Here is a 103262-nt window from a genome sequence, read left to right as displayed (position 1 = left end):
GTTTTGACCACTAGCTAATCTTCTCTTGGAAAATTAACGTTGTGTTCTTAATTATATTAACGCTTCAGAATCTACCATAAGTTTACTTATGTGCTATTGCTTTCCAAACTTTCAAAGATCTTTATCAGTTACTTTAAGGCCTCTCAGCCCTTCTTCGCTGACCCCGTTTCGTTGGGGTTGCAAAGGTAAGTGATTTTTATTACCAACAAACTTTTTCGATGCTTTTCTTGCAAGTTTTTCTCTTCATTTTCAATCTCTCATCAACCCTTTCAACTTGCTTATCGACTTGCGTCTTTCGAAGAACTGTTTCGCTATTTTTAGGAGCGGGCTGCAAAGATAAGAGGCTTCATTTTTACCACCAAATTTTTTCTCACTTTTTTCTTTCCTTTCTATCTTGCAACTCTTTAGTAATCAAAGAACTAAGTGATACATTTCGCCTGGTGTTACACTCGCATTTTACTGCTTTTTCCGTACCTCTATTTTTCCAAAGCGGGCCGCAAAGATAGGGGAGATGTAGAGCTCATTCCAAATCTTTTTGAACGAAGTTTCTTGTGTTGTTTTGAAATCCGCTCCCATGGCCCATTTGGTGGCGGAACTTTTTTTCTCATTGCATTGACAATGAGGTCAAATTTGGCTGAAAATGCGCTTTTCCGGGTATGCTGCGAAGGGGTAAAAGTAATGCAATGGTGGGGCGGGTACCCGTTATAAGTGATGTATGCGTGCCGGGTATAGTTGAAATGGGCGTACCAGATGAGGTATAAAAAGCCGACTTAGTTCAAAAAGATTGCAAACCTACCTGATGATGGTTGAGGAACCTGCAGGTATGACAATAGGTTGTTCCGTGCCCCTCGATGGGTGGCGTGTGGAATAGGATTACTGTGGTACGGATTGGGATGGATAAAAAAGGAACCTGGATTTTGGGTGCCGCAACCGCCAGGAGGGGCACACACAATAATAACGAATGTGCTGTTCTTTAAGTGCTTAACAGTATTACTTTTTTGTAAAATACCCATCGGGATATTGCACCTTGCACAAGAAGAGTCCATGACCGGGCACAGAGAAATCGGCCTCGGTACAGTCTTTGGCCTCAATCACGGCACGAAAGCCTTCGAGAGAGAGTTTGCCACGACCTACCTGGAGCATGGTGCCCACCAACCCGCGGACCATTCCCCTCAAAAACCTGTTTCCTTTAACACGGTATACAGTAAGGCCTCCCTCCCGCTCGACCCATTCGCTGTATTGGATAGTGCAGTTCTTGGTGCGCACCTGAGAATTACGTTTGGAGAAGCTGGTAAAGTCGATATAGGTCAGGATCATTTGTGCTGCTTCCTGCATGGCTGGCAGGTTGAGTGTGTAGGGGAAATAATAGGCCCTATCGGCCAGGAAGGGTGCTTTGTGCTGGTAGATAAAGTATTCATATTCACGGGCGATGGCATCGAACCGGCTGTGGGCCTGAGGCTCTACTGCTGTCAATGCGTTGATGGCTATGTCTGCCGGCAACATCGCGTTTAGGTTGTAGACGACTTTCTGTGGCAGTTCTTTATCTATATCAAAATGAAAGTAGTTCTGGAGGGCATGCACCCCGGTATCGGTGCGTGATGAACCGGTAAGTACGATGTGTTGACGGCAATAGGTGGCCAGCACTTTTTCCACTTCCTGCTGTATGGTGAGGGCATTGTCCTGTATCTGGAATCCTGCGTAGTGTGTGCCTTTGTAACTTACCTCGAGAAAATACCGGTTCATGGGGCGAATGTAAGGCATAATGGCGTGCGCACAGCGGCTTACATCCGGACCAGTGCCTTGAATCGGGCTATATAGAGATCTTCGGTAAACAGATCGATCAGGCTGCGGAAACTCCCACTATCAGATACATAGGGATAAGCCGCATCGAAGAACTGGAATTTAGCCTCATCGCTCGGAAACAGTTCGGAAAGGCCTCTTATATAGCGGGTTACGAAGCATTTTGTTTTAAAGATCTTTTTGGCAGCCCCTATCCTTTCTTCTGTATTGGCTGCACTGAGCATTTTCACCCTCAGCTTATCGACATCGCTCTCATTGGCGAAGTTTACGCAATCGGAATTCATCAATAGCAGGGTTTTCCTTGCTTCGGCCTGGGATTTGGCGATACTGTCCTTCTTTACAGTTTCCGCGGCTGTTTTGGCGTCGGCCACTTCAGCAGTAACCGGTGGCGCCGTTTTGTTTTCGGTGGATGATCTTTCGGGCAGCGTTTCGCTGGCAGCCGTCTTAGCCGCTGCCTGCACTTTTGTTGCCGAATCTGCCGCAGTGACTGTGGAAGGCTTTGCTACAGCCTGGGGCGACTGTGTTTTGGCCGTAGGCTCCGTTCCGGTACCGGTAGGGTTTTGCTGACTGTCGACTGCAAGTTTTTCAGCTGTTTTTTCCGTTGCTTTATCGGTTGGTTTGTCGGCTGCCGCTGCCGATGTTGCAGCGGCTACTGCTTTTTGTACAGTTGTATCGGGAGCTGGTAAGCTACCGGCGGTGGTCGTTTCTTTTGCGATCTCCTTTGTCGTTTCTTTCGTGCTGTCTTTGGCTGCGACCGTTGCTGTGGCTGTTTTTGCCTGATCGGTGGCGACGGTATCGGGATCGATGGTGGCCGTTTTTAGAGAATCCACCCGAGCCGGGGCTGCAATTACTTCCTGGGGTGTGGCTTTTCCTGCATTCTTATCAAATTCAATTGTCAGGGATATGGTATCTATTCCTGCGGAAGTACTATCATAATATATAAACCCCTTTCCCTTATCGTTCCACCATTCCTGTACCTGCAGCACAACGGAACGCTGAGGCGCCGGATGATTTGCTGCAAGGCTGCTATCAATCTTCTTTTCTATCGAATCTTTGGCTGGTATTGCCGCAGCTACCGATACAGGTGCGGGCTGTACGCTATCCCTGACGGGCGATTCCGTCACTGTGGTCAATGATCCGCCGGTGACTGGTGCTGCTTCTTTTGTCTGCGTTGCTGCTGTGGGGAGTTCGGTCTTTACCGATACGGCCGCTGGTTGTACCGGAGGGTCTGTTTTGGCAAGTGTTTTATAAAGTACGGCCGAGTCGTTCACCAATCCAGACATGAGTATTGCAAAGGCGCCGGTCTTTCGCTCACCGAGGCCTGGGAGGCTCAACTTTGCCGCTTCGCCCTGCCGGGGTTTCAGCTGCTCGTGGGTTTGAGCGTTCACCAGTTGCCATCCATCCCCATCTGTGTGGCGGAGCTGATAATCGAGGTCCTTATTATTAAAGGAGATCACATACAACTGCTCGGAATACTGCTTTTTGGGAAACCCGAGATACAGTTGGTAGGTGGTATCTTTCAATTGCGGGATAACAAGGTGTCCGATGGACGATGAGCTGTATATTCTATCGTTCAAACGGGCATAAAAAGGCTGTTGATTGTCGGCCATGACAAAAATGTAATAATCCGACTGGGCCTGCGCTATCGAGCAGACCGTAGTTAACAAGCCTATAACAAAAGCAATACGCTTCATGAAGAAATGGTTACTTATTAAGACAAAACTACTTATTTGATGGTTGTCAACAGCCACTTATACCATTTTTTGCGGATATTGAGGGGGATCGACTATATCTTTACGGCACTTAAATTTCATTTCATGAAGAAGCTATTATTTGGATTGCTTAGTTTTCTAACCGTTCAAAACCTCTGGGCCCAGCCCCACGAAGCCGAGCAGGATACTACCTGGAAAAAACTGTACCGGGAAAGTGCTCCTATGATCAATGACCTGGTGCATACCAAGATAGATGCCCGTTTTGATTATGCCAATTCTTACCTGAATGGCAAGGCTTGGATAACGCTGAAACCTCACTTTTATGCGACCGATTCGCTGGCTTTAGATGCCAAAGGTATGGAGATCAAAAAGGTAACGATTGTTAAAGGCGCTACTACGAGCCCGCTGAAATATGATTACAATGGCTGGGTCTTAAACATACAACTCGACAAGAGCTATAAGGGTGGTGAGAAATACACCGTATATATTGAATACACATCCAAACCCAATGAATTGAAGGTTCAAGGTAGTGCTGCCATTACCGACGCAAAGGGCCTATATTTCGTGAACCCCAAGGGTGAAGAAAAGGACAAACCCACACAGATCTGGACGCAGGGTGAAACCGAAGCCACTTCTGTATGGGTACCTACCATCGACAAACCCAACCAGAAGACTACCCAGGAAACTATTATGACGGTGCCTGACAAATATGTTACCCTCTCGAATGGTAAACTGGTTTCTTCCAAAAAGAACGCTGATGGTACCCGTACCGATAGCTGGAATATGGATCTTCCCCATGCCCCTTACCTGTTCTTCATGGGTGTTGGTGAATATGCCGTGATCAAGGACAGCTACAAAGGCAAGGAAGTTAGTTATTATGTAGAGAAGGAATATGGTCCTGTTGCCAAGCGCATTTTTGGTCATACCCCTGAAATGATGGCTTTCTTCTCCAAAATTACCGGTGTTGATTACCCCTGGGCCAAGTATGCGCAGATCGTTGGCCGTGACTATGTGAGCGGTGCGATGGAAAACACGACAGCTACTTTGCACCAGGAAAGCGCCCAACAGGATGCCCGTGAACTGGTAGATGGTAATGGCTGGGAAAGCACCATTGCCCACGAACTGTTTCACCACTGGTTTGGTGATTATGTTACTTCTGAAAGCTGGAGCAACCTGACCCTGAACGAGTCTTTCGCCAATTACAGCGAGACTTTGTGGGACGAATACAAGTATGGTAAAGACGCCGGCGACGCGCAGAACTATACCGACATGAACGGTTACCTGCAGAGCGGCAGCGATAAGAAAGACCTGGTTCGTTTTTACTATACCGATAAGGAAGCTATGTTCGACGCGGTTAGCTACAATAAGGGTGGCCGGATCTTACACATGCTGCGCAACTTTGTTGGCGACAGTGCTTTTTTCAAGGCTATCAACCTGTACCTGACCAGCAATAAATTCAAAGCTGCTGAAGCGCATCACCTGCGCCTGGCTTTTGAAGAAGTGACCGGTAAGGACCTGAACTGGTTCTGGAACCAGTGGTATTATGGCAGCGGCCATCCCAAACTGGCGATCGACTATGTTTATGACGAAGAAGGCAAGAAAGTTTCTGTGATCGTTAAGCAAACGCAGGCTGGTGACAAGACCTTCAAGCTGCCGATCGCTATCGACATCTACAATGGCGCCAACAAAGTTCGTCACCAGGTATGGATCGATGCAAAGGTTGACACTTTCACTTTCAGCTATAGCAGCAAACCCGATCTCGTGAACGTTGATGGCGACAAGACCCTGCTGGCTGAAAAGAAAGACAATAAGAGCCTGAGCAACTATGTACATCAGTATAAATATGCCGGTTTGTATATGGACCGTCGTGAAGCGCTGGATTTTGCCGGTCAGAACCAAACCGATCCACGTGCTATTGCCTTGCTGAAAGATGGCTTGCAAGACAAATATTACGGCTTGCGTGGTTTTGCACTCAACAAAATTAACATGAAGAACCAGGGCAATAAGAAAGAATTCGAACCGCTGATCGCTGCGATGGCGAAGAATGATCCCAGGCCGGTTGTACGCGCTACGGCTCTCATGACCCTGGGCAATTATGAAGGCACTACTTATAAAGACCTGTTTGTAAAGAACGTTAGCGACTCTTCTTATACTGTTGCCGGTATGGCGCTGGAAGCGCTGGCTAAAGTGGACAGCGTTGCCGCTTTCAATGAAGCCAAACGCCTCTCGGGCCAACCTTCCAAGGGCGCCCTGGTAGCTGCAGTTATGAAGACCATGATCAAAGGTGGTGATGAAGCCAGTTTCCCCCAGATCGCCAAATCGATCGGTGATATGCCTTTATCGCAAGCGAAGTTCAACATGCTGCCTTCTTTCAGTGATTACCTGGCTAAGGTTAACAGCACCGAGAGCGTGAAGAAAGGGGTAGATATTTTGGTAGACTTCCGCGAGCAGACGAAGCAATTCGGCCTCGAGCCGGTGATCAACGGCTGGCTGAAAGGTATCGTGACGAAGAAAGAAGCTGCCAAGGCTATTGCTACTGATAAAACAGCGCTGCAAGCCCAGATCGACTATATCAAGACAAAGCTGGGTGATGAGAAAGCAGGTTTCTAATAAGACTTTTAAATAGGGCGCGGCCCTATTCTAAAAACGGCTCACCGGAAGGTGGGCCGTTTTTATTTCCAGGAGTATGTTGTGCGAAGGAGGATGGTGTACAGGCGGGGGCTGTTGGATACATGGTACCCCTGTGAGGGTCCTGCCGGGGTGGACTGAGATAGGGGCCCGGCTGGGGTCCAAGTCTCGATAAGGTCTCGGTAAGGTCTCGACAAGGTCTCGAAAAGGTCTCGATAAGGGTTGAATCTAAATGAGGAGAAAGATCGTATATAAGATCAGGAGCCAGTCTCCTGTTTTTCTTTATCCTATTCATAACCAATTCAATCTGAACGCTATGGCAAAGCCCAGATCTTCGATCTTCAGGTTCCAGGGAACTATTGAAGATGTTACCCACGTGAAGAGTAAACGTTACGGTGACCACACCCGCGCCCGGAAAAATTCCAAAACACCTTTTGTGATGACGGAAGCTTTGGCGGAGAGTAAGGCCCGACTGCAGGAATGCAATGGATATGCGCGGCCCGTTTTCCAGGCTATGCGTGCTTACGGCTACCATGGCGGCCTGTGGTCGGACCTGGTGAGCAGGTTATTCGCCGAACTGAAGGCCGGGCGACCGATGAGCTTTCGATGCTGGAAAGATCTTGACTGTAATTTACCCCATAAACTTGGCGATCTATTTAAATGGGGATACGATTTTTCTGCAACGCGAGGGCAAAACGAACTTCGTGTACAGATACTGTTGAAGAAGCACCCCTTTTATGAGGATCACCTGCTGCGCACAGGTTACCAGGTGCGGGTGGTGTGCTTATTCCTGGCGGAGGGAGATGCTACTGTTCATAAGCAGGTGGCCATGGGTCCGCTCACCACCTACGACGGTTCGCTGGAGCCAGTTGAGTTATCGATCCCCTTGTCAGCTACCTGCGCTACCTATCTGGTGATGCTTGGTATTACGCCGCATACCAGAAACCATGGCCCCACGCGGATCATGAGTGACACCGGCATAAAAGTGGTGGCTGTGGGTTGATGATTGGGTTTACTTAATCGCTGCTTGAACTTCCGCTGTCGCTGCTGCTACTGTCGGAACTGCTACTGCCGCTATCATAACTGCTGCTGTCGCTGCTACCGCTATCATAGCTGCTGTCGTAGTTGTTGCTGTTGCCGCTGTCGTAATTACTATCGGACGAGGAGGAGAAATCGGATGTTGCATGGGCTGCTGCTACCGTATTGGTGACGTCGTCGCTGGAGGAAGGCCACCAAGTGTCGCCCGTGGTAGGTTGTACTCCTGTGTTGCCAGAAGCTGACGAGTTACCCGGCTTTTTAAAAGAGTTGATTATGACAATCACCAAGGCTATCCCGATAAAAAACCAAAAGACTACTAAACCCATATGCTTTGTTGTTTAAGTCGATTACCAACTGCCTGTGGCGCCGCCGCCACTGCTGCTTCCGCCGCCAAAACTGCCCGATGAACTACTGGATGATGACGAAGAAGACCGTGAACTGAAATGGGAATGCGATCCCCAATTGCTGTTGTGTCGCCTGTAACCATTACCTGAATATTCATCGAGATCGTCACCATTGTACCGCTTGTACAAATTGTATATCACCACAGCCACAAAGAAAAAACCCACTGTTATAAACGGCGTTGCAGGGAAATTCAATCCTTCGCTGACTGTTTGTGTGCCGTACAGGTCAGGATGTGCTCCTGGTTCGGGCTCTACGGCCGGCGATCCGGTCGATGCATCGTTCACCGGCACTCCATTAACCGATGCGTCATTCTCTCCGGATAACCTTTGTTGTAATGCTTTGATGGCTGCCTTCAACCCCGCATAATACTCCTGCTTTTTGAAATGCGGGGCGATCTCATCGGTGATTACCTGCTTGCAGAAGTCGTTGGTGAGTAACTGCTCCAGCCCCCGGCCTACCTCTATGCGTACAGCACGTTCAGCCGGCACGATGAACAGTAGCACGCCATTGTTCTTTACTTTGTCGCCGATGCCCCAGGTGTTGAAATACTTCAGCGATAATTCTTCTATCGTATAACGCTTTTTCGTGCGGGAGTCTGTCAACGATTCGACAGTAATGACAACGATACAGTTGGTAGAAGACTTCCAATAACTGAACAGTTCGTTGGATAGGTTTTGCCGTTCTTCTTCGCTGAGCAGCGAGGCATAATCGTTAACGACCCGCGCCGGTTTGGGCGCGGGTCGTATAAATGGATCTGTTGATTGCGCGTAGTTCGCGTTGAAACAACCGAACAGACATGCAATAATGAGTAATGAAAAGGTTCGCATGGTTTAGGGGTTTGGTCTGATTTACCAACTTCCGCTGGCTCCGCCGCCGCCGCCACTGCCGCCACCAAAGCCGCCAAAGCCACCGCCTCCGCCGCCTGACCAGCCACCACCTCCGCCACCACCGCGGCCACCGCCGCCGAGGAGACTTCCGATCAGGAATGGTGTGATGACATCTCCATATCCTCTGCGGCTCATGTATCCACCGCCTCCACCACCGCCGCCACGGCCTCTGCCTGCGAATATGGCGATGATGATGATCAATACGATGAAGCCTACGATATTACCCAGGGTGCCGCTGCCGCGGGACTTTCGTTTATTGTAACCTTCGGGGGATTTGTATTCGCCCCTGGCGGCTTGTATGATGGATTGTGTGGCTTTGTCGAGCCCTTCATAATAATCGCCCGAACGGAATGCGGGTGCTATATCATTCCGGATGATCTGGTTGGCCGTGATATCGGGTATCGCACCTTCCAATCCGTAGCCGGTTTCAATCCTTATCTGCCTGTCGGCGATTGCAGCGAGTATTACAACTCCGTTGTTCGTCTTTGCATTGCCGACTCCCCAATTGCGGAGTATTGCCAGGGCCGTTTCTTCGATGGGACGTCCGTCGAGGGTTTGTACCAATACGACGGCGATCTGCGTTGAAGTGCTGTCATCATATGCTACGAGTTTCCGCTCCAATTGCTGTTCGCTTTCGGGGCTCAACACGTTGGCATAATCATGTACCAGCTTTTTCTCAGCAGGCCTGTTCCTGATGATATCATTGATATTCTGCGCATGGGCTACCACCGATAGTAATACCAATAGTATGGCAACGACTCTTTTCATTTGATAATTCCTCTTCAGTGATTAATGTCCGAATATGATATCATCCGGCAACTCGTTCTTATCCGTATCCCGGTTGAACGGGAAATGATACTGCAGGGCTACTCCTACATCACGCACCACCTGTACTATGGCATCAGCATAATGGTTCTGTGCAAAGTGCTTTTTCATTGCCTGCACTTCTTTGTTCCAGAATTCATTGCCTACTTTTTCATGGATTGCCTGGTCTGCAAATACGGCGAACTGGTGATCACGAATTGCGACATACACCAATACAGCATTGCGGTCTTTTGTATAATCCATTTTCAGGAGCCAGAATAGTTCGGCAGCCCTATCGATCGGGTCGACGAAGCGACAGCGGCTTTCTATATAAACCCTCACTTCTCCACTGGTGGTGAGTTCTGCCGACTGTATAGCTGCTACGACCTGCTTCTTTTCTTCTTCGGAGAAGAATTCGCTTTTTCTGCTAAATGGAAAAAGTGCCATGTATTATGTTAGGCTGTTTTAGAATTTAACTTCGGGTGCTCTTTCGGAACCTGGATCGGCCTTGAAGCCATCACGTACCCTGAATCCGAACATACCTGCAAAGAGGTTGTTGGGGAATTTACGGATGGTAGAGTTGTATCCCTGCACCGCTGTGTTAAAGTCATTACGAGACACTTTGATGCGGTTCTCGGTTCCTTCCAGTTGCTTTTGGAGGTCCTGGAAGTTTTGGTTCGCCTTCAGTTCAGGATATTTTTCTACGGTTACGAGCAAACGGCTGAGTGCGCCGCTCAATTCGCCCTGTGCCTGTTGGAATTGTGCTACTTTTTCGGGTGTGAGATCGCCTGCATTGATATTTACGGCTGTTGCCTTAGCCCTTGCTTCAATCACTTTGGTGAGTGTTTCCTGTTCGAAATTGGCTGCACCTTTCACGGTGTTGACCAGGTTGGGGATCAGATCGGCCCGGCGCTGGTAATCACTTTGTACGTTGGACCATTTTGCTTTCACATCCTCATCGAGGCCTACCATGCTATTGTATCCACTGCAACCACATCCACCCAGGATGAGGATGACTGCTACAACAATAATCAGAACGAGATTACGCGACTTCATTGTGTTTAAGATTTGATTACGTATTAAAATTAGCCCTTTTTCGACAGTGGCCCTATTATTTTTGTTGTGAAATTCAACGGTTTAGGTGACCCCAACGCTCGTAGGCATAATTTTCGTACTTAGTTAGTAGAACATTGCCAAAAATTATTACATGAGATCACTCCTTTTTTCCCTTTGCATTTTGTCGGTGCTTTCCGGCTGCAAAAAAAACGATAAGAAATCCGACTCTACGCCTGTTGGTATCAGTGACAAGGTGTTGACGGAAAGCCTTTCGCAACCCTGGGAGATCGTATGGGGTCCCGACAATTTTATCTGGATGACGGAACGCGGCGGCCGGGTGAGCCGGGTGAACCCCGAATCGGGCGCCGTGAGCCCATTGCTGACCATCAGCGATGTGCGTGCCCAGGGTGAAGGCGGTTTGCTGGGGCTGGCGTTGCATCCTTCTTTCGGTTCTACTCCCCAGGTGTTTGTTGCCTATAATTACCAGGCGGGGGCTGCCTATCGCGAGAAGATCGTTCGATTTACTTATAGTGGCAATACACTTACCGACCCCGTTACCCTGTTGGACAACCTGGCAGCCTCAGGTAATCACAATGGCTGCCGGCTGTTGATCGTTGGCGATAAATTGTTCATTACTACCGGCGACGCCTCAGAGCAAGACCTCTCTCAAAATTCAGGGTCTTTGAACGGCAAGGTGCTGCGTATAAACCTGGACGGCAGTATCCCCGGCGACAACCCTATAGGTGGCAGTGCGATCTGGAGTATTGGCCACCGCAATGCGCAAGGCCTGGTGTTTGCCCATAACCGGTTGTTCAGTTCGGAGCATGGTCCGGATTCGGACGACGAGATCAATATCATCGAAAAGGGACGAAATTATGGCTGGCCTACTGTGAAAGGTGTGTGTGAGGGCGGTGAACAAAGTTTTTGCAGTGCGAATAATGTTAAAGAGCCCATCAAAATATGGACGCCTACAATCGCTCCGAGCGGTATGGAATATTACGAGCATGACCTGCTGCCTCAATGGAAGCATTCACTGCTGGTGGCTACATTAAAACATAGCCGGCTGCTGCAATTGAAACTTAATGGGTCGCACGACGGCATTGCGGAAACCAACGAATTCTTTGCCAACAAGTATGGCAGGCTGCGCGACCTATGTATTGCTCCCGATGGCCGGGTCTTCTTCTGCACCGGTAATGGCAGCAATGACAAGATCATTGTAGTTACTAAAGCTCCGTAGGCTCGAATTGCAGTTTTACAGATGTTCCCTGTTGTATGGCTGATTGTATTTGCAGGGTGGCCCCCATGGAGCGGGCCCGCTCGTGCATGCTTTTCAATCCATTGGAAGAGGTGATCAAGGTAGTGTCAAATCCCTTTCCATTGTCACTGATCATCAATTGCAGATTGTTGTTGACACTAACCAGCCTGATGGTTACGCTGGTGGCCTGTGCATACTTGGCGGCGTTGTTGACAGCTTCTTTAAATACCAGAAAGAAATCGCGCCGCTGTTCCATTGGCAGGGTTTGATGCAATATTTCTTTATCGACGTCGAAGACTACGTCGATGTTTTTGCTCTCGAGGGTATGGCTCACATATTCGCGCATGCGTACCACCATATTGCCCAGCTTATCGTTATCGGGCTTGATGGCCCAAACGATATCGCTCATGGCCTGCTGTATCTGCTCCGATTGCTCAGTTATGTTTTCCAGTATGGCGGATGTTTTATTAACATCCCGTTTGAGGTTATTTTGAGAAACCCTCGATAATATGTTGATGCTGGTGAGGGTGGAGCCGATATCATCGTGCAGGTCGCGGGCAATGTCGTTGCGCATTTTCTCCAGTTCCTTTTGTTGCTGCAGTTTTCTTTTGAGCTGGTAGCGATTGAATATAACCGCAACCAATGCCAGTAGTAGTATGGTACCGATTATCCACGCATTGCGTAACTGGGCCTGTGCGCGTTTTTCGTTTTCGGCCAATTGAAGTTTTTGCTCCTTCGCCTGGTTGAGCAGCATTTGTTTTTCGAGTGCCTCCTGCTGCTGTTTCAGCTTTAGTTCCTGCAGTTGCCTGGACTGTACAAGCAAATCTATCTCATTCTGCTTTCGCTGCGCCTCCTGCTCATTACCTGCTATGATGGCTTTCTGTTTTTCGAGCTCCAGCTGCTTAATCTTTTGCTGGGCGTTCAAGTCGGCTATGGAACGATCTTTCTTTTCTGTTTCGTATTGCGTTTGCAGTTCGGCGATATTGGTTTGGGTTGCCTCGTTGATGAGACTGTCCTTGTAGAGATAATACTTCCTAATCTCGTCATAGGCGTTCCGGTAATCGCCCTGATTCTTATGGTAAGCAGCTTTGCTGCCGTAGTAATCGCGCCAGAGTGTTTTGTTGTTGAGTTGCTGCGAGTGTTCGTACGACTCCTGCAGGTAGGCCATTGCCGCGGTGGTATCTTTGAGATCGCCGCAAAGCAGGGCGGCCCATCTTGTTTTGTGTGCGAGGCCAAGGTTATCGCCGAGTTCGCGGCAGATGGCTATTGATTTTTTTATGTATTCCAGTGCCTCGGCTTTTCTTTTCTGCATATTCATGAGCACCGACATGTTATCGTATCCATCGATCATTTTTGCTTTGATGCCTGTTTTCGTTGCATACTTAGTAGCGATCTCCTGGTACTTAATAGAAGAGTCGATCGATGCTGCCCGGTAGAACAAGGAGAGATTGCCATAGGAAGTGGCGAGGCCGGCGATATCACCAATTTTTTCGCGCATGGTGATGGCCTGTTTGGTATAACGCATGGCTTCTTCCTTGTTACCGAGGGAGTGATATACAGAGGCCATGTTGCTGGTGGCGGTGGCGAGACCGGGGAGATCGTCCAGCTGCTCGTAAACCCGCATGGATTTCAGCAGCCACTTGGCTTGCTGCTCCAGCTCGCCCTGGATGCCAAACATGTAACCCATATCGTTGTACACCAAGCCGGTATAACTAGACAAGTGTTTCTCAAAGTAGAGTGACAGTGCTTTTAGGTAGAGTTTTTCGGCCTGGGGGTGCTGGTCCTGGTACATCATGCTTTGGCCTTGCTGGTAGGTGGCCAGGGCGAGCATGAAGCTATCCTTTAGTTGTGTAGCGATCCGGGTAGCCTCTTCTATGTAGCTGTTGACTTTTGCGGTGCTTGATTGCTGTACCAGTATGTCGGCCTCTTTGAGTTTGGCAAAGCCTTCGCCCCGAAGCATTTTATGCTGCCTGCTGAGGCGCAATGCCTGTTGTGCATACCGCATGGCGGTGTCGAGGGAGCCTGTTACGGCTTCTTCGTCGGCCCGCTGGAGTAGCTGGTAGATATGTGCCGAGTCGGCCTTGGTATAGGTTTGTGCTATGGCTGCTGTGCCGGCGCTTATGAAAACGCACAGGAGCAGCATCGTTTTTCGGATGAAGGCTGTTGAAGGGTAGTTTGTCATTTGTCAAATACTCCCCAAAAATTACGAAAAAGATCGGGGTTTGGGTGGGAGGAATTTTGGGGAAGGTGGTGGGGTGGGCGACGAGGTAAGGTGTTGCGGCCATGGGTAAGGGTGCGGGCAACCGGGTGTAAGGTGGTCCGGCGGTGATAAGGAGACGTGGCGACCTTGGGGGTAATGTGTTGCAGTGGAGGGCAAAAAAAAGCCGGCACTGATGGTTCAGTGCCGGCTCAAGTATTTATAAATGACCGTCTTAGCCTTTGATGGCTGCGATTCCGGGAAGGGTTTTTCCTTCGAAGTATTCGAGCATGGCTCCTCCACCGGTAGACACATAGCTTACCTTATCGGCAAAGCCAAACTGGTTTACTGCGGCTACTGAGTCGCCCCCACCTACCAGTGAGAAGGCGCCTGATTGCGTAGCTGCTACCACGGCTTCGGCTACGGTCTTCGTACCATGCTGGAATTTCTCCATTTCAAATACACCCATGGGACCATTCCACAGGATGGTTTTAGAGTGTTTGATCACATTGGAGAACTGGTCGCAGGCCATAACGCCGATATCGAGTCCCATCCAGCCATCGGGAATGGCGTTGCTGGGAGATGCTGCAGTTTCGGCATTGGCATCGAACTTATCGGCGATGGTAGAGTCGGAAGGCAGGTGGATGCGTACACCCTTTGCTTCTGCTTTCTTAAGCAATTCGCTGGCTGTGCCGAGACGATCTTCTTCGCAAAGCGATTTACCGATCTTTCCTCCCTGCGCCTTCATGAAGGTGTAGGCCATGCCGCCGCCGATGATGATGTCGGTTGCTTTTTCGAGCAGGTTCTCGATGATGAGGATCTTGTCGGATACCTTAGCGCCGCCGATGATAGCGGTGAATGGTGTCTTGGATTCGTGCAGTACTTTTTCGGCACTGGCCACTTCATTTTCCATCAACAGCCCAAACATGCGTTTGTCTTTGGGGAAGTATTCTGCGATCACAGCGGTAGAAGCGTGTGCGCGGTGTGCGGTGCCGAAGGCATCGTTCACATATACATCGCCCAGCTTGGACAGCTTTTCTGCAAATGCCTTATCACCTTTTTCTTCTTCTTTGTAGAAGCGAAGGTTTTCGAGCAACAGCACTTCACCTGGTTTCAGCATGCCGGCTGTTACATAGGCCTGCTCGCCGATGCAATCGTTGGCAAACAGTACCGTAGTACCACCCAGCAATTCGCTGATGTGTTTGATGAGGTGCTTGAGTGAATATTTATCAGTGGGGCCATCTTTGGGGCGCCCCAGGTGGCTCATGAGGATCACGCTGCCGCCATCGTTCAATATTTTCTTAATGGTGGGGACGGCTGCTTTGATGCGCGTATCGTCGGTGATGTTGTATTTATCGTCGAGCGGCACGTTGAAATCAACGCGGATGAGGGCTTTCTCTCCTTTGAAGTTGTGTTGGCTAAATGTAGACATATGGTGATTTTAAAAAGTAACCGCAAAGTAGTAAGGCATTGTATAGTGCCGGCCGGTAGCGGCGGCGCCGTGAATGCTTAGCTTTCTTTGCGGTTATGGGTATAGAAATCTATACTAAATCTTATTTGCTGATGAGGCCGGCAAAGTATTTCACCGTGCGCACCAGTTGGCTTACGTAGCTCATTTCGTTATCGTACCAGGCTACTACACGTACCAGTTGAGAATCTCCTACTGTTTGTACGCGTGTTTGTGTAGCATCGAACAATGAACCGAATGAAGAACCGATGATGTCGGTGCTTACGATCTCGTCTTCTGTATAACCAAAGCTTTCGTTAGAAGCAGCTTTCATAGCAGCATTTAACTCAGCTACGCTGGTCTTTTTGCCAATAACGGCGGTAAGCTCGGTGAGTGAACCGGTGATGGTTGGAACGCGTTGTGCGGATCCATCGAGTTTACCTTTCAGACCGGGCAGTACCAGACCGATCGCTTTGGCAGCGCCGGTGCTGTTGGGCACGATGTTCTGAGCGGCGGCACGTGCACGGCGGAGATCACCTTTTGCGTGTGGCGCGTCTTGTGTGTTCTGGTCGTTGGTGTAAGCGTGGATGGTTGTCATAAGACCATTCACGATTCCGAATTGCTTGTCCAGTGTATCGGCCATTGGCGCGAGACAGTTGGTGGTACAGGATGCGCAGCTGATGATGGTTTCGCTGCCATCGAGGGTATTGTGGTTAACGTTGAACACGATGGTCTTGAGGTCGCCGGTAGCGGGTGCAGAGATCACTACTCTCTTAGCACCTGCTGTAAGGTGAGAAGCGGCTTTGTCTTTATCGGTAAAGAAGCCTGTGCACTCGAGTACTACGTCTACTCCGTGGTCTTTCCAGGGAATTTCGGCAGGGTTCTTCTGGGCGTAGATCTTTACTTCGTCGCCGTTTACTATAATAGAGTTGTCAGATGATTTTACATCGGCATCAAAACGACCTTGTGCGCTGTCGTATTTGAGGAGGTGCGCCAACACTTTGGGGCTCGTGAGGTCATTGATTGCTACTACATCGATACCGTCCATTTTGTAAATCTGGCGATAAACCAAACGGCCGATACGACCGAACCCGTTGATGGCCACTTTAACTGTGCTCATTGTCAATTTTTTATTTAATGGTTTACAAATGCGGCGTGAAGTTACAATATTGGATACAGAATACACTACAGAGTTTGTAGAAAATAGGCACGCCGGGAAGATTATGGTTGTGTTATCAGCTGCGGCCAGCAACCGGTTTGAGCGGTTTCTTCAAATCGACTCAATAACTACATCTTTCTACTCTAAAAGGTTCAGGGCCCTCCTGCCGGGGACGCGATTTATTCCAGCGAATTGATTCTGAATCGCTCCGAAAATCGTCAAAAAAAATAGCGAAGTTTCTGATATTTATTTGGTTGGAAATTGCAGCCCCCCTACCTTTGCACTCCCAATCGAACTTTTAGACATCAGCAGCCGCGTTCGTCTAAGGGTTAGGACACCACCCTTTCACGGTGGTGATACGGGTTCGAATCCCGTACGCGGTACAAACGTCCGAATTGGGAAAAGATTAAAGGGCTACTCACCAGAGTGGCCCTTCTTTTTGTGCCCAGGCGAGCGGGTTCTTTGAATGGCCAAAACCAACAGGAACCAAATCAAATTGCCGGGGTTCCTGCACTGGTATTTGCTAACCTGAACAGGAAGAAGTTTTTGCACAATAGCCCGGGGGTGAGTCCAGTATAAAAGCACCAAAAAGTGCCCCCTTTACAAACGAAGTGCGAATGAATTTGGAAGCTAATGTTCCCTGCCCTACATTTGCACCCCCAATCGAACTTTTAGACATCAGCAGCCGCGTTCGTCTAAGGGTTAGGACACCACCCTTTCACGGTGGTGATACGGGTTCGAATCCCGTACGCGGTACAAACGTCCGAATTGGGAAAAGATTGAAGGGCTACTCCAACCGGGTAGCCCTTTTTCTTTGAAGCTATTGTAGTTATGAATGTGCGCCGGGTGAAGTTTGTGTGTACATAAGTAGTTTATTTTTTAGCTTTTTGGGCAGCCACCAATTTGTCAATAATTTTTAAGTAAAGGTCCGTTGGTACCTGTCGCTCGTATTCATACTTTGTTTTATGAGCTATCACAAGATCAAGTTTTGGGAGAACAGTAATAAACTGTCCAAATGCTCCACTGGCAGTATAAGCGCCTTCATATACATCATTATCAAAGGGCGCATCCCAAACCCACCACAGATAACCATACCCAAAATGAAAATAAGCAGTCTTGTTTTGCTCAGCCTCTTTATAGGTAGTAACAGGTACAGTAGTAGTTGTTACCCAGTTTGCCGGCAGCACCTGCTGGTTCTTCCACTTGCCTTTCCTAAGCATGAGATAGCCTAACCTTGCCATATCACGGGTCGAGAACCACATGTGATAAGCACGATATTTCGACTTTGTGGTATCGCCAGTTTTTCGTTGTGCGTCCATTCTCCAGTCTTGCATATGCAAAGGCTTAGCCAGCATTGAATCAATAAGTTCATAAATACTTTTCCCAGTCTGCTGCTCAAGAATATAACCTGCTATATTAAAGTCCCAATTATTATACAGCCAGAAACTGCCAGGTTGCACGCTGCCTCTTTTGGGAGCCATAGCAGAAGCATCACCTTCATTGCTTGCCGGATGATAAACACCTGAACGGGCGTTGAGTAAATCTTTTATGGTAGCCTTCGTTTCAACAGGCAGTAACCCACCCACATCATTAAGCCTCAGTTGTTCAATAGTGGTATTCAGCTTTATCTTCCCATTCTCCACAAAAGGTCCATATAACATGGAAAGAACGCTTTTTCTACAGGATGCCAGATAGCTAAGTTCCTGTACATCTCCATAGTCAACCAATATTTTACCACTTTGAACTACCATAAACCCTGTTGTATGAGCACTGTCAATAATAAATTGCCGGAGCTGTTTAAGCAAAGTGTTATCCCATCCGTAATCGCCGGGATTGATAATTCGATCCCAGGTAATATCAGGATATACTTCAATTGAGTTATTGGGCGCAGGCGTTTGAGCAACAGAAAAAAATGGAAGTAGCAAAACCCATAATAGCAACTTCTGCATAATACTTATTGTAGATAAAAATTAACAATCGGTAACAGCTCAGTATATTTTCATCGTCGGCATCAATACTGTTATGTAAATAAAGATATGGGGTTACACAAAGATTTCACAACCGGCTACCAATCATATTTAACCGGTGATAATCATTATTATCTGCAAAGAAAACGATTACCCCAATTAAAGAAGCGTCACCCCTTGCGGAGGTATCACCGATAAAACGACCGAATTGGGAAAAGATTAAAGGGCTACTCCAACCGGGTAGCCCTTTTTCTTTATTGGCGTTGACGCTATTCATTTTCTATAACGCTCTCTCAACAAGTTCATCATAGATTCATTGATCCCCCACTGGTCGGCAATCGGCTCGCGGGTTCCCGGCATTTGCACCATGTAAGGGGCCGGACCGAACTCGGGTGTAATGGTGAGGGTTGGTGCCTTCAGTGCCCGTTTGCGCCTCACTACCGCATCCCACCACTGGAGGTGGTGCCAGAGTGCCTGCTCCCACTCGGGCTGGCGCGGATCGGTGACCTGCGACCCCTGCGTGTGCCCTACCCGCGCGTGGATATGTGCGGTTCGTTGTATGGCTGCATTCATGTTATCGGCCTGGTCTTCGAGAAAGCTTTCGGCCACATTGACCCAATGCGACGCATCGAGTGTGATCTTCAAGGATGGCATCGCATCGAGGTACTGCCGGGTTACGTGGCACGCAAAACTGAATTTATTCCTGTGCGTTTCATGGTATACCGGCACTCCTGTACGTTTGGTGAACTCATCGGCAATGCCAATGATCTCCGCGTTTTGCTGCTGCGTAAAAAAATCCTTTCCTGTTTGCGAATTGATAAATGCTGGCCGGATCGTTTCTACCAGCGAAAACCAATGTGCATATGTTTTGCGGTGCTGCTGGAAATTCGACTCGTAAGTATCCCAATGTTGCGGTATGAACATCAGCCCCTGGCTGGCGCATTCTTCAAATACGTCCTCTATCCAGACGCGGGAGGTGCCCGCCGGCAATCCGCATTCGATGCCATCATAACCCGCGCCTTTTACTTTTTGAATGAAACTGTTCCAACTCAAGGCTTCACTTCCCCACCTTGGACAAAGAAATCTGATCTGCATCGTGAAAGGGTTTCGGGTTTGTAGGGATCAGAGCCGGCGATTCAATTTCATTGTTTGTTTGAACCGACGCTCCGGATTTAACGACGTTCTTTGGACAATGTAATGTACCGCTTAACTGATGCTATCTCAGCTGTGTCGTAAGCAGTAAAATCGCCGCGGTAAAGATCATGCTGCCAGATGGCCGATACTGGATCGCCCGGCCGATGCCCCCAAGGGAGGTCAGTTTGGGTTTTGCCGTTTACCAGCCCCCATAACATGCACCCCACCCCCTCTTCATAAAAGACCGGCAAGTTGTTGCCCACGGTACTCGCCCAGGGGCGGTTCATCCATTCGGTACACATCACCGGCCGGTTGTGTTTTTTGAGTTCTCTGATCTGTTTGAGCAACGCATCCTTGTTCTCGTAGTTATGGAACGTAATGATATCCGATGCTGCAAAGATGATCTCATTCAACCGCGGGTTTCTGTCGAAGACGTCAATCGTTAATGGCTGTACCGGATCGATCGACCTGGCCCAAGCCACTACTTTTCTGAGCAAGGGAAATGTAGCTGATCCCAATCCACCATTGGTAGGTTCATTGTACAGATCCCAAAACAGTATACGGTTGTCGTTCTTAAATCGCCCGATCACTGCTTTTACGTATTTTTCGAGGCGCGGATAGGTGGTAGAATCCACTACCATGCTGTGGCCGGGACTTGGCGACCAGGCCCAGGCATACCAGCCTGGTAGTGGATCCGGTTGTTTCCCGGTTTTTGGGTCGTGTGTAATGCCGAATGCACAATCATCAAAAAGGGAGGGCACAAATTTGATATGGTGTTTATCACATAGCACAGTGAATGTTTCCAGGGTCTTCAAAAAGTATTTAGGATCGTCTTCATACACTGCGTACTGTAATACTGCCCGCAATACATTCATGCCAGACCGGGCAGCCAGGGCCAATTCTTTATCGATTGCAGTGGCATCAAAGCTGGTCTTATCCCACATGGCGGTATAATTGATGGCATAGGCCGGTATATAGTTGAAGCCACAATACCAGGGATTCTTTTTATACCAATCCCAGGCGCGTTGGGTGGTCCACCGCAAAGTTGAATCCTGTGCCGATAACTTACCGGAACTTATTGTGATCAGCAGCAAAAGGATGCAGAACTGTTTTTTCATACGGGTAGTTATTGAGTTTTTCATTACACCAGGGGATTTATGTTGCTGGCCGCTAATGCTCCCGGAGGAAGTCCTTCGAGCCAGCGGTTGCGGTCATTTTCCTGGTGCTGGTTAATGGGTTCGGTGATGGTGGCACCGTCGGCAAAATAGATGACGGTCATCACTTCGCGGGTGACGGCCGAGTTGTTGCCAGGCGCGGCATGGAGCGTCCACCCATAGTGCCAGGTGGCATCGCCGGCGTTCATCGTTGTTGCGCGTGTTATTTCGTAGCCCTTTTTCTGTATGTAATTGTTGAGTTCCGCTTCCGATTCGTCGGATATGGCTATATTTTTCACAGAACCTTCCTTATGCGATCCTGATGCAAAGGTGAGCATGCCCATCTCTTCTGTGATATCGATCATAGGCATCCACATGGTCACGGTATTGGTAGTGCTCAAGGGCCAGTAGTATTGATCCTGGTGCCAGGGTGTAAATCCACCTCCGGGCTCTTTGAACAATGCCTGATCGTGGTAGACGCGCACTTTCGGCACCCCGAGCAGATCGGCCGCTATCCTGGCAAACCTTTTCGCCAACGTGTATCTTCTTACTGCTTCATCAAATTCCCACAGGTTCATCACTTGCAGGAATGCTTTTCCGTAAGTGTCACGATCGGCCAGCTTCCGTGTTTCTGTATTGTATTTGTAAGCAGCCTCGTTGATCACCTGGCGGTATATAGCTACTTCTTCCGGGTTTAATACACCCTTTGTTAGTGTGTGTCCATTTTGCCTGAATGCGGTTACCTGTGCAGCGTTTATCAGCAGCTCCTCCTCCAGGGAGGGCAATATCTGTTGATCCATATGACATGTTTTAATGAATACAAACTAACCACTTTACTGCCTGTTGAAAAACGGCAATATTGCCTAAAATGTGGTAAATTTTGCCCGCATTACTTTTGTGACAATAATTTCAGCGCAAAAATCTCTATAAATGAAGCCTGCTTTTGAAGCTGTTAAGACCTCGGCCAACCATTCGTTCCTGGTGAGGAAGTTTACAGAGAAACATTTTTCTGCTCCTTACCATTATCACCCCGAGTATGAGCTGACGTTGATCGTTAAAGGGTCGGGGCGCCGTTATGTGGGTTCGCATATGCAGGATTATGATGCCGGCGACCTGGTGCTGCTGGGTGGTAACTTACCTCATTGCTGGAAAACAGGTGAGGGCGCCTCCGAAAACTCGGTTTCGATCGTCGTTCATTTTCGTGCGGCGTTTCTGGGAGAGCATTTCTTTGTGTTGCCGGAAATGAAGGATATCCAACTTTTACTCAACGCCTGCAACAATGGTCTGCATTTTAAGGGAGATACGTCGGCTGTCAGGAACAAGATGACCACTCTTTTGCAGGAAAAGAATAATTATAGCCGGCTTATTTTGCTGCTTGACCTGTTGTATCATCTTGCCACCGCCTCTAATTATACAGTCCTCCAAAAAAGAAGTGAATTCGATTCTCTCTCCCTATCCGAGCTGGAACGCATACACCAGGTAATTGCCTACATCGTCGATCATTTCCAGGACGATATCTCGTTAGACTCCGCAGCCGCTATCGCCAATATGACGGTACCTTCTTTCTGCAAATACTTCAAGCGTATTACCCGGAAGACTTTTGTAGAAGCTGTCAACGATTACCGGATCGACTTTGCCACGCGGGAACTGGTGCTTTCCGACAAATCGATCTCACAGATCTGCTTTGACAGCGGGTTTAAAGATGTTTCAAATTTTCACAGAACGTTCAAAGCCAAGATCGACTCCAGTCCGCTGCAGTATCGCCTTTCTTTCCGGAAAAAATTGTAACTACCCGCTAATGCATAATTAAGGCATGTGAATGCATGAGACCGCCATTGACAGCGGGTTTCCCGTGATCTACCTTCGATCCTACTCCTGCATGCTGCACGGCTTTTTACGTTGGGGATCGCCTTTCTTCCATAGCGTACAGCCTACCCGCCACATGCAGGTTTTCTTTTCACGATTCATTAAACCATTTAGTTATGCAAACACTCACAAAATCGCCGGCTTCTGCCGTACAGAACTGGCAAACCGATCCACACCTGGGTTCGGGCACCAAACAATTTCTCAAGGCTCTCAACAACGGAGGCGCTCCGGTAGAATCTCTTGGTCCGCTTGCTGCAAGAAAGGTTTTGGAAGATGCACAGGCCGCTGTGCCAGTCGATCTTTCGGGCATCGATGTTGCCCACAAAACCATTACTCATGATGGCTTTACCGTGGACCTCGACATTGTGAGACCCGCGGGCAATACTGACAAGCTGCCTGCATTTATGTTCATTCATGGCGGAGGATGGATCCTGGGCGATTTCCCAACACACCAGCGCCTGGTGCGTGACCTCGTTGTTGCATCGGGCTTTGCCGCTGTATTTGTTAACTATACCCGCACACCTGATGCTCAATATCCGCAGGCCGTGAACGAGATATTTGCGGCTACTCAATGGGTAGCAGCTCACGGAGAAGAGATCCAGGTAGATGGCAGCAATCTTGCTGTCGTGGGCAATAGCGTTGGGGGAAACATGACTGCCGTTACGGCCCTGAAAGCAAAAGCAGCGGGTGGTCCGCTCATTAAGTTGCAGGTGATGATGTGGCCTATTGTTGACGCTGACTTCGATACTGAATCGTACCGGTTATTTGGAGAAGATCGCTTCCTCACCACTTCCCTCATGAAATGGATGTATGATATGTACACGCTCTCTCCGGTGGAAAGGAAACATATCTATGCGTCTCCGCTGCGGGCAACCATTGAACAACTGAAGGGCTTGCCGCCTACGCTGATCCAGGTAGCTGAGAATGATATCTTGCGCGATGAGGGCGAGGCCTATGGCCGGAAACTCGATGAGGCTGGGGTTACCGTCACCACTATCCGTTACAATGGTGTAATTCACGACTTTGGAATGCTTAACGGGATGGCCCAATTGCCGGCAACCAAATCTTTGATCCGCCATGCAGCGGCTGAACTGAAACACTACCTCGGAAAGTAGCTATATGGATCAATGAGTAAGAGCAGGATCTCCTGCTCTTTTTTGTTTTATTCAGGTTGTATCAAGGATGTTGTGGCAGAGAATAAACAAAGCGGGAATTTAGCCGGGAGCTTTACTGTGGGCGCGGGATCAATTGATGAGGCATGCCTCCGGGCATGGAGTGGAGATAAGCGGGCTTTCTATCAGGCTGCACCTTTCAATTCTGTTTGCCGGTATTCTGAAAAACTGACCCCGCACATACTCTTGAAGAACTTGCTGAAATGAGAACTGTCGCTGAAGTTGAGGTAGTAGGCTATTTCTTTCACACTGTAACCGGAATACTTAGCCTTTCGTTTGGCTTCCTGGAATAACCGCTGCCTGATGTGGTAATTGGCAGGATATCCGGATGCGCGTTTTACCACGAGGTTCAGGTAGTTGGGGGTCACCTTCAGTTCGCGGGCATACTCCTCGACATTTTTCCTTGTCTTGAAATCCTTATCCAATAATCCAAAGTACCGTTTTACCAACGCATTCATCCTGGCCATGGCCGATCGGTCTTCTACTGCTGCGATCTGCCGCCGTATGTATAGCAGGAACAACTGAAGACACTTGCCCAATATCTCACTGCCGAGTTCCGCTTCTTTGGTGGATTCATTTTCCAGCAGGTTGATCAATGGCTGCAGCTGTTCTACCTGATCCCCTTTCAATGTTAATGCCGGTGATCTCGAAAAGTAGTTATGCAGGTACGATTCATCGGTGATATCATAATCAACATCGACCTGGTTTGCATAGGCCGTATTGAAACTTACGATATACCCCCGGGCTCCCGGTTCTATGTAGAGCTCGTGTTCGTCGCCGGGCAGCGCGGCATATAGTACATTGGCCGTCATCTGATACCTTTCATCATTTATGATATGCAATCCTGCACCCTGTTGAATCCAGATGAGTTCGAAGTCGACCTGGTGGTGCCGTGGCGGATATACGGCAACGCCGTCGCCCATTTCGGATCCGATCCTGTACACTTTTACAGGCAAACGTTTATTCGGAAAAGTGAAAGTAATATCCATCGTTATTAGTTTTGAGATTTCCAGGTGTTTATGTAATTAAGCAGTACCTGCCGATCGGGTGTGGCTTTGTACTCCCCTTTGGCGGCATAGAATACAATACCGAGCGCAATACACAACGCAATGTCGAAATGAAGTGATAACCCCATGGAATAGCCATTGATGTAATCATTTCTGGCATGACTTCCCTTCTCGATGTTTGCCGGAAGCACCCTGCGTGACAAGTTGAACTGTTGGTCTTTCGCATACAGTGACACGCCGTTGTTGGCGTATACCAGCAGCCTGTGAACTTTCAATGCATTGAACAGCGACCTGTATTTTTCTTCGTAGTCGAATGGCCATGAATCGCTCTTTGTTCGATGTATTCCATTGATGCCTTGCCATAACTTCATCATCTCTTCCTGTTCGAGTATAAATGTAGTGGCCCCGTATCTGCTATAGTCGCCCATGATATCGAGCATTTCATCGACCAGGAAAACCGGGGTAGCTGCTATGTTGCCGAGGTAAAACACGAACTCCAGGTCTTTCCGGTTGAGCGGCTTTATCACCTGCGTAAGCAGATCGTCCCAACTATCGGAGGCGCCCGTGAACACTGCCCAATCGGCAAAGGCGATCGTAGTGGTGTGCCCGAACAATGCCCGGAGGTGGCTGACGAGTGCCCTATCTCTAAAATATTGGCGGGGGGGACCACCTACCTGCAGAGCCGCTGCAGTTGCCTGCGCCAACAGGTTGCTTAGTTCTCCCGTATCATGGACGGTCAGGCTACGTATACCCATAAGCTGAAGAAAAGGCGGGAGCTTTCCCTCGTTGATCCTAAACTGGCCGGAAGGCTGATTGCCGGTCGCTCCACCGGTATACTCTTTTTCCTGCATGCTATCGAGGTAAACCTGTTGCATGTCACCACACTGCTCCAGGCTACCGGCCAGGCGATCGAGCACGCTTATCATATCTTTATTTTCCATCAATAGTGCATTTATTCAGTGATCAATTGGGTGTCACTCATTCGTTAGCTGAAAGGTGAAAGGCTCCCCCCGTGGGTATGGAGCAGCCTTTCATTCGATGCTTCAACCGGTTACGCGGCTACGATGGCCATGCGTACTTCCACTACTGCGCCATACTTGATGATGGGACATTCCTGTGCTATTGCTACCGCCTCGTCATAATCCTTTGCCTTGATCAGGAACAGGCCGCCGATAGAATGTTTCTTTTCGGCATAAGGGCCTTCCTTCACTACGCCTGGTGCTGTAATTACTCTTCCGTCAACATCCCATCTTTTTGGGGGAGCTACCAGTTTGTTGCTGGCTGCTATACCGGCAATCCAATCCTGGTAAGGTTTCAGCGCTTCTTTCATCTGCTCGGGTGTAGGCATCGGGTTTTTACTGGTGAGATCTCTGTGGATCGCGATCAGGAATTCTTGCATTTTTTAGGTTTTATGATTTGAAATAGATTATGTCGTTGTGCGAACCACTATTGCAATTCGGTAGCCGCGCTGATGATAAATGATGTCACTTCACCCGGCCTGGATATCATGGGTACATGGCTGGATTTCAATTCGATCGACTTTGCTTTCAGCATAGCAGCTTCGGCCCGGGCCAACGCAACGGGCACCATTCCATCATCGATGCCAATGATGCACCAGGCTGGCTTATTCTTCCAGGCGGCTTTGCTTATTTTATCGGTAGTGGCTTTAACCGCCCATGGGCCTTGCGTTACGAACAGTATCTCCCGGTTTTCTTTTGAAAGATCCTGCGCAAAATGATTGTGTATGCCTTTATTGGACATGGAAAGAAATCCCGACTCACCCAGTTTAAACTCTGCACTGCCTGGTCCGGGCGGGAAGGCACTTGTTACATCTACTGCCGATTGGCCGTCGTTAGGAATCAGTGCACATACGTATAACAAGCCTGCTACTTTGGGATCATTACCGGCCTCCGTGACCACCATGCCTCCGTACGAATGGCCCACCAACAGTACAGGACCATCCAGTAAGGCGATCGCTCTTTTAGTGGCTGCCACATCTTCTGCCAATGAGGAAAGCGGGTTTTGCACGGCGATCACATTGTATCCTTTAGATCTGAGTACGGGTATGATCTTTGACCAACTGGAACCATCGGCAAAGGCTCCGTGCACCAGCACGATATTCTTTACTCCTTTTGTTACCTGCTGTGATCGCGCGGGTTGTGCGAACAATAGAATGACCGCTGCCAGCATCACACCTGGCAGGATTTGTTTAATCTTGAACATGACCTTTGTTTTTTTGAATGTTGTTTGCAGGCACCAGGGCGACGGGGGGCCCCTATCCTCGTGCACTGCTGATGTTGATGGATTACAGAAAGTTCTCGGGACTTCCCGGTGCAATGTTCTCCTCTGTTTGGATCACAGGCACTTCATCCATATGGATCGCATCGTCCAGAAATTCGCCGCCTTCATTGGTATCGTGCGGTGGTTCGTGCAAAGGCACCACCGGGTGCTCTTCGGTTCCTGCCCGCAGATAGCGCATGGCCGGGTGTAATAAATAAAACAACATAACATAGGTTTTGGTGAATGAATAAATGGCCCGGTTAATCGACCGTTGGCCCGTTGCCCCGGGAGGGGGAAAGGCTCGTCTGCCCAAATTTGAGTTGCCGTGTGGTTGACCGGTTTTCGTAAGGATCATACGCCGGCGTAGAGAAATCCTGTTGCACGAACGGGTGGAAAGTGCATTCTCATTACAACCGCCCCGACAAGCTGACACCCGTCATCTTTGTTTCAACGAGGGCAGACGAGTTCTCCTTACGCTTTGGGAATCGTAGTTAACCATTTATCGAAAGAGAGTTCCCCCAGCTTCACTTCACCGGAAGGTACCAGGGAGGTATCGCCTATATCGCCACCGAAATAGCGTGACTCGCCATTGGGTATTACCGGGCGCGGGTCTTTTACATATCGCAGGTATTTGTCGACCACTTCAAACATGGGGGCACGATCGGGTCCTGCAATCTGCAGAACGCCATTAAGCGGTGCCGCTACTACTGCCTGTGCTACATAGAGGCCAACATCATTGGCAGCAATGGGCTGGAACTTTACGGCTGAGAGATGGACTTCGTTATCGCGGGTCGCTTCGCCGGCGATACCTGGCAGAAATTCGAAGAATTGCGTGCTGCGCAGGATCGTATAGGGTATGCCCGACTTCTTGATGAGATCTTCCTGTACCAGTTTCGCGCGCATGTACCCCAGGTTCTGCATTTGATCTACACCGACGATGGAGAGTGCGATGTGGTGTTTTACGCCAGCTTTAGCCTCGGCCGCCAGCAGGTTGCGGCCAGCAGTTTGAAAGAATTCCAGGACTGCCTTATCTTCGAAGGAAGGGGAATTAGCAAGGTCTACGACAACATCCGTGTTGTTCATCGCTTCTTCCAATCCTTCTCCGGTGATAGTATTGATACCTGTAGCCGGAGACGCGACTACTACCTCATGTCCCCATTTGCGAAGGTGCCCTACTACTTTGCTTCCGATGAGGCCGGTGCCTCCGATTACTACGATTTTCATGATTCGATATTTAAGTTTTAGTGTACCCATTAAGAGTCCAACTACGTGCCAACCAAATAGAGAAATGAAAACCAAGCAGATGTGTAATTCCGGGCAGGATTATTTTCACTGTATTTAGTGAAATCACGAATTATCACACGAAATTAAAGGAGTTCAGGAGAAACGCGGAGCCCATTTGTGCCAGAGAAGGCGAGTGGTTTATTGTAGGGCAGAAAAAAGAAGAGCCGGCCAAAAGGCCAGCTCGTTTGCCAAATGAAACTGTGACTTAAGAGAAAATTTCAGCGTACAGTTCCGCTTTTTAATACCCGTTGTTGTTGGGCTTCAGTTTGGAGTTAAGGTCAACTTCGGACTGAGGCACCGGCATCAGGTAAAGTTTATCGTCCCATTTCCTGGTTTGCACCAGTCCATTGGTGAGGTCATTGAGATTGGTCATGACAGTTGCTGCAATTTTCCAACGGCGAATGTCCATGTAGCGATGTCCTTCTAGTGCGAGTTCTATCCTTCTTTCGCGACGGATCGCTTCACGCAACTTGTCTTTTGTATTGTAGACTGTTGCATTCAGATCGGGCATGCCGGCCCTGTTGCGAATACGATTGATGGCGGCATAGACAGATGCGTCCGGACCACTAGCTTCATTTTTCGCCTCTGCATAAGTCAGCAGTATTTCTGCCAATCGAATGATGATATGGTTGGCGTTGTTGTCGAGCTGCGCGATGGTGGAGGCGGGATCTACATACTTGCGGAAATTATAACCCGTCTTTGAACAGTTGTTGCCGCCTTTTACCCAGGTAAATTCATACCCATCGCCTTCATTGATCCTGTTCCAGGGCGCTTTCTCAAACAATACGGTTGCATAAAAGCGGGGATCCCTGTTCTTGTATTCTTCGTAAAATGCGGGATCAGTGGCACGTTTTGCATAAAGATCAGCTCTTGCTGCCGGTGTGATGGGGGTAATGGGTTCGCCGGTCTGAAAACTCTGGTAGTCGTTTACCAGTGTTTGGGTGGGCGTTACAGAGCTCCATCCTCCCAGGTCATCTGCCAACAGGTACGTGTTGTCGTATTTAGCATCCTTCTCGGGTATTTGCTGACGGTCGAGGATCACTTCCTTGTTACCTTCATTCACCTGCCAGAACAGCTGCTCGTAACTGCGAACGCCCAGCCTGAATTTTTGCTCCTGGCCGGCATCGGCGAAGTTTACCCAGGCCGAGTAATCGTCACCTTTGTCTACGTCAGCTTCGGCCGTAACTTTGAAGAGATCATAATTGAGCGCCATGACAGCCTGGGCTGCATCAGCCGCTTCCTGCCATTGACCGTTGTAGAGAAGAACCCGCGCCTTCAAGGCCAGCGCAGCACCTTTGGTAACACGTCCCTTTTCGGTGTTCTTGCCTCCGCTGTACGATTCGGGCAATACAGCTGCTACGGCTGTCAATTCATCGAGTACAAACTTCAATACTTCTGCTTTGGTGTTGCGGCCTACGAATGACTCTTCGAGGGTGAGGGTCTTAGTGACCAGCGGCACATCGCCAAACTTATTAATCAGATCGGCGTAATCAAAAGCCCGGAGGAACCTTGCCTCTGCTTTGAACCTGTCTTTAAGCGTGGCGCTCATAGGCGCTTTGTCTATATTCTCCAGGAAATAGTTGGCCCTGCGAATAGTACTGAATGACCAGCCGGCATTCATGCCCGAATTCACATCGCCCAGCGAAATGGTGGTGGCATTGCTTTCCCAGGGGTATTGTGCGTGGGCATTATCGGAGGAGCCATCGTTGTAGATGGCGGTCTCTACATAGTCCAGCGCCGGTCCATAAATCCCGTTGAGTGCGGCGTAGGCATCTTTTTCACTTGTCCAGAAGGTGCTTTGAGAAAGCTGGTCCTGCGGTGCGCGCTCCAGGAAATCCTTGCTGCAGGAACCCAGCAGGGTGGCTGCTGCGATTACCGCTACTATATATTGCTGCTTTTTCATTGTTTGCTTTTTGATGTTTGGAATCGCCGGCATTTGCGGCGGTTGCTGTTAGAACTTCACATTCAAACCAACTACCCATGTTTTGATACCTGGATAACCGCCTCTGCCCGATGGTACTTCGGGATCATAGTCGGTAAGACGATTGTCGGCCATGATGGTAAAGGGGTTGTTGGCTGCCACATATATCCTGGCATTCTGCATCGCTGCTTTCTTAGCGATGGTTGCCGGAATAGTATATCCCAAACTGAGGTTGCGCACCCGGAGATAAGCTCCATTGAACAACCAGAAGGAGGATATATTATTGTAGTTGTGCGTTCCATCAGCACTGATCAACACCCTGGGATAAGCTGCATTGGGATTGGGGTTTTCGGTTGTCCACCGTTGCAGGTGCAATGGCTTTACGCCGGCTCCGTTGAAGAAGGAGAAGGAGGCTTCGTTATCGAGATACACTTTCACTTTGGCAACACCGTAAAAGAGTGCAGATACATCGAATCCTTTCCAGGATGCACCCAGGTTGAAGCCATAGGTGAAAGAAGGTACATCGTTGCCGAGGATCACCCGGTCGTTGGCGTCGATCTTATTGTCTTTATTCTGATCCTTATACTTGATATCGCCGGGCTTGGTAGAAGCAGACTGAAAGGCATTGCCCGATACGTCGGCCGCATCTTTAAACAATCCCATTGCCTCGTAACCGTAGAATGAACCTACAGACTCTCCGACTTTCTCGATCCAATAACTGCTGATACGTTGTTTGTCATCGCCGAGGTTGAGGATGGTATTGGTTAATTTGGTAAAGTTGAACGATACGTTGTAGCTAAAGTCCCTTCCGATGGAGTTGTTGTGGCTCAACAGCAATTCAATGCCCTTGTTCTCCGTAGAACCCAGGTTGAAGGTGGGCGCTGTCAATCCATAAGTAGCAGGGGCCCTTCTGTTCAACAGGATGTCTTTGGTGGTCTTGATAAAATAGTCGGCCGTAACACTCAACTTGCCGTTCCACATGCTCATGTCCACGCCCACGTTGGTCATGTGCACTTTCTCCCAGCTGGCCATGATATTGGTGCCTTGCGTTTGCCAAACGCCATCGACGGATGTACCATCGAAGTTGTAGGCATATCCGGTATTCAGGAGCGCAAAGTAGTTGCCTGGCGCTACATTGTCCTGGTTACCCAGAATACCCCAGGAGCCACGCACCTTCAGGTCGTTGAGCCAGCTGATGTTCTTCATGAATCCTTCTTCCGATAATCTCCAGCCTGCGGAGAATGAGGGGAAGGTAGCGGTACGGTAATCGGGATGAAAGCGGGAAGATTTGTCAATACGCAGGTTCGCTTCCAACAGGTATTTGCCTGCATAAGCATAGTTAAAGCGACCGAAGTAGGAACGGATGGCCCACTCTGTATTGCTGGAAGAGTTGGCCCCGCTGCTGATGTCTTCGGGTGCTGATGAACCGGCTCCAACTGTACCAAGGTCGTTATTGGGAAATCTTTTACGGCCAGCATAGATGGAGCGATTGATATTACTTTCCTGCGAAGCACCCACCATCAGCTTCGCGCTATGGTCCAGTATTTTCTTCTCGTATTCAGCATATCCCTGCACGAGGAATGATTGCTGCCTGCTCCAGCGTTCCTGCATTTCATTGGGCGTAACGACTGTGGAGGGCATGGTTGCCTTGGTAATGAAGTTAACAAGGGCCGGCAGTTCGTTGATGAATATCCAACCCTGGCGGTTATCATATTTCAACGAAGCAAGTCCTGTAACGGTCAATCCTTTAAGTGGTGTGAGGGTGGCGTTGATGGCTGTTTGGATGTTGTGATCCCTGTTCCATCTTTTGCCGGCCTCAGCCATGTTCCGCAGGGGATTGTCTTTGGCCAGGGTTGCATCGGCACTTCCGCCATTGATGGTTCCCCAGGTTCCGTCGGAATGTCTGGATGCCATGGTAGGCACCATCCTGTTGAGCGATACCCAGTTTAATTCACCGCCTTTGGTATCGAAGTCGGATTTGATGAAGGCGATGTTGGAACCGATCTTCAGAATAGGCAGTACCTGGCTTTCTGTATTGAGTCGAACAGTGTACCTGCTGTAATCTTTGTTCTGCACGAGGGATCCCTGATTTAGGGCGGCCAGGCTGAGGTAGAAGCGGGTTGTTTTGCTGCTACCGCTGATACCGGCCTGCATTTCGCGGTATACCGGATTTTTTACCAGTGCCTGATCATACCAATCGGTATTGGGATAAAGGTCTCTATCGCTGCCGGAGGCAAATTTCTGCAGGGCCTCTGCACTGTACTTGGGTTGCTTACCTGCGTTTTTCATCGCTTCATTGTACAGCATGGCATAGTCGGAGGCTCCGAGGTATTCTGGTATGCGGGTTGGCGACTGGGTGCCGTAGCTGGCATTGATATCGATGGAGAGCTTGTCGGATGTTCCTTTTTTGGTCGTAACGAGGATCACCCCATTGGCTGCGCGCGATCCGTAGATCGAAGCCGATGAGGCATCTTTGAGCACGGACATGTTAGCGATCTCGTTGGGGTTGAGGGCTGCGAGCTCGCGGTTGGAGGCCGGGATACCATCGATGATGATCATGGGACCAGGCGCCGTGAGGTTGGTTCGGCCACGCACGGTGATCGTTGCTACGTCATTGCCAACATCGCCGGGGCGGTTGAGCACGGTGAGGCCTGGTGCTATACCCTGCAGCGCATTCTGCACGGAGGTAACGGGCCTGTTGGCGAGTTTAGCTGCGTCCACCGAATTGATCGCTCCGGTAAGGTTGGCTTTCTTTTGTGTTCCATATCCGATCACTACTACTTCGCCAATGCCAGTAGCATCTGGCTGCAAGGATATATTAAGGTTTTCTTCGGTTCCCACCACTATGGTTAAGCTCTTGTAACCTACCATGGAGCATTCCAGGATCTCGCCCTGGGTGGCTTCGATGGTAAAAGATCCATCTCCCGCCGTGGAGGTTCCGCGCTGGGTTCCTTTGACCGTGATGGACACACCGCCTACAGGGGCACCCTTTTCATCGATCACTTTACCCGTGATCGGTTTGGGTTGCACCGCTTCGCGGCCTGTCGTTAAAATAACTGTACCTGCTGCGGCGATGGTGGGCTTCAATATGATCTGGTTGTCGACCACTTCGTAGCGGATCGCCAGGGGATGCAATAATTTGTCGAGCACATCTTTCAGCTCTTCATTGTTGGCCGCGATGCTTACTTTTTTGTGATCGGGCACTTTGGGGGAGATATAAACAAACTTCACATCGGCTCTTTTGCTGATCTCGCGAAGGATGTTTTTCATTTGTTCCTGATCGGCAGTCAGGGTAATCCTTTTCTTCAACACATCCTGGCCCACAACCGGCGCCGCGTAGGAAATCCCTGCGAGGCAGGTGATGAGAACAACAGGCAGCAATCCTACTCTCATACAATGAAAAATTAGCCCGCTAAGGCGTTTGCAATTTTGCATAACTTACATAAGTTTTGGTTTTATAATAATCAATCAAAACGGGGCCCTCATCAACATTCCACCGTCAGTGAAGGCCTTCTACAGCCGGTATTGTTTGCAGCAATACCGGTTTTTTATTTCAGGTCGTATCTTTCATGGCAGGTGCATTTCGTTAGTTTGGGTTATAGTAATGTTGTTGGTCATTCGCATGGTTTTGCCAGCAGGCTTACCTCGCCATCGATCACATTGTACCGCGCTTCCATCGCCATACAGATGAGATCAAGTTTTTTGTAAATGGATTCGTTGCTCAGGTCGGCCGTAATGCGGCAGTGACTGATCGTTTCTTTATCGTACGCGATATCGATCCCGTAGGCCGCTTTAATTTCCTCCAGCACCTCAGCTACCGGCACATTCTCGTACTGGAAATTGTTGGCATTGCCGGCGGGATTTACCAGTACCGGATATTCCTTCAATACTTTCTGGAACTTCTCTTCTTTGCGCTGGTATACCAATTGCTGATTGGGCTTGAGCACGATGCCACTCAATATCTGTGCGTTGATGCCTGCCCGGTCCTGTTCATTCTTCCGGTTGTATACCGAAACTTTACCGGTATGGACGATTACCGAAAACTCCTTTTCCTTTTCAGGCGCCTTCACCCGGAAACTGGTGCCTAATACCTTTACCACTAGTTCGTGGCTGAATACGCGGAATGGTTTATTGGGATCTTTGGCTACGTCGAAAAAAGCTTCGCCGGACAGGTAAACATCCCGTGTACCGGCGGTAGCCCAATGCCTGCCGTAACGCACAACGGCATGGGGCGCCAGGCGGATCGTGCTTCCATCTTCCATCCGCACTTCTTTTTCCTGATCGCTGCTGTTGTTGATGGCCTCAGCAATGTTTGTAGACAGCTGTGGCAACGAACCATTCGCTTCCATCGACGATTGGGCTTCCGGCGACTGCCATTTATAATACAGGATGCCGGTGGTTAGTATCGCGCCCAACAGTATGGCTGCATATTTCCATCGGTATAAAAGACGGTATACGGGTGCGGGTTTACGACCGTGTACCATTTGTTGTATCTGTTCTATGGCCTCCTCTACTTTCTCCGGGCAAGGATCGTTTTCTTCTACTTTAATGGAACGCAACAACAAACGGGCTTCTTCCACTTCGTTCCTTTGATGCGGATGCTGCTGTAACCACTGTTGCCATAGCGCTTCGTCCTTGGGGGTGTTCTCCAACACCCAGCGGATAAAGGCAGGCTCTTTGAGGAAATCTTCTGCTTTATAGTGTTCAAAATGCTGCATCGGACAAGTGTTTATTCTTATATAGAACACTTGTTACTGCCTATCTACTGGTGAAAATTTGTGCAACCGGTTGCACTAAAAAACAGGGAAAAATGAGGTCAGATGGGCGTTGTATCGCGCCAGAATGCCTTGAGTTTGCGCATGCTTTCGGAGAGTAAATTGTACACCGATTGCCGGTTGATCTGCATGATTCCGGCTACCTGATCGGGTGTTTGTTGTTGGTAATACAGGAGGTAGATGACTTCTTTTTGCCGTTGCGGAAGCTTGTTCAACAACTCCTTTAATTTGTCGGCTTTCTCTTGCTCCAGTTGTTTTTCAACGATGAGGTCCTCAACAGAAAACTCCAGTACAAAGGCGGGATCATTGGCCTGCTCTTCGGTGAGCAAGACACTTTTACGCTCCTGTTGCATTACCCGTAAGATCCTGCGTCTCAATGCTATCAGGAGGTATTGCTGCAGATAAGTGATGGCTGCCGCGGTGTGCCTGTTTTGCCAGAGATTGATAAAGACGTCCTGGATACAGTCGGTGAGCAATGCTTCATCTTTGGTGAGACGCAATCCATAACGATACAATGCGGGATAGTACTTTTTCATGAGCGCAGAAAAAGCAGCTTCGCTGTCGTTGGTGAGTTGTAGCAGTGTTTCGGTATCCTTGCCCGCAATCATATCAAATGCTCCCCGGATAGTTGGTCGACTGAAATAATGCCGATAAAAATAGGGGAAATAGTGTATGCAAAAACCGCCCTGGCGGAGTTGGAGGCTTTTGATAGCCTGTGGCACCAGGGCTTCCGCGTAATAGCTGCATGCGGTAATTGGCTACCCAAATCGTTACCGGGTGTGCGATAGCATGGTATCCGCAAAAAAATCCCGGCATGTGTTATTGCCGGGATATATAAGATCATTATCACAGTGAAGGAAATGACAATGACCGAACCTGATTTACTATATTGATGTGCTGCCGGTACTGAGGCAGCGAATAACCTATACGCCCATTAACTGAACAGGTAAAAAGATTGATACTGAAGCTGACGGATGGAGTTGTTCAAGTACAATTTTTTCATGCAATCCTATTTCGTTGCTAAATGGCGTAACCGCTTACGATTACCAATTCTACGTTCATGATCAAGGGAAATTATGCGTTTCTGCGGAGGGGTATAGGAATGAATTCGGCTGCAATATAGTCAAAATATCCATTATGTATCTTTTTCTGTCGCAACAGGTGCATGACATTCAAATTAATATAATACGACAAAAACGACGCAGCCTCCATATAATGGAGGCTGCGTTTACTGAAATTTATGTGCAGGTTGTACTAAACCTTATAATATTGCTCCCATCCTTTGCGGGGAGGCGGGCCAACCAGCAGTTCATTGAGCTTTTTGCTATTGGTGATCACTTTTTTCTGGCGATCGAATTTGATCTTTTCGCCTGTCCATTGGGCCAACACGCCCAGGCAGAATACCTGGCTCAGAGGACCAGCTATTGCAAACGGTGAGCGGGTTTGCTCCTGCCCTTTACAAGCCAGCAGGAAGTTGGCAAAGTGGTTGGATGGACTGGCCGGCACTATCGGCAGTTTGCTTTGCATCTCCTTTGCTTTTTCCTCGGGGATGATGGAAAGCGTGCTACCGTGTGAACCACCTTTGAAGGTAAGCTCTTTACTATAGATGATCTTTCCGGGATTCAACTTGGCCGGTTGGATGGCGCCAGTGCTGGGCGGTGGTATATTGGGATCGAGGCCCGATACGCCATAACCAGCTGGTATAGGCGGCAGGTTATTGAGGCCATCATACCATTTGATCTCTACCGGCGGCATATCCCCGCGTTTGGGAAACTTGAACGACAAAGTGGTCGAGAATGGATAGAAGAAGTTGTTGTGTCCTTCGAGTTTCAAAGGTGCTACTTCATACGGCAATCCCAGATCGAGGAACTGGTGGGCTGTATCGAGTATATGTGCACCCCAATCGCCGAGTGCTCCCATGCCGAAATCGAACCAGCAACGCCATTGCCCGTTTACAAAGTCTTTGTTGTAGGTATGACCCTGTGTGGCCATTTGCCAGATATCCCAATCGAGTGTCGACGGAATTTGTTCTGCCGCAGGGAAGGATTTGATCGTAGGATCCCATCCATGCCACCTGCGGGCTGAGTTCATGTGTGCAGTGATCGCCGTTACATCTTTAATGATACCGGCCTCTTTCCACGCTTTGAACTGGAAGTAATTGCCTTCAGAGTGGCCCTGGTTGCCCATTTGGGTCACTACTTTGGGATTCTTTTCCGCGGCCTTCATCATCAGCTCTACTTCCTGGAAGGTGCGCGCCATTGGTTTTTCCACGTATACGTGTTTGCCAAGGCCAATCGCCATCATGGTGATGGGGAAATGCGAGAAGTCGGGCACACCGATGGATACTGCATCGATCTGGTTGCCCATTTTATCAAACATCTGGCGGAAGTCCTGGAAGCGGGGTACATTGGGGAACATCTTCATGACCGCTTCTGTATGCGGTGCGCCCATGTCTACATCGCATAGTGCTACGATATTGGCCAGTCCTGTTTTATTCAGGGCTTCCACGACCTCGCGGCCGCGGTTGCCGATTCCGATACAGGCGAGATTTACTTTTTCATTGGGTCCGAGCTTACGGGGATGCCGCTGCTCATTGGCGAGCAGAAAGCCTGGTATAGTAGCCGCAGCTGAGGCCATCATGGCCTGCTTCAGGAATTTTCTTCTGGAATAATCGTGATTGAACATTGTATTGGTGGGTTATTCTATTACCCACTCAAAATACATACTATTGTGGAATGGATGGCATTAAAGAATGATTAGGAGCCAATTGAGGGTAGCGTTTTGCCAATTAAGCTTACTCGACGCCGGTAATTTCCAGTTGCAGTCGGTTTAATTCTTTGTATATTCCTTCTGGCAGGTTGATGAGCTCCTGGTGTGTGCCCAATTCTTTCACTTCACCTTTGTCCAAAACTACAATTTTATCGGCACTTCGGATGGTAGATAGTCTGTGGGCTATAATAAAAGAGGTGCGCCCCTTCATCAGGTTGTCGAGCGCTTCCTGTACTAACGATTCGGAAGCAGCATCGAGCGAACTGGTTGCTTCATCGAGTATAAGGATGGCGGGATTCTTCAGAATAGCGCGTGCGATGGCGATCCGCTGACGCTGGCCTCCTGAGAGTTTAACACCCCGCTCGCCGACGACTGTCTCATATCCTTCGGGAAATCCAATGACAAATTCGTGGGCGTGCGCAAGACGGGCTGCCTGTTCTATTTCTTCGTTCGTTGTTCCCGGCTTTCCATACAATATGTTTTCCCGGATAGTTCCGCCAAAGAGCAGTATGTCCTGTGGTACGAGGGCCATTTGCTTGCGCAACTGAGTAAGTGGTATAGCGGTGGCAGGCTTGCCATCAAACTGCAGTTGGCCGCCTGTTGGTTCATAGAAACGCAACAGCAGAGATGCTATGGTTGACTTTCCCGCTCCGCTGTGACCTACTATGGCTACCCGCTCGCCGGGATTAGCCTCGAGGGTAACGCTTTTCAATACCGGTACTTCGGGCCGGGAGGGGTAATGGAAGGCAAGTTGGCGCAGGGTTACCTGACCCGTCAACGCATATGCTTCGTCGAGCGCCTCTTCTTCGGTGTTCACTGCTTCCGGCACTTCTTTCAACAATTCCCTTACCCGTTGGGTGGCTCCCAGGGTTTTCTGTAACTGACCGTAGAGGTCGGCAAAGCCAGCCATGCTGCCACCTACGAATGCTGTATAAATCACAAAGGCTGTGAGGTCGCCAAATTCGAGGTGGCCGATACCGTACCAAACGACGAGTACGATGGTACCGAACAAACTGAAGAGCAGGAAGGAAATGAACAGGCCGCGATACTGGCCACTTTTAACAGCCATCTTCACCACCTGTTGCAGGCTGCGGGAATAGCGGCCTATTTCGAACCATTCGTTGGTAAATGATTTTACATTACTGATACCTTGCAGGGTTTCCTGCACGATGGTGTTGGAGTCGGCCAGCTGGTCCTGGGTTTGCCGGGAGAAGCGGCGTATGAAACGGCCAAAGACCACGGCTATCAGAATTATGATGGGTATTACCGAAAGCATAACACCCGTGAGGCGGGGAGAGATATACAGGATGAGCCCGATGCCAATGACGAGTATCAGCAATCCGCGTAATATTTCGGCCAGTACAGAAGTTACGGCATCCTGTATTTGCGAAAGGTCGCTGCTGATACGGCTCGAGAGCTCCCCTACCCTGCGTTGCGCAAAAAAATCCATGGGCATGGTGATCATGCGACGATATATATCACGGCGCATGTCGGCTACGGCATGTTCCCCCACCGATGTAAACAGGTATACCCGCAAAAAGGAGAAGATCATTTGTATAGTGAGCACGGCAAACATCCACCCTACTATACTTCCAGCGCTGCCCAGCATAGCATCCTTGCCCTTATTGGCTGTGTTGATGAGTTGTTTCAATAAGTAGGGAAATGCCATCGTCGTGAGCGAGGAGAGGCCAATAAATACCAGGCCGGCGATGAATTTGCCAAGGTAAGGTTTCACATAAGTAAATATCATCAATCCTTCCCGCAGGTTTTGCAGGTTGATCTTTGCCTTGGGCGCCTGATCTTTTTGCGATCCACCGTTTCCTCCATTGCGACGTGCCATAACCGTAGTTTTCCTGGTTGACGATCGAGCCGGGCAAATATTGTAACCACGGCACAATTTTCCGGTGCAAGGTACGAAATCAGATCAGCTGCAGCTGGGTGGCGATCCGGATGAGGGAGGCAGTATTCCTGGCATTTAGTTTGGCCAGCAGGCTTTTGCGGTGGGTATCGACCGTGGTGGTACTGATGAATAGTTTTTCTGCCACTTCGTTGTTGGTGAGCCCTTCTGCGATGAGGCTCAGTACCTGTTGCTCACGCCGGGTGAGTACAGGTACGTCAGATTCTTCACTGGCCCGCAGCGAGCGGGCTGCCTCATGGCTCAGGTAGATCTTTCCTTTTACAATGGTCGAGATGCCTTCCACCAATTCTTCACGGGTCACATTCTTCAACACATAGCCGCTGGCGCCATTGTCCATCATCTTGCGAATAAAACTTTGCTGATTGAAGGTGCTGAGGCCCAGGATGAATATGCCTGGATATTGCTTTTTCACTTCTGCACAGAGCTCAATACCGCTTTTTTCGGCCAGGTTGATATCCATCAGGATCACATCGGGCTGCTGCTGCCGGAGAAAGGAGATACAAGAATCGGCCGACATGGCATGCCCCACCAGTTCGATGGCGGTCTCATGCTGCAGCAGCGAGCGGATGCCCTCAATGACCATATAGTGATCGTCGACGATGAAGACTTTTATTGTCATGTTCATACCGGTAATTCTATTAAGATGGATGTTCCTTTGCCGGGAGCCGATTGAATGTCCATTGTCCCGTTAATATATTCTATCCGGCTTTGTATATTGCTCCAGCCGATGCCCCTTGGTTGTTGTAAGCGGGCTTTGTCCAGGCCCTTGCCGTCATCCTCCACCGTGATCGTTATTCCCGATTCATTTTTGATCAATTGTACGAGGGCAGTATTGGCGCCGGCATGTTTCAGGGTATTGTTTATCAGTTCCTGCACGATGCGGTAAATGACGATGGCGGTATTGGACGATATCACGGCATTTTCCATGCCGCTGGACTGGTATTGTAGTTTGATGCTGACCGACTGGCGGATATCACTGCAAAAATCGCGGAGGGCTGTATCGAGCCCGAATTTCACCAGGGCCTCCGGCATCAGGTTATGGGCCACTCTTCTCATTTCACTGATAGAACTATCGAGCAGGTCAATTCCCCGCTCGAAGGAGCGCAGGTTCTCCTGGTCCATGAGGAGATTGCCTTTCAATGTACTAAACGACGATTTGATTCCGGATAACATGCCCCCCAGACCATCGTGCAGGTCTTTGGCGAGGCGGGTACGCTCCTGTTCCTCTCCCTGCAATACCGCTTCGGTGGCAGCCAGTTGTTTCTCGGTCTGCAATTCGTTGATGCGTTTTTGTTGCAGGGCTTGTTTCTGACGATAGTTGCGCCACACCAACAGGGCGATGAACAATAGCGATACTGCGCTGCCAATGAGTATGTAATTAATAATATTCTTTTGGCGAATGCGGAGTTTCTGTAATGCCTGGTCCGCTTCCAGTTGCTTTATGCGGATTTCCTTCTTCTCGGTTTCGTATTTCTTTTCCAGTTCGGACGATTGTTGGGAGGAAACTTCACGTATCATGACCTCCAGCTTGGTACTCATACTATCGTCGAACTGCAGGCCCTGTTCAAATTCTTTTTCGGCATAAGCTATACTGGAGAGGAGGCGATAGATCGTTGCTTCCTCCAGCTTATACTGCCATGTTTGACTCAGCGCAAGTGCCTGGTGGGCATAGGTTTTAGCCTGTGCTAGTTTTCCTTGCTGCAAAGAGAAGGTAGCCAGGCTGCGAAGCGCTGTGGTTTCTCCGTCGGTGGCGCCCAGGCGACGATACAGGACCAGGCTTTCCTGTGCATATTGCATCGCCAGCGGCCAATTGCGCGCCTGCAAGGCTACTGCTGCCAGGTTTTGTTGTACCACTGAAATGACCCGCACATCACCAACTGCTTTTCCAATACGCAGCGCTTCTTCGAGAGCAACCACACCCTGCCTCCATTGATTGGTAATTTGATAGCTGAGCGATAGGTTGATCAGGAATTTAGCCAGTAGTTCTTTCTGCTCCAGTTTACGCGCCAGCGCCACCGCTTTTTCTCCATAACCGATTGCCTTTTGGTATTGAGCCCGGCGGTAATATAATACCTGCAGCGCATCATTGACCTGTGCTTCAATTAGTGGATTGCCCAGCTTATCAATGATGGTAAGGCCCTTGAGGCAATACTCTATAGATTTCTCAAAGCCGGACCTTTCACGATAGTTGATGCCGATATTGAACAGCGATATGCCGATACTGAGCGAATCTTTCATCAGCTCTGCCATCGCCAGCGCTTTTTCCTGGTAATAGAGCGATGAATCGAAATTGCCCTGCAGCATACAAACATTGCCATAGAGGCTTAGGTATTTATACTCACCCCATTTGTATTTTATTTCCCGGCTTAGCTTACCAGCCAGGTTGAAATAATATTTGGCTGTTGCCGGTTCATTGTTCTCGTACGATTCACCGATATCGCAGAGTAACAGAATTTTAGCGGTGTCGGCCTTAACACCAGGCAACCGCTTCAACAGGCTGTCGCTTTTAGCAGACTGCGACCAGGCGGCAAGGCTTGCTACCGATACGATTATGATGATTAATATTCTTCTATGCATACGAACAGGTAATACAGGTTGAGGGATGGGCAAATAAACAACTTCTATGTTTCACGCCGGTCCCCGTTTTCCATGATTTTTCCGGGTCTGAAAAACTCCTGTTTTTCGGGGATAGGCGGAGACCGGCGGCGGGATACTTTTACCGCCTAAATTTAAATATATGAAGTATTTATCCTTATTTGTCCTGGCAACAGGAATGAGCTTATCGACCCAGGCCAAGATCTGGAGATTGAACAACAATGCTGGTGTAGTGGCCGACTTTACCACCTTCCAGGCAGCCGCTTTATCGTCGACGGTGTCACCCGGCGACACGCTGTACCTGGAGCCCAGCAACACTACTTACTGGACCAACAGTTTCACCCTGGCTAAGAAGCTTATCGTTGTGGGCGCCGGTTATCTGCTGGACCCTGCCAATACCTCGTTTCCCGGTAACCCAGGTCTGCAAACCTCAACCATAGAAGCGAAAATTGGCGGTTTGCAACTGGGACCAGATGCCAGCGGCAGTAAATTTATCGGTGTTCAATTTGATGGTACATTCTACCTGAGTAATACCAGCAATATTACCGCAGAGCGTGTCTATTTTCCAAATACGTATGTAGGTTTCTATGCGGGAACCAGTACCAATATCGTATTCCGCAAATGCTACTTTTACAGCACCAATATCAATCAGCAGGCCAATACGTCGGGTAGCAATGTTCTGATAGAAAACAATATCTTCAATTCCTCCAATATCAACCTTCCGGCCATCACAGGCTCCAACAATATTGTCAGGAACAATAGCTTCAGCAATACGAACAGCTTGACACTGGTAAAGTCCTTTTTCATTAACAATATCGTTGGCGCCAACGCTCAGAGCATTTTGACCGATTGTACGATCAAGAACAACATTTTCCAGATCGCTCAAACTTTGCCAGCTACAGCTACCAACAATATCCTAAGCGTGGCTATGGCCGATGTGTATGAGGCCACCGGTAGTTTTGATGGAAAGTATAAATTGAAAGCTACTTCTCCAGCCAAGGGCAAGGGTTTAACGATTGGCAGTGTTGTAAATCCAGATTGTGGAGCCTTTGGAGCTACGGATCCTTATGTACTGTCTGGCATTCCCAATATTCCAACGATCTACACTTTTACTGCACCCACGTCCATTCCGTCGGGCACGCCTACGATGAACGTGACATTCAGTACCCGCAACAACAATTAAATATATGCTGATAGCGGCAGGCGTAACATTCCACCCTGGTTACCGACTGCCACTAGCTGTCAAAAGATGGTTGTGCTGCTAAAGCACTTCCGCACTGATGTGATTGACCGAACAGCCTAAATAATCAGCAATGAAAAAATATGTAATGACGCTCATAGGGTGGGCAATGGCCATATTGGCTTTTGCGCAGGATGATCCCCCTCCCTACCCGCCGTCAAGAAACTTACCGGAAAATATCGTTGCGGCGGAATACTTCGTCGACAACGACCCTGGATTTGGACAGGGAATAGCTTTGGCCCTTACTCCCGCGGGCAATATCAGCAATACCACTGTTTCTATCAATGTGAACGGATTGAGCAACGGCATTCACCGCCTCTATATCCGCGTTCGGAATGCCGAGGGAAGCTGGAGCTTAGTGAGCCTGAAAGAGTTCCTGTACGATCAGGATCCTTTCTATACTACGACTCCCCTTGCTCCTAAACAAATTATCGCAGCCGAATACTTCATCGATACGGACCCAGGATATGGAAAGGGTACAGCTATTGCGATAAGTCCCGGCGTTGACATCAGCACCGTTCCGGTGCCCGTCAATGTCAATGGGCTTTCCAACGGCAACCACCGCCTGCATATCCGCTCCCAAAATGCGGATGGCTCCTGGAGCCAGGTTATCATTCATGAATTTTCGGTGGATTTCAATCCGCCTTATGCCAATATTCCGTTGGCTCCGGAAAATATCGTGGCTGCCGAATATTTCTTTGATATTGATCCCGGCCACGGGTTGGGAACGAGTATACCCATTACCCCGGGTACAGACCTTTCTAACCTTTCTACCAATGTGCAAACCAGTGCCCTGAGCGTTGGCTCGCACCGCGTTTACCTGCGTACTAAAAACCAGGAAGGCAAGTGGAGCATTACCCGGATGCTGGAATTTGTCGTTAACCTGGATCCGGAATATGCAACAGCACCACCCGCAGCGAAACCGGTTGTCGCTGCCGAGTATTTTATCGATACGGACCCCGGTGCCGGCAAAGGCCAAGCCATACCTATTACACCGAATGTTGAGCTTAACACTATCAATGTTCAGGCTGCCACTAATGGTTTAGCGTTGGGCATTCACCGGTTGTACCTGCGCACACGCAGTACCGAAGGGCATTGGAGTATTACGGAAGTGCGTGAGTTTAGTGTAAGCGAAGACCCGGATTACACACCTGCTCCTTTACCGGCACAGAACGTCGTTGCCGCCGAATACTTCATCGATACCGATCCCGGTATGGGTAAAGGGATCACGATCCCTGTCGCTCCTGCTACGGATATCAGCAATATCAATGTGGTGGTCAACACCGCAGGATTGAGCGATGCCTTTCACCGGCTTTACATCCGCACACGCAATCAGGAAGGTCGCTGGAGCATTACCTACGATTCAGCTTTCTATGTAGGAACGCTGGTGCCCAGCTGGACACTCGAACCGGCAGGTGGCCACGACTTTGGCAATGTTGTTGTCAATGCTACCGGCAACTTCAACTTCACCATCCGGAATACCGGCGATGCGCCCCTTACGCTGACCAATGTAACGCTGGGTGATCCCGCCTTCAAAGCAGTGTTTACGGCCAATACGGTGATTACCGCTCGCAACACGCTTACGATCCCGGTATCCTTCAAACCCACGGGAGTAGGTGCTTACACCGCCGAACTAAAGGTCACTACTTCAACTGCCGGGGTTGCCCCTGCCACAACGCAGGTAAGCGGCCATGGATACACTCCAGCTACGCCGCCCGTGTTGAAATGGGTCACTAGTGGTTCGTATGGCGGTAATACCGGTGTTGATCCCGGCATAGGGCAACCAGGATTGTTTACCTATAAGATCGTTTACCAATCGGCCGATAACAGGGCTCCGCAGGCTGGCTATCCCAAAGTTGGCATCGACCTCAATGGCGACCAGGACTTCGATGACCTTGGCGAAGGCACGTTTGCCATGACCAAAGCGGGCACCGGTACAGATTATGCAGCCGGTGTTACTTATGAATATTCCTTTAACCAGGAGGCGGTCAACAATTCGATGGGCTATCAGTTCTTTGCAGCAGATGCCAATGGCAACACAGGCAATTCTGCTTTTAAGACTGGTCCGGTAGTCACCTATAACCAACCCGACCTGCGCATCTTTGCGAATGACATCACGTTCAGCAAGAGCAATCCAAGGCCGGGAGAAGCCTTTACCGTAACAGCGCGCGTCTCGAACAGTACAGCGCATGCTGCAACTGATGTGAAAGTGAAATTCTACCGTGAGAATACGCCCATCGACAGTGTGGTCATTGCCACGATCAACGGCAACTCGAATGTTACTGTATCAAGAACGCTTCAGTTCGAGTTCGATGGGTTCTTCCCCATCAAGGTTTGGGTCGACAGCGCCAATACACTAGGCGATGTCAATATCCTGAACAACTATGCCATCCGGCCGATCACGGTAGGTGCTCCTGCTCTGCCAGGCGGCATTACCCTATCTGCCTCGCATAAACTGCAAACATGCCCGCAGGTAAGTACGGTGATCAGCGGCAAGGCCGTTTATTTTGGTACGGGCACAGCTACCGCTGTGGCCGGCGCGGAAGTAACCATCAAACTGGGCACATTGGAGATCAAGACAACAACAAACTCTAATGGCGACTTCAGCTACCTGCTGCCCAATACGGTTTGCGGCAGTAGTCTTACTTACACCGTAAGTGTAACAGACTTCACGTTCACCAGTTCGTTGCTCACCAAAGCCATTTCGATTCCCTGCTCCAGTACTACCGAGTGTCTGCCGCCCCGCAATAACGGCGGCGCCGTGATCATGTACAATACTTCCCCCTGCACGAAAGTAGTGGGCGGTAATGCGCAGTTGGGCATTAAGTTGAAATACCGCGAAAGCGATATCAATAATATGTGGCGAGCGAACGATGACATCCGGTTCGATACGCTCCGCTTGTACAAAAATGGCGTGCTGTTCTATGAATTCGGTAGTGCCGATGCCCCGTGGGCGCCGGGCAACGAGCGTATCATCAACGAGTTTGTTCCGCTTAACAGCACTGATCCGGTAACTATCCGGGCTGTATTGACTTATACTTATGTAGAGTACCGGCAGATTCCATCGCCAACCTATCATGGAAGCTGGCAGAAGATCACGGTAGAAGGTAGTTCCACCTTTACACCCGATGCTGCTGAATCGGATCTTGACCTCCGGAACTTCAAACAAACAGGTCATACCAGCTTCAGCTTCGACAACGCCAACCTGCGTTGCGTGGATGCCGGTGCACACAACGTCAATATCTACGACTCCATCCCCGGTGGTTCATTCATCCTGCTGCATAGTCATTCATTGCCTGGCGTAATGAAAGGCAACGCTGTTGCCATCGGTTACAGCAAGGCCGACCTGGCACCTGGCAGGCACTATCTGCGGATCGTTACCGACGCAGACGGCATGGTTTCCGAAGCCGATGAGGCCAACAACGTACTGGATGCGATGATCGTGGTTCCGGAAACGGACCTGCTCATTACGGCATTGAAGCCATCTAGCACCTATATGCCCAAAGGTGAAACGGTGACCTTCAGCGCTACGGTCAAAAACCAGGGACGTCAGGCTGGTCCATTTAAAGTTGGATTTAGCATTGGCGGTGTTGCGTTGGGCACTAAAAAGGCCATCCTTGGTCTCGGGGAAAATGCAACCATAACGGTTGTGTCCGATCCATATGTGATTCCCAGTGATGAAAAGGAATGTGGGTTTTCCGTCCGCGCAGTGGCCGACGTGGATAATGAGGTGAATGAATCGAGCAACAGCAATAACGCTGATGTTGTAAGCATTGGTACCGACCTCGTTCCGTTCCAGCGCGGTAATGAAACAGGTTCCGGTAATAACCCAGCCGTGATAAGGGTACATAAGGAAGGTCAGTTCTTCCCGGCTGTCCGGAATTATGGCAACCGCGATGTAAGAGATGTTACTGTTAAGTATACGCTCAATGGCGTTCGCCTTGGCGGTGAAGTACTGCCGATCGTAAAGGCAGGTGAACAGTTCAGGGCTGCCGGCAGCTTCAAATATACCTTTACTACACCAGGCGACTATGTGGTGCAGGTAGAGGCCGATACCAGCGGGCAATTCTGCGAGACTGCTGAGAACAACAATACCGGCACCTTCCATATCCGGGTGGTTGACAGCAAGCAGGATCTCGAAGTGCTTTCACAATACATTTCACCCAGCAGCCTCAACCCGGCTTCGGGCCAAAGTATTACGCTGGTAGGTACGGTTAAAAACACCGGCGGCAAGGCTTCGCAGGCCAATGTGCTTCGCTTCCTGGTGGATGATATCCAGCTCGGCGCCGATGTCGCGATCAACGGGCTACAGCCTGGCAAGGATACCACCGTTGAAGCCACTGCCAATTATTCTTCGCTCATTACCGGCGTAAAGGTGATGAAGATCGTAGTTGACCCGGCCAATACCGCCGATGAAGAACGGGAAGACAACAACGTTGCCACCCGTACACTGATCGTAGGTGCGGCGCCGGACCTGGCAGCCAATGGCCTGCATCCGATCAGCTTTAATCCGAGTGGATTCAAAGCTGGTGATAGTGTCACGATCTCCTATGCGATCCGGAACAAGGGAACGCAAAATGGATCAGCCTGGGTAAGGTTCCTGATCCTGAGCGAGAACGGTTCCGTTACAGCGATAGATAGTGTTGAGGTAAGCCTGGCCGGCGGTGCCAATACAGTGGCCAGTGTTAAGATGCTGTTCAGTAACGCGAAAGGCTCAGTGATTGCCGAGATCGTGAATGCATCGCCTGCGGAATTTGATCTCATCAACAATACCGCGACGCAAACCTATAGCGCTGTGGTAGCACTTGATAACAACATCACGGTAGCAGGCGATCTCGATATGAAGAACGGATTGCCCGGACAACTGCCGGGCTGGATTGGCGGTAAACTGGTGTTGGGTGATCATGACCTGGTGATCAACGGTACATTGAAGAACTTCGATGCCGACCATTTCGTGGTGACCAACGGTACCGGTAAACTGACCATCGCAAACAACGATGCCGACAAGGTATTCCCCGTGGGAACCACAGAAGGCAGCAGCAATTTCCTCAAGATCCAGAATGCTGGTGTGCCGGATCAATACTCAGTAGGCGTATTGCCTTACGTATTGAAGCAGGGCACCAGCGGCGATACCATCAGGCAGGGTTTTGTAAACCGTACCTGGCTGATCGAAGAAGGAACAATCGGCGGCAGCAATGCCACTGTTACCTTCTATTGGGATGCTACACACGAACAGCCCCTGTTTGACCGCGATCAGTCGCGCGCTGCCCACTACACCTCTACCTGGGACCTTGGCGATCAGGGTACGGCAGCCATCGATTCAATTGGCCGCTACCGGAAAGTGCAGACTGGCTACACCAGCTTCTCGCCTTTCGCCGTGGCAAGCGGTAGTGGTGCACTACCCATCAGACTGATCTCTTTCAACGTATCGGTCAGGCAAAAAGATGCCGAACTGGTATGGAGATCGGAAGCTGAAGTGGATACCAAACATTTTGTGGTTGAACACAGTGCAGATGGTGCTCATTTTACAGCCGTGGGTACGGTGACGGCGATGAATGCTGCCGGCGTGCACACCTATCGTTTCACGCATCATGACCTATCCGATGGTCCTCATTATTACCGACTCCGGATGGTTGACCAGGACGAAACCTTTACCCACTCGATGATCAGAAGGGTAGAGATAAGTAATCAGGCCACCATGCGGGTGTTCCCCAATCCTGCACAAGGCCGCATTACGATCAGCGGTCTGGCAACGAATGGTATAGTGCGGATCATGACCATGGATGGAAAACCGGTGAAACTATTGCGTACACAGGGAACCACGCTCGTGGCCGACGTTAGCGGCCTGGCGCAGGGTACTTATGTTGTGCAGTACAACAACCAGGGTCAACAGCAACAAGTGATACTGATAAAACAATAGCGTTTATCTTTTAACTTAAAAAGGCCATCCCTTTACCGGGATGGCCTTTTTATTTTTTTATTCACTCGTTCGTTTCTTCGTTGTAAATCACCGAATTACATCAACACTGGTATATTGCCAATGCTTCGGCGTGATGCCTTCCGACTTCTTAAATGCGCGGATAAAATAATTAACATCGGTGAAGCCGCATTGCTGGCTTACGCTGGTGACTGTATTCTTCCTGTCGGCCAGTAACTGGCGCGCCAGCCTGATGCGTTCGCGGGTAATGTATTCGAGGGGGGTGATGCCAAACTGTTCTTTAAACCATTTAAAGAACATGTTGCGGCTGAGGTAAGCTTTACGGCTCAACTCGTCGATGGCTATTTTTTCGAGCAGGTGCTCCTGGATATAATGAAGCACATATTGCATACGGTTGCTGTTAGTATTGTCCACGCAATCGGCGGCCGCCTTGGTAAGGCGCTGGCTTTGCATGAGTCGTATGAACAGTTCTTTCAGGCTGAGATCGGCAAATATGTTCTTTGTTTTATCGTCGCTGCTGCAAATGCGTATGAGCTTGTTGATGATGGCAGAAATCTCGTTATCGTTGTCGAAGTGGTATTCATTGAACTTCAGCTTCCATTCGAATTGTTCATGTTTATCGCTTTGGTAGTATTCATTGAGGTAATGAAATATCTGGTTGATGTAGGTGCCGTCGACGGTGAGCGCAATGCATTGCGTAGGATCCGAGAACTGTGCCTCGGGAAAGTCGATCGTCATGGGTTCATTGGCCGGGATGATGGTGGTTTCGCCGGGGAGGTATTCGAAACCGGGCTCGCCAAAAAGGTGCATGATCTTTTTACCGCGTACCATGCTGCTGATAGTTAGATCGTTAAACCTAAGTGGAACCCTGTAGGCTGCCTGATAGCTTTCGTACACGTTGAACTCGCAGTTATGAAGATTATAGACCCGCCGGTTTTCCACCAATGTATCCAGGCGATCGGGCGGGGTGAGGTCGATCGGGTGTAGAAAATTCTTTGCAGGCATGGCTATAGGTTTGGCTTTTTGAAGTTAGTTGTCTTCTCCCAAAAAAGGAAACAAAGGGTACAATCGTGCTATATTTAAGTACGAAAATGCACCCAATTAGGCCATAATTTTTGAAAATTAGCATAAATAATTAAGTGTAATTAGTCCTTTATCAATATTGTAGTTCAGAATAGTGTGGATCGTACTGGGTAGCAGCGCTGTATTAGACTGGAAATAACGACGTTACAGGAACGGAGGTAAAGAAAATGACCAAAAAGTTTTTAGGCAGGTTTCGAGGCGAATTTGGGGCGGCCGGATGGCCGCCCTTATTTTTTGGCCGGCGGATGCCGGGGACGGTAAACAAGCGTGGCAAACGACAATTTACCCATTATTGATGATGCCGGGATTGAATAGCCGTAGAGGTGTTTTTCCCGCTTTTTTAGTCCGGTGCTTCCGGACTTCACTTTTTCAGGGCTTCAATTTTTTCAGGAACGGAATACTCGGCGCGAAGAAATACTCTCCGCCTTTCAGTGTGACAAATTGATTGAAAGTTCCTTTGCGCACCTGACCGTTTTGCCCGTATTGAAAAGGAAACTCATATTTAAAAGCGTCAGACGCGTCGGCAGCAGGCTGACCAATTATCGCATCGATGCCCAGCTTACTGGTCCCGCTGGTCGTGTAGTCATTGGCCAGACGTTGAACTTCTTCAAATTGCTTTTCAATACTGACCTGGTAACACATAAAGAGCAGACCTACTCCTTTTTCGGGAAAAGAATCAGTATCGTGTTCCGAATCTTTCACTTTACCTTTTGTTCCGTAGGGAATTCCCCTGCGCGCTATCAGCGGGGTCTTTGGGGTATTGCGGCGGGAATTGGTTTTCCGGATGTGCGCAAAATATGGGCATCGCGTAGAAGACTCCTTTTGTTCCAGGTCGGTTTTGCCATAATTGAAATTGTTGTACATACCGCCGCCGATCATGCCTTCATCATCGGTTAGCCTGACGGGAGAGCCATCTTCAAAACGCCCTACGAGGTAGGCCCCTCCCAGTTCTCCCAGGTCCAGCGCTTCTTCGGCTTCTTTAAACCCTTTTACGTTTTGTTCGAGCTTCCTGAATACGAAGTAACTACCGTAGGCCTCCTGGTCTTCAGCATAGGGGTCTTTGTGTAGCACTTCAAATATATCTGCCGCCGGGTTGAAATGTGCATTGCCGGCATCTGTGCGATGGCTTTTCATGTATCGCTCCACTTCATCTTTCAGGAATAATGGCTGGCTGATACCATCTACATAACCAAAATGCTCGATGCCATCATCATTCTCGTTGCGCAATACATTGCCGTTTTCCATGGTAGCAATATCTGCAATGCCGGTTACCGAATCGATGATATCCCTGATACCCCGGATCAACCTGGCCGCATCATCATCGGCGAGAAGCACCATGGCATGAATTTCACCCTGGTATCCTTTTTCCCATTGTTCCTTTACCGGATCATTGATCTTTTCCCGACGCCCTTTCATGCCCTTCAGGAATCCCTGATCGGTTAACATGACATCGACATTTTCATAATCAAGAGCACGATAACCGGCTGCCGTGATAAAAAAGGCAGTAAACATCCCGCCTTTTACCGCATTGCGGTTGTATCGCTCCCTTTCGAATAACTGTTTTTTGAAACTGGTGAGTTGTGGTGCAAGTTCTGTCCGTATCCAGGCGCGGGCTGCTTTTTCTTTCGATTTATAAAAACGCAGGAAAAGATGCGCTGTCAGGTCCCTGCCATGCCCCTTGAGAATATTGCCCTGCAGTTTTGACAATAACGGATCATCGGAAAAATCCATTGGGTCTATCAGTTTCATACCGTCGGTTTTGGTGAATAGAATTAATGTTTACCCGGTACAAAAATGATGGCTGTGCACGCTTTCTTCAAGGGTGAAAGCACCGTTATGACTGGCGTTATTTCACCGATGTCCGCCGGGTGTAATAACCGGCTGACCAATAGCCAGCATCCCTACAACAGGGCGTCGTTGGGCTGTCCCTGCAAAGAAAAAGCCCGCCAGGGCGGGCCATTTCTTTTACGATTTGGGGGATTTTGACGGTTGGGGTCAGTCCCTTTTCTATACACAAGTGGGCTGCTCTATTATGGATACAACAGGTACTTTTTACGCATCTTTTTGTATTGGCTGAGGCCCGGCTCCCATGATTTGTAGATCTCCTCTACGGTAGCGCCGGCAATGATCTGTTTCCGGAGGTTTTCGGTGCCGGCCAGTTTATCAAAATTGCCGATCTCTTTGCTTTGGGATTTATCGAAGAACCTGGCTTTGTCGGGATAGGCATTGTACATCTCCATGAGCCATTGCACATGTATACGCTTTGTTTTGCGCAGGTTGTCGATGCTGTACTTGCGCAGATCGAGTCCATAGCAATCCGTATCCTGGTGGAGGGGATTCTCCTTCATACCAGGTATACTCTTGGGGCGGAAGCTGAACTCATACTTGCCTTTCAACAATGGTGCGCCCAATACAGTGAACGGGAAATAGGTTCCCCGGCCCTGGCTCACGATCGTTCCTTCGAACAGACAAAGGGTTGGATACAACATAATGGATTGCGTTGTATTCAAATTAGGAGAAGGCGCTACCGGCGGCGCATAAGGCATATCATGTGTATAGCCAGCACATTTGATGATGCGCAACTTACATTTAACCTTCTTCTCGAGCCATCCTTCACCATTGAGCATCTGGGCAAACTCGCCCAGGGTAAGGCCATGGGTAATGGGTATCTTAAACTTGCCAATACCCGAATGAAGATGATCTTCGAGGATCGGACCGTCGACGATGAAACCATTGGGATTGGGGCGGTCGAATATCAGGAGCTCCTTATTGTTCTCGGCACAGGTTTCCATGATATTGGCCAGCGTATTGATATAGGTGTAAAAACGGCATCCTACATCCTGCATATCGTAGATCATGATATCGATCTCATCCATGTGTTCTTTGGAAGGCTTCCTGTTCTTTCCATAGAGCGAGATGACAGGGATGCCGGTAGCCGAATCGATAAAATCTCCTACATGCGCACCATTGCTGGCGTTGCCGCGGAATCCATGCTCGGGCCCGAATATCTTTACGATCTTAACGCCCATCTTCAACATACTGTCGATGCTGGCTTTTTTGCCAATGATGGAAGTGTTGTTGCCAACAAAACCTACCCGCTTGCCTTTGAGATAAGGCAGGTACAATTTTGTTTGGTCGGCGCCGGTCATGAATTTGGGTGCGGCTGTTGCAGTAACAGCCGGCTTGTCGCCATGGGCAATAGAAGTGGATACAACTTCGGTCGGTACAGACTTTTTGAAGCTGCTGGCGCCAATAACACCCAGCGTCAAAAGAGCGGTTGCAGGGAAGAATAATCTATTCATATCTTTTTTGTGGTGAGGGTAAAGTAAAAAGATATTTATGACTCCCGGAAATAATAAAACATGCAAAAACCTGCACCAGCGCACAAAAAAAATAGCTCCCTAAGGGGGAGCTATTCTATAATAGGATCAATGTTCTTCTTTAATACTTCGCGGGTTCACCGGGCTTGGGCAATGATTTGCGAATGAATTCGCGGATATGCTCATTGCTGGTAGCGAGGTCTTCCTTCCGCAGGTACATCATATGCCCACTGCGGTATCCTTCCCAACTTAACCTGCCTTTCAGCCGGCCGCTCGGATCCAGTTGCCACATATCGTATTTGGCATTGAAGTAATCGCAGGCGCCATCGTAATAGCCAGACTGCACCAATACGTGGAGATAGGGATTGGCCGCCATTGCCTGGCGGAGGTTCTCTCCGGTTTGGTCGCCACTGCGATCCCAGGGATGCACGGGGCCAAACATATTGTATTTAAGATCGGTCCTATAGTTGAGGTCATTGCGCAGGTACATGTTGATGGGCGGCGTGAAGGAATGCAGCCAGGAGGTAAGTTCCGCATTGAAATCGGGTCCATCGCCTGCATCCTGACGGTCGATACCTTTGTAGCGGCTGTCCAGACGGCCTACCGTGTAGCCTTTATCGCGCAGCAGTTCTTTCCAGAAATAACCGGTAGGTACATCCAGGTTATGTTGCAGGATGATCTTTTCAGAGAGTCCTGAATAGCGGGCAAACTTTGCAGCGATCTCTTTGCGCTTTGCTTCGGGCAGGTACCCTCCGCGGGTGATGGCAGGGATCAATTCATTCACGGTAAACTCCTCCACTTCGGGCAACATGGCGGTAAGGTCTTTCTGCTGCAGATCGGTTGGCAGTGCTTTGTGGTACCAGGCCGTGGCGGCAAAATACGGCAGGCGTAATGCTGCACTGACTGGTCCGCTGCGTTCAATGCCCAGGTCGGTCGGCGACACGAGCACCACACCGTTGAAGTACATCCATTGGGAGTTTTGCAACTCCAGCGCCAATCCTGATACGCGGGTGGTGCCATAGCTTTCGCCAATAAGGTACTTGGGAGATGCCCAGCGGTTTTGCCGGGTTACAAAGGTGCCGATCCATTCTGCGAGGTATTTGATATCGGCCTTGACCCCGAAGAATTTGGATCCGGGTACATCTTTGTTGAGCGTACGGGAAAAACCGGTGTTTACAGGATCGACGTATACGATATCGGCCACATCGAGTATGGAGTGCGGATTTTCCTTGATACCATAAGGTTGCACAGGATATCCTTCATCATCGATATTCAGCAAAACAGGTCCTGTATAGGCGATGTGCATCCATACGGAGGCAGAACCGGGGCCGCCGTTGAAGGAAATGACCAGCGGGCGGGCTGCACGGTCTTTTACATCGGTGCGCTCGTAGTAGGTATAGAATACGCCGGCAATCGGTTTGCCTTCCTCATCCCATACGGGCATGGTGCCCGCTATGGCTTTGTAGGGTATACGCTGACCTTTGATCGTCACTTCGTGGGTGGTTGTCACCGAGGCATCAGGATCGAGCACATTCCTGGCCAATGTTTTCTCTTCTTTCGCGGCTGCAGCTGCAGGCGCCGGCGTTGCTGGCTTTTGCGGACCACCTTGTCTTTGCTGCGCAACGCTGGTTGCTACCAGGGCCATCATCCCTGCCGATAGCAGAATTCTTCTCATAAATGTGCTTGGTTTAGGATACATTAATGCGCAAATATTAGTGTTTGCATGCACTAAGCTGGCAAATATGTGATCATTGGTTCATTCCTGTTAAGAGTTGACCAATTTCAATACATGCTTAGTTAATTGAATACTTGACAGATTCTGTAATGCCCGTCCAGTTATCGGTACGGAATGGCACGGCTGGAAATCCATCTTTGTTGTACAGGTTCGCTTCGGGCATATCATCGGCCCAGGCATAGCGAACTGCTACGGGAGCCGCTACTTTATCGCTCCATACGATGAGCTTATCGCCGCTTACCAGCGCCTGTGCGAAATAGAACTTCTTATCAGCGCCGGCTATTTCAAATCCTTTGATGTATCCATACTTGTCTTTCACCATAAAACCCGATTGTGCATGGCTGAACGACAGTTCGATCTTATTGCCGGCGGCTTTCATCGACTGGTATAGTGGTCCGCTGTATTCGCCTTGTTTCTGGTATTGGTTGTGCAGTGCGATCGCGGCAAGGCGCTTGCCCACATCCTGTTTATTGCGGGGGTGAATGTCTTTCGATTCGCCAATATCGATGGTTACTGCCATACCGGTATTGGGGAGCGAGAGTGTATTGGTTTGCGCTTCCCTCAACTCGGCCCAGGTGCTTCCTTTCTGCGTATCGCCATTAGCTGAATTGAAGCTGGCGAGTTGTACGAAATAGAAGGGGAAATCGCCCTGGTTCCAGCGCTGACGCCAATCATTGATCATAAGGGGAAAAGATTTCCGGTATTGATAAGCCCGGCCTGCATTCGATTCGCCCTGGTACCAAATGGCGCCTTCAATGGCATAAGGAATGATCTGGTTGACCATACTATTGTACAGCAAGGTGGGGTAATTATTGGGGCCAATGGAATTGACGATGCGGATGGACTCAACACGAAAAAGCCAGTCGCCGGCCAGCGACAGCGTGCTATTGCCGACGGAGAGCTTCATATTGGCCGGATCGCCATAGATGCCTCCGCCTCCGGAATTATCGGTTACCCGGATGGCGATAACGTTTTTACCGGCTTTCAGTATTCCTGCCGGGATGGTGTATTTGCGTGCCAAATCCCACTGCGTCATGCTGCCCACTTTGGTGCCATTCACATACGTTTCGTCGATGTCATCGATGCTGGCAAGTTCGATGGTGGCCTGTTTTCCAGCCTGTGCTGCATCGAGGTTGATGGTTTTGCGGAACCACACCACGCCGTCCAGGTTTTCATACCCTTCCGCTTCCCACACATTGGGCAGTTTCATATGCGCCCAGTCTGCATCATTCAATCCTTCCGATTTCCAGGCTTCAGTATTGTTGCCCGGTTTCAAAGGTCCTTGCAGGGCTTCGATCTTCTTGGTTAGCTGCGCTCCTTTTTCCTTGATGGAGGTTTCGAGGTTGGCAAGTTTGGCATTGGCAAATAAGGTCTTAAAGTCTTCGTTCCTTTCAAATGCCTCCTTGCTGGCCCAGGTTTCTACCATCGTGCCTCCCCAGGTAGTATTGATAAGGCCAATGGGTACATTGAGCTGCTGATAAAGTTCGCGGGCAAAGAAGTAACCCACTGCCGTAAAATTGGCTACCGTTTGCGGGCTACACACTTCCCAACTGCCGCCGGGCAGGTCTTGTTGCGGTGTGGCCGCTACGGTATTGGGCACTTTGATATGCCTGATCTGCGGGAAGTTGGCATTGGCGATCTCCTGCTCTTTGTTGTTGCTGCTATTGACCGTCCATTCCATATTGGACTGGCCCGAGCATACCCATACTTCACCCACGAGTATATTGTTGAGGGCAATGTTATTCTTTCCTTTTACGGTTAGTTGCCAGGGACCACCGGCCTGTTCCGGATCGAGGGCGACCTTCCATTGGCCACTCTTATCGGCCTTCACGGTCTTTACCTGTTTATTGAACTGTACCGTGACCTTTTCATTGGGAGCCGCCCAACCCCAAACGGGTATGGGTTTGTTGCGCTGCAACACCATATTGTCACCAAATATGCGGGGCAGGCTGACGTTGGCATTCGAGATGTTGGTAATAGCCAGGATAGCAAAGCAAATGAGCGTTCTTTTCATATAGAAGTTTGGCTGATGGGAAATGTATTTTGAGTGTCTAAAATACGCCGAAACTTCCTATTCCCTATCCTACACAAAAAAAGATGCCGGCGCGCAGCTTGATCAATTGCTGTGGGCGCCGGCATCAGGTTTTTCACGAATAACCCTGAACCGTTTATTGAGTAACCACGTCGAATTTCCTGAATATAGACTTTACGCTGGCCTGTACTTCCTTCTGCGTCACGTTGCGGTTGCTTACCTCGTCGGTCGTCCAACCCTGCCAAACCGTATGGTCGGTCTTAGCGTCGACCATGGTTACGGTGAGTGTTCCTTCGCGAACAGTTACCGCATTGTCATCGTACCCCAGGAATGTTGAGGGGTAATAGATTGTACCATACCGGCGCAGGTAAGGATTGTAGAACAGGCGGCTGTAAGGCCGGGAGTAAACCGGGTTGCTTTGCTCGCGGGTCGTTTTTTCTACCAGCAGGTCGTAGCTGATGAGCACGTCGGGTTTTGTTTTGTCTTCTTTCCACCCTTGCTTTTCCAGTTCTTTGTTCACCGACAGCTGTACATGCCGGTCGAGCAGGTCGTTTTTGCGGGCTTTGTTACCAGTCGAATCATGCTTTGCATCTTTTGCTTCGCTGCTGATCCAGGCAAACGTTTTGTACCGCCCGAAATCGGCCGTATCATCTTTTTCTACATGGGCTGGTGTGGCACAACCTATCGCCAGGAGCACCGGTACAGTCAGCACCAGGGTCATATTTCTCCAGTTCTTCATATCACTTGTCTTTAACGTTTGATAAAGTTGTTTGCTCTATTATTAACGTTAAGCAGTGTAATGCAGATGGAAAAGTTTTGTGAAAGATAGGTTAGGAAAAAGTTAAGCTTCAGGCACGCTGGGCAGGTACCAGCCAGGATATCTTGGCATGGAGGTCGCCAGGGCGGAATGGCTTATGGATAAAGTCCGTAAACCCTTTCTGCATCAGGTCTTCGCGCATATTGTCATATACCGCAGCCGTAAAGGCGACGACGGGTATATCGGGATTGAGTTTCCTGATCTCGCGCAGGGCCGATGCTCCATCCATCTCGGGCATTTCGAGGTCGATGAGGAGCAGGTCGTAACTTGATTGCCGGAACTGCTCTACCGCCTCCCGTCCATTCACCGCTTCGCTTACCTGTATGCCCCATTTGGCGAGGAAGCGTTTGGCGATGGCCATATTGACCGGGTTGTCTTCCGCAATCAGCACTTTAACGCCCGGCAGCTGGCACAACTGGCCAACGTTCTCTTCATGAATATACCGTGGTCTGCTTTCGTTGACCTTCAACTCTACCGTAAAATGAAAGGCACTGCCTTTGCCTTCCTCGCTTTCCAACAGCAGGTCGCTGTTGAACATGTTCACGATCTTCTTGGTGATGGCAAGGCCCAGCCCCGTACCACCGTATTTGCGGGTGGTATTCACATCGGCCTGGGTAAAGGTGTCAAATATCTCGCGGTGTTTATTCTTCGGTATTCCAATGCCCGTATCCATCACAATGAACTGTATGGTGGCTTTGGCGCTGGAGGCAAAGAGCTTCCTCACTGCGAGGGTGATCTTGCCCGAGTGCGTGAATTTAATGGCATTCGACAACAGGTTGCTCAACACCTGGTTCAACCTTGTTTCGTCGGTAATGAACTCTGCATCGAGCCGATCGTCGATATCGGTCTTGAATTCGAGGCCCCTTGCCTTGACCTGCGAAGAGAACTGGGTGGATACCTGTTGTATGAATTTCTTGATGTTGACGGGCCCCTCGGCAAGCTCCAGCTTACCCGCTTCTATCTTGTTATAATCGAGGATGTCGTTGATGAGCATCATCATGTGCTCGGAAGAGAACTTGAGGATATCGAGGTGCGCTTTCTGGGTAGGCAGGTGTTCTTCCTGCACCAGCAGATTCGAGGCGCCGATTATGCCGTTGAGCGGCGTACGCAACTCATGGCTCATGTTGGAGAGGAACCTCGACTTCGCCTTGGCGGCCACTTCTGCTTTCTCCTTGGCCTTCATCAGTTCAAACTCGGTCATCTTTACATGCGATACGTCGAGGATACTGATCTTGGTATAACGGATGTCTTTGTAAGAAAAGGGAGCCACGCTTACATAGCCATGAAAGGTCCGCCCGGTTTGCGTAGTGAAGGCTAACTCGCCCTGCCAGCTCTGTGCGCCTTCTGCCACGGATCGTTCGATGGTACTGAACTGCCGCACATGGTCTTCATCGAACCAGCTTTTTACATCCGATCCTTCGATCTCTCTTTTCTCTTTTACGTCGAAGAGCTCCAGCGCCCGGTTGTTACAACTGGCTATGATGCCCGACTGACTGAAGAGGATAAACACACCATCGAGCGAGGTGTTGAAGATGGTATCGCCAAACTTCTTCTCCTGCAGGATGGCCACTTCATTGTCTTTGTTCACCCGTAAAATGGAATAGGAGAAAATGATCGTCATACAAAGGGAGATGACGAGATTGCTACTGTATAACCTGGTATACAGGGCATCATTGATGACCTGAACATCGTTTGTGTAAGGGGATAGTTTCAGGCAAACGAGCGAGGCGATCACCGTTATGGTATACACGATAAACAGCTCGCGCGAGTTTCGCCGGATACTTACCACAAATGTCAATACCAGAAAGTAGGGAAAATAGAACAGGTATTCGCCCGCTTTCAATCCTTCTATATAACTAATAACAATAAGGTACAGGTTGAGGTTGACGACCGCAATAATGCGTCCCGTTTCGAGTTTCTTCTTTGATCCAAAATAGAATGCGAGCAAAAAGAAATACGCCGATGTGATATTGATAAGCGCGCTGATGTACAGCTTGTGATAGAAGTAAGAGACGACGGAAAAGAAGTTTACCAGTAATGCAAGCAATATGAACTGGTTAAAACCAATGATCTTTTTCCGTTGGTCTTTGGTGATACCCTCCTGCAGACCCGAAAACACAATATCCCGGTAAATTGACCACCCCAGATATAATAATTTCTGCTTCATAGAGTTATTGGATTAGGCATTTTGGTTACACAACGGGCTAACCTGCCGGTTATGTAACGGAAAAAACGAAAATCTATTTCCCATGAGCCAATCCACCCTATCTAAGCATTTCATTTTCAATGAAAAATTAAACAGCGATTACCTGTTTAGCCTGTACGCAGATGATTATCCCTATATAGAAGAGGTGTTTTCGGTAACCCTGCAGCATTTCGATGAGGATGCTGATGCGATTCAAAACGCGTATGCAGCCGGCAGTGTGGCCGATCTCAAAAAGGGCGTTCATAAAATGAAACCGGCTTTCGGCTTCGTGGGACTTACAGATATTCAACAATGCTGCGCCGAATTTGAAGACGCCTGTGGAAGGATTGCGGAAACCGCGGAACTGAAAGCAGATTACAAACAATTGATGGCGACACTCGATGAAGGTAAACTGATACTGGAAGCAGAATACCGTAAGTTGAAGGACTTTAATGCCAATTCGCTATGAACCTCAAATGCGTCATCGTTGAAGACCTGCAGGTAGCGGCCGACTACCTGGCTAAATGCTGTGAGAAATGCGGGCAGATCGAAGTGCAGGCCCATTTCACCAATGTGCCCGATGCATTGGTGTACCTGAATCAGCATGCCGTAGACCTGCTTTTTCTCGATGTGGAAATGCCTGGGGCTACCGGCTTTGAACTGCTCGACCAACTCGCCTATTTCCCCAAAGTAGTGCTTACCACCTCCAAATCGGAATATGCTTACGACGCTTTTGAATACAAGGTGACTGACTTTCTCAAGAAGCCTTTTACCTATCAACGGTTCCTGGAGTCGTTGCAAAAGCTGACTGCCGGTGCACCGGAAGGCAATGTTGCCAACGGTACGGCCACCGACCACATCTTCATTAAAAGTGAGGGGAAGCTGGTACGGCTCAACAACGACGATATCCTGTATATCGAGAGCATGGGCGATTATGTAAAGTTCGTGACCGGCGATAAGAAGTTCATTACCCATAATACGATCAAGAACCTGGAAGAGAAGGTGAACCGTCAATGCTTCATCAAGGTACACCGGTCTTATATCATCAATATCACCAAGATCGATGATATCCGCGAGAACGATCTGTTTATCAAAGGCAACGAGATCCCCATCAGCAAAGCGCATCGTGGCGAGGTCATGAAACGGCTGAATATCATTTAAGAAATTATCTATCAACCTCTTATAGTTACCCGGCCAATACCCCCGTATTGGCCGGTTCCATTTATCGAAGAAAGGGGTCGTTTCGTCGGACTTTTGCGCCCGGAAACCTAAAAAACTTCCCCCCCTGCCTTTCCTTTTACACCTTTGTATCAGCAACAGAGCAATCGCCCGCAGGCAACAGGATCAAGGCCAGGGCACCCAAACAACCCGACCACTGCTTATAGTAAAAGATATTAATTGCGACGGTTATCTCTATACTTTTAGTTACACAAGCAAATGAAGTCCGTACAGTATGAAAACTAATGGGTAAATGCTCCAGCCTTTACTCATCTTAATCCCCCAGGATTTCATTGGAAGCAGCCGAACCTTTCCGTTCGGTTGCTTTTTTTTTGGACCTACCCAATTGGGGTGACAGGAATTAGTCTACTGAACGATAGGTTGATGCCGAAAAACGGCGTTCAGCCACTGTTTGGCGAAAAAAATAGGTGGATGTAAAAAGAATATGCATCTTTGTTTACCAAGGGCCCAGGATACATATGGGGCCTGCATTTCAAGCCTGCTTCACGGAGCAGCAACGCGATCCAACCATTTTATGAAAGGCTTGTTGAATAGAAAGTAATCTCCTCGAAGGAAAACCTGCCCCAATTTCTATGATGGCCAACTGATTCAATATTTTATGACCCTTATCTGACTCTACAGACAGATTTAAAGACGTTTGACGACCCACAGTAAAGAATTTAAAAGCTGCTCCGTGAAGCAGCTTTTTTCATTTATACACTTTGCAATATTTACTTGATTGATCTTACAGCCCCTGGCGGTCGTCTACTACGCATCGCATAGCTATCCCAGGCCAATCTCTTCATGCCTGGCAGGGATGTATACATCGCTGAATCCCTTCTTAATAAGGCGCTGCCTGAATTGTACCTGCACATCGTATTCACCATGTACCAGGAACAAGCGCTCCACCTGCCGCGGATCTTGTCCGGAAAGGAACTGGCTGAGGTCTTCATAATCACCATGAGCACTCATACTGCGAATGGAACCTATCTCTGCATGCACTTCATGACGCACGCCAAAGATGCCCACTTCCCTGGCTCCGTTCATCAGGCGGCCACCCAGTGAGGTAGGTTCGCAATAACCGGTTAGCAGTATCGTGTTACGGCTGTTCTCAATATTGTTACTGATGTGGTGCTTTACCCTACCGGCTTCGGCCATGCCGCTGGCAGATATGATGACGCAGGGCTCGTTGCGGTAGTTGAGCAGTTTCGATTGCTCAACCGTCTTCACATATTTCAAACCGGTAAAAGCAAAAGGATCACTATCGGTTTTCAATACCCGTTGTATATGCTTATTAAAGTAAGTGGGGAACTTCTTCAGTAATTCAGTCACTTCAATACTGAGGGGGCTATCGACAAAATAATCCAGCCTGGGGAGGCGGTTTTCGAGCTCCAGTTGATTTAATGCATAGAGTAACTCCTGCGTTCTTCCCACACTGAAGGCGGGCATGATGAGTTTACCTTTTTTCTGCAGGCAGGTCTTCTCGATCCAGCGCAATAGTTGGTCGGGCGTGGTTACGTGTTCATCGTGCAGGCTGTTACCATAGGTCGACTCCAGGAGTATATAATCGGCCTGTGGAAAATTGGCGGGTGATTTCAGGATCACGTCACGGAAGCGGCCTACATCGCCACTAAAGGTGAGGTGAGTGGTTTTCCCATTCTCTTTGATGCGCAGGTGTACGCAGGCGCTGCCGATGATGTGGCCTGCATCGGTATAGTACAGGTCAACATATTCATCGATCGTATGCCAATGCTCGTATTCCACCGTCACAAAAAGGCCCATGGCTTCCCAGGCATGTTCTTTGGTATACAGTGGCTCCAGGTAGGGCTGGCCTTCCAGTGCACGTTTCTTGTTGGAATATTTTACATCGCTTTCCTGGATGCCGGCCGAATCTTCCAGCAGTAAGGCAGCCAGATCTCTGGTGGCTGGTGTAGAATAGATCTTGCCGTTGAAGCCATCTTTCACCAGCTTAGGCACCAGACCGGTATGATCGATATGTGCATGCGACAGGATGAGGGTGTTCACCTCACGCGGATCGAAGCCCCATGTTTTATTGAGTTCATCGGTATCGGGGCCCATGCCCTGGAACATACCGCAATCGAGTAAGTATTTTCTTCCGTTGGAAAGCGTGAGTAAGTGTTTTGAGCCTGTAACGGTTTGTGCGGCTCCATGGAAAGCAATTTTCATTTTTTCAATTTTCGGGTTTTCAATGTTCGTCTCTTTCAGCGATTCCTCCCTTATAACAGGATGTTTCGGACAATGTTGCGTTATTGCCCCGTTAACGGTCAAATATTCATTGTTTTACTTTGAATGACCAGGTGAACAGGAACTCGGCCACCGATTCGCCCCGTTCATTGATACCCGAGCTGCGGGTGATGAGGGTTTGCCCTTCACCGGTGGCGATGGCTTTATCAATGGTTTCGCGCAAAATGTATCCATCTTCGCAGGTGAAGGTGGTGACGCCGGTTGCCTTCTTGATATAAGTAGATTCCATTTTCACGATGAGCATAGATACTGCGGGCGACCGCTTGTATACGTGCATCATGGCGAGGGCACCTGTGGAAAGTTCGGCCGCCATCGACAGACAGGCAAAATACGTGGAGCGGAAAGGGTTCTTCGTAAACCATTTATAGGGCACTGTTACCTGGCAGGTCTTTTCGTTCACCTCCATGATGCGCACACCCGAGAACCAGGCAGCCGGCAGGTTAAGTAACAGAAAGCCCCTGCTCTTCACAGGGTGCTTCATGAGTGTTATGAATGCTTGTGCGTTGGATGACATATTATTTCGTTATCTCTACAATAGCGGCCACTACCTGGTTGTCGCCACCGCCGGCGTTGAAATGCATCGTACCATTGGCCGTATTGTCGAAGCGTACATTGCGAACAAGCTTGCTCCCCAGCGCATTGTTGAGGCGTGTTGCATAATCCGACTGCGGGTTGCGGCTGATCTGCTCATTGAGTGCATACCAGTCGAGTGGTTCCTTGCTGACCACCACCGCCATTACATCGCGCTTACCGATGCTGTCGGGTGTCATGCTTTTATCTTTCGGGAACATTCGGTATCCGGTAATGCCGCAGAAAGGTGAGTATTTTGTTTTCTTAGGATCGTCCTTGCTGGGATAAGGGAACAGGGTATAACTGGTTCCGTCGGTCTCTTTACCCAATACGTAGATATAGCATTCGGTCGTATTCTTAACTTCTATTTTGAAGCGGCTGCCTGGCTGCAGCGGCGATGTAGATTCAAATACGTTGCTGCCGGTAAGCCGCAACGGCACATACCCTTTTGGCACCATCCTTTTATTTTCTTCCACCACCGTTACCAAACCGATCTCGCATTCGAATGGTTGATTGGCTGCTGCGCCCATCCTGGCCATCGGCTCCAGCCCGTATGCCTCGCGCACGTAGATCCTGAAATCGCGGTAGCGTACCCAGGCAAATCCATTGTTGCCCCATTCGGGTCCCCAGCTGTTCATAATGAGGAAAGCACCGCCGTAGCGTTTGTCATCGTAACCCACTACGCACATGGCATGGCCGCCAAAGCCCATTTGTTGCTGGTCGCCGGGTTCGGGTTCCCAGAGGTCCTGTCCCTGCATGGGCTGCATGAAACTGGGACCAACCATCATACCGATCACCACAGGCGCTCCCTGGGCCAGGTTTTCGCGGATCGCCCGCAGGTCGATGACATCGGTGCGGTCGCCCTGCGACAGCCTGTTAAAGCCCCGCATTTTGAACTGACCGGCCTCATGTATCAGCTGGGTACTGGGCGGCGTGGTACAGTCCTGGTCGGTATACGGGAATTTATCGTAGGCCACTGATCCCTGCTTGGTCATAAATTCCATGGCCCGGATGATGTAGGAGCCCTGGCAGCCTTGCAGGCCGATCTGGTTGTACAGAAAGGCCGGGCTAAAGCGCAATGCGTTGCCCGATTCGCCCGAACGGGCCGATTCAAGGATGGTGCGCGCACCATAAGCACTGCTCCAGGCCACACAACTGCCTTGCTCACCCTGGTTGCCTACTGCAGGCGCATACTTCTGCAGGTTGGCACTTTCGGGCAATGGATTTTTGGTATCGTCTTCGGCCAGCGGCTCGTAGATATTCGCTTTCTCAAACTGTCGCGGATCGAGGAAACCGCCTGTGGCCAATTGGGCTATCTGGCCCAGGTTGCAGCCACCGCCTCCCCTGCCCAGCAGGAAATAGCCGCCCACACCGATCACGAGCAGCAACAGGATGCCTTTGCCCCTGAAAAGACCCAACAACAGGGGTAGTAAACCGATGAGCCCTCCACCACCTCCCCCACCGGGAAAGTTGGAGCGACCGCCACCACCACCACTGTCATTACCATTATCTTGCTGATCCTGTGGATCATCGACCATACGAATAGGCATAGGAATCAATTTTTGGTTCTATACTAAATGTACCAAGATTTCAGAAAAGCCACATGAAGAAAATAACAAATAAGAGATGGTAACACATTGAACGTTACACAAGTGAGGCAAAACACCCTAGCCAACGCCTTTAAATCAAAAAAGGACAACACCAAAAATGATGCTGCCCTTTTGAAAACCCAGCAGTAAAGATCATTGTGCAGGTAACACGTTATGCAGGTATATACGAAGCTGCTCAGTATTCAGATTTAGGTGGTGCATTTATTAACGTCAGATACAATATGTATCGCTGATTTTTACCACATCGTGGTATTTCCCGGCTACCCCAATGAGGCTAACTTGCCGACTCATTGCACCACCATATAACCTTAAAAAACGCATCATGGCGCTAAAGAAGAAAACACCCAAAAAAGCAGTCCGGAAAGCCCCTCCTGCCAGGGCTGCTGTAGCAAAGAAAACCACAAAACCCGCCGCTAAATCCGCCAAACCAATTTCAATAGGCAGAAAGTCAGGTACTCATGTAGTGTATGTCGACTCAAGGGCTTTTTTCCCCGCCGATAGTTCTTTGGGCTATATCGATCATTTCCAGGAAGGCCGCCAAACCAATGTGGAAGGCACCGCCCTGGTAGCCGCGCTCATCTTACCGGTAAACGCTGTGCTCAAATCGGTAACGGTATATTACAAGAATACAGGCATGAGGGATATGCAATTCTTCATCCTGAAGAAAAGCATCGACCACCATTGCCCCAGTGGCGAGGTGGAAGTGACCATCGACTTTTTACCGCCCGCCACCCTGGCGCCGGACAATTTTGTAGCCAAATTCATCGACCATTTCGATGCAGGCGGTCTCATCAAAGACAATTACCTCTACTTTATGGAAGTGTATGGAACCGGTAAACCCACGGAAGAGGATGTACGCTTGTTGCGGGGTGCACGGATAGAATACACGTATCTCGGATAGGGAAAGTATGAACCATGAAAAAGCAAAACGGGTCTTGTGAAGACCCGTTTTTTATTGCAGTAGCTAAATGGCTGAATAGTTATAGTACTTCGATCTGGTTGCGCAGCAGGTCGTTGAACTCATCGCGCTTGCGGACAAGGTGTGCTTTGCCATCGATCACCATCACTTCGGCCGGCTTGAAGCGGGAATTGAAGTTGGAAGACATTTCGAAGCCATAGGCGCCCGCATTGCGGAACACGAGATAATCCCCTTCACGCACTTCACTCAATGTACGATCCCAGGCAAAGGTGTCAGTTTCGCAGATATTACCTACCACGGAGTATTTCTTCTTAGGTCCGTCGGGATTGCTGATGTTCTCGATGTGGTGATAAGCGTCGTAGAACATGGGGCGTATCAGGTGGTTAAAACCGCTGTCCACACTTACGAAGGTAGCGGCAGAAGTTTCTTTGATTACGTTTACCTGTGTTACGAAATAACCGCATTCGCTCACGAGGAACTTACCGGGCTCAAACCAAACCTGCAGGTGCCTGCCACCGGGATTGGGATGGGCCGCAAAGGCTTCATTCACTTTTTCGGCGAGCAGGTTGATATCGGTTTCCACATCGCCATCTTTGTAAGGCACTTTGAATCCACCACCGAGGTCGATGAACTCGAGTTCCTTGAAATGAGGTATGATGTTGAACAGCACTTCAATGCCTTTCACGAACACGTCTACATCCTTGATCTCGCTACCGGTATGGATATGCAGGTCGCTGATGCGAAGGTTATGCTTTTTAACGAGGGCCAGTACCTGGTCGATCTGGTCGACGGGAATACCGAACTTGCTCTTATCGTGACCGGTAGATATCTTGAGGTTACCGCCTGCCATGATATTGGGGCGAAGGCGCAGGCCTACAGGATAACTGTGACCGTATTGCTGACCAAATTTGTCGAGATTGGAAAGGCTGTCTATATTGATGATGATGCCCAGTTCCTTCGCTTCGGCGATCTCGCTGAAAGAGATACCGTTGGAGGTATACAGGATTCGCTCCGGAGGAAATCCGGCATGAAGTGCCAGCTTCGCTTCGTTGATGGAGCTGCAATCTACATTGGCGCCCAATGAGCAGATGTATTTGAGTACATTGATATTGGTGAGTGCCTTGCAGGCGTAGAAGAAAACCGTATCGCTTTTGCTGAAAGCGGTCTTCAGCTTGAGGTATTGTTCTTTGATCTTTTCGGCATGGTATACGTACAGGGGGGTGCCGAACTCGCCGGCCAGTTGGGCTACATACTCTTTGGTCAGGTGGTGTGACATAGTTCGCGAATATACTGGTAAAAAAAATGTCACAGCAGCAGCTGTGACATTTGTATCTCAAAAAACTATATCTCAAATGAATCGGTGCGGTTATTTGCGGCCGTCCTTATCATCGTCGTTATCATCATCCTCATCACCGGCATCTTCAGCATCCTCTTCCTCGTCGTCCTCATCAGTCTCTTCGTCGTCTTCGTCGTCTTCGTCGCCTTCACCATCTTCGTCGTCGCTCTCCTCTTCGTCTTCTCCTTCTTCCTCTTCATCCTGGCCTGCTTCATTATCCTCGTCTTCATCAGACTCTTCTACTTCCTCTTCATCTTCCTCCTCGGCTTCGTCTTCTCCGTCTTCGTCGCTTTCTTCTTCTTCATTATCCCCTTCTTCTATATCTTGCCCTGATTCATCTTCTTCACTTTCATCAGCAGTAGCTTCTGCTTCCTCATCAATCTCTTCGTCTTCCGCCGCGTTTTCACCCTCCTGGTTTTCACTTTCGTACGCTACCGTAGTTCCATTGATGTAGGGGGTGGTTTCAATACCCTGGATCAATTCACCATTCTCTCCCACCGCCAGGATGGCTTCTTCGCCACCTGCAACTTCAGCATCCTCACCGGCATGCTGCTGCGCAATGGCTTCGGTTACGTTAGTAGCGTTGACGATCGTTTCATCAAATACCTCCTTCAGCTTGGGCAGGTCTTCGGCAGTGTTGATGCCGAAATAGTCCATGAAGTTCTTGGAGGTACCATATACAAGCGGATGACCGGGCAATGCTTCATTGCGGCCGGTGATCACGATCAGTTCTTTTTCAAGCAGCTTTTGAATGGCGTAATCACTGCTTACACCCCGTATGGCTTCAATCTCTGCTTTGGTAACAGGTTGCTTATAAGCTATGATGGAGAGGGCCTCCAGCGCTGCTGACGAAAGTCGTTTCAGGAACTTTTCGCCGTTGAGCTGGGCAACCGTTTTATGAAAATCTCTCTTGGTAAGGAATTGCCAGCCACCGCCGCTTTCCTTTACTTCGAATGGATAGAACTCTGATCTATACTTTTCCACGATCCCTTCCAGCGCGGATTCAACCTGGTCGAGTACGATCTTATCTTCCATAAACCCAAAGGCATTGTTGATCAGATCGGTCAGTTCCAATCCGGTCAAAGGTTTATCGCTGGCAAAGATGAGGGCCTCGATATGTGGTATAAGATGTCCTATTTCCATAGTGGCAGTTTATGGACGCAATAAACAAAAACCGGTATTATCCCTGCAGGGCGGCGGCACCGCTCACGATTTCCGTAAGCTCGGTAGTGATCGCGGCCTGACGGGCACGGTTGTAAGAGATCTTCAGGTTCTTTAATAACTCATTGGCGTTCTCCGTCGCCTTATCCATGGCTGTCATACGCGCACCATGCTCGGAAGCATGAGCGTCGAGTACTGCCTTGAACAGCTGCGTGTTCAGGATCTTCGGCATCAGTTCGGCAATGAGCTCCTGTTGAGAAGGTTCGAAGATGAAATCACTCTTCTTGGCGCCTTCCTTGGCCTGCACTTTGGGGATAGGCAGAAAACGCTCGAGGGTAAACTGCTGGGTGGCAGCGTTCTTGAACTCGCTGTACACCAGTTCTACCACATCAAACTGACCGTTTTCGAATGCTTTTACAGCAGCCTGCGCACAAGCCTGTACGTTTTCGAAGGTGAGATGGAGGAAAATGTCTTTATAAGTCTCGTCGGCGTTGAACTTGTTCTTGGAGAAATGTTCAAATCCTTTTTTACCAATGTTCCAGATATGCACGTTGCCCTTGGCAGCCTGTGCAGCATATTTCTCGTTGATGGTTGCTTTCGCCAGCTTGATGACATTGGCGTTGTAAGCACCGCTCAATCCACGGTCGCTGGTGATCACGATCAGCAATACTTTTTCAACCGGTCTTTCCACAGCCAGATTGATACCCACTTCACCATCAGCACTGCTTACGATATTGCTCAATACTTCCTGCAGTTTGCGGGCATAAGGGCGCATCTGGATGATAGCGTCCTGGGCTTTACGCAATTTGGCGGCACTCACCATTTTCATTGCCTTGGTGATCTGCTGCGTATTCTGTACCGATTTGATCCTGTTACGTACTTCTTTTAATTGGCCTGCCATGTATGGAGGGTTGAAAAGTTTGCTATTAAAAATGGTTTCCCGGAGGAAACGTACCCTTTTTTAATCGGCGGCAAAGGTAGCGCATAGCGTCCGGATTTCCATCCCGCTGTGGAAAAATCCGGCCTGCCGGGCCCAAAATGCGGGGCAGGCTTGAAAACCAATCCTACCCCGCATTTCGTATACTTAATAAACCGAATTGCCGTGAAGGAGATTTTCATAACCGGTGGTACCGGATATATTGGAAAAAGGCTGATCAAAGCCTTGCTGAAAGAAGGCGACTTTCACGTTAAAGCGTTGATCCGCAAGCAATCAGCCCACAAACTGCCGCCTGGCTGCGAGGCCGTGATCGGTAATGCCCTGGACGCGGCTACCTACCAACACCTGGTGCCGGAGCACTGCATTTTCATTCACCTGGTAGGTGTTCCCCACCCCTCTCCCCGCAAAAAAGAAGCTTTCCGGGCCATCGACGGCGTCTCTATCCGCGAAGCCGCCCTCGCCGCTTCCCTGGCTCATGTGCAGCATTTTATTTATATGAGTGTGAGCCAATACCCCAGCCAGCTCATGAAAGAATATCAGCTCGTGCGCGCCATGGGCGAAAAACTAATTACCCACACCTGCATTCCCAGTACCATCATCAGGCCCTGGTATGTTCTGGGACCGGGGCATTGGTGGCCCGTTCTGTTGCTGCCCTTCTACGGCCTCGCATCGCTTTTTCCCGCCAGCCGCAACCAGGCACGCGAACAGGGCCTGGTGACCATCGGCCAAATGATCAATGCACTGATCTATGCTGTCCACAACACGGCAGAGGGTTCTGTGATCTATACTGTGCCCGACATCCGGCAGATCGCTTCGCAACCGCTGCACTGGCAGCCTGCCTGAACTGCACACAACTTGTTCCTGCCCGTAATACTGCCGAAAGTTATCCTTAACCCATCAGGCGTGCTAACGCTTTCTTTTTGTGCTGATAGAAATATTTAGCACTTTTGTTCCCTGTTCAAAATTCAATATGGCCAAAGCGAAGAAAAAAGACGAACCTGTTATCCTGGTCACCAACGACGATGGCGTTACCGCCCCTGGTATACGCAACCTGGTGGAAGCTGTTAAAGATCTCGGTAAGATTGTGGTAGTAGCCCCCGACAAACCCCAATCGGGCATGGGACATGCCATCACCATCGGCCAGCCCCTCCGCCTCACCCCAGTTCAATATTTTGAAGGCATAGAAGCTTACCAGTGTACCGGCACTCCGGTAGATTGTGTAAAGCTGGCGGTCGATAAGGTACTGCACCGCAAGCCCGATCTCTGTATCAGCGGCATCAACCATGGCGCCAACCATTCCATCAATGTCATTTACTCCGGCACCATGTCGGCCGCTGTGGAAGCTGCCATCGAAAGCATCCCTTCCATCGGCTTCTCCCTGCTCGACCATAGCATTGAAGCCAATTTCGATGCCGCGCGCAAATATGCCCGCATCATCGTGGAGCAGATGCTGAAACGCAAGGCCGACAAGCATACCGTGCTCAATGTGAACTTCCCGGCAGTAGAAGAAAAACTCATCAAGGGTATCCGTATCTGCCGCCAGGCATATGCCAAATACGAGGAAGACTTCCTGGAGCGCAAGGACCCCAATGGCAGAAAATACTACTGGCTCACCGGCGAGTTCGTCAATTTCGATAAAGGGAAGGACACCGATGTATGGGCGTTGGAAAATAATTACGTGAGTGTGGTACCCGTACAATTTGATCTGACGAATTACGTTCTTAAGGACAAACTGCAAAAAATGTGGAAATTCTAATGCTCAAAAAAGACAACCTCCGCTTTGGCATCTTACTCGGCTTTATAGCGCCCTTACTCAGCCTGGTGATCTATTACTACGCCAAGTTTTATCCGCTGTATACCGTTAACGATTTCCTAACATTCGTTGCGCAGAACAAGAACCAGGTGACCGCCATATCGGTACCCTGCCTCATTGCAAACATCGCGCTCTTCACTATTTACATCAATACCCGGCGCGATAAAACAGCTAAAGGCATCTTTGCCATTACGCTGGTTTACGCCATTGCCGCTATGCTCCTGAAGTTTTCGTTGTAAACCGCATCCGTGACTTTTAGTTACATTGCAGCCGAAACCTTAGGAATAGCATGCGTTATTACATTATAGCCGGGGAAGCTTCGGGAGATCTGCACGGAAGTAATCTCATCAAGGAATTGAAAAAGCTCGACACCACTGCCACCATCCGGTGCTGGGGCGGCGATCTTATGCAGGCCGCCGGCGGCGAGCTCGTGAAACACTACCGCGACCTCGCGTTCATGGGATTTATTGAAGTGGTCATGAACCTGGGCACCATCCTGCGCAACCTCAAATTGTGTAAAGAGGATATCCTCGCTTCCAAACCCGATACGCTTATCCTGATCGACTATCCCGGTTTCAACCTCCGCATTGCCGAATGGGCCAAAGAACAGGGTATTACCGTTATTTATTATATCTCCCCCCAGGTATGGGCCTGGAAAGAGAACCGTGTAAAGAAGATGAAACAATGCATCGACAAGATGCTGGTGATCCTCCCTTTCGAAAAAGACTACTACCACGATAAATGGAACTGGGAGGTGGAATATGTTGGCCACCCGCTGGTGGAAGTAGTGACCGAACGCCAGAACACCCCTGCCCCAGTAGACCTTACCGGTAGCGGTAAGTCCATCGTGGCCTTGTTGCCAGGCAGCAGAAAACAGGAGATCCTGAAAAAACTGCCCATCATGCTCGAAGTAAGCAAGGAATTTCCCGCCCTGCAGTTTGTGGTGGCCAAGGCGCCCGGACAGGAAGACGCCTTCTACGAAGGACTGCTGGCTGGTTACCCGAATGTATCGGCCGTGAGCGGCAAAACCTACAACCTGCTGATGCAATCGACGGCAGCCTTGGTGACCTCCGGCACCGCCACCCTCGAAACTGCCCTCTTCGGCGTTCCCGAAGTTGTATGTTACAAAGGCAGCAATATCTCCTACCAGATCGCCAAAAGGCTCATCAAAGTGAAATACATCTCGCTGGTAAACCTGATCATGGACAAACTGGTAGTAAAGGAACTGATCCAGAACGACCTTACTGCCGCCAACCTGAAACTGGAACTAAATGAACTGCTGAACAACCCCCAACGCCGCCAGCAATTACAACACGACTACACGCAACTGAAAGCATTGCTGAGCCAGGGTGGCCACGCATCGGCCAAGGCAGCCGCCAGCATTGTACAATATTTACAAGATCATAAGAACTGAAAGGGCCACGCGCCGGCATAAAAAAGAAAGCGGATCAGCCGAAGCTGATCCGCTTTTCGTTTATAGCATAGGGTCGTTTATTGCACCAGCAATTTCTTCACTACCACTTGGCCTCCCTGAATTACTTTCAGGTAATAAGTGCCTGCCGCCACTCCTTTGAGCGGCAAACTCATGGTTTGTCCGGCCGCGGTCATCCTTTGTTGCTGCAACACCTTGCCATCGGGTGTTATCAACTGCACTTCGGCCACCCCTACGGCCTGCGTGAACACCAACTGCACCTGCCTGTTCACATCTACCGGATTGGGTACGATGATATAATCAAAATCAACGCCACCACTCAACCGGCCATTCCGGATGGCCGAATACGTTGAGCGGCCATCGAGGTCATCTTCCCGGATCCGGTATTGGTAAAGCGTATTGGCCTGTACCTCCTTATCGGCATACTGATAGCGATCGGTACCGGTGGCGTCGAAGAAGGCGATGGTTTCGAAGGCGCCTGCACCCGATCTACGCCTTTCTACGGCATATCCTTTTACATGGCTTTCCTGCTCCACTTTCCAATTCAGCTGCAACTGGGCATTAACGGGGCGCACCGTAAATTCGGAGAATATCACCGGCAGGGCCGATTCGAGGGTATACATGGAAGTCACAGGGATCACCTGCTTGAACACGCGCGGGCCACTCCACTGCAGGTTGATCGTTGAAGTGTCGTAATAGCCTGCCCAATACTGGATGCGAACCTTGTATTTGGAACCGGCGGTAAGGTTCACAACTGCCTTATCGCCGCCGATAGAACCGCCCGGATTCCTGTCGATCAGCATGGCGTCATTGAAGAACAGTTCCGCATGACTCTTATTATTATCCAGGTAGATAGTGTACGCACCGCTTGTTCTTGGCTGCACGTACCCTTCCCAAACCACGGTAAAATTATTCTGGCTCATGCCTGGTCCGGGCGATTCAGGCCAGGAGAAATTGATGGCCGGGTCGATACGCGTGAGCGTAACGGGTCCGGTAAAGCTGGTAGAGTTCGTACGATACTCGCCTTTCAATCCCTCACCGGCAAACACGAAGCTTTTGTGGTACAATGCCGTAATTGTGGTATCCGCATTGGGTGTAACGATATTGAGTGCGGGATAGGTATTGCCATTACCCCATCCTACAAAAGTAAACAGGGTATCATTCACCGTGTAGGTAGCCTGCGCATTGATGCTGCGGCTTACCCCCTTCACACTCAATTTGTCGGTTTGCGGTTCGGAAATGGTACCATCCAGGTTAATCGGAATGGCAGCCAGCCGACCATTCACCATCGAACGTATGCGCAACGTCACCTTTTCCGGATATACTTCACGATATACCGTTGCTTTCAACCCAAGACTGTTCTCGGCCGTGAGGTAAATACGGTACCATACCGTGTCCGACACTTCAATATTACCCGGCAGGAAATAAGAACCACTGGCCACATTGCCGGGCGTTGCATCCAGACCCGGGTGGTAATGGGTATCGTGGTGGAAATCGATCTTCCAGGTTAATTTATTGGCAGGAAGGAGGCCGTCTACGTCATCCGTTGCCATTCCACTATACTGCATTGTTGAATTGGCCACATAAGTAATGCCGGCAACGGGCAGGTTAATGAGCGGCACTGGTGGCAGCCTGGAGGTTACCCGTAGTACCGCCGGCTGACTGATCGCTTGTCCAAAACCATTGGTCACTTTGCAGGTGATCAGCGCACCGCTATCCGTCAACACTACATTCGGCAAAACAACCGACGATGAATCGGAGTCCGGGATCGGCGTTCCATCTTTCATCCACTCATAAGTAAGTCCAAGACCGTTGGCAAGTACGGAGAACGAAGCTGTGCCGCCAACTGATACAATGGTCGTTTGCGGTTGCGCTCCTATCACTGGGGCCAGCGAACCGGTATACGTCACTTTCCACAGGATGCCATCCACATCTTCTTCGCCCGAGTGCGGAGTGCCGCCACGATCGAGGTAGTAGAACTCACCACTGGGTTTTACGGCAAAGGCCACCGGGCGTTTAAGGCCCGAACCGAATGTACCCATTACCTGATAGCTATCGGGGTCCATTACTTTAATAGTGGCGTTGCAATAATCGCCGTAGAAGAACTTGTTTACATATTCGGCCGGGAAGGAAGGGTTGGCCGGCGCATAAAACACGCCACCTACAATAGCGCAACCTTCGTCATGATCGTAATACAGGATCGGATTCTGATAGTTATCGGGGGGTGTTGTACCCGACTGGATAGGGCCTTCTATAGTCAGCCAGCCATAATTCCCTTTTGGTTTAATATCATTGATCTCTTCGTAGGTGTTTTGTCCCACATCACAAACCAGGTAGCGGCCGGTAACCGGGTGAATGTCGGCCGCATAAGGATTGCGAAGACCCAATGCGTAGATATAACGCAGGTTGCCGGTTAGGTCATTGTAGAAGGGATTGTCGGTAGGAATGGACCCATCCTTGTTCATCCGTAATATTTTGCCGAGCTGGCTTTGGAAGTCCTGCGCGAGGATAGGATGGCTCGACTCGCCGGTGGTCACATACAGCTTACCGTCTTTCCCAAAGTTCATGGCTCCGCCCGTATGTATGGGGCCAACCATATCCTGCAGGGTCGTGAGCACAAACTCGTTACCCAAGGTGTAAGTAGCAGGATCAAACGTAAAACGGCTGATCCTGTTGGCGGCAGAGATCGTTCTGCTACCCCTCACCGTGAAATAAAGATAAACGTAATGGTTGGTCGAAAAGTCGGGATCGATGCAAACATGCGTCAATCCTTTTTCACCATCCGTAAAAATAACCGACGCCAGATCGAGTAAGGGCGATGTGCGCAGCAAATCATTTTCGACCACGAACACTTTACCGGTTTTATCCGTAATGAACAGGTACTGCCCATCGGGCGAAAATTTCATATCGGTGGGATTGAGGCCAGTGGCCAGCTGCGTTGCCTGAAAGCCGGCGGGAAACGATTGAGCCTTTAACCGGCCACCGGCAATACATAGCATACCCATTAATACAAACAGGCATTTGTAGAAAGTTTTCATGTAGAATACTATTTAAAAGTGCTTAGTGTAGTGGGTTCACCGGGAACGACCAGGTGTGTGGAGTTTCAGCAGACATAGATTGTACAGGACTTTTAATACAGAGGATATCAGAACGTATGGGTATACGACTTTAAGGGGTGAGGCAAATGTAAATGAAAATGTGAAAGAAGCGTACTTCGTTTAGATTAAAATGTTAGATAGCAAATCAGGTGCCACAGTGAGGCACACATTAAAACGAGATTAAAAACAACTGCTGAACTAATGTTTTTTCAGGATGAACAGCTTAAGTATTATGACGATCAATGCTACGATGAACATGAAGAGGGAGATGCGATTAATACCATGCATGTATTTCATCCACTGGGTATGTGGAGCTTTAGGATCTCTTTTCCTGATAAAGAAGTACTCGGCCAGTTGTCGCAGAACGCCCATGATCGATGCTGTTTTATAAGGCAAATTTACGACAATCCCGACAACTGCCCTTTCCTCTTAACTGGCCGGCAACGGTTCATGTGTAAGCTCTTTCTTGTATATATGTTTGAGGTGATCATAAAATGAATGGCGGTCGACGAGGAAGGATACGAGGCTCGATACCATACCGGCCAGCATGAGGTGGAAGATCACATTGTGGCGATCGGTCATTTCAAGTACCAGGATAAATGAAGTAAAAGGCGTGCGGGTTACCCCCGTAAGGAAGGCGACCATGCCCGCCAGTATCACTACGTTCATATTGCCGTCTGTTAAATGAAACCAGCCGCCCACGACCGATCCTACGCCGGCGCCTGCCCCCAGCGCCGGAGCGAATACCCCACCGGCGCCACCTGTCGTGAACGACAATATGGAACCCGCTATCCGGAACACGGGTACATACCAGGGCAGTTCTTTATCGCCGGTGAACAGGGTGTGAGTCATGAGCTCTTTACCCGAGCCAAACATGCGCTCGTCGAAATAAACACCTATCACGGCAATGATGAGTGCACAGATGATCGTGTACAGGATATGTCTCGACCTGCTCTTGAAACCTTTCACCCAGGCCAGCACCCAAAGGATCACCTTGGCCATGCCGGCACCTGAAAGTCCGGCCAGGATGGCCACCATGATCACGATAAAAAAGAGGGAATGCGAGAGGTTACTCACTTCCGGGTAACCAAGATAAAGATAAGGCCCCAGCAGGGCCTGAGCGGTTAAACCGGCAAGGATCACCGAGGTGAAGAGCGCTGTTTTAAAATAGCTGATATGGGTGCGCGTCAATTCTTCAACGGCGAAAACCAGTCCGCCGAGTGGTGTATTGAAGGCCGCCGCCAAACCAGCCGCTGCTCCGGCCTTGATCATATTGCGCCGTGATATTTTGGGCCACCAGGCGGGCAACCATTGATTCACTTTTCTAAACACGGAGCCTGCAATCTGAATGGTGGGCCCTTCCCGGCCTACTACTGCGCCACCCAGCACCATGATGAGGCTTGATACGATCTTGACAACTATGATACGCAAGCTGAGCAATGCCTTCACCCTATCGTTGGTGATCGGGTTCGTGAGTTCAACGGCTGCTATCACCTGCGGAATACCGCTTCCCCGGGCATAGGGTGCAAACCAGGCAACGAGCCACCAGGCCAGCAGAAAGCAGGCGGGTGTTGCGATCAGCATCAACCAGCCGTGGTGATGGATCACCCAGGCAGCGCCATTCTCGGCCCAGCCAAACAATACGGCATAACAAACGGCGATCAGACCCGTAATGAGCGAAGCGATCCAGAAGGGAATAGCCTGTAACAGGTTTCTTTTAAGGGTTTCATTGTTGATCCTGTCGAATAGCGTTTTCAGTATGCCACGTACTCTTACAAACATTTGCTTCATAGATACAAGTATAAACCAGGTGCAAACCCCGGTCATACATGCAGATGCCTGGTTTGAGATCAGCCGGATAAAAAGAATGGGACCGCAAAGTCAGGGAAGGAGATTAAAACGGGATTAGAACGGATTAAAAACCGCATTAATGAACCAGCCGTTAACAAAAAGAGGGTATTACCACCAGCAGGAAGCGGTGGCAGAATGGGGTGAGATACAGATCGTAGAGGATAGTTTCATACATTATTCCACAGCCATGGTGTGGATCTTCCATCTTTCCAGTTTGTGCAGGTTGCGCGTAAAAAAGCTGGCTACAAAACCGGGGAAGCCAACGCTCTTTAATTTGCCCCTTACCTGCACCTTCATATCCTCAACTGTAATGTTGCGGACGGTGAAACGGCCATCTTCGTAGCAATGACTGCAGTACATGACGTTTCTGCTACCATCGCGATTGGTGCCTCCACCGTGTTGGTCCCGCTTCATCGGCATTCCGCAGGACTGACAGTATTTGTACACTCGTTCCATAGCAGTTGAATTTGACGTTATATACAAGTTAACCAATTCCTCCGAAAATCACGCCGGATGCGGGTTTTGTTTTTATTCACAGGAATATTTTTTTTGAACATGTATCTCTCACACAACCTTACTTCGTTGAAACCCACTTGTTAAGAAGCCGACTCAACCGGTAGATTAAACGCTGGCTATTTTCAGAGCTGTCGCATAGACGACATTTTACGGGTACTGTGGGTATTAATTTTACCAAAAACATAGTCATGAAAAAACTCTTTTATCTATTGATGCTCATTTTTTCCGCCAGTTTATCCCTTGCACAACAACCAGCAGGCGGACTGGCCCCCGGCGATGCAGCTCCATCCTTTAGTGGCAAAGACCAACAAGGCAACACCATAACCCTGCAGCAGCAATTGGAAAAAGGGCCGGTTGTAGTGGTCTTCTACCGAGGCTACTGGTGTCCCTATTGCAACCGCTACCTGAAAAAACTGGAAGACTCGCTCTCGTTGATCACCGGCAAGCAGGCCTCGCTGGTGGCTATTACTGCCGAGAAACCGGAAAACATTTCAAAGACGGTTGACAAGACGAAGGCCAGTTACCCGGTTTTGTTTGATGAAGGACTGAAGATCATGCAGCAGTACAAGGTGCAATACGCCGTAGACCAGGCAACGATCGATCAATACAAAAAATACAAGATCGATTTCAATGAAGTGAATGGCAGTAACGGGGCCAACCTGCCGGTACCGGCCGTATATGTGATCGGCAAAAACGGGAAGGTCACTTACCGATTTTACAATACCGACTATACCAAACGACCCTCCGTGTCTGAAATAATCGCGCATTTGTAGTTCTCAGTCCGGTGGGCGCACGACAAGCCGCTCGCCCGCCGGATTACATTGAGCCCAATCATTTACCTTCGGGTTCATAATTATGTTTATATGCTCACGGCCCAGGACATCAAGAAAAAGGTAGGAGAACAGGCAGCACAATTCATCAGGCAGGGTATGACGGCTGGCATCGGTACCGGCTCTACTGCTTACTGGCTTATTATGGCGCTGGGTGAAAAAGTAAAGGCCGGTCTCGATATCCGTTGCGTACCAACCTCCACTCATACTGCTCGACTGGCCCGGGAACAAGGCATTCCGCTGGCGGAGCTTAATGATGTGGACTCGATCGATATTACCATCGATGGGGCCGACGAGATCGATCCGCAGGGCAACCTGATCAAAGGCGGCGGCGGCGCCCTGCTGCAGGAAAAAATGGTGGCTGCTGCCTCGCGCGAACTGGTCATCATAGCCGACCATACCAAGCTGGTTGACCACCTGGGTGCTTTTCCGCTTCCTGTAGAGGTGATCACCTTCGGTTGGAAGCAGGTACAGCGTTTCATAGAACAGCGCTATGGCGTAAGCAGCCAGCTGCGCCTGAAAGACGGACAACCACTCCTTACTGATCACGGACATTATATACTCGACGCACACTTCAACCAGATCATCGACCCGGCGGCCTTGAATACAGCACTCAATACCCTGCCCGGTGTGGTCGATAATGGCCTCTTTATAGGAATGGCCACCCAGTTCGTGATCGGCTATCCCGATGGTACGGTGAAAACATTGCCGGCCTCCCGCCCCTCTACCGCCGAATAGATCAAATTTCGTTACATTTGACTATATCAGATCACTCAGGTCATGGGCAAAGCGAACTTCACCTCCGACGATCATATCTACCTGCAGGTAGCCGACGGCATTGAAAAAATGATTGCCGGCGAGATACTGCGCATTGGCGATAAACTCCCTTCGGTGAGGGTGTTGAGCGAAGAATATGGTATCAGTATGGGCACGGCCTTCCAGGCTTATTATCACCTCGAAGGCAAGGGCCTGATCGAGGCCCGCCCCAAATCCGGCTACTATGTACGGTTCAACCACCGGCGGTTCCCCGCCGTGCCGCAAATGCTGCAGCCCGAACCGGTAACCACCGACGTTACGGTACAGGAAATGGTGATGCGGATCCTGAAAAGCACGGCCTCCGACAATGTGACCAACTTTGCCCTTGCCTCACCCGCCATCGAACTATTGCCTACCGCCAAGCTCAACAAATCAGTTGTACATGCCCTGCGCAATGGCAAAGATCATTGCATAGGTTATGAAAACACCGAAGGCAACCCCGAACTGCGCAAGCAGATTGCGCGACTCGCTTTCAACTGGGGTGGTAAGGTAAGTCCCGAAGAAGTGATCGTCACAACAGGCTGTATGGAAGCGATCGCCCTCAGCCTGCGTGCCGTTACCAAACCCGGCGATACCGTGGCAGTGGAGTCGCCTGCTTATTTTGGTATATACCAGGTGATAGAAAACCTGGGATTGAAGGTTGTGGAGATATCATCCGACCCGGCCACCGGGCCCGACCTCCCCTGCCTCGAACAAGCGATCCGTGACCTGCGCGTCAAGGCTGTGATCCTCGTACCCAACTTCAACAATCCGGCAGGCAGCTGCATGCCCGATGAGCACAAGAAAAAGCTGGTGGAGATCATCACACAGCACAACATTCCTTTAATAGAAGACGACATCTACGGTGAATTATATTTTGGCCGCCATCGACCCAAGACTTGCAAGTACTACGATACAAAGGGACTGGTGATCCACTGCTCCTCCCTTTCGAAGTCGCTGGCCCCAGGCTACCGCATCGGCTGGGTGCTGCCTGGTCAGTACCTTGAACAGGTAAGCTCGCTGAAACAAATGCACACCATCAGCAGCCCTACCCTTACCCAGGTAGCAGTTGCGCACTTCCTCAGCATTGGCCGGTACGAATACCATCTTAAAAACCTGCGCAAGGCGCTGCACACCCAAAGCCTGCGGTATATACAAGGTATCATGCAATATTTTCCTGAAGACACCCGGATATCCAGGCCGCAGGGTGGCTTTGTACTATGGGTAGAGTTGAATCCCAAAGTGGATACTTACGAGTTGTGCACCGAAGCGCTGAAACACCAGATATCCATTGCACCCGGCAGGATATTCAGTAACAGCTGCAATTATTCCAACTATATGCGGATAGGCTACGGAAGCCCCTGGAATGACAAGGTAGAGAAAGGACTAAAGACATTGGGCAACCTGGTAAAAAAGATGATGAATCAATAACAATACCCTACTCACGGTATGCATTAGCCCCAATTTGAGCTATATTCGGGAGATTTTAAAAATAAGTGCTATTTAACAGAAAAAAGAAGAGGTCTTTTTTGACCGTATCAATATCCTGCTGTACATTTGTTCCAGTTACTTATGCCACTGGGAATTCTCACTTCCCAGTCTACCCAACCAGTACACGATCACCCATTTTTAATGCATTTATTGTATTGCTGTAGATAAGCCGTCTCCGGCCGGGCTGGCTCTATTATCAGCAGTAATGCGATACAAGATATTAACCGAGCTGTTCTTTATCACTACCCTGGTTTTAGGCTCTGGGGGCTCACCACTTGTAAAATGGTGTGTGGGCCCTTCTTTTTGTAGCATCCTTTCCCGTACTCTATCAACAACACTTTGGTCATGCAAAAGAAGAATAAACCTATCGATAAGGCTCCTGATGGCAGGCAGCCATTCAAAGAACCGGCCAGCCATCCGATGGTCGTATTTGCCAAGTTTTGCGATAACTATCAGTTACAGGAAGCGAAAGATATTTTGTGGGAATGGCTGGTCACCGCATTGGGCAAAAGCCCCAGTCTTTACGACGAAGGCTCTGAACGAAGTCATCTCTTTTTCTTTTATGAGAATATGGAAGCATTGATAGAAGCCGTTCATACCATACAGGCAAAACAGGATCAACGGCTCCATTCTTCACCCAAACCACCAGACAAGAAGGAGTAAACCGGCCCTTCGGCAACAGCAGGAGGTGCAATCCTTTCAACAGTTCCATATTCCCTAAAACGTTACCCTTATTTCGGCATCTTGACCCGAAGCCGGTTGCATGGAACCTTTATTCACCGGCAGCCACAACTGTTGCTGCGCTTTATCATAGTAGTAACCATCTTCACCGGCGGTTTCTTTGGATGCGGCAGGCTTCCGTTCAACGCCGTTGACGAATACTTTGGCAGGTTGCTGAACAGCGCGCCAGCCAACCAGGTAACTTTTTATGGTTGATGGGTAGTTCCCAATTGCCTTGCCTATATTTAACCGAAGGTCCTTTCCTGTCATGGCTGTTTCCAGCTTCACCAGTGAATACTTCCCTTGCTGGTAAGCCAGGCTTCTTCCATCATCTTCATACACTTCGAAGGTTCCATTGCCGGGGTACACTTCAAGCGTAAGTTGGGGCACCGGCCGTTCGCCTACATAATTCATCACCGGCTGGCGCGGTATAATACTGCCCGCTTTTACAAACATCGGCATGATATCGAGCGGCGTTACCACGTGAATGTATTGTCGGCCACTATATGACTTGCCCGTCCAGTAATCGAACCAATCTCCTGCGGGCAGGTATACCGTTCTTGTTTGAGCACCCTTGGTCGTGACCGGGCACACCAGCAAGTTATCGCCCAACAAATACTGATCGCCGATCTCATGCACATTCTTATCATCCTGGTACTGCAACACCAACGCACGCATCAGCGGCAGACCTGTTTTGTATTGAACCCAGGTATTGCTGTACAGGTAAGGCAACAGGCTATACCGCAATGAATCGTATTTCTTAAAATTGCGCAAGCCATCGGCGCCATAGTTCCAGGGCTCCTTATAGCCGGGATGATCCATTCCAAACACCGTCGCTACCGGACTCAGCATTCCAAACTGGCACCAGCGCACATACAACTCCGGATCAGCATCATGCTCAAAGCCGCCCATGCAATGCGCCCAAAAGCCCACGCCCGATACGCCGATATTCAAACCCGCTTTGATCACCGCCGGGAAATACTGCCACTCGCTGGGCCAGTCGCCCGCAAAAATGTACGGATATCGTTGAATGCCGGCATAGCCCTCTCGTGTTTGGTTCAGTCCACGGATGCCATTGAATTGTTGAAACTTTTCATAAGGCGCTTTGGCATAGGCCACCGGGAATACGTTGTGCAGTTTTTCGACGGCTTTTCCGGTGGGCCCCACCTTGTCGCTCTCATTGGCCAGGTGCCCAAACGCACTGCCTTCATCTGTTTTCAGGAAACGTGCGCCAATGGAGGCCACCCGCATCACGCCGCTTTGCCACCAGAAGTTCACGGCATTCGAATCGAAGAAGTTTACGAACTCTCCGGCATAATTACCTTCCTTATAGGTGAACCCCAGTTGCTGGGCCGTATCAAGCAAACGGATCTTATTACCATTGTCGAAACGCGGACGCAAATGCAATCCCACCATATTAAAGCCCATCGCATACAGGCTGTCGAACATACCCTTGGGATTGGAAAAGGTTTCCCGCCATTCGAAGGAAGTGGCCCCCTTGCCCCCATTTTTACCGAAGATGCGCCAGGTAGAATCGAGCCACAACAGGTCGACGGGTATACCCATCTCCCGCAGCTTGCGCGCCAGGGCGATCACATAAGCATCGGATGTATTTTGCTCATGCCCCCAGGTGCCGCCCGAATAGGTACCCACCTGCAAACCCAGCGCAAAACGCGGTAATAAGGGCGAGCGTCCCGTAAGTGCCGTGTATTGCTCCAGGATAGCGGGGAACCTGGGCCCGTAGATAAAATAGTAATCCAGCTCGCCACCATTGGCGGTGAAGCGATGCGCATCTTCGTAGGTAGCCCCCATATCCCAGGAGCTGGCAAAGGAGTTATGCAAAAAGATGCCGTATCCCTGTGTACTCATGAAAAAGGGAATGGGCGAATAGTTGGCCTCGAGCACATTGTAGGCCCCTACTGCATGGGGCAACCCTTTGCCGCGACCCACATTGAGGTTCACTTGTTTACTCCGGCGGTTCAGGAAATCCATGCGCTCGCCGAAACCGAAGAACTGCTCATCGGGCTGACAAACTCTGGTACAACTCACCGTATCACCTTGCGTAACCATACCACCTGCCCTGCCAGCCGGCAATTTTTCGGACGACAGCAGCTTGCCGGCCGCGTTATAGATATCTATACGTACGGGCGACTTGTATACCCGTACCTGCAGTTGCGCCGTTGCGAAACCTGTATATTCTTTTGTATCTTTTATTTGCAACGCTACAGAAGGCCATTGGTATTGCACCACCATCAGGTTCTCGTTTGGCTCAAACGATCCGCTCCAGCTGCTGCGTATGCGCACCATGCCTGGTGTGCAGAATTCGAGCTGGAGGCGCGCAGTAGTTGTCGTAAGCTGAATGGTATTATGATTTCTGGTAAAACTCCCTTTCACAGTACCCATGCCGGTTTGGGCAGTAAGAGAGCAGCAAAAGGAGGAAAGCAGCACAGCAGCAAGCAGGATCCTGGTAAACATGCAATCGTAGAATTTATGAATAAGTCGGATTACTATGATCGCAATGTAACAGAAGCCGGGGGCTCAACCATCCTGTAGCTACAGGATGGATTCTGACCAATTAAGTGTAATTTCCACACCAGACAACTTGCCTGTATGAAACAAACCTTCCTGCTAATCACCTTGCTGTGCAGCCTGCTGGCAACCAACGCCCAAAAAGGCCCGCAGATCTCCGTGAGTGACTCCCACCGTTCGGGTTATTTCCCCCTGGTACACAAAAGCAATGCCGCCGTTATCGTCGTGGAACCGCCGGCAAGCCGGGTCGTTCAGATCGCCGCCGCAGCGCTTCAAAAAGATATACAGACCATTACCGGTCAGCTTCCAGCTATTCAGCAGGAGCTGCCTTCGAATACATCCCTTGCCGTGATCATCGGCACCATTGGCCAATCATCGCTTATTGACCAGCTCGCTCAACAAAATAAGGTCAGCACTGTTGGAATTGCCGGTCAATGGGAAACCTTCAGCGTATCAGTAGTCGATAAACCGTTACCTCCATTACAACAAGCATTGGTGATCATCGGCAGCGATGCACGGGGCACTGCTTTTGGTGTATTTGAATTTTGCCGCATGATGGGCGTATCGCCCTGGAGCTGGTGGGCCGATGTGCATCCGGAACGCCGCCAATCGCTTTATGTAACACGTGGCAGTAGTGTACAGGGGCCACCCTCCGTACAGTACCGTGGTATTTTCATCAATGATGAAGACTGGGGCCTGCAGCCCTGGGCAGCGCGGCACCTCGATAAGGATGTAAAGGATATTGGCCCCCGTACGTACGAAAAAGTGTTTGAACTACTGCTGCGCCTTAAAGCAAATTATATCTGGCCCGGCATGCATCCCTGTACCAAAGCATTTTACTATTATCCCGAAAACCCAAAGCTGGCTAAAGATTACAGCATCGTCGTAGGCTCCAGCCATTGCGAACCGATGTTGCGCAACAATGTGTTTGAATGGTCGGAGAACTTTGAACATGAATACGGCAAGAAGCCCGGTGAGTGGCGATACGACCTCAACAAGAATGAGATCTATCATTACTGGGAAGACAGGGTGAAGCAATCGGCTGGCAATCCTTCTACGTATACCGTTGGCATGCGGGGCATTCACGACGGTCACATGCCAGGGCCCAATTCCATTCCCGAAAAAGTAAAGCTGCTGGAGCAGATCATTACCGACCAGCGGCACCTGCTGAGCACCAGCCTGCAGCAATCGATCGAAAAAGTACCCCAAATATTTTGCCCCTATAAAGAAGTGCTCACCATCTACCGCAACAACATGCAGTTGCCGGAAGACATTACTATCGTGTGGGCCGATGACAACCATGGTTACCTGCGACAGCTATCCGGCGCCAGGGAGCAACAACGCAACGGCGGAAGCGGTGTCTATTATCACCTGTCGTACTGGGGCAAACCCGAAGACTACCTGTGGTTAAGTACCATCTCTCCCTCATTGATCTCCTATGAAATGAACCGGGCCTACGATCACGGCGCTAAGAAGCTATGGGTATTTAATGTAGGCGACATCAAACCTGCCGAAATGGAAATTTCCTTTGCGATGGACCTCGCCTGGAATGTCGGCAAATGGCAACCCAACGATGCTTATACTTATGATTACCACTGGGCCCGGGAGACCTTCGGCCGCAGGCAAGCCATTGAGGTTGCCACCCTTAAATCGGAATATTACCTGCTTGCCAATGCCGGCAAACCCGAACACCTTGATCGTATTGCCTTCACCGATGCTCAACTCGACAAAAGGGTCGACGACTATCGCCAGCTGCAATGGAAAGCGAAAGACCTGTACAAGCGCATACCACCCCGGTTGAAAGATGCTTATTATCAGTTGATCTTATACCCCATCGCCGCTTCGGCCCAGATGAACCGGAAAATATTACTCGCCCGAAAAAGTCTGGCACTCGCCGCCGCTGGCAAGGATAGCGCCTTATATTATGCAGCAGAAGCACAGGCGGCCTTTGAAAATATCAAGGCACTCACTGCCGTTTACAACGATAGCATTTCGGGCGGCAAGTGGAAAGATATGATGAGCTGGCATCCGCGCGACCTGCCGGTATTCAACATGCCACGCGTAGCCACACAAGCCATGATCGACAGTGCAAAACATAAAGGCCCGGCTGCTGTTGCCACCACTCCCTCTAAAGCCTATACATTCCCGGCAACCTCGTACGACTACCACAAGGTACGTGGCGTAGCTGCCGTGATCGGACTCGGCTTGAACAGAGCAGGTGTTACCCGCGTAACCCGGGCCCCGCAATTCGACACGAGCTTCACCAATCAGCCCTTCACCATATATCAGTTCAAGTTGACACCGGGCAGCCACACCATCAAAGTAAAATGTGTACCTACACAAAGCGTTAACGGCAGCGGCAAACTTCGATATGCGATCGCTATCAATGACGAAAAACCGCAGATCGTCAACCTGCATGCCGAAGCGGATGCGCAGCCCTGGGACCAGAACGTTTTGCGCGGATACTCGCTCGGTAAAACCACGCATACCGTTTCAGCAACCGGCTACTCGACTCTCAAGATCTACCTGCTCGATGAAGGCATCATACTGAGTGAAGTGGAAATAGAATGACCCAACTAAGTAGCTCACATACCACCCGCCTAATACTGATCTGCTTTCTGCTGGCTGCCAGCCGGCAAAACCTAATTGCGCAGGACACTATTCCTTATAAAAAGAAGGAGCTGCTGTTCCGTGACGACTTTAGCCAGCCACTCGATGCCAATACCTGGCGCGTTGAAATGATGCCCGCGGCGGCATCATCAGTGTATACGAAGAATGGGCAGCTGATCATCGATACTAAAAACGGTGTCACGGTATGGTTGAATAAAAAGCTGGAAGGAAATATCCTGATAGAATACCGGCGCACCGTGGTGATAGAAGGTGGAGCAAACGATCGCCTGTCGGACCTCAATCAATTCTGGATGGCCAGTGATCCACGCAACCCACAACACTTTTCGCGGAATGGCGTTTTTGAAACGTACGACTCTTTACAACTTTATTATGTGGGTATGGGAGGCAATACAAATACCACAACAAGATTTCGTAAATATGAAGGCAACGGCAACAAACCGTTGCTACAGGAATGGCTCGATAAAGACCACCTGCTGCAGGCCAACAGCTTTTATAGGGCGCAAACCATCGTGCTGAATGGACTGACGCAGTTTATTGTGAACGGTATTCCATACTTTACCTGGAAAGATCCTGCCCCATTAACGACCGGTCATTTTGGATTTCGATCTACCTGGTCGCGGCAAGCCATTGAGGAGATCAGCATTTACAGGATTGAATGAATATAATACGCTCACCTTTCCAAACCCACGCTGCTGTTCGCCTTATTCTCTCCCGCCAGTAAGGGCCATTGTGCATCGGGCACATGGGCTTCCTGCATATAAGCCGCTATCTGCTTAACGATCTCCGGGTGAGCGGCAGCTATATTATTCTTCTCCGCAGGATCGGCCGCCAGGTCGTACAGCTCCATAGGTCCGTCTGCCTCTTTCGACACATTCAGGCGCACGCCTTTCCATTTTCCCCAACGCACGGCCTGCTTGCCACCCTGCTCATGAAACTCCCAATAGAAATAATTATGCGCACGCTGCGGCTTACCGGTCAATGCCGGAATGATTGAGATGCCATCGATCTGTTTCCATACCATGATATTCGCCAGCTCCTGAAACGTAGGGAACAGGTCCCACCAGGCAGCCGGCTGTTCATTCTTAACGCCCGCTTTGATCTTCCCTTTCCAGCTGGCAATAAAGGGTACGCGGATACCGCCTTCATACATATCACGTTTGATGCCCCGCAACCCGCCGTTGCTGTTGAAGAATTCCGGGTCACCATGATCTTCCCGGTGCGGACCGTTATCACTGGTAAAGATGATGAGCGTGTTCTCAGCCAAGCCATTTTGCTGCACATACCGATAAACTTCTCCCACATAACGATCGAGCCTCGATACCATGGCGGCAAAGGCCGCATGTGGATAAACACCCTTGATCACTCCTTTGGAGGGCGCACCCGGAGGCGTTGGTATATCGTCGTAGGCTTTTACGTAATGATTGTATACGCTGTCATCATGAGGCAGCTCCAGTTTGGCATGTGGAAGCGTATAAGGCAGAAAGAGAAAGAAAGGTTTCCTGCTGTTCTCTTGTAAGAACTTCATCGCTTCTGAATGGATCTTGTCGGGCGAGTACAGGGAATCACTGGTTATATTACCGGGAAACTCTACCCGGCGGTCATTATCCCACAAGTGATCGGGAAAATAGTTGTGCGCCTGCGACTGGCAATTGTATCCATAAAAACGTTGGATGCCCTGCTTCAACGGCTCGCCGCTAGAACCGGGATACCCCATACCCCATTTGCCGAATGCTCCGGTGGCATAGCCGGCCTTCTTCAATACAGCCGCAATGGTGAGCGCCGAATCGGGCAGCGGGAATTGCCCTTCTGGCTTGAAACCCCGGTTGCCCCGGATAGCAGTATGCCCTGTATGCAGGCCGGTCATAAGACTGGCGCGCGAGGGGGCGCACACGGTAGTACCGGAATAGAACTGGGTAAACTGCATACCGGTAGCGGCCAGCTTATCGATATTGGGAGTGGTAAATTTCTTTTGACCATAGCAACCCAGGTCACCATAACCGAGATCGTCGGCCACGATCAGGATGATATTGGTAGGTTGCCTGGAGGGACCAGCCTTTTGTTGAGCCAGCGCCGCCACAACCTGTAACAAAGAAGGAAACAAGAAAAGCGTGAGGGCAATATTTTTCATGTGTGGAAATAATGATCGGTTCACAAGATAACAGAAACAATGCAGCCATTGCTCAAATAGCAGGAAACATACATCGTTTATCGAAGGCATTCACACAACGGCACAAGCTCCTCCCTTACGGTACCCGCTCCAGCAACAATTGCATCATGGCTTCTGCCGCTACCTTGCTTTTCTGTATGATAAACTCCCGCGATGTATTGTCGCCGATCTCATACACCAAAGCTTCAGTACCATAATTCTTGAACAAGTAACTGAAAGAAGTAGAAGTAGGCCCCTCGCTATAAAGCGGCTTAATGTTTGGCTCATAACCAGGTATCCGTTGTTGAAAAGCCTGCAGCCAGTCCTTTATGAACCCGGGTAGTGATCCGCGCAGCGCCGGATCAACTATGTAAAATATATCATCGTGGGTGGAATGGAAGTCAAGGCCAAACCACAACTTATTGCCGGCTCCCGTGATCTCTTTTTCCAGCAATGATCGCATGGCCCTGGTCTCGGGCTGGTGGAAAGCCTGCCAGTCCCGGTTGATATCAACCCCACCGGCATTGTGCCGCCAGAAGCCTTCATCCACACCATCCGGATTCATGAGCGGTACCACATACAACAGAAACCGTTCGCGGAATGCTGTTGCCAAAGAATCGTTCGCAGCCACCCTTTCCACGAAAGCCTGTTCCGCCAGCTGACCGGTTACCTCGGGCGGATGCTGCCTTCCAATGATCAGCACCCTGTTCCTGCTTTGGAGATTACCCGCCTTCAGCAACATGACGGGCCTTCCCCAATGCGTTTCGCCTATGGTGGACAGTGGCCAGGACATCTTCCTGCCCAACGCCGCCGCCCATTTGTAAACGTCGGCGGAGGTATATAGCTCCTGCGCTGCCACCCAGGTCGTATCACGGCTCACCTCGATGCGAAACTGGTAGGCTACCGACAGCGTATCGTCCGCACGCTTCACCCGTTCACCATTCACCGCGCTCCAGTTGCGCCCGTTCTTACTCACTTTGGGATTATACCGGTGACTGGCGCCTTGCTGGTAGGTAAGTTTTATGTTGATAGTACGGGGCCGTTTCGACCAAACTTTAAATGCATACCACGGACTTCCATTGACCGGCGTATTCTCCGAAGTGATCAAAATGCTATAGACAGAGTCGTTCTCCTGTGTAAGCCCGTTTAGCCGGGCGGCCGGAAACTGATTACAGAATTGAACATCGCCGCGGGGAAAGGTAAAGACGCCTTTCCACTGCCTTTGCACGGGCCGGCTTTCGGTAGATACAGCTTTAATGGACCCCTGCCCCTGGAATTTACTGGGCAGCTGGGCTTGCACTGCCTGTAAGAATAATAAGAAAAGAAAGAGGGTAAAGAATTGACGCATGGTATGGGTGTATCCGGTAAAGATACAACACCCTACTCATTGAGTAGACTTACTTACTAAATATCACTCCGCGATCAAAAGCGGCCACGTCCGCCACCGCCCCCGCCACCATTGCCCATCGGCCGGCGTTGCTGCATACTACCTCCATTGTTGTTACCCTGTTGTCTTCTGCCACCAAAGCGGTTGAGGTTGTACATGAAAGTAACTAGGAAGTAGCGACGCAGGGTTTCCGTATAAGAGTCTTCGATGTAATACTCATTGATGGTACGGTCGATATTCTTATTCTGATTAAGGAGATCCACTACACTGAAGCGCAGCTCACCATTGCGCTTTTTGAACAGCACCCAGGCAATGCTGGCATTCCACAAAGGAATGGGCTGGTTGAACCCATCCGCACGGCCACTGTTCACAAAATAATCAAAATCGCTGCTGATCATTACCCGTTTGAGGAAGGTATAAGTAGCATCCAGTGAATAGTTGTGGTTGAAATACCGGTTGTTGTTATTCTGCTGGAACCCGTAGCGGGCATCGTTGTAATTGAAGTTGGCACTGGCACCTACATCGAGTTTCTCGGGAATATTATAGTCGAAGCGGATACGCTCACCCAGGCTGGTAGTCGTATTATATCCCATTACGCCTTCCTGCTGACTCACATCGCGGTTGTACCGTACGCTGCTGGTGAGGTTCACGTTCATCGGGCTGCGCTTACCGGTGGTCACTTTAACCAGCGGAATACCAATGGTGCCGGAGAACGAAGCATTCCAGGCGCCATCCAGGTTCACCGGACGTATCAATTGCACGGTTGAGTTCACCTTCTCCATGCTGTTTACGATCCGGTTGCTGATCATGGTAGCATTCAGGTTCAGGTTAAAGAACAGGAAATTGGTTACGTTGAACGTATTGTAACTGAAGTTGAAGTTATTGGTAAACTCCTGTTTCAGGTTGGGGTTACCGGTACGGTACACCAACTGATTGCTTTGATCCACCACATCCTGCAACTGGCTGATGCTGGGAGCCCGGGTGCTGCCGCGGTAACCGAAGCGCAGACTCTTGCGGGTGCCAAGATTATAATTAAAGTTGGCATTGGGGAAGAAGTTGGTATAGCGCTGACTCATGGAGCTATCCTTGCCGGTCATGGCACGATGGCTCATGTTCTTCAGGGTGGCAAACTGCACTGCGCCGCCCAATTGGAAGTCATACTTCAGTTTCTTTACGCGGAAGTTGGTACCTACCCTGCTCGAGATAAAGGTATTCTCGAAGTAGTTGGTCTGGTTTTTATTCACGCTATCGTAAGCGCCGGTATTCTGAGCAAAGTCAAACACCTTGCGATCGCTGGTACTTTCATTGACCGAGTAAGCATAGTTCAGCTCCAGGATCTTTCCTTCGGCCAGCATCTCTGTCAGGGAGGAGCTTACCGTGTTGTTGAAAGAACTGGTGATCTGCTCGTTGTGTTGACGCTGATCTCTTCTGTAATTAAGGGTACTATCCGGTTTATAATAATTGTAGGGAGAAGAGTTGTAACCATCACCTTCGCTGTCATTCACGGCTGTATTCCAGCCAATGGTGAAGGTGCGGCCCGGCTTTTTGAACCGGTGACGGTACAAGAGGTTGTTATTGAAGCTCACCCCATCGCGCTGATTGCTGCGCGCACTGGTGCCCTCGATCGCCTTATAATGGTTTTTAGGAGAAGCCGCTACCGTGACGATTGAATCGAAACTTTCCGATTCAGACTGCTGTATTGAGATATTCGGTGTCAGCAGGATCGAGTTCATGCTATCGATCATATACTCCCAACGGAAACCAAAACGGTGATTGAGGTTATCATTGCGCTGGTACGATTGCTCGTCGCTGAGGGAAGTAGAGTCATTCTTGAAAAGATTCTGCCGGTAGCTCTTGCTGCGATTGATCGTGCTGGTATTCGACACAAAGTAGTTGGCGTTGAACTCCATCTTTTTTCCCCAGTTATCGCGGTAATTCACGCCCACATTCCAGTTTTTGGTATTGCCATTGCCGGCGCTGCCGCCTCCGCCACCACCGCCGCGTCCGCCACGACCACCGCCGCCGCCTCCGCTAAATCCACCCATACCGCCCATGCCACTCACGACGTCGGTAGCCGTAAAGCCAAGGCGATTAATGTTATTGGCACCGCCCACAATAGAGAGCCGCTGGTCTTCGTCGAACATATTGAGTGAAAGATTGCCCGTATAGCGTTCGCTGCTGCCCCCACCTACCGTGGTGCGGCCAAACAATCCTTTTCGCCTGTCTTTCTTTAGCTTGATATTGATGGTACGCTGGCGGCTGCCATCGTCGATCTTGGTAAACTTGGCCTGGTCGCTCATATCGTCAAACACCTGGATGCTTTCCACCATTTCGGCTGTCAGGTTCTTGGTGGCCAGTTTTGGATCGTTACCAAAGAACTCTTTACCGTCTACATATACCTTAGGGATATTTTCGCCTTGTGAGGTTACATTACCGTCCTTGTCGACTTCTACACCGGGCAATTTCTTCAGCAGGTCTTCTACCGTTGCATTGGGCTTGGTCTTGAAGGCACTGGCCCTGAACTCGACCGTATCTTTCTTAATGGTAATGGGCGGCACGGTTACGATAACGCTGGCCAGCATGGAAGTATCCGTCTTCAGTTTGATGGAGTCGAGGTCGATCACCGGCCGGGCGGCCGTAATATCGATGGAGCGGTTGATAGGCGCATAACCGGTAAAGCTGATACTGAGCAGGAAAGCACCGCCTGGCACGTTCTTGATCTCGAAGGCCCCGGCTTTATCTGCCACAGCAAAACCAACGGCTGCCGAATCCTCCTTACTCATAATGGTGATGGTAGCGTCGGGCAGGGGCAGGTTGTTCTGCACATCCACCACCTTTCCTTTAATGCTTCCCGTCACCTTCTGTTGGGCCAAAAGCGCCGGGCTCACAAGCAAAACCGTTAATACGAGTACCAGTAACTTCATGCGTTGATTTTGGGGGTATGTCCTTTATTGGACGACACCGTGTACCAAAACCAGCAAAAGCAGGCTGATCTTTTTTTCTTTGGACGCCATTAAACCCCGGGCCGGTGACGCGGTCCAATGGGGTGCCTTATGCAAAGACGTCAGTTGTTATTATCTTGTCGTCGGGGATGGCTGATTACCAACGGTTCTCGTATATGCGCTGAGTGCTACCGTTTTAATTGATACACTTCCGAACCCGCCAGTAGAAAACAACCAAGCCCATAATCTTCAAAGTCCGGGATATTGGTGTATCCTACGGGCTGACCATCTTTGGGCTCCTTACCCGTACCTTGTACATATCCCAGCATTCCGGTAGGGTGCAGACAATCCTGCACCAGCGCATTCCAGGCCTTCCCCAAAACAGGCAGATAAGTCTCTTTATCGATAACCTGGTGGTTGATGCCCCAGGCCATGCCGTACACGAATAAGGCAGTGCCGCTAAGCTCCTTACCGCCAAAATGGGTTGAATCGTGCAGGCTCACATTCCAGAAGCCATCAGCGCGCTGAATGGGTAATAGTGCTTTCAGCATGGCCTTATAATCCTGCAGGTATTCTGCAAAGTGAGGATCGGTTTTCGGCAGCCACTGCATGGTGCGCACCAATGCGGCCACTACCCAGCCATTGCCGCGGCTCCAGTAGCAATCTTCGCCATTGGGCTCCTTATAGGGAGGCACAAAGTCCTTATCGCGCCACCAGAGCTGCTCGGCAGCATTATAGAGACCATTGCCGCCGTGCTTGTATTTGGCAAAACTGTAGAGGTCGTACATCTTGCGGTAATAGGAAGTATCCTGGTAAATAGCGCCCAGGCGGGTATACACGGGCATAGCCATTTGCAGGGCATCGATCCAGTTCCAGTCATCCTGCTTCTCACTCTGTACCATCAAATCGATGGATGCCTTGATGTCGCGGATATGGGTGGAATCTTTGCTTTTGAGGAACAGCTCGATATACGTTTGCCCGCAACATTGGTTATCGGCATTGCGGGTGCGGATGCCATCGCGCAGGCCCCATTTGTGTTTATTGCCCCAATCGTAGGCATAGTCTATATAAGCCTTCTTCTTATCGATGCGGTAAAGCTCCATCAGCCCTTCGTAATAAACGGCACGGGTCCAGATATTGCTTGGCCGCTCGCGATTGGTGATGATCGACTTACCCGGGTCGGGCCATTTCGCCATAAAATACTTGTTGGCCAGGGTCATGGCCTTCAACACGTCCTTCTTCTTTGGTACGGCTTGCGCATACGTCGTAGCCGACACCATCACAGCACCCAATGCAATGGCAAGTTTCTTATACATATTACTCGGTTGTACGGTTCAAAAATTACAGATCGCCTGCACGCTCGCCGACACGGCCAACTTTCCATCGCCCCATAACCTTACCGCCCTCTCTGCGATCACGTCGTTTATTTATTCAGGAATTTCCTGAGGTCACAATCTTTCAATCCGGCGATCCCTTTTACCACGATACCGGCATTGACCTGTGCCCCTTCTTTATTGGTATGCGTATGATCGGCGGGGAAGAAGGTCTTCACCTGGTCGGGCCCCAGCTTTTCATACTCATCGGCAATGTTATTATTCAGGTCGATAAAAAAGGCGCCGGTGGCAGCAGCCGTTTCACGGGCCCATTTGCCATAATCTTCATTGGCGCGGTTTACTTTACCTTCTTTGAAATTATTGCGCGGCACGGGCGAGCAAATGATCGCTATTGCACCTTTGGCTTTTGCCTCAGCAACATACTTACGCATGTACCAGCCGTAGGTATAAACCACCTCCTGCTTTTTCGTGATGGGATTGTAGATCTCCTTGCTTTCCTCACCAATGCCACGAATGGTACCGCGGGCGCGGGCGGTATCGTCGAGCGGACCGGCATCGTTGTGACCAAACTGCATGATCACATAGTCGCCCGGCTTCAGCACATCGAGTATCCTTTGCCAACGCCCTTCATTGATGAAGGTACGGCTGCTGCGGCCACCGATGGCATGGTTGCGCACACCGATCGAAGTGGTGTCAAAGAAAGGGGCGACGAGACTGCCCCAACCCCACTGATTGTTGCTGCCACTGCCATCGCCATTGCGAACGGTAGAATCGCCAATGATATACAAAGTAGGTTTCTGTTGCTGCCAGAGCACGAATGAAAGCGAAGCGACCACAAAAAGGGAAAGTGCCGCTGCGCGAAGGAATTTATAAGGCCTGCTGTTCATAGTAGTTTGCTTGGTATTGATTGAAGACGGTTTGTTATTTGCGGGCGTTGTCACGACCGGGTGCAATTTGCTTTATCAGTTTAATTTTTGGCACCGGTGGCGGCTGCATGCCTTCACCAAGGTGAAAGCCGGTATGCGGTGGCTGGTTATACGCCACATTTTGCCAGGCGATGCTGAGCCGGTATTGCGGATCGTGCATCAGGGTATAGAACCGGTGTGTGGTAGGAATGGTGGTGGAGAAGATGCGCAACTCCTGGTTATCGGCCGTGCGATAGATTACTTCCTCGCGCCAGTCGCCCCATATATCTGCACTTAGTACAGGATTTGATTTGGTACCATTGTTATGGACACAATTGTATTGAGCAGCCTGCAGCAGGCGATCGGTCTTACTATTGAGGTAGTCCCATTTATCGATGGTGGTACCGTTGAGTATTTCACTCAGTACATCGCCATCCCAATAGATACCCATATTGCAGGCGGGTGTGCGATCTGCTATCTTATTGCCTTTGGCATCGAACATACCGGTAATTCCTGCGCCAGCCACCCAGCATTCGTAACCAGGATAGCGCGGATCGATGTCGAGCGCCAGTCCGCGGCCGGGACCTTCGCCATCATCACCCGCTTTTACCGAGGCTTTCTTCCAGATCACTTCGCCGGTCTTTGCATCGCGAAAATTAGCGCCGGCGTCATCAAACCTCTCCTGGATATCGAAAACCTCCAGGCCTGGCCTCGAGGGGTCGAGGTCGGTAACATGTAATGCATCGCCATGCCCAAGGCCGGTTGAATACAATCCTTTGCCATTGTCATCGATGGTCATGGCGCCATACACGATCTCATCTTTTCCATCGCCATCCACGTCGGAAACAGTGAGGTTATGATTGCCCTGTCCCGCATAGGCAGGGTAACCGTTTTGCGTATCGAATACCCAGCGTGATGTCAGTTTGCCGTTCTTCCAATCCCAGGCAGCCACGACTGTGCGCGTATAGTATCCGCGGCACATCACGAGGCTGGGGTGCACGCCATCGAGGTAGGCGATACAGGCCAGGAAGCGGTCCATGCGGTTGCCATAGCCATCGCCCCAAAGCGATTTAAGGTCGTTGGTAGATGGATTGAGTGAGGTAGGATATCGTGCAGGAATATAGTCGGTGGTGAAGAGGGCAGCGCCGGTGAGTCCATCGAATACAGTAAGGTATTCAGGTCCGGCCAATATATAACCTTTGTCATTTCGATAATCTTTGGAAGAGTCGCCGATCACCTTTCCTTTTGCATCGATGCTTCCGTCGGCAGTTTTCATCGCTATTTCGGCCCGGCCATCGCCATCGAGGTCATACACCATGAACTGCGTGTAGTGTGCGCCTTCGCGAATGTTGCGACCAAGATTGATGGTCCACAGCAGGGTGCCATCCATTTTGTAAGCCTGGAAGATGGGCGGATCGGTAATGCCTGCCTGCGAATTATCGCGCCCTTTGCCAGTTTGGTGAAGAATGATCTCGTACTCGCCGTCTCCATCAAGGTCACCCACCGAAGCATCGTTGGGTGCATAACCCGCCGGTGTTTTCAACGGCAGCGACACATAAGGTTGCGTGCCGGGCTTCAGGAGAAAGGGAGCACTGGCAGCACCCTCCTTTCCCTTCAGCAGGGTTTTTACAAAATAGGATCGACTGTTGGTTGTGTCAGGGTTGGTATCAATAAAAGAAGTGCTGTTGGAAACCGGTTGCTTGTTGAGCTTAATGGCTTTGCCATCGGCTTGCTGCCTGTACACGTTGAAAGCAATATCGCGGGAGTCGGTGCCGAAGAGTCGCCAGCTGACGAATACTTTACCATCGGCCTGTGCAATGGCGTGCACACCACGACCGAGCCATTCCATTTGGCGTTGAGCGGATACATACGTCAACAGATGCAAAAAAAGCAGGCTGAGCAGGAGCGTTTTCTTTTTCATATAGCGGTCGAAAAGGTAGCCCAAGCCCTGTAGTTCTCCATCCTGTACTGTTCTGTCAACTCCTTTTATACAACGAACAAAAAATACCGGTAAAGCAGGTAGCTGCACCCTGGCAACCAACCTGCAATACCGGCATCAATAGCTACGACAGCGCATTAACCGATTCTAAAAAACATGCTATTGCTTCATGACTTTGGAAGAAGTCACTACTCCATCTTTGATGATCTTCACCATATACCATCCGATACTCCAGGAAGCGCCTACAGCGATCCTGTTCTGCGCTTTGCCTCGTTCTACCAAACGGCCTGCTGCATCATACGCTTCATATCCAAAAGCGCCCGGAGCAGTGAGTTGAAAACTGCCGTAGGCAGGATTGGGATACACGGCTATTTTGGTTTGTTCAGCAGCAGATAGTATTTGATTCATGGCGATGCGTGCACTGGCGCAGGCTACAGCCACAGGATTGTTACCGGTAATGGTGATGTTGTCGATATTGGCGGGACCGGTGGCATTCACCGCTTCCAGCCGCAGGTTCACGGTACCGGCAGGCAGGGAAACATTGGAGGATACATTGGTCCAGGTAGTCCAGTTGGCGGTAGCCGGGAAACTGATATTGGCCACGGTGGTGCTGCCATTCACGAGAAAGCGTGCAGGCCTGTCGGCGCCGCCACCGTTGGAATATCTCCAGCTGAGTGTATACGTTCCGGCGGCGCCGGTGCTGATACGCCAGTTTACGCCGCTATTAGCAGCATTGTTGGCATTGGCGAAACCGGCGCCGGTAAAGCCGGCATTGTTGTTATCGACTGTGCCTTCCACACTGCAGAAGCCATTGGTATTTTCTTCGATCGTGATGCTGGTGCCACCTGTAGGCGGTGCTCCAACCATCACAATGTTGGGTGTGGGCGGCGCGCTCATGTCTGTACCGAGATAAAAGCCGGGATGTGGTGGTTGATTATAAGCAGTGTTCTGCCAGGCAATGGCCATGCGGTATTGCGGATCGTGCATCAGCGTATAGATGCGATTGCTGGCCAATATAGTCGTAGTATAAATTCTCAGCCCGCTGTTGTCGGAAGCACGGAGGATCACTTCTTCGCGCCAGTCGCCCAGGATATCGGCACTCAGGTTGGGCGTTGCTTTGGTGCTGTTGTTGGAAGAAGTGCCGCTGGCCGATAGTAAGGCCGAAGTCGTAGACGTATTATAATCCCACTTGCTGACAGTAGTACCATCGAGCAATTCGCGCGACAGATCCGCATCCCACCAAACGGCAAAGTTGATGGAAGGTTTGGAAGTGGTGATCTGCACACCTTTCACCGTATAAAGACCACCGCGTGATGCCCAGCATTCATACCCTTTATAACGGGGGTCGATGTCGGCGGCGAGGCCACGGCCCACGTCGGTGCTCGGCTCGGCCACCGTCCACAGGCGTGCGCCGGTAGCGGCGTTCACAAGCGCAGCGCCTACCTGGCCATTGCTGGCCGGACTTTCATAGGGTTGCCATATTTCAAGGCCTGCCCTATCGGGGTCCATATCACTTACGTGCAGCGCATCGCCATGGCCCATGCCGTTGGCCCAGGAGCCGGTGCCGTTGTCGTTGATGGCGCTCGACCCATTGATGGTTTCCTGTTTGCCATCGCCGTCGATATCGGCTACGCTTACCTGGTGATTACCCTGACCCGCGTAAGAACTGTTACTGTTGCTGTCGAAGTTCCAGCGCTGGGTAAGCTGACCGTTGCGCCAATCCCAGGCCACGCGTACGAGGCGGGTGTAATAGCCGCGGCCGAAGACCATGCTGGGCCGCTGTCCATCTACATATGCTACGTTGGCTACGAAGCGATCCACGCGATTGCCGTAGCTATCGCCCCAGGATGATACGGTACCCCGTGCGGGCAGGTAATTGGTGGTGGCCATGGCAGCGCCGGTTTGCCCGTTGAAGACGGTGAGATACTCTGGCCCGGTAAGAATATAACCGCTTGTATTACGGTAATCGGCCGAGGCAGTACCGATCACAGTGCCTACACCGTCTACGGTAGCGTCGGCTGTTTTACAAGCTACTTCGGCTTTGCCGTCGCCATCGAAGTCGTACACCAGGAACTGGGTGTAGTGAGCGCCGGCGCGGATGTTGCGGCCGAGATCGATGCGCCAAAGGCGGGTACCATTGAGTTTGTACCCATCGAGGTACACGTTGCCGGTGTAACCCGACTGCGAATTGTCTTTAGCATTGGAAGGTTCCCACTTCAGTACGATCTCGTATTCGCCATCACCATCGAGATCACCTACCGAAGCGTCGTTGGCGGTGTACGTGTAAGCCTCACCGCTGGGCGTGGTACCGCCGGCAGGGATTTGCAGGGGCACATTGAGATAAGCCGTCGTCGTTACATTGGCGCCCGCAGAAGCGGCCTGTTCAACACCACCGATCACGGGCCGCACGGTATAGGTGCTGTTGGTGCTGATGGCATCGACAACATTCGTAGAGCCGGTGATGGGAGAAGCGTTGATCTTGGTGGTGCCGCGGTACACATTGAAGCTGATGCCAGCGGGATCGGTGCCGAGCAGGCGCCAGCCAACATATACCTGGCTGCTGCTGGTGCGTACGGCTACGACGCCCCTGCCCAGGTATTCCATCTGGTACTGGGCGCGGGATGCGATGCCGGTTAACAGGAATAGTGCAATCAGGAAAGGCTTACACCTGGCCAGGAGACCAGTGAAGCGCATAGGAGCAGGGCACAAGGCTGTGCCCTGATAGGAACAAGGTAGAGAACTTTTCATATGGCTTTTATTTGGTTATGGAAAGCAAGTTGCGCCCGGCAGGCATTTGCTGGCAGCTTTGGTTACGACATGAAACATCCGCACGCACGAATCGGTGCATGACAACAAAGCAGCTTTCGAAACGTCATGGCAAACGTTTCACCTAACCGGGGAAAACACAAGCTGATAAATTCCTGGTGGAGAGTTGGAAGCCAGGAGTAAATACCTGCATGTAGATTGCAGTCTTAATAAAAGCGTAGATCAAGCAAGCAGATAAATTTAGATTATCCTTCACAGTTGTCTATCCTGCACTGTCATGGGAAAGTTGGTGCAGGAGAAGGGGTGGCGGGATTTGCGGAACGCCTGATTGCATTAACCAATGATTCAAGGTTTACGAAATCCGCGTGATTGTTGAAGTCACACATCCTACCTGTTTCATCGGGCCTGAATAGAGCGATGGCGCAGCGGGGATCAACGTGCAACTGAGCAACCGGCTTGTTTACAATATCGTAAAACACAAATACATCGAGGAAGGCAGGCGCGCAGGTTTTGTTGGCAGTAAAGCTGTCGACGCAGGGTGCAGCCGTAAGCAGCGAAAGCAATTGCCTTACCTGTTTTGAATCGAGATCGATCACACGTGCATTGGCTGGAAATACATTGTTGTTAGTATCTACGATGCTGTAGCCAGTCTCACCCACAAAGTTCACTTGGCTAAGGTCCATAAAAGCGCCTGAATCTGTGGTAGCAGCGATGGATTGCTGCGGGTCGATAGAAACCAGTACAACGCGATCAAATGGTTGTGCGGGGAAACCGGTGGAGTCGAACCAACGGTTGGTAGGCACAGCGGCACTGCTGTTGTCCCCACAGCCAGCCCATAAGGCGCCGGCCAGGATGAATAGCGAAAGCAAATAGATAAGTCGACGCATAAGATAAGGCTATTCAGACTTCGGAATGCCAAGCCCAGCAAATAAGACCAGACGGTTTCCACTCATTGATCAGTCTCTACAATTTTCGATTACCGGCTTTAAGACGCAAAAACTGCCACTTTCCATATAATCCGTGTAAGTTTTTTTTGGGTGCGAGCGGCATTGGGGCAGGCTGTTGTCTGCGTCCCTGGCCCTGGTTGTTCTGGTGCTGCTGACAGGTTTTTACTAGACCGATTTCTTGGCGCATGTGCTATTAAAGCGAATGAGCTTGTACTTCCCTACAAGAAGATTATGCAGGAATGCTGTGAGTTTTTTTGGACAATGGGCCCTTCGGGATTGGTCCATACCAACCCATTTTTTCGGTTGAGATTGGCGGGGACCTGGTTCGCTTCTAAACCGAAATCCGGTATCTCCTTGTTCGTATTTCGTTCGCTTCTTGTTCGGTACTCCTTCGCTATTTTGCGAAGGTTTCCTAAAGGAATAGCGAACAAATACCGAACAAGTACCGAAGAAAACAATAAAAAGGCCCAGGTGTCCTTTGCTAAAATAACTATACAGGTTTCCGGTGATGTCTAAAAGGGTTATACAGTAAAATAACCCTGTCTAAAGTAGTTATACAATGTTAGATAATTTCTTGCTTATTTGACTATACAG

The 103262-nt window shown here is 49.9% G+C and carries 74 protein-coding genes and 2 tRNA genes; 22 read left to right on the top strand and 54 right to left on the bottom strand.

Annotated features, from left to right (window positions below; translation table 11 throughout):
- Window positions 1-990: 990 nt before the first annotated feature.
- A complete protein-coding gene (gene truA / locus P2H89_RS35110; protein WP_275836222.1) occupies window positions 991-1743 on the bottom strand; it encodes a tRNA pseudouridine(38-40) synthase TruA in 753 nt (250 codons plus the stop codon).
- Between the two features lie 38 nt (window positions 1744-1781).
- The gene (locus P2H89_RS35105) at window positions 1782-3494 is read right to left on the bottom strand and encodes a DUF4476 domain-containing protein (protein ID WP_275836220.1); all 1713 of its coding nucleotides are present in this window, start codon (window positions 3492-3494) and stop codon (window positions 1782-1784) included.
- A gap of 123 nt (window positions 3495-3617) precedes the next feature.
- Between P2H89_RS35105 and P2H89_RS35100 the strand changes: the two genes are divergently transcribed.
- Window positions 3618-6122: a M1 family metallopeptidase gene (locus P2H89_RS35100; RefSeq protein ID WP_275836218.1), complete on the top strand. Its 2505-nt coding sequence runs from the start codon at window positions 3618-3620 to the stop codon at window positions 6120-6122.
- Between the two features lie 334 nt (window positions 6123-6456).
- The gene (locus P2H89_RS35095) at window positions 6457-7143 is read left to right on the top strand and encodes a hypothetical protein (protein ID WP_275836216.1); all 687 of its coding nucleotides are present in this window, start codon (window positions 6457-6459) and stop codon (window positions 7141-7143) included.
- A 13-nt stretch (window positions 7144-7156) separates the two neighbouring features.
- Here P2H89_RS35095 and P2H89_RS35090 read toward each other — a convergent pair whose 3' ends face one another.
- From P2H89_RS35090 to P2H89_RS35070, 5 genes are read right to left on the bottom strand one after another with little or no spacing between them, the layout of a single operon-like run.
- On the bottom strand, window positions 7157-7504 hold the full coding sequence (locus P2H89_RS35090) for a hypothetical protein (protein WP_275836214.1): 348 nt from the start codon (window positions 7502-7504) through the stop codon (window positions 7157-7159).
- 21 nt (window positions 7505-7525) lie between these two features.
- Entirely contained in the window at window positions 7526-8410 is an 885-nt protein-coding gene (locus P2H89_RS35085) for a TPM domain-containing protein (RefSeq protein ID WP_275836212.1), read from the bottom strand.
- A gap of 21 nt (window positions 8411-8431) precedes the next feature.
- Window positions 8432-9238, bottom strand: a complete 807-nt coding sequence (locus P2H89_RS35080) for a TPM domain-containing protein (RefSeq protein WP_275836210.1) — start codon at window positions 9236-9238, stop codon at window positions 8432-8434.
- A 21-nt stretch (window positions 9239-9259) separates the two neighbouring features.
- Complete coding sequence (locus P2H89_RS35075; protein WP_275836208.1) at window positions 9260-9721, bottom strand: TPM domain-containing protein; 462 nt, start codon at window positions 9719-9721, stop codon at window positions 9260-9262.
- An 18-nt stretch (window positions 9722-9739) separates the two neighbouring features.
- Window positions 9740-10330 carry a LemA family protein gene (locus P2H89_RS35070; RefSeq protein WP_275836206.1) on the bottom strand — a complete coding sequence of 197 codons (591 nt, stop codon included), beginning with the start codon at window positions 10328-10330 and terminating at the stop codon, window positions 9740-9742.
- A gap of 151 nt (window positions 10331-10481) precedes the next feature.
- Here P2H89_RS35070 and P2H89_RS35065 point away from each other — a divergent pair, with 151 nt between their 5' ends.
- Window positions 10482-11567 carry a PQQ-dependent sugar dehydrogenase gene (locus P2H89_RS35065; protein ID WP_275836204.1) on the top strand — a complete coding sequence of 362 codons (1086 nt, stop codon included), beginning with the start codon at window positions 10482-10484 and terminating at the stop codon, window positions 11565-11567.
- Here the strand turns inward: P2H89_RS35065 and P2H89_RS35060 are convergent.
- The 3 genes from P2H89_RS35060 to gap form a co-directional block, all read right to left on the bottom strand.
- Window positions 11554-13767, bottom strand: a complete 2214-nt coding sequence (locus P2H89_RS35060; RefSeq protein WP_275836202.1) for a tetratricopeptide repeat protein — start codon at window positions 13765-13767, stop codon at window positions 11554-11556. The genes P2H89_RS35065 and P2H89_RS35060 overlap by 14 nt on opposite strands.
- A 250-nt stretch (window positions 13768-14017) precedes the next feature.
- Window positions 14018-15214 carry a phosphoglycerate kinase gene (locus tag P2H89_RS35055; protein ID WP_275836200.1) on the bottom strand — a complete coding sequence of 399 codons (1197 nt, stop codon included), beginning with the start codon at window positions 15212-15214 and terminating at the stop codon, window positions 14018-14020.
- A 121-nt stretch (window positions 15215-15335) separates the two neighbouring features.
- On the bottom strand, window positions 15336-16349 hold the full coding sequence (gene gap / locus P2H89_RS35050) for a type I glyceraldehyde-3-phosphate dehydrogenase (RefSeq protein ID WP_275836198.1): 1014 nt from the start codon (window positions 16347-16349) through the stop codon (window positions 15336-15338).
- Between the two features lie 350 nt (window positions 16350-16699).
- Here gap and P2H89_RS35045 point away from each other — a divergent pair.
- Both P2H89_RS35045 and P2H89_RS35040 read left to right on the top strand, forming a co-directional pair.
- Window positions 16700-16771 (top strand) — tRNA-Glu (locus P2H89_RS35045).
- 301 nt (window positions 16772-17072) lie between these two features.
- Window positions 17073-17144: transfer RNA gene (locus P2H89_RS35040), tRNA-Glu, on the top strand.
- Window positions 17145-17260: 116 nt separating this feature from the next.
- Here P2H89_RS35040 and P2H89_RS35035 read toward each other — a convergent pair.
- The 4 genes from P2H89_RS35035 to P2H89_RS35020 form a co-directional block, all read right to left on the bottom strand.
- Window positions 17261-18337, bottom strand: coding sequence for a serine hydrolase (locus P2H89_RS35035; protein WP_275836196.1), 1077 nt, complete (start codon window positions 18335-18337; stop codon window positions 17261-17263).
- A 291-nt stretch (window positions 18338-18628) separates the two neighbouring features.
- Window positions 18629-19450 carry a sugar phosphate isomerase/epimerase gene (locus tag P2H89_RS35030; RefSeq protein WP_275836194.1) on the bottom strand — a complete coding sequence of 274 codons (822 nt, stop codon included), beginning with the start codon at window positions 19448-19450 and terminating at the stop codon, window positions 18629-18631.
- A 77-nt stretch (window positions 19451-19527) separates the two neighbouring features.
- Window positions 19528-20607 carry a cellulase family glycosylhydrolase gene (locus P2H89_RS35025; protein WP_275836192.1) on the bottom strand — a complete coding sequence of 360 codons (1080 nt, stop codon included), beginning with the start codon at window positions 20605-20607 and terminating at the stop codon, window positions 19528-19530.
- A 23-nt stretch (window positions 20608-20630) separates the two neighbouring features.
- Window positions 20631-21443: a phytanoyl-CoA dioxygenase family protein gene (locus tag P2H89_RS35020; RefSeq protein ID WP_275836190.1), complete on the bottom strand. Its 813-nt coding sequence runs from the start codon at window positions 21441-21443 to the stop codon at window positions 20631-20633.
- Between the two features lie 130 nt (window positions 21444-21573).
- On the opposite strand from P2H89_RS35020, the gene P2H89_RS35015 reads away from it, so the two are divergent.
- Window positions 21574-22431 carry an AraC family transcriptional regulator gene (locus P2H89_RS35015; RefSeq protein WP_275836188.1) on the top strand — a complete coding sequence of 286 codons (858 nt, stop codon included), beginning with the start codon at window positions 21574-21576 and terminating at the stop codon, window positions 22429-22431.
- A 194-nt stretch (window positions 22432-22625) separates the two neighbouring features.
- Window positions 22626-23624, top strand: a complete 999-nt coding sequence (locus P2H89_RS35010; RefSeq protein WP_275836186.1) for an alpha/beta hydrolase — start codon at window positions 22626-22628, stop codon at window positions 23622-23624.
- A 182-nt stretch (window positions 23625-23806) separates the two neighbouring features.
- On the opposite strand, the gene P2H89_RS35005 is transcribed toward P2H89_RS35010, so the two are convergent.
- The 14 genes from P2H89_RS35005 to P2H89_RS34940 form a co-directional block, all read right to left on the bottom strand.
- Entirely contained in the window at window positions 23807-24670 is an 864-nt protein-coding gene (locus tag P2H89_RS35005) for a helix-turn-helix domain-containing protein (protein WP_275836183.1), read from the bottom strand.
- A gap of 5 nt (window positions 24671-24675) precedes the next feature.
- On the bottom strand, window positions 24676-25629 hold the full coding sequence (locus P2H89_RS35000) for a hypothetical protein (RefSeq protein ID WP_275836181.1): 954 nt from the start codon (window positions 25627-25629) through the stop codon (window positions 24676-24678).
- A gap of 110 nt (window positions 25630-25739) precedes the next feature.
- The gene (locus tag P2H89_RS34995; protein WP_275836178.1) at window positions 25740-26087 is read right to left on the bottom strand and encodes a YciI family protein; all 348 of its coding nucleotides are present in this window, start codon (window positions 26085-26087) and stop codon (window positions 25740-25742) included.
- A 47-nt stretch (window positions 26088-26134) separates the two neighbouring features.
- Window positions 26135-26911 carry an alpha/beta hydrolase gene (locus P2H89_RS34990; RefSeq protein ID WP_275836176.1) on the bottom strand — a complete coding sequence of 259 codons (777 nt, stop codon included), beginning with the start codon at window positions 26909-26911 and terminating at the stop codon, window positions 26135-26137.
- An 82-nt stretch (window positions 26912-26993) separates the two neighbouring features.
- The gene (locus P2H89_RS34985) at window positions 26994-27194 is read right to left on the bottom strand and encodes a hypothetical protein (protein ID WP_275836174.1); all 201 of its coding nucleotides are present in this window, start codon (window positions 27192-27194) and stop codon (window positions 26994-26996) included.
- Between the two features lie 245 nt (window positions 27195-27439).
- Complete coding sequence (locus P2H89_RS34980; protein WP_275836172.1) at window positions 27440-28192, bottom strand: SDR family oxidoreductase; 753 nt, start codon at window positions 28190-28192, stop codon at window positions 27440-27442.
- Window positions 28193-28490: 298 nt separating this feature from the next.
- Window positions 28491-30155, bottom strand: a complete 1665-nt coding sequence (locus P2H89_RS34975; protein WP_275836170.1) for a RagB/SusD family nutrient uptake outer membrane protein — start codon at window positions 30153-30155, stop codon at window positions 28491-28493.
- 48 nt (window positions 30156-30203) lie between these two features.
- Complete coding sequence (locus tag P2H89_RS34970) at window positions 30204-33566, bottom strand: TonB-dependent receptor (protein WP_275836168.1); 3363 nt, start codon at window positions 33564-33566, stop codon at window positions 30204-30206.
- A 221-nt stretch (window positions 33567-33787) separates the two neighbouring features.
- Window positions 33788-34891, bottom strand: a complete 1104-nt coding sequence (locus P2H89_RS34965; protein ID WP_275836166.1) for a FecR family protein — start codon at window positions 34889-34891, stop codon at window positions 33788-33790.
- Window positions 34892-34989: 98 nt separating this feature from the next.
- Window positions 34990-35556, bottom strand: coding sequence for a sigma-70 family RNA polymerase sigma factor (locus P2H89_RS34960; RefSeq protein ID WP_275836164.1), 567 nt, complete (start codon window positions 35554-35556; stop codon window positions 34990-34992).
- A 646-nt stretch (window positions 35557-36202) separates the two neighbouring features.
- Window positions 36203-37633: a Gfo/Idh/MocA family oxidoreductase gene (locus tag P2H89_RS34955; RefSeq protein ID WP_275836162.1), complete on the bottom strand. Its 1431-nt coding sequence runs from the start codon at window positions 37631-37633 to the stop codon at window positions 36203-36205.
- Between the two features lie 109 nt (window positions 37634-37742).
- The gene (locus tag P2H89_RS34950) at window positions 37743-39557 is read right to left on the bottom strand and encodes an ABC transporter transmembrane domain-containing protein (RefSeq protein WP_275836160.1); all 1815 of its coding nucleotides are present in this window, start codon (window positions 39555-39557) and stop codon (window positions 37743-37745) included.
- A gap of 79 nt (window positions 39558-39636) precedes the next feature.
- Window positions 39637-40254: a response regulator transcription factor gene (locus P2H89_RS34945; RefSeq protein ID WP_275836158.1), complete on the bottom strand. Its 618-nt coding sequence runs from the start codon at window positions 40252-40254 to the stop codon at window positions 39637-39639.
- Between the two features lie 2 nt (window positions 40255-40256).
- Window positions 40257-42212 (bottom strand): sensor histidine kinase, encoded by a 1956-nt coding sequence (locus tag P2H89_RS34940; protein ID WP_275836156.1) that lies wholly within the window; start codon window positions 42210-42212, stop codon window positions 40257-40259.
- A 160-nt stretch (window positions 42213-42372) separates the two neighbouring features.
- Between P2H89_RS34940 and P2H89_RS34935 the strand changes: the two genes are divergently transcribed.
- Window positions 42373-43413: a right-handed parallel beta-helix repeat-containing protein gene (locus P2H89_RS34935; RefSeq protein ID WP_275836154.1), complete on the top strand. Its 1041-nt coding sequence runs from the start codon at window positions 42373-42375 to the stop codon at window positions 43411-43413.
- Between the two features lie 130 nt (window positions 43414-43543).
- Window positions 43544-49390, top strand: a complete 5847-nt coding sequence (locus P2H89_RS34930; protein WP_275836151.1) for a CARDB domain-containing protein — start codon at window positions 43544-43546, stop codon at window positions 49388-49390.
- Between the two features lie 87 nt (window positions 49391-49477).
- Here P2H89_RS34930 and P2H89_RS34925 read toward each other — a convergent pair whose 3' ends face one another.
- From P2H89_RS34925 to P2H89_RS34895, 7 genes are all read right to left on the bottom strand, one after another.
- Window positions 49478-50413 (bottom strand): AraC family transcriptional regulator, encoded by a 936-nt coding sequence (locus P2H89_RS34925; RefSeq protein WP_275836150.1) that lies wholly within the window; start codon window positions 50411-50413, stop codon window positions 49478-49480.
- A 447-nt stretch (window positions 50414-50860) separates the two neighbouring features.
- Entirely contained in the window at window positions 50861-52240 is a 1380-nt protein-coding gene (locus P2H89_RS34920) for a Dyp-type peroxidase domain-containing protein (protein WP_275836148.1), read from the bottom strand.
- A 281-nt stretch (window positions 52241-52521) separates the two neighbouring features.
- Window positions 52522-53793, bottom strand: coding sequence for a DUF1343 domain-containing protein (locus tag P2H89_RS34915; RefSeq protein WP_275836147.1), 1272 nt, complete (start codon window positions 53791-53793; stop codon window positions 52522-52524).
- 139 nt (window positions 53794-53932) lie between these two features.
- A complete protein-coding gene (locus P2H89_RS34910; RefSeq protein WP_275836145.1) occupies window positions 53933-55486 on the bottom strand; it encodes a carboxypeptidase in 1554 nt (517 codons plus the stop codon).
- A gap of 118 nt (window positions 55487-55604) precedes the next feature.
- Window positions 55605-57560, bottom strand: coding sequence for a sialate O-acetylesterase (locus P2H89_RS34905; RefSeq protein WP_275836142.1), 1956 nt, complete (start codon window positions 57558-57560; stop codon window positions 55605-55607).
- 154 nt (window positions 57561-57714) lie between these two features.
- On the bottom strand, window positions 57715-58317 hold the full coding sequence (locus P2H89_RS34900) for a DUF4136 domain-containing protein (RefSeq protein WP_275836140.1): 603 nt from the start codon (window positions 58315-58317) through the stop codon (window positions 57715-57717).
- A gap of 109 nt (window positions 58318-58426) precedes the next feature.
- Window positions 58427-60562 carry a PAS domain-containing hybrid sensor histidine kinase/response regulator gene (locus P2H89_RS34895; protein ID WP_275836138.1) on the bottom strand — a complete coding sequence of 712 codons (2136 nt, stop codon included), beginning with the start codon at window positions 60560-60562 and terminating at the stop codon, window positions 58427-58429.
- An 82-nt stretch (window positions 60563-60644) separates the two neighbouring features.
- Here P2H89_RS34895 and P2H89_RS34890 point away from each other — a divergent pair, with 82 nt between their 5' ends.
- Together P2H89_RS34890 and P2H89_RS34885 are read left to right on the top strand one after the other, a co-directional pair.
- The gene (locus P2H89_RS34890) at window positions 60645-61049 is read left to right on the top strand and encodes an Hpt domain-containing protein (protein ID WP_275836136.1); all 405 of its coding nucleotides are present in this window, start codon (window positions 60645-60647) and stop codon (window positions 61047-61049) included.
- Window positions 61046-61741 carry a LytTR family DNA-binding domain-containing protein gene (locus P2H89_RS34885; RefSeq protein ID WP_275836133.1) on the top strand — a complete coding sequence of 232 codons (696 nt, stop codon included), beginning with the start codon at window positions 61046-61048 and terminating at the stop codon, window positions 61739-61741. Before P2H89_RS34890 ends, P2H89_RS34885 begins: the two co-directional genes overlap by 4 nt.
- Before the next feature lie 840 nt (window positions 61742-62581).
- On the opposite strand, the gene P2H89_RS34880 is transcribed toward P2H89_RS34885, so the two are convergent.
- The 3 genes from P2H89_RS34880 to P2H89_RS34870 form a co-directional block, all read right to left on the bottom strand.
- Window positions 62582-63985, bottom strand: coding sequence for an MBL fold metallo-hydrolase (locus P2H89_RS34880; RefSeq protein WP_275836131.1), 1404 nt, complete (start codon window positions 63983-63985; stop codon window positions 62582-62584).
- A gap of 106 nt (window positions 63986-64091) precedes the next feature.
- Complete coding sequence (locus P2H89_RS34875) at window positions 64092-64577, bottom strand: DUF4442 domain-containing protein (protein WP_275836129.1); 486 nt, start codon at window positions 64575-64577, stop codon at window positions 64092-64094.
- 1 nt (window position 64578) lies between these two features.
- On the bottom strand, window positions 64579-66183 hold the full coding sequence (locus P2H89_RS34870) for a C1 family peptidase (protein WP_275836127.1): 1605 nt from the start codon (window positions 66181-66183) through the stop codon (window positions 64579-64581).
- Window positions 66184-66565: 382 nt separating this feature from the next.
- On the opposite strand from P2H89_RS34870, the gene P2H89_RS34865 reads away from it, so the two are divergent.
- Complete coding sequence (locus P2H89_RS34865; RefSeq protein WP_275836125.1) at window positions 66566-67144, top strand: hypothetical protein; 579 nt, start codon at window positions 66566-66568, stop codon at window positions 67142-67144.
- Window positions 67145-67223: 79 nt separating this feature from the next.
- Here the strand turns inward: P2H89_RS34865 and lysA are convergent, their stop codons facing one another.
- The 3 genes from lysA to atpG all read right to left on the bottom strand — a co-directional run bounded on the left by lysA (window position 67224) and on the right by atpG (window position 70560).
- Window positions 67224-68438, bottom strand: coding sequence for a diaminopimelate decarboxylase (gene lysA / locus P2H89_RS34860; RefSeq protein WP_275836123.1), 1215 nt, complete (start codon window positions 68436-68438; stop codon window positions 67224-67226).
- Between the two features lie 90 nt (window positions 68439-68528).
- A complete protein-coding gene (gene scpB / locus P2H89_RS34855) occupies window positions 68529-69641 on the bottom strand; it encodes an SMC-Scp complex subunit ScpB (protein ID WP_275836121.1) in 1113 nt (370 codons plus the stop codon).
- Window positions 69642-69678: 37 nt separating this feature from the next.
- Window positions 69679-70560, bottom strand: a complete 882-nt coding sequence (gene atpG / locus P2H89_RS34850; RefSeq protein WP_275836119.1) for an ATP synthase F1 subunit gamma — start codon at window positions 70558-70560, stop codon at window positions 69679-69681.
- A gap of 201 nt (window positions 70561-70761) precedes the next feature.
- Between atpG and P2H89_RS34845 the strand changes: the two genes are divergently transcribed.
- The 4 genes from P2H89_RS34845 (at window position 70762) to lpxB (ending at window position 73823) form a co-directional block, all read left to right on the top strand.
- Window positions 70762-71439, top strand: a complete 678-nt coding sequence (locus tag P2H89_RS34845; RefSeq protein ID WP_275836117.1) for an NAD(P)H-binding protein — start codon at window positions 70762-70764, stop codon at window positions 71437-71439.
- Between the two features lie 127 nt (window positions 71440-71566).
- Window positions 71567-72352 carry a 5'/3'-nucleotidase SurE gene (gene surE / locus P2H89_RS34840; protein WP_275836115.1) on the top strand — a complete coding sequence of 262 codons (786 nt, stop codon included), beginning with the start codon at window positions 71567-71569 and terminating at the stop codon, window positions 72350-72352.
- A complete protein-coding gene (locus P2H89_RS34835) occupies window positions 72340-72648 on the top strand; it encodes a hypothetical protein (protein WP_275836113.1) in 309 nt (102 codons plus the stop codon). The genes surE and P2H89_RS34835 overlap by 13 nt, the downstream gene beginning before the upstream one ends.
- Window positions 72649-72698: 50 nt before the next feature.
- Window positions 72699-73823 (top strand): lipid-A-disaccharide synthase, encoded by a 1125-nt coding sequence (lpxB, locus tag P2H89_RS34830; RefSeq protein ID WP_275836111.1) that lies wholly within the window; start codon window positions 72699-72701, stop codon window positions 73821-73823.
- A 77-nt stretch (window positions 73824-73900) separates the two neighbouring features.
- On the opposite strand, the gene P2H89_RS34825 is transcribed toward lpxB, so the two are convergent.
- The 4 genes from P2H89_RS34825 to P2H89_RS34810 all read right to left on the bottom strand — a co-directional run bounded on the left by P2H89_RS34825 (window position 73901) and on the right by P2H89_RS34810 (window position 79246).
- The gene (locus P2H89_RS34825) at window positions 73901-76879 is read right to left on the bottom strand and encodes a PQQ-dependent sugar dehydrogenase (RefSeq protein WP_275836109.1); all 2979 of its coding nucleotides are present in this window, start codon (window positions 76877-76879) and stop codon (window positions 73901-73903) included.
- Window positions 76880-77137: 258 nt separating this feature from the next.
- The gene (locus tag P2H89_RS34820) at window positions 77138-77311 is read right to left on the bottom strand and encodes a DUF6728 family protein (protein ID WP_275836107.1); all 174 of its coding nucleotides are present in this window, start codon (window positions 77309-77311) and stop codon (window positions 77138-77140) included.
- A gap of 57 nt (window positions 77312-77368) precedes the next feature.
- Entirely contained in the window at window positions 77369-78730 is a 1362-nt protein-coding gene (locus P2H89_RS34815; RefSeq protein WP_275836105.1) for a chloride channel protein, read from the bottom strand.
- A 234-nt stretch (window positions 78731-78964) separates the two neighbouring features.
- Window positions 78965-79246, bottom strand: coding sequence for a zinc ribbon domain-containing protein (locus P2H89_RS34810; RefSeq protein ID WP_275836103.1), 282 nt, complete (start codon window positions 79244-79246; stop codon window positions 78965-78967).
- A 248-nt stretch (window positions 79247-79494) separates the two neighbouring features.
- Between P2H89_RS34810 and P2H89_RS34805 the strand changes: the two genes are divergently transcribed.
- From P2H89_RS34805 to P2H89_RS34790, 4 genes are all read left to right on the top strand, one after another.
- Entirely contained in the window at window positions 79495-80079 is a 585-nt protein-coding gene (locus tag P2H89_RS34805; protein WP_275836100.1) for a peroxiredoxin-like family protein, read from the top strand.
- A gap of 90 nt (window positions 80080-80169) precedes the next feature.
- Window positions 80170-80874, top strand: coding sequence for a ribose-5-phosphate isomerase RpiA (rpiA, locus tag P2H89_RS34800; protein ID WP_275836097.1), 705 nt, complete (start codon window positions 80170-80172; stop codon window positions 80872-80874).
- 42 nt (window positions 80875-80916) lie between these two features.
- Entirely contained in the window at window positions 80917-82362 is a 1446-nt protein-coding gene (locus tag P2H89_RS34795; protein WP_275836095.1) for a PLP-dependent aminotransferase family protein, read from the top strand.
- Between the two features lie 405 nt (window positions 82363-82767).
- Window positions 82768-83085, top strand: coding sequence for a hypothetical protein (locus P2H89_RS34790; RefSeq protein ID WP_275836093.1), 318 nt, complete (start codon window positions 82768-82770; stop codon window positions 83083-83085).
- 54 nt (window positions 83086-83139) lie between these two features.
- Here the strand turns inward: P2H89_RS34790 and P2H89_RS34785 are convergent, their stop codons facing one another.
- Complete coding sequence (locus tag P2H89_RS34785) at window positions 83140-85617, bottom strand: TIM-barrel domain-containing protein (protein ID WP_275836091.1); 2478 nt, start codon at window positions 85615-85617, stop codon at window positions 83140-83142.
- Window positions 85618-85752: 135 nt separating this feature from the next.
- Here P2H89_RS34785 and P2H89_RS34780 point away from each other — a divergent pair, with 135 nt between their 5' ends.
- Window positions 85753-88242 carry a glycosyl hydrolase 115 family protein gene (locus tag P2H89_RS34780; protein ID WP_275836089.1) on the top strand — a complete coding sequence of 830 codons (2490 nt, stop codon included), beginning with the start codon at window positions 85753-85755 and terminating at the stop codon, window positions 88240-88242.
- Window positions 88239-88961, top strand: coding sequence for a DUF6250 domain-containing protein (locus P2H89_RS34775; protein WP_275836087.1), 723 nt, complete (start codon window positions 88239-88241; stop codon window positions 88959-88961). The genes P2H89_RS34780 and P2H89_RS34775 overlap by 4 nt, the downstream gene beginning before the upstream one ends.
- Window positions 88962-88972: 11 nt before the next feature.
- Here the strand turns inward: P2H89_RS34775 and P2H89_RS34770 are convergent, their stop codons facing one another.
- The 8 genes from P2H89_RS34770 to P2H89_RS34735 all read right to left on the bottom strand — a co-directional run bounded on the left by P2H89_RS34770 (window position 88973) and on the right by P2H89_RS34735 (window position 102608).
- A complete protein-coding gene (locus tag P2H89_RS34770) occupies window positions 88973-90430 on the bottom strand; it encodes an arylsulfatase (protein ID WP_275836084.1) in 1458 nt (485 codons plus the stop codon).
- Window positions 90431-90545: 115 nt separating this feature from the next.
- Window positions 90546-91796 (bottom strand): M14 family metallopeptidase, encoded by a 1251-nt coding sequence (locus P2H89_RS34765; protein WP_275836082.1) that lies wholly within the window; start codon window positions 91794-91796, stop codon window positions 90546-90548.
- 74 nt (window positions 91797-91870) lie between these two features.
- Window positions 91871-94759, bottom strand: a complete 2889-nt coding sequence (locus P2H89_RS34760) for a TonB-dependent receptor (RefSeq protein ID WP_275836080.1) — start codon at window positions 94757-94759, stop codon at window positions 91871-91873.
- A gap of 206 nt (window positions 94760-94965) precedes the next feature.
- Entirely contained in the window at window positions 94966-96093 is a 1128-nt protein-coding gene (locus P2H89_RS34755; RefSeq protein ID WP_275836078.1) for a glycoside hydrolase family 88 protein, read from the bottom strand.
- A gap of 107 nt (window positions 96094-96200) precedes the next feature.
- The gene (locus P2H89_RS34750; RefSeq protein WP_275836076.1) at window positions 96201-96998 is read right to left on the bottom strand and encodes a rhamnogalacturonan acetylesterase; all 798 of its coding nucleotides are present in this window, start codon (window positions 96996-96998) and stop codon (window positions 96201-96203) included.
- A 34-nt stretch (window positions 96999-97032) separates the two neighbouring features.
- Window positions 97033-98937, bottom strand: coding sequence for a rhamnogalacturonan lyase (locus tag P2H89_RS34745; RefSeq protein ID WP_275836074.1), 1905 nt, complete (start codon window positions 98935-98937; stop codon window positions 97033-97035).
- Between the two features lie 177 nt (window positions 98938-99114).
- On the bottom strand, window positions 99115-101703 hold the full coding sequence (locus P2H89_RS34740; protein WP_275836072.1) for a carbohydrate-binding protein: 2589 nt from the start codon (window positions 101701-101703) through the stop codon (window positions 99115-99117).
- 293 nt (window positions 101704-101996) lie between these two features.
- A complete protein-coding gene (locus P2H89_RS34735) occupies window positions 101997-102608 on the bottom strand; it encodes a hypothetical protein (protein WP_275836070.1) in 612 nt (203 codons plus the stop codon).
- Between the last annotated feature and the right edge of the window lie 654 nt (window positions 102609-103262).

Source organism: Paraflavitalea sp. CAU 1676 (genome assembly GCF_029223285.1).
Classification (GTDB): Bacteria; Bacteroidota; Bacteroidia; order Chitinophagales; family Chitinophagaceae; genus Paraflavitalea.
Note: the sequence above shows the minus strand (reverse complement) of the source record. Positions and strands in the feature narration are given on the sequence as shown.

Coding starts and splice junctions, on each gene's coding strand:
- P2H89_RS34885 (WP_275836133.1), top strand. CDS start 61,046: ATGAACCTCAAATGCGTCATCGTTGAAGACCTGCAGGTAGCGGCCGAC.
- P2H89_RS34930 (WP_275836151.1), top strand. CDS start 43,544: ATGAAAAAATATGTAATGACGCTCATAGGGTGGGCAATGGCCATATTG.
- P2H89_RS35060 (WP_275836202.1), bottom strand. CDS start 13,767: ATGACAAACTACCCTTCAACAGCCTTCATCCGAAAAACGATGCTGCTC.
- P2H89_RS34900 (WP_275836140.1), bottom strand. CDS start 58,317: ATGAAGAACTGGAGAAATATGACCCTGGTGCTGACTGTACCGGTGCTC.
- P2H89_RS35070 (WP_275836206.1), bottom strand. CDS start 10,330: ATGAAGTCGCGTAATCTCGTTCTGATTATTGTTGTAGCAGTCATCCTC.
- P2H89_RS35025 (WP_275836192.1), bottom strand. CDS start 20,607: ATGAAAAAACAGTTCTGCATCCTTTTGCTGCTGATCACAATAAGTTCC.
- scpB (WP_275836121.1), bottom strand. CDS start 69,641: ATGGAAATAGGACATCTTATACCACATATCGAGGCCCTCATCTTTGCC.
- P2H89_RS35015 (WP_275836188.1), top strand. CDS start 21,574: ATGAAGCCTGCTTTTGAAGCTGTTAAGACCTCGGCCAACCATTCGTTC.
- P2H89_RS35055 (WP_275836200.1), bottom strand. CDS start 15,214: ATGTCTACATTTAGCCAACACAACTTCAAAGGAGAGAAAGCCCTCATC.
- P2H89_RS34795 (WP_275836095.1), top strand. CDS start 80,917: ATGGGCAAAGCGAACTTCACCTCCGACGATCATATCTACCTGCAGGTA.
- P2H89_RS34955 (WP_275836162.1), bottom strand. CDS start 37,633: ATGTTCAATCACGATTATTCCAGAAGAAAATTCCTGAAGCAGGCCATG.
- P2H89_RS34915 (WP_275836147.1), bottom strand. CDS start 53,793: ATGAATAGATTATTCTTCCCTGCAACCGCTCTTTTGACGCTGGGTGTT.
- P2H89_RS34745 (WP_275836074.1), bottom strand. CDS start 98,937: ATGAAAAAGAAAACGCTCCTGCTCAGCCTGCTTTTTTTGCATCTGTTG.
- P2H89_RS34825 (WP_275836109.1), bottom strand. CDS start 76,879: ATGAAAACTTTCTACAAATGCCTGTTTGTATTAATGGGTATGCTATGT.
- P2H89_RS35090 (WP_275836214.1), bottom strand. CDS start 7,504: ATGGGTTTAGTAGTCTTTTGGTTTTTTATCGGGATAGCCTTGGTGATT.
- P2H89_RS34805 (WP_275836100.1), top strand. CDS start 79,495: ATGAAAAAACTCTTTTATCTATTGATGCTCATTTTTTCCGCCAGTTTA.
- P2H89_RS34965 (WP_275836166.1), bottom strand. CDS start 34,891: ATGCAGCATTTTGAACACTATAAAGCAGAAGATTTCCTCAAAGAGCCT.
- P2H89_RS35035 (WP_275836196.1), bottom strand. CDS start 18,337: ATGCAGAAGTTGCTATTATGGGTTTTGCTACTTCCATTTTTTTCTGTT.
- P2H89_RS34920 (WP_275836148.1), bottom strand. CDS start 52,240: ATGAAACTGATAGACCCAATGGATTTTTCCGATGATCCGTTATTGTCA.
- P2H89_RS34945 (WP_275836158.1), bottom strand. CDS start 40,254: ATGACAATAAAAGTCTTCATCGTCGACGATCACTATATGGTCATTGAG.
- P2H89_RS35080 (WP_275836210.1), bottom strand. CDS start 9,238: ATGAAAAGAGTCGTTGCCATACTATTGGTATTACTATCGGTGGTAGCC.
- P2H89_RS34735 (WP_275836070.1), bottom strand. CDS start 102,608: ATGCGTCGACTTATCTATTTGCTTTCGCTATTCATCCTGGCCGGCGCC.
- P2H89_RS34870 (WP_275836127.1), bottom strand. CDS start 66,183: ATGCCTATTCGTATGGTCGATGATCCACAGGATCAGCAAGATAATGGT.
- P2H89_RS35100 (WP_275836218.1), top strand. CDS start 3,618: ATGAAGAAGCTATTATTTGGATTGCTTAGTTTTCTAACCGTTCAAAAC.
- lysA (WP_275836123.1), bottom strand. CDS start 68,438: ATGTCACACCACCTGACCAAAGAGTATGTAGCCCAACTGGCCGGCGAG.
- P2H89_RS34910 (WP_275836145.1), bottom strand. CDS start 55,486: ATGAGAAGAATTCTGCTATCGGCAGGGATGATGGCCCTGGTAGCAACC.
- P2H89_RS34760 (WP_275836080.1), bottom strand. CDS start 94,759: ATGAAGTTACTGGTACTCGTATTAACGGTTTTGCTTGTGAGCCCGGCG.
- P2H89_RS35075 (WP_275836208.1), bottom strand. CDS start 9,721: ATGGCACTTTTTCCATTTAGCAGAAAAAGCGAATTCTTCTCCGAAGAA.
- truA (WP_275836222.1), bottom strand. CDS start 1,743: ATGAACCGGTATTTTCTCGAGGTAAGTTACAAAGGCACACACTACGCA.
- P2H89_RS34960 (WP_275836164.1), bottom strand. CDS start 35,556: ATGATTGCGGGCAAGGATACCGAAACACTGCTACAACTCACCAACGAC.
- atpG (WP_275836119.1), bottom strand. CDS start 70,560: ATGGCAGGCCAATTAAAAGAAGTACGTAACAGGATCAAATCGGTACAG.
- P2H89_RS34890 (WP_275836136.1), top strand. CDS start 60,645: ATGAGCCAATCCACCCTATCTAAGCATTTCATTTTCAATGAAAAATTA.
- P2H89_RS34880 (WP_275836131.1), bottom strand. CDS start 63,985: ATGAAAATTGCTTTCCATGGAGCCGCACAAACCGTTACAGGCTCAAAA.
- P2H89_RS34775 (WP_275836087.1), top strand. CDS start 88,239: ATGACCCAACTAAGTAGCTCACATACCACCCGCCTAATACTGATCTGC.
- P2H89_RS35020 (WP_275836190.1), bottom strand. CDS start 21,443: ATGGATCAACAGATATTGCCCTCCCTGGAGGAGGAGCTGCTGATAAAC.
- P2H89_RS34765 (WP_275836082.1), bottom strand. CDS start 91,796: ATGCGTCAATTCTTTACCCTCTTTCTTTTCTTATTATTCTTACAGGCA.
- P2H89_RS34810 (WP_275836103.1), bottom strand. CDS start 79,246: ATGGAACGAGTGTACAAATACTGTCAGTCCTGCGGAATGCCGATGAAG.
- P2H89_RS34950 (WP_275836160.1), bottom strand. CDS start 39,557: ATGGCACGTCGCAATGGAGGAAACGGTGGATCGCAAAAAGATCAGGCG.
- P2H89_RS35095 (WP_275836216.1), top strand. CDS start 6,457: ATGGCAAAGCCCAGATCTTCGATCTTCAGGTTCCAGGGAACTATTGAA.
- P2H89_RS35010 (WP_275836186.1), top strand. CDS start 22,626: ATGCAAACACTCACAAAATCGCCGGCTTCTGCCGTACAGAACTGGCAA.
- P2H89_RS34740 (WP_275836072.1), bottom strand. CDS start 101,703: ATGAAAAGTTCTCTACCTTGTTCCTATCAGGGCACAGCCTTGTGCCCT.
- P2H89_RS35000 (WP_275836181.1), bottom strand. CDS start 25,629: ATGGAAAATAAAGATATGATAAGCGTGCTCGATCGCCTGGCCGGTAGC.
- P2H89_RS34985 (WP_275836174.1), bottom strand. CDS start 27,194: ATGTTGTTTTATTTATTACACCCGGCCATGCGCTATCTGCGGGCAGGA.
- P2H89_RS35105 (WP_275836220.1), bottom strand. CDS start 3,494: ATGAAGCGTATTGCTTTTGTTATAGGCTTGTTAACTACGGTCTGCTCG.
- P2H89_RS34755 (WP_275836078.1), bottom strand. CDS start 96,093: ATGTATAAGAAACTTGCCATTGCATTGGGTGCTGTGATGGTGTCGGCT.
- P2H89_RS34975 (WP_275836170.1), bottom strand. CDS start 30,155: ATGAAAAAGCAGCAATATATAGTAGCGGTAATCGCAGCAGCCACCCTG.
- lpxB (WP_275836111.1), top strand. CDS start 72,699: ATGCGTTATTACATTATAGCCGGGGAAGCTTCGGGAGATCTGCACGGA.
- P2H89_RS34990 (WP_275836176.1), bottom strand. CDS start 26,911: ATGTTCAAGATTAAACAAATCCTGCCAGGTGTGATGCTGGCAGCGGTC.
- P2H89_RS34865 (WP_275836125.1), top strand. CDS start 66,566: ATGGCGCTAAAGAAGAAAACACCCAAAAAAGCAGTCCGGAAAGCCCCT.
- P2H89_RS34980 (WP_275836172.1), bottom strand. CDS start 28,192: ATGAAAATCGTAGTAATCGGAGGCACCGGCCTCATCGGAAGCAAAGTA.
- P2H89_RS34905 (WP_275836142.1), bottom strand. CDS start 57,560: ATGAAAAGAACGCTCATTTGCTTTGCTATCCTGGCTATTACCAACATC.
- P2H89_RS34995 (WP_275836178.1), bottom strand. CDS start 26,087: ATGCAAGAATTCCTGATCGCGATCCACAGAGATCTCACCAGTAAAAAC.
- P2H89_RS34935 (WP_275836154.1), top strand. CDS start 42,373: ATGAAGTATTTATCCTTATTTGTCCTGGCAACAGGAATGAGCTTATCG.
- gap (WP_275836198.1), bottom strand. CDS start 16,349: ATGAGCACAGTTAAAGTGGCCATCAACGGGTTCGGTCGTATCGGCCGT.
- P2H89_RS34875 (WP_275836129.1), bottom strand. CDS start 64,577: ATGTCATCCAACGCACAAGCATTCATAACACTCATGAAGCACCCTGTG.
- P2H89_RS34895 (WP_275836138.1), bottom strand. CDS start 60,562: ATGAAGCAGAAATTATTATATCTGGGGTGGTCAATTTACCGGGATATT.
- P2H89_RS35030 (WP_275836194.1), bottom strand. CDS start 19,450: ATGCAGATCAGATTTCTTTGTCCAAGGTGGGGAAGTGAAGCCTTGAGT.
- P2H89_RS35005 (WP_275836183.1), bottom strand. CDS start 24,670: ATGGATATTACTTTCACTTTTCCGAATAAACGTTTGCCTGTAAAAGTG.
- surE (WP_275836115.1), top strand. CDS start 71,567: ATGGCCAAAGCGAAGAAAAAAGACGAACCTGTTATCCTGGTCACCAAC.
- P2H89_RS35085 (WP_275836212.1), bottom strand. CDS start 8,410: ATGCGAACCTTTTCATTACTCATTATTGCATGTCTGTTCGGTTGTTTC.
- P2H89_RS34750 (WP_275836076.1), bottom strand. CDS start 96,998: ATGAACAGCAGGCCTTATAAATTCCTTCGCGCAGCGGCACTTTCCCTT.
- P2H89_RS35065 (WP_275836204.1), top strand. CDS start 10,482: ATGAGATCACTCCTTTTTTCCCTTTGCATTTTGTCGGTGCTTTCCGGC.
- P2H89_RS34815 (WP_275836105.1), bottom strand. CDS start 78,730: ATGAAGCAAATGTTTGTAAGAGTACGTGGCATACTGAAAACGCTATTC.
- P2H89_RS34970 (WP_275836168.1), bottom strand. CDS start 33,566: ATGAGAGTAGGATTGCTGCCTGTTGTTCTCATCACCTGCCTCGCAGGG.
- P2H89_RS34780 (WP_275836089.1), top strand. CDS start 85,753: ATGAAACAAACCTTCCTGCTAATCACCTTGCTGTGCAGCCTGCTGGCA.
- P2H89_RS34925 (WP_275836150.1), bottom strand. CDS start 50,413: ATGCCTGCAAAGAATTTTCTACACCCGATCGACCTCACCCCGCCCGAT.
- P2H89_RS34940 (WP_275836156.1), bottom strand. CDS start 42,212: ATGCATAGAAGAATATTAATCATCATAATCGTATCGGTAGCAAGCCTT.
- P2H89_RS34820 (WP_275836107.1), bottom strand. CDS start 77,311: ATGGGCGTTCTGCGACAACTGGCCGAGTACTTCTTTATCAGGAAAAGA.
- P2H89_RS34785 (WP_275836091.1), bottom strand. CDS start 85,617: ATGTTTACCAGGATCCTGCTTGCTGCTGTGCTGCTTTCCTCCTTTTGC.
- rpiA (WP_275836097.1), top strand. CDS start 80,170: ATGCTCACGGCCCAGGACATCAAGAAAAAGGTAGGAGAACAGGCAGCA.
- P2H89_RS34770 (WP_275836084.1), bottom strand. CDS start 90,430: ATGAAAAATATTGCCCTCACGCTTTTCTTGTTTCCTTCTTTGTTACAG.
- P2H89_RS34790 (WP_275836093.1), top strand. CDS start 82,768: ATGCAAAAGAAGAATAAACCTATCGATAAGGCTCCTGATGGCAGGCAG.